Annotated in this window: 107 protein-coding genes and 1 pseudogene (1 of these 108 running past the window's edge); 87 read left to right on the forward strand and 21 right to left on the reverse strand. The window is 52.6% G+C overall.

The window, feature by feature from the left end; genetic code table 11:
- On the reverse strand, positions 1-1,022 hold a 1,022-nt coding region (locus tag IT084_RS06635; RefSeq protein ID WP_195712074.1), incomplete at its 3' end, for an IS110 family transposase.
- Positions 1,023-1,339: 317 nt separating this feature from the next.
- Between IT084_RS06635 and IT084_RS06640 the strand changes: the two genes are divergently transcribed.
- From IT084_RS06640 to IT084_RS06655, 4 genes are all read left to right on the forward strand, one after another.
- Entirely contained in the window at positions 1,340-2,407 is a 1,068-nt protein-coding gene (locus tag IT084_RS06640; protein WP_243276815.1) for a stalk domain-containing protein, read from the forward strand.
- A complete protein-coding gene (locus IT084_RS06645) occupies positions 2,408-3,937 on the forward strand; it encodes a hypothetical protein (protein WP_195712075.1) in 1,530 nt (509 codons plus the stop codon).
- A 73-nt stretch (positions 3,938-4,010) separates the two neighbouring features.
- Positions 4,011-4,499 carry a stalk domain-containing protein gene (locus tag IT084_RS06650; RefSeq protein WP_195712076.1) on the forward strand — a complete coding sequence of 163 codons (489 nt, stop codon included), beginning with the start codon at positions 4,011-4,013 and terminating at the stop codon, positions 4,497-4,499.
- A gap of 137 nt (positions 4,500-4,636) precedes the next feature.
- The gene (locus IT084_RS06655) at positions 4,637-4,870 is read left to right on the forward strand and encodes a hypothetical protein (RefSeq protein ID WP_195712077.1); all 234 of its coding nucleotides are present in this window, start codon (positions 4,637-4,639) and stop codon (positions 4,868-4,870) included.
- Here IT084_RS06655 and IT084_RS06660 read toward each other — a convergent pair.
- Positions 4,828-5,718: a helix-turn-helix transcriptional regulator gene (locus tag IT084_RS06660; protein WP_195712078.1), complete on the reverse strand. Its 891-nt coding sequence runs from the start codon at positions 5,716-5,718 to the stop codon at positions 4,828-4,830. The genes IT084_RS06655 and IT084_RS06660 overlap by 43 nt on opposite strands.
- A 296-nt stretch (positions 5,719-6,014) precedes the next feature.
- On the opposite strand from IT084_RS06660, the gene IT084_RS06665 reads away from it, so the two are divergent.
- From IT084_RS06665 to IT084_RS06710, 10 genes are all read left to right on the forward strand, one after another.
- Positions 6,015-6,455 carry a hypothetical protein gene (locus IT084_RS06665; protein WP_195712079.1) on the forward strand — a complete coding sequence of 147 codons (441 nt, stop codon included), beginning with the start codon at positions 6,015-6,017 and terminating at the stop codon, positions 6,453-6,455.
- A gap of 134 nt (positions 6,456-6,589) precedes the next feature.
- Positions 6,590-6,757, forward strand: a complete 168-nt coding sequence (locus IT084_RS06670) for a hypothetical protein (RefSeq protein ID WP_195712080.1) — start codon at positions 6,590-6,592, stop codon at positions 6,755-6,757.
- Between the two features lie 20 nt (positions 6,758-6,777).
- Positions 6,778-8,433: a recombinase family protein gene (locus IT084_RS06675; RefSeq protein WP_195712081.1), complete on the forward strand. Its 1,656-nt coding sequence runs from the start codon at positions 6,778-6,780 to the stop codon at positions 8,431-8,433.
- A gap of 81 nt (positions 8,434-8,514) precedes the next feature.
- Positions 8,515-9,036 carry a hypothetical protein gene (locus tag IT084_RS06680; RefSeq protein ID WP_195712082.1) on the forward strand — a complete coding sequence of 174 codons (522 nt, stop codon included), beginning with the start codon at positions 8,515-8,517 and terminating at the stop codon, positions 9,034-9,036.
- A 62-nt stretch (positions 9,037-9,098) separates the two neighbouring features.
- Positions 9,099-9,491 (forward strand): hypothetical protein, encoded by a 393-nt coding sequence (locus IT084_RS06685; protein ID WP_195712083.1) that lies wholly within the window; start codon positions 9,099-9,101, stop codon positions 9,489-9,491.
- A 329-nt stretch (positions 9,492-9,820) separates the two neighbouring features.
- A complete protein-coding gene (locus tag IT084_RS06690) occupies positions 9,821-11,560 on the forward strand; it encodes a CAP domain-containing protein (protein ID WP_195712084.1) in 1,740 nt (579 codons plus the stop codon).
- 156 nt (positions 11,561-11,716) lie between these two features.
- Positions 11,717-13,255 (forward strand): SPOCS domain-containing protein, encoded by a 1,539-nt coding sequence (locus IT084_RS06695; protein ID WP_195712085.1) that lies wholly within the window; start codon positions 11,717-11,719, stop codon positions 13,253-13,255.
- A 30-nt stretch (positions 13,256-13,285) separates the two neighbouring features.
- Complete coding sequence (locus IT084_RS06700) at positions 13,286-14,389, forward strand: DUF3794 domain-containing protein (protein WP_195712086.1); 1,104 nt, start codon at positions 13,286-13,288, stop codon at positions 14,387-14,389.
- A 181-nt stretch (positions 14,390-14,570) separates the two neighbouring features.
- The gene (locus IT084_RS06705; protein ID WP_195712087.1) at positions 14,571-14,867 is read left to right on the forward strand and encodes a YbaB/EbfC family nucleoid-associated protein; all 297 of its coding nucleotides are present in this window, start codon (positions 14,571-14,573) and stop codon (positions 14,865-14,867) included.
- 17 nt (positions 14,868-14,884) lie between these two features.
- Positions 14,885-15,151 (forward strand): hypothetical protein, encoded by a 267-nt coding sequence (locus IT084_RS06710; protein WP_195712088.1) that lies wholly within the window; start codon positions 14,885-14,887, stop codon positions 15,149-15,151.
- Positions 15,152-15,263: 112 nt separating this feature from the next.
- Here IT084_RS06710 and IT084_RS06715 read toward each other — a convergent pair whose 3' ends face one another.
- A complete protein-coding gene (locus IT084_RS06715; RefSeq protein ID WP_195712089.1) occupies positions 15,264-15,638 on the reverse strand; it encodes a hypothetical protein in 375 nt (124 codons plus the stop codon).
- A gap of 110 nt (positions 15,639-15,748) precedes the next feature.
- Here IT084_RS06715 and IT084_RS06720 point away from each other — a divergent pair, with 110 nt between their 5' ends.
- The 3 genes from IT084_RS06720 (at position 15,749) to IT084_RS06730 (ending at position 17,165) form a co-directional block, all read left to right on the forward strand.
- Positions 15,749-16,342 carry a hypothetical protein gene (locus tag IT084_RS06720; protein ID WP_195712090.1) on the forward strand — a complete coding sequence of 198 codons (594 nt, stop codon included), beginning with the start codon at positions 15,749-15,751 and terminating at the stop codon, positions 16,340-16,342.
- Positions 16,324-16,605 (forward strand): heavy-metal-associated domain-containing protein, encoded by a 282-nt coding sequence (locus IT084_RS06725; protein WP_243276817.1) that lies wholly within the window; start codon positions 16,324-16,326, stop codon positions 16,603-16,605. The genes IT084_RS06720 and IT084_RS06725 overlap by 19 nt, the downstream gene beginning before the upstream one ends.
- Positions 16,606-16,718: 113 nt before the next feature.
- Entirely contained in the window at positions 16,719-17,165 is a 447-nt protein-coding gene (locus IT084_RS06730) for a DMT family transporter (RefSeq protein WP_195712091.1), read from the forward strand.
- Here IT084_RS06730 and IT084_RS06735 read toward each other — a convergent pair.
- Positions 17,154-17,873, reverse strand: coding sequence for a ZIP family metal transporter (locus IT084_RS06735; protein WP_195712092.1), 720 nt, complete (start codon positions 17,871-17,873; stop codon positions 17,154-17,156). The two genes, IT084_RS06730 and IT084_RS06735, sit on opposite strands and share 12 nt — an antisense overlap.
- Positions 17,870-18,463, reverse strand: coding sequence for a L,D-transpeptidase family protein (locus IT084_RS06740; RefSeq protein ID WP_195712093.1), 594 nt, complete (start codon positions 18,461-18,463; stop codon positions 17,870-17,872). The genes IT084_RS06735 and IT084_RS06740 overlap by 4 nt, the downstream gene beginning before the upstream one ends.
- Before the next feature lie 244 nt (positions 18,464-18,707).
- Here IT084_RS06740 and ispE point away from each other — a divergent pair, with 244 nt between their 5' ends.
- The 7 genes from ispE to IT084_RS06775 all read left to right on the forward strand — a co-directional run bounded on the left by ispE (position 18,708) and on the right by IT084_RS06775 (position 24,337).
- Positions 18,708-19,565: a 4-(cytidine 5'-diphospho)-2-C-methyl-D-erythritol kinase gene (gene ispE, locus IT084_RS06745; RefSeq protein WP_195712094.1), complete on the forward strand. Its 858-nt coding sequence runs from the start codon at positions 18,708-18,710 to the stop codon at positions 19,563-19,565.
- 164 nt (positions 19,566-19,729) lie between these two features.
- Complete coding sequence (locus IT084_RS06750; protein WP_195712095.1) at positions 19,730-20,422, forward strand: GntR family transcriptional regulator; 693 nt, start codon at positions 19,730-19,732, stop codon at positions 20,420-20,422.
- Positions 20,415-21,173: a nucleotidyltransferase family protein gene (locus tag IT084_RS06755; RefSeq protein WP_195712096.1), complete on the forward strand. Its 759-nt coding sequence runs from the start codon at positions 20,415-20,417 to the stop codon at positions 21,171-21,173. Before IT084_RS06750 ends, IT084_RS06755 begins: the two co-directional genes overlap by 8 nt.
- A gap of 148 nt (positions 21,174-21,321) precedes the next feature.
- Positions 21,322-21,468: a hypothetical protein gene (locus IT084_RS06760; RefSeq protein ID WP_195712097.1), complete on the forward strand. Its 147-nt coding sequence runs from the start codon at positions 21,322-21,324 to the stop codon at positions 21,466-21,468.
- Between the two features lie 113 nt (positions 21,469-21,581).
- Positions 21,582-21,836, forward strand: a complete 255-nt coding sequence (spoVG, locus tag IT084_RS06765) for a septation regulator SpoVG (protein WP_195712098.1) — start codon at positions 21,582-21,584, stop codon at positions 21,834-21,836.
- Positions 21,837-21,985: 149 nt separating this feature from the next.
- Positions 21,986-23,374, forward strand: coding sequence for a bifunctional UDP-N-acetylglucosamine diphosphorylase/glucosamine-1-phosphate N-acetyltransferase GlmU (gene glmU / locus IT084_RS06770; protein WP_195712099.1), 1,389 nt, complete (start codon positions 21,986-21,988; stop codon positions 23,372-23,374).
- Positions 23,375-23,392: 18 nt separating this feature from the next.
- Positions 23,393-24,337 carry a ribose-phosphate pyrophosphokinase gene (locus IT084_RS06775; protein ID WP_195712100.1) on the forward strand — a complete coding sequence of 315 codons (945 nt, stop codon included), beginning with the start codon at positions 23,393-23,395 and terminating at the stop codon, positions 24,335-24,337.
- Between the two features lie 54 nt (positions 24,338-24,391).
- On the opposite strand, the gene IT084_RS06780 is transcribed toward IT084_RS06775, so the two are convergent.
- A complete protein-coding gene (locus IT084_RS06780; protein ID WP_195712101.1) occupies positions 24,392-25,120 on the reverse strand; it encodes a PRC-barrel domain-containing protein in 729 nt (242 codons plus the stop codon).
- A 108-nt stretch (positions 25,121-25,228) separates the two neighbouring features.
- Here IT084_RS06780 and IT084_RS06785 point away from each other — a divergent pair, with 108 nt between their 5' ends.
- The 15 genes from IT084_RS06785 to yabQ all read left to right on the forward strand — a co-directional run bounded on the left by IT084_RS06785 (position 25,229) and on the right by yabQ (position 38,071).
- A complete protein-coding gene (locus tag IT084_RS06785; RefSeq protein WP_195712102.1) occupies positions 25,229-25,852 on the forward strand; it encodes a 50S ribosomal protein L25 in 624 nt (207 codons plus the stop codon).
- A 68-nt stretch (positions 25,853-25,920) separates the two neighbouring features.
- On the forward strand, positions 25,921-26,175 hold the full coding sequence (locus tag IT084_RS06790) for a hypothetical protein (protein WP_195712103.1): 255 nt from the start codon (positions 25,921-25,923) through the stop codon (positions 26,173-26,175).
- 202 nt (positions 26,176-26,377) lie between these two features.
- Entirely contained in the window at positions 26,378-26,953 is a 576-nt protein-coding gene (gene pth / locus IT084_RS06795) for an aminoacyl-tRNA hydrolase (protein WP_195712104.1), read from the forward strand.
- Positions 26,954-26,994: 41 nt separating this feature from the next.
- Positions 26,995-27,390 (forward strand): hypothetical protein, encoded by a 396-nt coding sequence (locus tag IT084_RS06800; RefSeq protein ID WP_195712105.1) that lies wholly within the window; start codon positions 26,995-26,997, stop codon positions 27,388-27,390.
- Positions 27,391-27,431: 41 nt separating this feature from the next.
- A complete protein-coding gene (locus IT084_RS06805; RefSeq protein WP_195712106.1) occupies positions 27,432-27,659 on the forward strand; it encodes a hypothetical protein in 228 nt (75 codons plus the stop codon).
- Between the two features lie 85 nt (positions 27,660-27,744).
- Positions 27,745-31,260 carry a transcription-repair coupling factor gene (mfd, locus tag IT084_RS06810; RefSeq protein WP_195712107.1) on the forward strand — a complete coding sequence of 1,172 codons (3,516 nt, stop codon included), beginning with the start codon at positions 27,745-27,747 and terminating at the stop codon, positions 31,258-31,260.
- 109 nt (positions 31,261-31,369) lie between these two features.
- Positions 31,370-32,401 (forward strand): peptidylprolyl isomerase, encoded by a 1,032-nt coding sequence (locus tag IT084_RS06815; RefSeq protein WP_195712108.1) that lies wholly within the window; start codon positions 31,370-31,372, stop codon positions 32,399-32,401.
- A 133-nt stretch (positions 32,402-32,534) separates the two neighbouring features.
- The gene (spoVT, locus tag IT084_RS06820) at positions 32,535-33,095 is read left to right on the forward strand and encodes a stage V sporulation protein T (protein ID WP_195712109.1); all 561 of its coding nucleotides are present in this window, start codon (positions 32,535-32,537) and stop codon (positions 33,093-33,095) included.
- 159 nt (positions 33,096-33,254) lie between these two features.
- Positions 33,255-34,721, forward strand: coding sequence for a nucleoside triphosphate pyrophosphohydrolase (mazG, locus tag IT084_RS06825; RefSeq protein ID WP_207744459.1), 1,467 nt, complete (start codon positions 33,255-33,257; stop codon positions 34,719-34,721).
- 108 nt (positions 34,722-34,829) lie between these two features.
- The gene (locus IT084_RS06830; protein ID WP_195712111.1) at positions 34,830-35,105 is read left to right on the forward strand and encodes an HU family DNA-binding protein; all 276 of its coding nucleotides are present in this window, start codon (positions 34,830-34,832) and stop codon (positions 35,103-35,105) included.
- Between the two features lie 29 nt (positions 35,106-35,134).
- Complete coding sequence (locus IT084_RS06835; RefSeq protein ID WP_195712112.1) at positions 35,135-35,395, forward strand: RNA-binding S4 domain-containing protein; 261 nt, start codon at positions 35,135-35,137, stop codon at positions 35,393-35,395.
- Between the two features lie 301 nt (positions 35,396-35,696).
- The gene (locus IT084_RS06840) at positions 35,697-35,981 is read left to right on the forward strand and encodes a hypothetical protein (protein ID WP_195712113.1); all 285 of its coding nucleotides are present in this window, start codon (positions 35,697-35,699) and stop codon (positions 35,979-35,981) included.
- 44 nt (positions 35,982-36,025) lie between these two features.
- The gene (locus IT084_RS06845; protein ID WP_195712114.1) at positions 36,026-36,976 is read left to right on the forward strand and encodes a SpoIID/LytB domain-containing protein; all 951 of its coding nucleotides are present in this window, start codon (positions 36,026-36,028) and stop codon (positions 36,974-36,976) included.
- A gap of 142 nt (positions 36,977-37,118) precedes the next feature.
- Entirely contained in the window at positions 37,119-37,409 is a 291-nt protein-coding gene (yabP, locus tag IT084_RS06850; RefSeq protein ID WP_195712115.1) for a sporulation protein YabP, read from the forward strand.
- Positions 37,410-37,513: 104 nt separating this feature from the next.
- Complete coding sequence (gene yabQ / locus IT084_RS06855) at positions 37,514-38,071, forward strand: spore cortex biosynthesis protein YabQ (RefSeq protein ID WP_195712116.1); 558 nt, start codon at positions 37,514-37,516, stop codon at positions 38,069-38,071.
- A 29-nt stretch (positions 38,072-38,100) separates the two neighbouring features.
- Here the strand turns inward: yabQ and IT084_RS06860 are convergent, their stop codons facing one another.
- Entirely contained in the window at positions 38,101-38,769 is a 669-nt protein-coding gene (locus IT084_RS06860) for a stage II sporulation protein R (RefSeq protein WP_195712117.1), read from the reverse strand.
- 139 nt (positions 38,770-38,908) lie between these two features.
- Between IT084_RS06860 and IT084_RS06865 the strand changes: the two genes are divergently transcribed.
- The 11 genes from IT084_RS06865 to IT084_RS06915 all read left to right on the forward strand — a co-directional run bounded on the left by IT084_RS06865 (position 38,909) and on the right by IT084_RS06915 (position 50,955).
- On the forward strand, positions 38,909-39,193 hold the full coding sequence (locus IT084_RS06865) for a transcriptional regulator (protein ID WP_195712118.1): 285 nt from the start codon (positions 38,909-38,911) through the stop codon (positions 39,191-39,193).
- A 127-nt stretch (positions 39,194-39,320) separates the two neighbouring features.
- On the forward strand, positions 39,321-39,704 hold the full coding sequence (locus tag IT084_RS18135) for a septum formation initiator family protein (protein ID WP_313885440.1): 384 nt from the start codon (positions 39,321-39,323) through the stop codon (positions 39,702-39,704).
- Between the two features lie 74 nt (positions 39,705-39,778).
- Positions 39,779-40,153, forward strand: coding sequence for a S1 RNA-binding domain-containing protein (locus IT084_RS06875; protein WP_195712119.1), 375 nt, complete (start codon positions 39,779-39,781; stop codon positions 40,151-40,153).
- A 55-nt stretch (positions 40,154-40,208) separates the two neighbouring features.
- A complete protein-coding gene (locus IT084_RS06880) occupies positions 40,209-41,096 on the forward strand; it encodes a Ppx/GppA family phosphatase (RefSeq protein ID WP_195712120.1) in 888 nt (295 codons plus the stop codon).
- Positions 41,097-41,185: 89 nt separating this feature from the next.
- Complete coding sequence (locus IT084_RS06885; RefSeq protein WP_195712121.1) at positions 41,186-43,633, forward strand: SpoIIE family protein phosphatase; 2,448 nt, start codon at positions 41,186-41,188, stop codon at positions 43,631-43,633.
- A 343-nt stretch (positions 43,634-43,976) separates the two neighbouring features.
- Entirely contained in the window at positions 43,977-45,413 is a 1,437-nt protein-coding gene (gene tilS / locus IT084_RS06890) for a tRNA lysidine(34) synthetase TilS (protein ID WP_195712122.1), read from the forward strand.
- Between the two features lie 107 nt (positions 45,414-45,520).
- Positions 45,521-47,347: an ATP-dependent zinc metalloprotease FtsH gene (gene ftsH, locus IT084_RS06895; protein WP_195712123.1), complete on the forward strand. Its 1,827-nt coding sequence runs from the start codon at positions 45,521-45,523 to the stop codon at positions 47,345-47,347.
- A gap of 12 nt (positions 47,348-47,359) precedes the next feature.
- Complete coding sequence (ndk, locus tag IT084_RS06900) at positions 47,360-47,809, forward strand: nucleoside-diphosphate kinase (RefSeq protein WP_195712124.1); 450 nt, start codon at positions 47,360-47,362, stop codon at positions 47,807-47,809.
- Positions 47,810-47,925: 116 nt separating this feature from the next.
- The gene (locus IT084_RS06905; RefSeq protein WP_243276818.1) at positions 47,926-48,333 is read left to right on the forward strand and encodes a thioesterase family protein; all 408 of its coding nucleotides are present in this window, start codon (positions 47,926-47,928) and stop codon (positions 48,331-48,333) included.
- 150 nt (positions 48,334-48,483) lie between these two features.
- Positions 48,484-50,244, forward strand: coding sequence for a formate--tetrahydrofolate ligase (locus IT084_RS06910; RefSeq protein WP_195712125.1), 1,761 nt, complete (start codon positions 48,484-48,486; stop codon positions 50,242-50,244).
- 240 nt (positions 50,245-50,484) lie between these two features.
- Positions 50,485-50,955: a DUF134 domain-containing protein gene (locus tag IT084_RS06915; protein ID WP_195712126.1), complete on the forward strand. Its 471-nt coding sequence runs from the start codon at positions 50,485-50,487 to the stop codon at positions 50,953-50,955.
- A gap of 183 nt (positions 50,956-51,138) precedes the next feature.
- Here IT084_RS06915 and IT084_RS06920 read toward each other — a convergent pair whose 3' ends face one another.
- Together IT084_RS06920 and IT084_RS06925 are read right to left on the reverse strand one after the other, a co-directional pair.
- Positions 51,139-52,614 carry a 4-hydroxyphenylacetate 3-hydroxylase family protein gene (locus IT084_RS06920; protein WP_195712127.1) on the reverse strand — a complete coding sequence of 492 codons (1,476 nt, stop codon included), beginning with the start codon at positions 52,612-52,614 and terminating at the stop codon, positions 51,139-51,141.
- A gap of 138 nt (positions 52,615-52,752) precedes the next feature.
- Entirely contained in the window at positions 52,753-52,992 is a 240-nt protein-coding gene (locus tag IT084_RS06925) for an AMP-binding enzyme (protein WP_195712128.1), read from the reverse strand.
- Between the two features lie 432 nt (positions 52,993-53,424).
- On the opposite strand from IT084_RS06925, the gene IT084_RS06930 reads away from it, so the two are divergent.
- The 7 genes from IT084_RS06930 (at position 53,425) to IT084_RS06960 (ending at position 62,937) form a co-directional block, all read left to right on the forward strand.
- Positions 53,425-54,018, forward strand: coding sequence for a TetR/AcrR family transcriptional regulator (locus tag IT084_RS06930; protein ID WP_195712129.1), 594 nt, complete (start codon positions 53,425-53,427; stop codon positions 54,016-54,018).
- Between the two features lie 41 nt (positions 54,019-54,059).
- A complete protein-coding gene (locus tag IT084_RS06935) occupies positions 54,060-55,982 on the forward strand; it encodes a sigma 54-interacting transcriptional regulator (protein WP_195712130.1) in 1,923 nt (640 codons plus the stop codon).
- A gap of 358 nt (positions 55,983-56,340) precedes the next feature.
- A complete protein-coding gene (locus IT084_RS06940) occupies positions 56,341-58,026 on the forward strand; it encodes an AMP-binding protein (RefSeq protein WP_195712131.1) in 1,686 nt (561 codons plus the stop codon).
- The gene (locus IT084_RS06945) at positions 58,020-58,460 is read left to right on the forward strand and encodes a MaoC/PaaZ C-terminal domain-containing protein (RefSeq protein WP_195712132.1); all 441 of its coding nucleotides are present in this window, start codon (positions 58,020-58,022) and stop codon (positions 58,458-58,460) included. The genes IT084_RS06940 and IT084_RS06945 overlap by 7 nt, the downstream gene beginning before the upstream one ends.
- Before the next feature lie 60 nt (positions 58,461-58,520).
- On the forward strand, positions 58,521-59,822 hold the full coding sequence (locus IT084_RS06950; protein ID WP_195712133.1) for a DUF362 domain-containing protein: 1,302 nt from the start codon (positions 58,521-58,523) through the stop codon (positions 59,820-59,822).
- 454 nt (positions 59,823-60,276) lie between these two features.
- Positions 60,277-61,167, forward strand: coding sequence for a 3-hydroxyacyl-CoA dehydrogenase family protein (locus IT084_RS06955; RefSeq protein ID WP_195712134.1), 891 nt, complete (start codon positions 60,277-60,279; stop codon positions 61,165-61,167).
- 138 nt (positions 61,168-61,305) lie between these two features.
- A complete protein-coding gene (locus IT084_RS06960) occupies positions 61,306-62,937 on the forward strand; it encodes a long-chain fatty acid--CoA ligase (RefSeq protein ID WP_195712135.1) in 1,632 nt (543 codons plus the stop codon).
- Between the two features lie 110 nt (positions 62,938-63,047).
- On the opposite strand, the gene IT084_RS06965 is transcribed toward IT084_RS06960, so the two are convergent.
- The 10 genes from IT084_RS06965 to IT084_RS07010 form a co-directional block, all read right to left on the reverse strand.
- Positions 63,048-63,758 (reverse strand): ABC transporter ATP-binding protein, encoded by a 711-nt coding sequence (locus IT084_RS06965; protein WP_195712136.1) that lies wholly within the window; start codon positions 63,756-63,758, stop codon positions 63,048-63,050.
- Positions 63,751-64,515 carry an ABC transporter ATP-binding protein gene (locus IT084_RS06970; protein WP_195712137.1) on the reverse strand — a complete coding sequence of 255 codons (765 nt, stop codon included), beginning with the start codon at positions 64,513-64,515 and terminating at the stop codon, positions 63,751-63,753. Before IT084_RS06970 ends, IT084_RS06965 begins: the two co-directional genes overlap by 8 nt.
- Entirely contained in the window at positions 64,478-65,506 is a 1,029-nt protein-coding gene (locus IT084_RS06975; protein WP_195712138.1) for a branched-chain amino acid ABC transporter permease, read from the reverse strand. The genes IT084_RS06970 and IT084_RS06975 overlap by 38 nt, the downstream gene beginning before the upstream one ends.
- 2 nt (positions 65,507-65,508) lie before the next feature.
- A complete protein-coding gene (locus IT084_RS06980) occupies positions 65,509-66,372 on the reverse strand; it encodes a branched-chain amino acid ABC transporter permease (RefSeq protein WP_195712139.1) in 864 nt (287 codons plus the stop codon).
- 669 nt (positions 66,373-67,041) lie between these two features.
- Entirely contained in the window at positions 67,042-68,349 is a 1,308-nt protein-coding gene (locus tag IT084_RS06985) for an ABC transporter substrate-binding protein (protein ID WP_195712140.1), read from the reverse strand.
- Between the two features lie 367 nt (positions 68,350-68,716).
- Positions 68,717-70,540, reverse strand: a complete 1,824-nt coding sequence (locus IT084_RS06990) for an acyl-CoA dehydrogenase (protein WP_195712141.1) — start codon at positions 70,538-70,540, stop codon at positions 68,717-68,719.
- Between the two features lie 134 nt (positions 70,541-70,674).
- Complete coding sequence (locus IT084_RS06995; protein WP_195712142.1) at positions 70,675-71,448, reverse strand: enoyl-CoA hydratase-related protein; 774 nt, start codon at positions 71,446-71,448, stop codon at positions 70,675-70,677.
- A 58-nt stretch (positions 71,449-71,506) separates the two neighbouring features.
- Positions 71,507-72,688, reverse strand: coding sequence for a thiolase family protein (locus tag IT084_RS07000; RefSeq protein ID WP_195712143.1), 1,182 nt, complete (start codon positions 72,686-72,688; stop codon positions 71,507-71,509).
- 161 nt (positions 72,689-72,849) lie between these two features.
- Positions 72,850-73,722, reverse strand: coding sequence for a 3-hydroxyacyl-CoA dehydrogenase family protein (locus IT084_RS07005; RefSeq protein WP_195712144.1), 873 nt, complete (start codon positions 73,720-73,722; stop codon positions 72,850-72,852).
- 74 nt (positions 73,723-73,796) lie between these two features.
- A complete protein-coding gene (locus IT084_RS07010) occupies positions 73,797-75,224 on the reverse strand; it encodes a 4-hydroxyphenylacetate 3-hydroxylase family protein (protein ID WP_195712145.1) in 1,428 nt (475 codons plus the stop codon).
- 614 nt (positions 75,225-75,838) lie between these two features.
- Here IT084_RS07010 and IT084_RS07015 point away from each other — a divergent pair.
- From IT084_RS07015 to IT084_RS07075, 13 genes are all read left to right on the forward strand, one after another.
- Entirely contained in the window at positions 75,839-77,983 is a 2,145-nt protein-coding gene (locus IT084_RS07015) for an acetate--CoA ligase family protein (RefSeq protein ID WP_195712146.1), read from the forward strand.
- A gap of 20 nt (positions 77,984-78,003) precedes the next feature.
- A complete protein-coding gene (locus tag IT084_RS07020) occupies positions 78,004-79,113 on the forward strand; it encodes a Coenzyme F420 hydrogenase/dehydrogenase, beta subunit C-terminal domain (RefSeq protein ID WP_195712147.1) in 1,110 nt (369 codons plus the stop codon).
- Complete coding sequence (locus IT084_RS07025; RefSeq protein ID WP_195712148.1) at positions 79,110-81,035, forward strand: thiamine pyrophosphate-dependent enzyme; 1,926 nt, start codon at positions 79,110-79,112, stop codon at positions 81,033-81,035. Before IT084_RS07020 ends, IT084_RS07025 begins: the two co-directional genes overlap by 4 nt.
- Complete coding sequence (locus tag IT084_RS07030; protein ID WP_195712149.1) at positions 81,028-81,663, forward strand: indolepyruvate oxidoreductase subunit beta; 636 nt, start codon at positions 81,028-81,030, stop codon at positions 81,661-81,663. The genes IT084_RS07025 and IT084_RS07030 overlap by 8 nt, the downstream gene beginning before the upstream one ends.
- A gap of 36 nt (positions 81,664-81,699) precedes the next feature.
- Entirely contained in the window at positions 81,700-83,820 is a 2,121-nt protein-coding gene (locus tag IT084_RS07035) for an LUD domain-containing protein (protein ID WP_195712150.1), read from the forward strand.
- Positions 83,813-84,901 (forward strand): LUD domain-containing protein, encoded by a 1,089-nt coding sequence (locus tag IT084_RS07040; protein ID WP_195712151.1) that lies wholly within the window; start codon positions 83,813-83,815, stop codon positions 84,899-84,901. The genes IT084_RS07035 and IT084_RS07040 overlap by 8 nt, the downstream gene beginning before the upstream one ends.
- A 306-nt stretch (positions 84,902-85,207) precedes the next feature.
- Positions 85,208-86,593: an FAD-binding oxidoreductase gene (locus IT084_RS07045; RefSeq protein ID WP_207744462.1), complete on the forward strand. Its 1,386-nt coding sequence runs from the start codon at positions 85,208-85,210 to the stop codon at positions 86,591-86,593.
- Positions 86,586-87,788 carry a (Fe-S)-binding protein gene (locus IT084_RS07050; protein ID WP_195712152.1) on the forward strand — a complete coding sequence of 401 codons (1,203 nt, stop codon included), beginning with the start codon at positions 86,586-86,588 and terminating at the stop codon, positions 87,786-87,788. Before IT084_RS07045 ends, IT084_RS07050 begins: the two co-directional genes overlap by 8 nt.
- Before the next feature lie 226 nt (positions 87,789-88,014).
- Positions 88,015-88,779: a fumarylacetoacetate hydrolase family protein gene (locus IT084_RS07055; RefSeq protein ID WP_195712153.1), complete on the forward strand. Its 765-nt coding sequence runs from the start codon at positions 88,015-88,017 to the stop codon at positions 88,777-88,779.
- A 157-nt stretch (positions 88,780-88,936) separates the two neighbouring features.
- Positions 88,937-89,671 (forward strand): enoyl-CoA hydratase/isomerase family protein, encoded by a 735-nt coding sequence (locus IT084_RS07060; RefSeq protein WP_195712154.1) that lies wholly within the window; start codon positions 88,937-88,939, stop codon positions 89,669-89,671.
- A gap of 25 nt (positions 89,672-89,696) precedes the next feature.
- Positions 89,697-90,665 (forward strand): nitronate monooxygenase family protein, encoded by a 969-nt coding sequence (locus tag IT084_RS07065; RefSeq protein WP_195712155.1) that lies wholly within the window; start codon positions 89,697-89,699, stop codon positions 90,663-90,665.
- Between the two features lie 25 nt (positions 90,666-90,690).
- Positions 90,691-92,148 carry a 4-hydroxyphenylacetate 3-hydroxylase family protein gene (locus tag IT084_RS07070; protein WP_195712156.1) on the forward strand — a complete coding sequence of 486 codons (1,458 nt, stop codon included), beginning with the start codon at positions 90,691-90,693 and terminating at the stop codon, positions 92,146-92,148.
- Positions 92,149-92,246: 98 nt separating this feature from the next.
- Positions 92,247-92,513 (forward strand): TIGR04076 family protein, encoded by a 267-nt coding sequence (locus tag IT084_RS07075; protein WP_195712157.1) that lies wholly within the window; start codon positions 92,247-92,249, stop codon positions 92,511-92,513.
- Positions 92,514-92,644: 131 nt separating this feature from the next.
- Here the strand turns inward: IT084_RS07075 and IT084_RS07080 are convergent, their stop codons facing one another.
- Positions 92,645-93,172, reverse strand: a complete 528-nt coding sequence (locus IT084_RS07080; RefSeq protein ID WP_195712158.1) for a carboxymuconolactone decarboxylase family protein — start codon at positions 93,170-93,172, stop codon at positions 92,645-92,647.
- 656 nt (positions 93,173-93,828) lie between these two features.
- Between IT084_RS07080 and IT084_RS07085 the strand changes: the two genes are divergently transcribed.
- The 14 genes from IT084_RS07085 (at position 93,829) to IT084_RS07150 (ending at position 111,338) form a co-directional block, all read left to right on the forward strand.
- Positions 93,829-94,623: an alpha/beta hydrolase gene (locus tag IT084_RS07085; protein WP_207744463.1), complete on the forward strand. Its 795-nt coding sequence runs from the start codon at positions 93,829-93,831 to the stop codon at positions 94,621-94,623.
- A 121-nt stretch (positions 94,624-94,744) separates the two neighbouring features.
- On the forward strand, positions 94,745-96,364 hold the full coding sequence (locus tag IT084_RS07090; protein WP_195712160.1) for a long-chain fatty acid--CoA ligase: 1,620 nt from the start codon (positions 94,745-94,747) through the stop codon (positions 96,362-96,364).
- Positions 96,365-96,687: 323 nt separating this feature from the next.
- Positions 96,688-97,650, forward strand: coding sequence for an MBL fold metallo-hydrolase (locus IT084_RS07095; RefSeq protein WP_195712161.1), 963 nt, complete (start codon positions 96,688-96,690; stop codon positions 97,648-97,650).
- 133 nt (positions 97,651-97,783) lie between these two features.
- Positions 97,784-98,611, forward strand: coding sequence for a 4Fe-4S binding protein (locus IT084_RS07100; protein WP_195712162.1), 828 nt, complete (start codon positions 97,784-97,786; stop codon positions 98,609-98,611).
- A 3-nt stretch (positions 98,612-98,614) separates the two neighbouring features.
- Entirely contained in the window at positions 98,615-98,902 is a 288-nt protein-coding gene (locus IT084_RS07105) for an ATP-binding protein (RefSeq protein ID WP_195712163.1), read from the forward strand.
- A complete protein-coding gene (locus tag IT084_RS07110) occupies positions 98,899-99,462 on the forward strand; it encodes a hypothetical protein (RefSeq protein ID WP_195712164.1) in 564 nt (187 codons plus the stop codon). Before IT084_RS07105 ends, IT084_RS07110 begins: the two co-directional genes overlap by 4 nt.
- A 557-nt stretch (positions 99,463-100,019) precedes the next feature.
- A complete protein-coding gene (locus tag IT084_RS07115; protein WP_195712165.1) occupies positions 100,020-101,570 on the forward strand; it encodes an acyl-CoA carboxylase subunit beta in 1,551 nt (516 codons plus the stop codon).
- Positions 101,571-101,603: 33 nt separating this feature from the next.
- Positions 101,604-102,050: a hypothetical protein gene (locus tag IT084_RS07120; RefSeq protein WP_195712166.1), complete on the forward strand. Its 447-nt coding sequence runs from the start codon at positions 101,604-101,606 to the stop codon at positions 102,048-102,050.
- 166 nt (positions 102,051-102,216) lie between these two features.
- Positions 102,217-102,459 carry a hypothetical protein gene (locus IT084_RS07125; protein WP_195712167.1) on the forward strand — a complete coding sequence of 81 codons (243 nt, stop codon included), beginning with the start codon at positions 102,217-102,219 and terminating at the stop codon, positions 102,457-102,459.
- A 71-nt stretch (positions 102,460-102,530) separates the two neighbouring features.
- Positions 102,531-103,994, forward strand: coding sequence for a sodium:solute symporter (locus IT084_RS07130; RefSeq protein WP_195712168.1), 1,464 nt, complete (start codon positions 102,531-102,533; stop codon positions 103,992-103,994).
- 344 nt (positions 103,995-104,338) lie between these two features.
- On the forward strand, positions 104,339-105,877 hold the full coding sequence (locus IT084_RS07135; protein ID WP_195712169.1) for an acyl-CoA carboxylase subunit beta: 1,539 nt from the start codon (positions 104,339-104,341) through the stop codon (positions 105,875-105,877).
- 85 nt (positions 105,878-105,962) lie between these two features.
- On the forward strand, positions 105,963-107,663 hold the full coding sequence (locus tag IT084_RS07140) for an AMP-binding protein (protein WP_207744464.1): 1,701 nt from the start codon (positions 105,963-105,965) through the stop codon (positions 107,661-107,663).
- A gap of 299 nt (positions 107,664-107,962) precedes the next feature.
- Entirely contained in the window at positions 107,963-109,684 is a 1,722-nt protein-coding gene (locus tag IT084_RS07145) for an AMP-binding protein (RefSeq protein WP_195712171.1), read from the forward strand.
- Between the two features lie 319 nt (positions 109,685-110,003).
- Positions 110,004-111,338, forward strand: coding sequence for an MFS transporter (locus tag IT084_RS07150; protein ID WP_195712172.1), 1,335 nt, complete (start codon positions 110,004-110,006; stop codon positions 111,336-111,338).
- Between the two features lie 24 nt (positions 111,339-111,362).
- Here IT084_RS07150 and IT084_RS07155 read toward each other — a convergent pair whose 3' ends face one another.
- Positions 111,363-112,370, reverse strand: a complete 1,008-nt coding sequence (locus IT084_RS07155) for a glycosyl hydrolase family 18 protein (protein WP_207744465.1) — start codon at positions 112,368-112,370, stop codon at positions 111,363-111,365.
- A gap of 322 nt (positions 112,371-112,692) precedes the next feature.
- Here IT084_RS07155 and IT084_RS18980 point away from each other — a divergent pair.
- The 3 genes and pseudogenes from IT084_RS18980 to IT084_RS07165 all read left to right on the forward strand — a co-directional run.
- Positions 112,693-112,827 (forward strand): annotated as a pseudogene (locus IT084_RS18980) (hypothetical protein); the annotation flags it as partial.
- A 106-nt stretch (positions 112,828-112,933) separates the two neighbouring features.
- Positions 112,934-113,626, forward strand: a complete 693-nt coding sequence (locus IT084_RS07160) for a hypothetical protein (RefSeq protein ID WP_279327835.1) — start codon at positions 112,934-112,936, stop codon at positions 113,624-113,626.
- 53 nt (positions 113,627-113,679) lie between these two features.
- Positions 113,680-115,343, forward strand: the 5' portion of a protein-coding gene (locus tag IT084_RS07165) for a long-chain fatty acid--CoA ligase (protein WP_195712174.1). Its footprint extends 25 nt past the window's final position; the window shows 1,664 of its 1,689 coding nt (coding positions 1-1,664); the start codon lies at positions 113,680-113,682; the stop codon falls past the right edge of the window.

Raw genomic sequence — 115,343 nt, forward strand, 5'->3', positions numbered from 1 at the left:
CGCCTTGCGGCAATGCGGTGATACTGACTGGACAAATAGGTGTTCTTAGTTCGGGCTGCAGCCCTAGCTGCTTCCACCAGCGCGCTTCTTAGTTTTTGGTTACCCTTGCGCGTTCGTCCCGACTTTCTTTTTCCGGCGCTTTCATTATTACCTGGAGATACTCCTGCCCATGAACATAAATGAGCAGCGGAGGGGAATTGGTTCATATTAGTTCCTGTTTCGGCCAAGATTTGCTCGGACGTGCGCCGCCCCACCCCGGGAATCGTGTCCAACAACTCCAGGTCTTCCTCAAAAGGGAGCATACGCTCTTTAATCTCTTCGTCCAGTCTTTTAATCTCAGCATCAAGAAAGTCGATATGCCGTAGTTGAGTTTTCAGCATTAGTTTTTGGTGGGGTCCTATCAAACCATTAAGGGCTCGCTGCAAGTCCGCTTTCTTGCTTTTCAGCCTGCGCTGGGCGAGTTCAGATAAGATTTCCGGATCCTCTTCACCGGCAATCATCGCTTCAATCATGGCGCGCCCAGATTTGCCAAGTACGTTACTTGCTACAGAGGACAATTTAATATTGGCTCCTTCAAGAACCTTTTGAATGCGGTTGATTTCCCGAGCCCTCTCTTCAATAAGGCTCCGGCGGTAGCGAATGAGTTCCCGAAGTTCCCTTTGATCGCGGGAAGGAATATAGCTGCCTTGTAAAAGACCATGTCGAAGCAAACCAGCAATCCATTCCGCATCTTTAACATCGGTTTTGCGTCCAGGAACATTCTTCATATGCTTGGCGTTTACTACCAGAGTCTGGATCTCCTCCAGTTCCAGCAGGTTATAAATAGGCTTCCAAAAAGATCCGGTGCTTTCCATTGCTACATGAGTGCAGCCTTTGTTTTTAATCCAGTCTACCATTGAAATGAGGTCGTCCGTCATCGTTGAAAATGTGCGAATCTCTTTTCCCTCAGGAGTGATGATGCAGGCCACGACGGTCTTTTTATGAACGTCAAGGCCACAGCAATGGGTGTAGACAACTTCCACTTGCTATCCCTTTCTACGGTGGTGATTTTGAAGGGCTGGTGCAACAACCATTTGGGGTTATTCTATCCTGCGTGCTCACCATAAAGGGGCAACAATCTGTGGTGCACCTGGTCGTTGGGATCTGTCTAAGTCACGGGCTCGCAGCACCAAGGAAACACGACCTCCCTTCGCCAGCCGTAAAGGAAAAATTCGACGGGTAATAATTTTCATCCTTCTGCTGGTGCCGCGTCAGCGGCATGTGTGTCTAAGTAAATAATATATTCCGAATTCGGTATTGTCAAGAATTGCAAATCCATTTGAAGGAGGTAAAAAAGCTTATGAAGCGATTATTAATGTTTTTTTCGTGTATATTATTCCTGGCCATGCTCACTATTAACCTGCCTTTTATAACAGCAGGTGCCAGCGCCCAGGAACAAGAGCGGGTGGAGGTATATGACCAGCAAAAGAACCTGGTGAAAAGCGTCGTGTTCGTGCTCGGCCTTGACCAGTATTTCGTCAACGGTCAAACCCCCGGCACAAAGATGGACGCCAAGCCGTTCATTGAAAGTGGCCGTACCTTCGTGCCGGTGCGCTACCTGTCCAACGCCCTGGGCGTTACCGACGAACACATCGGATGGAAAAGTCCCAGGGTTACGCTGGACGCGCCCGGCTTCCCGGCGGTTGAACTGTCCGTGAGCAGCAAACAGCTCAAGAGCAACGGCAAAGCCACCACCATGGACGTGTCCCCGCTGGCGAGGCAGGGACGTACTTACCTGCCCGCCCGGTGGGTGGCCGAGGCCCTGGGTTACACCGTTGATTGGGATCCGAAACTCCCCAATGTGGTGCTGTGCTACCCCAAAGGCGCGGAGAAGCCGGACATCAGCACAGTGTTAAGCTATATCGGACAGGTGCCGGCAACCGGCAGTATTGACGAGATATTCAAAAACGCCAAGCCCTTCGCCGGGGTGCCCCTGGATAAAAGCAAATATAACACTGGTGGTGTGGTCGATGGGTTTCCCCGTAATTTTGATGTGCCTGGTGTGAAAATACAGGAAGTAACTGTGGCTGACCTGAAACCCAATGGCATTAAACTGGGGAGTGATACTGTAGTTTTAGACATGAATGTTACAAAGGACAAGGTGTATATTAAGTATGCACAAAAGGATGTTGGTGCCTTATCTCCACTGCCCATTATCCTGGCCGAGGGTAATATGGTGGCCAGGGGAAGGGCAAATCCTCTTACCGAGTACAATATAAATCCCTTTACCCACGGCTATAACGTTTACTATGATGGCGCGGACCGGGGGCTGTCGCCTGCCGACATAACAAAAATAAGCCATATTATGATATTGGCCTATGACCAAATCCTGGCCATCAAAAATCCCATGTACGGGGGTGCAAAATAAATGCTGAAAAACAAATTAATCCACCTGCTGCTGGCAGTGCTGGTGCTAATCGCAGCCGTTCCATTGGGGGCGGCTGCCGCTTTTGCCGCCGAACAGGAGCAGGTGGTAAAGGTGCAAATCGGGGCCGGCAGCTTTGACATCTGGCAGCACAGCAACGGCGAGTGGCAGAACACCGATGGGATTCCGGGCCGGGACGAACCGGGCCAGGACAAAACCCCGACATTCGACTACACGGCAAACGAACTGCTGAACAAATACACCCTGACCCGGGTGGAAATAACTCATAATGTTACTCCGGATGATTTCAATACTCCCGCCAACGCGGCCAAAGACTTTGTGCTGGCGCTGCCCGGTAAAGGAAAGACGTGGGACGAATACCATCGTAACTACATGCAATACTACTCAAACAACTATTCCGCCGGTAAAGCCAAAGACGGCGAGGACCTGGCCCGGGGCAGGGTAACTACACAATTCAAACTGAACCTGTCACCCACAAATACAAATAGAGCGTTGGACCTGAAAGACCCCGAGACCAGAAAAGAACTGGGCATGACCGACCGGGACTTTTCCCAGATGGCCCAGGGCTGGCGCTGGTACATGCCGGTGAAAATCACCTGGTACGGGATACCCAAAACAGAAATAAACCTGGTGGCCTCCAACATTGACCCCGGTGTGCCGGGCGAAGCCGAACCTGGAAAGACATATACCGGCACGGTTAAATTTAAATATTTCGGCACCACACCGGTGGAAAACGTCCCCATTGGCGCGTTCAACGGCCAGTACCGAGCCACACTGAAGAAAAACGGACAGCCAGTAACCAGCGACAACTTCGCGCCGGGCGATGTCAAAACATACACATTCACCTGGACTGCTCCCGAATCTGGCCAAACGGTATTGAAAGGCGTAATTGACACACCGCCTCTGCCGAACGTATACCAGGAAACCACAGAGGAAGATAATACGGTTCAAATAACCGTATTCGTAAAACAACCACCCCAGCAGTCAGGACCGGGCAGTTTAACCTTCCAGGCCGTAAGCCAGGATAGAAGTAAATCAAGGCCGGTAAATACCGCCAAGTGGACCGACTGGGTAACGGCCACCCTTAAACCACCGGCCCCCACACCGCCACGGGGCAGTTTGGATTCGTGGGAAATTACAAGCGCGAAACTGACGTATCCCAAAAAGAACCCGAATTTCACCTTCGGCACACCCTACGGCCCGGTTGGCACGAAAACCATAAACATGACCCCCGGCGGGCACGAGGCCAAGGTGGAGTTTCAGGAAGACTGGGCCATGGACGGGGCCAAGATTTATTCCCTGATTGAGCGTAGGCTGATGGCCGAAAAGCCCAAAAACTACACCATAACGGCCAGTTATACGGTGGAATTCAAGTATAAGTACAGGGAGAAGAAAACAGACTCGGAAGGGAATACGTATTACGTTACCCGGTACGGGACCGGTTCTGATTCTGGAACCGTAACAGGGCAGCTATTGGTTAACGATACGGGCGTGAACAGCCTGGCACAATAACAAGCGAGTCAATCCATATATAAGGGCCGGGTTTAACCCGGCCTAATACCATATCAGAAAGGGGATTTTCATAATGAAAAAAGGTTTAATGCTTGTTTTATTAATGGTGGTTATGCACCTGTTTACAACTCCAGCTATAGCCGGCGATAAAATTCCAAAGATAGTCATGCCAAATGGCGTTGAAGTTCATGAAAGCCTTGTCAAAATGAAAGAATCTCAAGTGTATGTTGACCTCGGTTGTTTCAATAATTTTCTTGATGTTAGTGCATATAGTGATTTTGGTGGTCTGGCTACCTGGACCCCGCAAGGCGATAATATACCGCATAGAATTACGAGCGTTGCTATGCTATACCAATATAAAGAAGGGGCAAGAACTTTTACCCTGGTGGTTAACAAGCTAAATGGTGAGGTTCTCACAGATCCAAGATTGGCAGATAATACCCTCGATGTTATTGTGGAGGGTAATAATGTTTACCTTCCCCTAAGAGCTATCAGTGAATTTCTTGGGGCGACTATCGAATATAACCCGGTTAACAACACAATAAGAGTGAAACAACTTTAAGACATAGAAAGCAGCCCGGGTTTTTACCCGCGAAGCTCGGCCAGTAATTCCACAACTATGCCGTATTTAAAAAATAAAGTGAATTGCTTGTGGGCCCAGTAAGTACCGGGCCCACAAAGTTTTCAGGAGGGTTTTCTGTGAATAATAGGACAAAAATTGATCAAGTAGTAGATTTGGTGCGCCAATATAAAGTTGTGCCAGCTACAGTTCTAGCTGAAAGAGTTTATGGTTCTGCAACGCGTGAAAATTTGCAAAAACTACAACGACTCGTTTCAGTTTGTCGCACAAAAGGGTGTAAGACCGAAGGAATCTACTGTATAAAGGGCAACTATGTTGATGTTTCCTCAATCTTCAAAAATGGTTCTTCATAAAACACCTCAGGTATGCTTACCGGGGGAGGGTAGAAACATACCACCTTTTTGGATTTTTTTGTGTGTGAGGTTAAATAAGCTGTTATTTCACCGGGATTAAGAGGATTTAATTCTACCCTTTCACATAGTAATAAAATTATGTCCAAAGAACTTAAAGAATTCGGAACTCTATTTGGTGGATCTTGCGCTATTAAGTGTAAAAAGTGATCAAACGTTCTGGCAACATGAGCAAGTCGTGGAGGAAGAGTATCCAAAATTTTTTTTATCCTCTGGGGAGGTTGAGTTAAACGATTAGGGTATGTTTCTTCGGGTTTAAGGAAACTCATGTCCTTTACTAGCCATACCAGTATCTTAAACTTTGTTTCGGTGGTAAGCATTGAATACTTTAAAATATCGTTGCTGATAAGTGTCCATAGGTAGGAATACACTATAAAATCATTTTCTCTTTTTGAGTCGTTGATTGAGGGAAGTAGATTTTCTGGAAGTATATAAGAAGCAAAATTAACTGGCCATAAGGAATTTTCAGATGTGTATTTTGAATCCAGAAAAGCTTTTAGTACTCCTACAGAGCACCATGATATTGGGCAAAAAGGGTTGTCTGCGTACAATCGAAAAGCATACTCCTTTAAAAAGCAAATACCAACATATTGGGCCAAAGTATGAAATTTTTGGGGTTCGTTATAAGAGAGATAATCTAACAGGGCAGTAACAGTGTTTCCTGCAGGAGGCAACCAGCCACTCTCAAGAGCCGCAATAGACGAGTGAGGTAAGTGGGTGAAAGCGGCAAATTTGCGAAGTGTTAAATTGTCGGCATTACGCAATATTTTACAAAATGTTCCAATACGCATAGTTAATAATCCCCTATTACTTAGCTTTATTTAATGATTATATAAATTTTATACAAAGAAAAAACAAATCCTGTTGCCACGTTGTTAAAAATAATGTACAATGGTTAGCAAATAACTAACCTTATATTGGTTCAGCTTGGGAAGGAGGTGGACATAACACCCGTATGCTCACAACAAACGAAATAGGGAACACAAAAAATAATGGCAAAACCAGGAAGCAGGGGGAGACAATACGAACAGTGGTGTGCCTCCTTCGGCTCGATCCTGCACTTTCCGTTCGCGTGATGGCGCGATGGATGGATGTCGGAGAAGAATCCATCCGCGCTGCGCTTCGCCGAATCCGTGTTAAACAGGAACATATCTCTGCCCTCCTCGGTGTGGCTGCGGAAGAAATCACTTGGGCATTGGCGGCCCGGGATGAAATCGCCCGGGAAAGGAAGAGGGGCAGGCAGGCAGCCCGGGAGGCGGAAAAAGCGGAAAAACGAAAGGAAAAAGAATATCGCCAGCCGAAACAAGCACCCAAACTTTTCACATGGCGGGGTAAAGCAAACTGGCCGGCTTCAAAGACCGCAACAAAAAAGAGCCTAAGTACTGCAGAATTAGTCAGGGCGTGTGCTCCACACTATTCATTCAACAAGGAAAGCCGAAGATATGAGGGTGATCACTACGTTCTAAACAGTTGTGGTTCACAACTGCCAAAATCAATAACCTTAAGCCAAATCCAAAATATGTTATAGTTATCTAACCTCCGGGTTTCCCGGGGGTTTTGTGTTATTTGTGACTAGCGACCAACGCCAATTGTAAAGTTGTGGTTGGACAACATATTTCAAATATTGTAAACGCATATTGTTATGACAGGAGGTGTAAGAGCATGAGGACGGAAGGCAAGCGGGTACAGGTTCTGGAGGGGCAAGGGCACATTGCGGTGCTGGCCGGGGAAAAGAAAATCAGCGATATGCTGGTTTTCCTGATGTACCGGAAGTTGAAAAACACCCTGGGTGGCCGGGCAGGGCAAATTACAGGGGTGAAAAGGAAGTAAATCCATTTGGAGGGGTTGGGTTGAATATTGATCTAAATCCCGGCAACGAAACAACAATGGTGGCCATATACGCCCGGCTCAGCGTGAATGAAAACGGCGAGCGGGATGAAAGCCTGGAAACCCAGTGTGATTTGCTGGTTGGTTACGTGTTGGGAAACGGCTGGCATCGCTATAAAATTTACGTTGATAATGATATATCGGGGGTCTATTTTGACCGCCCGGGGCTGGTGGAACTGGTCAATGACATCAACAACGGTGTCATAGGAATCGTGGTGGTCAAGGACCTGTCCAGGCTGGGGCGGAATAACGGGGAAACGCTGACTTTTCTTGATTTCCTGGCGGAAAGGAATGTCCGGTTGATTGCCCTGGCAGACAACTATGACAGCTTTCGGGATGATGATGAGATCATCGGCATCAGGACCTGGGTGAACGAACATTATGCCCGGGATATTTCCAAAAAGGTGCGGTACAACCTGAAAAAGAAGATGCAGAATGGCGAGTTTTTGGGGCGGCCTCCTTTCGGTTACCGGAAATCGTCCACTGAAAAAAATAAGCTGGTGGTGGATGAACGTTACCGGGAAATTATCCGGAAGATATTTGAACTATACATCAGGGGTTGGGGGTACCGGGCGCTGGCGAATTATGTTCAGGGCCTGGGCGTCCCCACACCCAGCCAGGATAAAGGTTACGCGAAAAAGCCCCAATCCGACCGGTGGAACGAGCAGCATATCCGGCGGATCATCACCAGCCGGGTTTACTGCGGGGACAGTGTGCAGGGGGTAAGCGAAAAAATTTCGTTTAAATCCCGGAAAACCAGGCGAACCGCCAGCGAAAAATGGATAATGGTGCCGGGCACGCACGAGGCGATCATCAGCAGGGAAACCTGGGATTTGGCCCAGCGGGTGCGGGTGAAGCGGTGGCTGGAAGGAGGGGCACGCAAGAAGAGTGCTGCCGGTCAGCCGCACCTGTTCACGGGTTTTATCGCCTGCGCGGCCTGCGGTACATATCATGTCTATCGAAAAAAGCGGGGGCGGCCGGCGGTTTACGTCTGCGGAAAATACAATAAACACGGGCGTAGCGGCTGTACCAGTCATTATGTCACGGAAGAAAAACTGGTCCAACACATCATCCGGGACGTGCAAACCATGGCCGAAGGCGTTTCATTTCATAGCCAGTTAGTTGAAAAATACAAAAGGAATGCTGCTTCCATTGACGACACAGCGGAAAAATTAAAAAAACTGGAAGGTGAAATAGCCTCCAAAAAGAACCAGTTGCAAGCGGTCTACCTGGATAAAATTAGAGGGATTATTTCCGAGGAATTGTTTCTTGAAACCAACTCGTTATTGCAAAAAGAAATCAACCTGCTGGCGGGCCGGTTAAGCAAACTGCAGGCGGATATGACTGGTGCACGGAGGGTGGCGCAAGACATTGAGAGGATCAACAACATGAAGCTGGAGCTGTTGAGCGCCGGCGACATCGACAGGGTTTTCCTGGAGAAGTATGTTAAAAAAATAATTGTTCTGGAAGAGGGTGAGGTGATAAACGATACAGTGGCCGAAAAATACGGGCTGGATTTGGTTTTCAGCCGGGATCAGCTGGCCGACATGGCCCGCAAGAAAATCAGGCTGGTAATTCTTTATCATTTATCACCGGTGGTCCAAAAACAATTGTCCTGAAAACCGGCTGCGGCCGGGTTCAATATAGTATCACAACCCGGCGTTTATGACGGCGGTACCAGGAACGACCAAATTGCTGAATTGCTGAGGTTTATTCCCCTGATCAGGGAATCACAACAAGCCGACTGCCCGGTCGCGATGGGGGTTGCCGCTGCCGGCAACAGGTTTTTAAAGCTGTTGCGTCCTTCGTACGAATTGAGATTTTATAAGTACAGCCGTTTTACCAATATGGTTGATTGCGCTGTGGCAAGGCCGCTAAATCCCGGCTTAATCGCCGATGATGTCATTGAGCTGGGCAAAGTCTCCGGTGTGGGTGAAATCCGGGAGGGCATGGTGGTACAAAAAAGCGGCCGGACCAGTGGAGTTACTTCCGGGGAAATAACCGCTAGGGGTGTAACTTTAAAGGTGGAACTTTCCGATGAGGAAGCCGGCTGGTTTAGTGATCAGGTTGTTGCCGACCTGGAGTGTGCGCCGGGGGATAGCGGATCATTGATTTTAGACAAAGAGAATAAAGCGGTGGGTCTGTTGTTTGCCGGTGCGGAGAACCACTGTATTTTTAACCGCATCCACAATGTTTTGAATTTGCTTGATGTAGAATTTTAGTTTTTTGCCTGGTCTATTGATTGTAACAGGTGGCAAAACTCCGCCGGGGGAGGTTAATTGAGGTGATAGTTTACCAGACTGATGATGTGGCTTTAACTTTTCTTAATGATATACCGGCCATCGGCCCCCGTCTACCCAACAAGGAAGATGCGCTGATAGTGGCTAAAAGCTATTTGCGCCTGATCGAAAAATTGGCCCGGGAGAAAAAGGGCAACCCCCGGTGTAGTTTGCGTTTTTTAAAACAGGCCGACGGGCGTTACACCTTGATTATCAAGGGGCCCGATATGGCCCTGGAGACGTTGAGCAACCTGGATGAGTTGATGTTGCAGCGTTTTAAAAGAGGGTTGAAAAGAAACCTGTTTATTTTAACCTGCTTCTTTGATGACCGGGAAGGAAAGTTATCTTGTCTGGCCCTGACCGAAGGAATGGGAGCGGTGCTTTATTCCCCGGGATAATTTTTAAACCATCTCAATGCCCTTGCGGGCATTTTTTGTTTTCCAGCGTCCGGTACCACCAAATTCTACCGCCAATATGGTTATATATCCCATGGGGTAGTGATTTTAAGACAATCTGCATATATAACCATAAACTGTACCGGTATCATATTTTATGGTGAAGAGTCTTATTTTTCCCAAATTGCCAGCGCGATTCTCTTTTGGTATTTTTATTACCAGGCATCCATACGCTGTACAGGCATCTTCTGTTCAGCGCCGGGTGTGTTGTCAAAATTTGAAATTAGTTCAGGTTTTGGCACATATGACATCGAGGGAAGGAGTGTAGCTGATTGCAACTGCGGACAAAGTGGCTTGGATTGATTCCCGTACTGGTAGTTTTACTTGCGTCTATGCTGGTGACGGGACTGGCGCTGGCCAGCGATACGGGTTCCCCGGCGGGCGGCGGCCCCGTGTTGCAAGAGGGAGGTTTGCAGGCCGGTGAAATGGTTCCCGCCGGTGAAGCCATGCCTGAACCGGTTGACGGATCCGGGGCCGGTGCGTTGTTGGACCCGGGTCGACAGCCGGTTGAGCAGCCGGCGGAGGCGCTTGAAAATTCGGCCGAAGCGGGCGCTGCCGGGGAAGCCCAAGCGGCCCCCGTGCCGCAGGGTGAGGTGGCCACGGGGGTTCCCGTGGCTGTGGCCGGTTTGGAAAAGGTAAGGCTTACAGCAGAAGAGGCCGGTCTGCTTGAACTGGTTAACGGGGAAAGACGGCAAGCCGGCGTAGATGTGCTTGAAGTCGATAATATGCTTACGGTCATGGCCAGGCTTAAGGGGCGGGATTTGGCCGCCAGGGGATACCTGACGCACCGCTCGTCCACGTATGGCACCATGGAGGACATGCTGAATGAAGCCGGGGTGGTCTATCGCGAAGTTCAAGAAAACCTCGCCCGGTCCCGGGATGCCGCATCCGCGCATAACCGGATGATGCGTAACGCCATCCTGAAAGCGCGTATCTTGGACCCCCGGTTTGACCGGGTGGGTGTGGCGGTGGTTAAGGATAATAACGGCTATTGCTACGTGGTGGAAGTTTTTGTTGACCTGGGAGGCGGAGCCCGGGAGGATGACGAGACCCCGGCGGTGGATAACAACAGCGATACCGGCGACAACAGGTCACCCGGGTACGACCCCCGTCCCGAACCGCAACCCGTATCCGGAATGACGGCGGACGAGCGGGAAATGCTCGAACTGGTTAACCGGGAAAGGGTTCAGCGGGGTTTAAAGCCGCTGCAGTTGGATGCTTCTTTGACGCAGCTGGCCCGTTTAAAGGCCCGCGATATGGTCGATAAAAATTACTTCGGTCATAATTCGCCCACTTATGGATCACCCTTCGATATGATGCGCAGCGCCGGTATCCGGTATGTTTACGCCGGTGAGAACCTGGCCATGGCTCCCTCGGTAAGCCGGGCGCACAGCGCGCTGATGAATTCTCCCGGCCACCGGGCCAATATTCTGAACGGCAATTTTGACCGGGTGGGTATTGGTATAGTTGCCGGGGGTTACAGCAAGTATTTCGTACAAATGTTTGCCGGCGGGCAGCAGAATACAAACCCGGTTCCGGCTCCCCGGCCGGCGCCAGGTCCCGATTCCAACCCCGAGCCGGATCCCCGGTCCCAGCCTGATCCTGGTTCTGATTCCGGCGTTAATAATTTGACGCCGGACGAGCGGGAAATGTTCCAACTGGTTAACCAGGAACGGTTAAAAGCAGGGGTGCGCCCGTTGACGATAAATTACAATCTGGTCAAATTAGCCAGGCTGAAAGCGCAGGATATGATTAAAAACGGTTACTTCAGCCATACATCGCCGACCTACGGCTCGCCTTTCGACATGATGCGCCGGTTCGGTATCAGTTACAGTTACGCTGGTGAAAACCTGGCCGGCGCGCCCGGTGTGCGGATGGCTCACGTTAACCTGATGAATTCCAGCGGTCACCGCCGCAATATCTTGAACAGCAACTTTACCGAGGTGGGCATCGGTGTGGTTGACGGCGGCCCGTACGGTAAAATGTTCGTGCAAATGTTTATTCGCTCGTAAAATAAACAGCTGGTATTGATGGAACAATAACCATTAAAAAGGAGGACTTGGACAGTCCTCCTTTTTTTACCTCCCGGACCGCAATAAATATGTTCTGCACATTTTAGACAGTCACTCATATATTATTATAGAAATCTGTTGAAAGGAGGAAGTATTATGGTTGCTCAAAACGCACCCGTCAAAGAAAGGATTACCGTCAACCAGGTCGTCAGCGAGAATTCCCAGCAGACTGTAGTCCGCGGAACCATCTCGGTTCCCGACCCCAAACCGGACGTGGACCAGATTATTTCCACGGAAAAGACGGCCACGGTAAAGAATACAAGTCTTTTACCGGATAAAGTAGTAATTGATGGAATGCTTAACCTGCAGGTCGTTTACGTGGCCTTTAAACCCGACCAGGCGGTGCACCACATGCACGGGCAAGTTCCTTTTACCGCTTATGTAGATGTCGAAGGCGCTTTGCCGGGCATGGACGTGAAAGTAGACGTGGTTGTGGAAGACGTGAAATTGACTCCCGGCAAACAAGACCCGCGGAAATTCGACGTAACGGCAGTGCTGGATGTTTCCGCCAAGGTGACCGAAACCAGGGAAGTGGATGTGCTCGTACAGGCGCCCGATGGAGTAAACGCCAAATACGATACCATCCATATTGACGACGTGGTGGGCCGGGAAACGTCCCAGGTTATTGTTAGCGACCAGTTTGACAACCCGCCGGAAAAACCCGAACCGGAAAAAGTCCTGGACGTGGACGCCACTGTCACCATTACCGACTCGCGCATCGTCGCGGACAAGGTGATCGTGGACGGCGAGGTTACCCTGCAGATCATGTACGTCGGCGCGGTGCCGGAACAAAGCGTGCATGATATGCACCACACCATTACATTTACCGACTATATCGAAGTGCCGGGAGCAAAACCGGATATGGACGTTGTTGTGGACGCGATGGTGGAAAACTGCGATGTCGAAATTCAGGGTGACCCGTATTTCAGGGCGGATTGTGTGATTAAGCTGGACGCCAGGGTTACCGAGCCCAGGGAGGTCAAGGTCGTCACCGAATGTACCGGAGCTACGGTTAAAACAGTCGAATTAAATGTGGAACAGTTAATTGGTGAGGGCACCTCACAGGTGGTGGTACGGGAAAGCTTTGAAACCCCCGACACCAAACCTTGCCCGGAAAAGGTGCTCAATGTATCCATCGACGAGACCAAGGTCACCGAAAAGAAAATCATTAAAAACAAGGTCATCACCCGGGGATACGTGGACATCAAAATCATCTACGTATCCGCGAAGCCCGACCAGGCCGTGCACGCCATGCACCAGCGGCTTAATTTCCGCACCTTCGTGGAAATTAAAGGCGCCGTCGAGGGCATGGATGTCACCGTCAAGCCCGCGGTCGAATACATCAACGCCGTGGCCGAGGACTGTGACGTGAACGTCGAGGCCGTCATTAAGGTGAGAGTCCGGGTAACCGAGACGATGCGCCGGGAAGTGTGCGCCGAGATTGCTGAAGAAGCAGTGGAATGCAAACCCGGTGACGTTATCGACTATGTTGTCAAGCCGGGTGATACGTTCTTTAAACTGGCCCAGAAATACAGCACTACAGTTCAGGCGATACAGCAGGCAAACCCCGGAGTTAACCCGGAAAACCTGCGAGTTGGCCAGGTAATCATTATCCCCTGCGGCGCCAAGGGTTAATCATAAAAGTTTATAAAGGAGGTTAATGGAATGCCCATCCAATATTTCTACAGCGAGCCCGATAATGTTTTATGCGTTAAAATCAAGGTACCTGTGGTTCTGGCGGAAGAAGAAGTACAGGTAGTTGTTGACAATATCACCACGTTGCCGGAACTGGCCCAGAAAATCGACCACATCGACGCCCGCCTGGATGAATTTAATGCCAGGCCGGTATTTCTGCATGAGAACGGGGATAGATGGATTAGTGTAATCGAAGAAGAGGGCTGGGACCGTTTCGGCTGGAAATGGTCGGAGCACCGGCAACCGGTCGTAAAGAAAGTATTGGTCGACGGCGTACTGCACAAGCAAATTTTTTATGTGGATAAGAATGATCACGTCAAACATTTCGGAGAAGATATACCCTTTTCCAAAGATGTTACCTTGGATGTGGCACAGCCCGTTGTAGATGAAGATGATGTTTTCGTGCAACTGCATAACAAGAAAATTGACATGCGCTGGGATTTGAGACGCGGTTCCCGGCTGCAGCAAACCGGGGTAATGATTTTCCAGATCAAGGTTGTGGAAGAAAGGCAAATTTTTGTGCAGGTTTGCCCGCGGCTTGACCGTAAATGTATGCGGGGGGTCAACCTGGTTAAAGACGGTACCTTTGACGCCTGGGCCACGAATACCACCCCCGTTTTCTGGGGCGCCAGCAATGTACTCCGGTATAATGAAGGCGCTTTATTGGGGAATATTCCCAATGAACCCGCTTCCCTGTTCCAGTTTATAGACCGGCAGACGCCGAGGATCGTGCCTACGGGGCAGTACCGGCTTTGCTTTGACGCCCGGGAGGTACCGGGCTTCAGGGAAGTCCTGGGGGGCACTGCTTCCTTCACCCTGACGGTGGAATTGCTGTTCTACGATGAGCTTGGCAATTTCATCGCCGGTGAAACGGAAAGCTGGAGCACAGCCCAGATACCTGACAACGGTTTCCAAAATTTCTGCCTTAATGCCATAGCCCCCGAGGAGGCAAGGGAAGCCCTGGTTCGCTTCAACTTTGAGCCCAACGCGCTTAATACCAGCGCAGTGGTCATTGACAACGTCAAGTTGGAGTGCCTGAGGGTGCAGAACCAGTTCTTTGAGCCGGCGTTTTAAGGAGTTCACTCCGAGGATAATCAACCAACCGGCAGATCAGTGGATAAAAGAGATGGTTGTCCCGACCATCTCTTTTAAGGTTTGCCCGGCAGGAATTATTTGTTATGAGATAAGAAAACTATTTTCCCGGTTCCGACATATATTTGATAAGAGCGCTATTTTAAAGGGGGAATAAACGGCAATGATGGGCAACATGGACAATATAATGCAAATGGTAAAACAATTGCAGGAACAGTTGCGTGAGATGACGGTGAAGGTTAACGCCGGGGAGGGGGCGGTCCAGATTATCATGAACGGCAACCAGGAAGTGGTGCAGATATATTTCAAGCCCCAATTACTGGAGGATCCGGCCCAGCTGGCCCAACTGGCGGCTGAAGCATTTAACGAGGGCATGCGGGAATCGAAAAAGATGGTGCGGGAAGAATTGTCGAAACTGGCGGGCGGTATCCCCATTCCCACCGTGCCCGGGTTAATTTAAAGGGATGAGGCGATATAATGCCCGCAAGTGATAAAAACCCGGAAAAAATACTGGCCGGTTTTCTGGAGGTAAAAAACAAGTACGGGCTGGACAATGAAAAATTTCTCGTGTTGCTGGGCATGGTGAATCTCATGAGCATAATCAACCTCCTGGAGAAACGGGCCACTGGCAGCGGGCAGGGGGGCGGCGTACGCCGCCCCCCTGCGCCCCAGGAACTGGTTCCCTTTATGGGTATGTTCGGCGGTTCCAAAGCCAGGCAATCCGGGGAGAACCAGGTGAAATAAGCTATCCAGGAGCGCCTACCATTATGGTGTTATTGTAGTTAAATCAAAATTGCGAAACGAACGATTGATACCGCCGGAGCGCCGGATATAAGTACCGGTTTTTGCAGCGAAATCAAGGTTGCACCGGGAAATCCCATTTTAAGTTATTCAAGGAAGGTGAAATCGTTTCCCTGGTTTCAGGTAAACCGGCCGGAAGCAGAGACGGGGGTAATTCCATGGCTATACTGACACCAATTCGGCCCGCTTCTTGTTCATCTTCCGGCAGTTGCCCGGCTGGGACCGTTTCCGGTTCTTGATCCGCTGCCGGTTCCGGTTGTTCATCCGGTGCCGGCGCATCCGCCGGCACGGCAGGAGACGATTTTGGTGCGCTCCCCGTTACACCGGTAAACGGGCGGCGACCGGCGTACAGGAACTGTACTCCCAGTCCCAGTAAAATTAAAATGACAAAAATGTTGAAAGGGTCTTGAGACTTTGAAAAACCGTTCAAATCACAGCCTCCTTTCATAAAACAACTTGCTTGTGATGCTATAAAATATCTTATGTCAAAATTTAACGTTCTGTGACAAAGTGGAATTTTTAGGTAAAGAGGGGTGAGAGATGTTGCCCGGGGACGATGAGGGGAAAATTGAACAGGCGTTGTTTCGCTTATTGGATTACCAGGCTGAACACAAAGTGGATCTTGACGGTATGTTGATTATGCTTAGCCTGCTTAACCTGATGGGTATGATTAACGTGCTGGGTCGCGGCGGGACTGAGCAGGTGGATTCCGGCGCGGCCAACATTCAGGCGCTGCTGACTCCGCTTTTGGGTTTAATGGCCGCCGGAATGATGAGCCGGGGACAACAAGCTCCCATTAACCCGGCGATGCTGTTGAGTTTGCTGGGGGCGTTGGGGGGAAGCCGGGGCAAAGGCGGGCAGCCGGACCTTTCAGGACTGATCGGGCTTCTGGGCCCGTTGTTCGGCCTGGGTGGGCAAGGCGGGCCGGCCGGTCAACCCCGGCGGGGATCGGGCGACCCGGCCGGTAATGATTCAAGTAGTGGTGGAACCCGGCCGGTGCACCGGGAAATCAACCTTGATCAAAAAAACAAAACCGCGCCCGCCGGGCAAAGCCCCCCGGAACGGGATTCCCGGGAGAAAAAGGAGACGCCTCCCAAGCCCGGGGAGGTATTGGAATGGAAATTCGGGACATGATAAATAAAAACCTCCCGGAGGTGTTTGGTTTGAGCGAAGCCCAAAACGCCGTCCGTGAAACCATACGGGTGGGTGGTTTGCGCGACGAGGATGGGAAAAAGGAAATCGAGCATAATTTAATCCAGGTGGACGGGGTAAGGGATGTCAGAGTATCCCTGAATGATCAAACGGTATACGTTGACTATGACGCGGCGGTGATCAGCGGCGATTATATCCGCCGGACGCTGAATTCCCTGGGGTACTCTCCTTACGTTCGCTACTGAAAACGTGCGGGCGGTACCGGGGAATTATTGAGCCGATCATAATATGGTCGGTTTTTTGTTTCCGCCAAATACAAATAATAAGAGCGTTCTCACTAAAACAAAAGGGGGATGCTATGAGCGTCAAGGTACTGGCCCTGTTGATCGCCGCCCTTTCCGGGGTGACCATGGCGCTGCAGGGTTCGCTCAACGCCGCGTTGGGGAAAATCATCGGTCTTTTGGAAACGACCTTTGTTGTCAATTTGGTGGGACTGGCGGTGGTAAGCTCGTTGCTGTTCGTGTTCCGCCCGGGGGACGGGGACTGGCACCGGTATGCCGAGGCCCCCTGGTATTTGTATCTCGGAGGAATTTTAGGAGTGCTGATTACCTATGGAGTTGTGCGCAGCATACCCAGCCTGGGGGTGGCGGTGGCCACCACCGCCATTATTGTGGGGCAAGTGCTGACGGCTGCGATGGTGGATCACCTGGGGTTGTTCGGCCTGGAAAGGGTTCCGTTCAGCTGGCACCGGGTGGCCGGCACCGCGCTGATGGCGTCGGGGGCCTGGCTGCTATTAAAAAAATGAATTAAGCTTCAACATAAATAAAAAGCCGCCTGTTGCTCCGGCAAGAGCAAAGAAACCGTGGTTGCTCAGCGAAACGGGTAATAGTTTTTCCATCACGATATAAATCATGGCCCCGGCGGCCAGGGCCAGCAGCAGCGAGTTCAGTGCGGGGGAGGCCTTCAGGATATATAAACCGATCAATGTACCTAGTGGTGTGACCAGGCTGACCAGGGCATTGATGGCCACCACCCGGGCCCCGCTTATACCGCCCGCCCTTAAAGGGGCGGCTGTGGCCATGCCTTCCGGGATGTTATGCAGGCCGATGGCCATGGCCAGTACCGGACCCAGCATTGTGGATGCCGAGTAGCCCGCGGCGATGGCAATTCCTTCGGGCAAATCGTGCAGGGCGATGCCCAGGACGATCAGGTACCCCATGCGCCGGTAAAGCTGGTGCGACTTGCTCCCGGGCAACAGCCTGCTGAGCCCGTAATCCATACCTGTTACCAGGAGAAAACCGGAAACAAACCCCAGCAGGCAAATGACGGGTTGCCCGTAACCAAGGGAAGAGGGCAAAAGGTCCACGATGACCACAGCCCCCATGATACCCGAGGCAAATCCCAATAGCAGGGACAGGGTACGATTGCCCATGCGCCCAAACAGTATTACAATACCCGCTCCCAGGCAGGTACCCAGTCCCGCGGCCAGGGATTGCAACAATATCTCGGTCAAAAATTTTCACCCTCCGTTTGGGGTCGGGGAATGATGATGACCTGTCCCGGGTAAATCCGGTCGGGGTTGGCCAGGTTGTTGACGGCGGTCAGCGCGTTCAGGGTAGTGTTGAATTTCCGGGCGATATTCCAAAGGGTGTCTCCGGGTTGCACCGTGTAGGTTTTATTACCGTCGCCGGCCGGCAGGGAGCTCTGGTAAACGCCCGTTACGGGATCGGCGCCGGAGCCGCCGAAAATTTCCACCGGCGTTCCGATGGCTACCTGGGGAAATAGCTCCTCGATATCATGATTGTGCATGCGGATACACCCGAGGGAAACGGCGTTGCCGATGGATGCGGGGTTGTTGGTTCCGTGAATGCCGTAGTTGCCGCCGGGGATGGTCAGACCCATCCACCTGGTGCCCAGGATCCCGCCGGGGTTGACGATCTTATTCTTAATTTTATAACTACCCGGAGGCGTAGGTGTTGAGGGCTTGCCTACCGCCACCGGATATTCTTTCATCAACCGCTCACCGTTGAAATGGCGCAACCTGCGCTGCACGGTGTTGATGGTAAGGCGCTGGCCGGTGTGGTCGAATTTTTCTGCGGCCATATCATCACTCCTTTAAGCCTAAATATATGTGCGGTAACATCAAATCATGATTGTTGTTTGCCGGGGTGCCCGCCGGGTCTTGTCTCTACGGTATTTTTTGGATATACTTAAGGCGCCGGTATGTTTTATCCAAGAGGTCACTGCTCTCGGGCTATGACGGGCCAGGGACCGCGTTCAGTGCTTCACTCACTCCAGAAAGCGCCGGATCATTTTACCATGGTAAAGTAGATTAACGGGGGGTCGAATGATGCGAATCAAGGCCCGGGCCAAAATTAACCTGGCGCTGGATGTGCTGGGCACCAGGCCCGATGGATACCACGAATTGGAGACAATTATGCAGACCCTGGCCCTGCACGACGTGGTGGAAATTACCCCGGCTGCGGAAATTGAACTTGTCGTCGAGGGGGCGGACCTGCCCCCCGGCCCGGAAAACCTGGCCTTTCGGGCCGCAGAGCTATTGCGCCGGCGGGTGGGCTACCGCGGCGGCGCCGGAATCAAGCTGACCAAGCGCATCCCCCTGGCGGCCGGGCTGGCCGGGGGGTCGGCGGATGCGGCGGCGGTGCTGCGCGGGCTGAACGAGTTCTGGGGCCTGGGGCTGAAACTGGATGAGCTGGTCGCCCTGGGAGCCGAACTCGGTTCGGACGTTCCTTTTTGCCTGCGGGGCGGCACGGCTCTGGCCCGGGGCCGGGGTGAAGTGATTTATCCCTTGCCCGATCTTCCCGCCCTCGGTGTAGTGCTGGTCAAACCACCCTTTGGAGTAAGCACGGCCGGGGTCTACCGTTTATTCGACGATATCGCCGGCCCGAACCGGCCCGATTGCCGGGGGATGCTGGAAGCCGTGCACAGGGGGGACGTGGGCGGGGTGATTTCCCGCCTGGGCAATGTCCTGGAGGCGGTAACGCTTTCCCTGCACCCGGTGATCGGGGAAATTAAAAAAGACCTGGCGGCAGCCGGCGCCCTGGGCGTGTTGATGAGCGGGAGCGGCCCAACCGTATTCGGCCTGTTTCCCGAATACCGGTCCGCGCAGGCGGCCGCCGGAGAGTTGAGCAACAAAGAAAATTATACGGTGCTGGTCACCGAATTTTCAGGCGCAAAACTGTAAACTTTCTTACCCGGCCGCGTGCCGGGATAGTCGAGGTTTTGCGCAGTCTTATTCCGCGCCGGAGTTTGCCGGCGGCAGGAAGTTTCTTCAGTAAACAGGCGGCTTGCTGAAAACGCCAAAAGAATGGTAGAATAAGTCAAGCAAAATTAAGGAGGCGGGGGAACTTGGACGATACGAGGTTAGTGCCGATAAAACTGGATAATTATAAACCCCTGCGGGAGATTGTGTTTGAAACGTTACGGGAGGCCATAATCCAGGGCCGGTTAAAACCGGGCGAGCGATTGATGGAAATCCAGCTGGCGGAAGAAATGGGCGTCAGCCGTACCCCGGTGCGGGAGGCCATCAGGAAATTGGAGCTGGAAGGGTTCGTGGTGATGATCCCCCGCAAGGGGGCCTACGTGGCCGGTATTTCGATTAAAGATATCGTCGACGTGTTTGAAGTGCGGGCCGCACTGGAAGCCCTGGCGGCGGGACTGGCGGCGGAAAGGGCCACGCCCGAGGAACTGGAGGAGATGGAACGGGCCGTATTGCAGATTTACGAGGTAAGCAACGGCCAGAACCTGGATACGCTGGTGGAAAGGGATACCAGCTTTCATGAATTAATTTATAAAGCCAGCCGGAACCAGCGCCTGGTGCAAATTATCACCCTTCTGAAAGAGCATTTTCAGCGTTTTCGCACCACCTCCCTTGCTTTACCCGGGCGCGGCAAGCATGCTGTGGAGGAACACAAGAGCATCGTGGAGGCCATCAGTGAACGCAACGTGGAACTGGCCTCCACGCTGGCCCGTGAACACATCGAAACCGCGGAACAACTGTTTTTAAATGCCATGGGGGAGGCCAAGGTGAAATATGATTGACGCTCTGGTGCTTGCCGGCAGCCCCAACAATGGTCCCTTGCGTTCGTGCAGCACGGCGAGTTACGAGGCCCTGATTACAATCAGGGGCAAGCTGATGGTGGAATACGTGGTGGAAGCCCTTAAAGAGTGCGATCGTATCAACCGGATCGCCATAGTCGGGCCCCGGGAAAAATTGGCCGGCTACTTCCAGGGAGACGGGCGAGTGGTGCTGGTGGACCACGGTAAGGATCTTACTGAAAACGTACTGTTGGGTTTAAAAAAGCTTCCCGGAGCCCGGCAGGTGCTGCTGGTCACATCGGACATCCCCCTGATCACCGGGCGGGCCATTGAAGATTTTATCAACCAGTGCGCCCGGGAAAAGGCGGACCTGTACTACCCCATCGTCCCGCGGGAAGTGATTGAAAAAAGATATTCCAGCAGCAAGCGAACCTATGTAACCTTGAAGGACGGTGTTTACACCGGTGGAAACATTTTTATGATCAACCCCGAGATCGTGGAAGAATGTATGCCCAGGGGGCAGAAGCTGGTGGCCGCGCGCAAGAGCCCGCTCAAGTTGTGCCGCCTGGTGGGATTTATGTTCCTGATCAAGTTTTTAATGAACAGCGTCTCCCTGCAGGAAGCGCAGAAAAAGGTTTCCCGCCTTTTGGGCATAAAAGGGCGGGTTGTGATCAGTATGTACCCCGAAGTGGGTGTTGATGTCGATAAACCCAGCGACCTCCAGCTTGTGCATGAACAATTGGATCTAGCCTGAAACCCTTGGCCCCGGGCAGCCGGGGCCAAAATATTCAGCGCTTTTTCCCATTATCCAAAAAACCTGCGTTTTTAGGAAAATCCAGTAAGAAATGTATATTCTCTTTTTAAGTTGGGGGAAAATAGTGGAAAAAGAGAGGGGGAATTTTATGCCCCTGACATTCACCCGGGTCATGGAAGCGGCATCGGCGCTGAAGGCCGAAGTTGAGCTGCTATTGGAAACATGCAACAGGGAACACGTCCGGGAGATTATTAAATTGCTGCGGGACCGCGGTTACGGGGTGGAAGCAATGTAAAATTTTTTTAGGAATATTTTTCTAATATTTTTGGAAAATTGCAGGAATTTTGTTTTCCTCGCAGAAAAATATACTAAACCTGGCATAATTGGTTAACGGAAGGTGGTGAACTGATGAACGTTACCGACGTGAGGGTACGCAAAGTACTGGCGGAAGGAAAAATGAAAGCAATTGTTTCGGTAACTTTGGATGACATGTTTGTCATTCATGACGTTAAAGTGGTTGAGGGGCAAAACGGGTTGTTCGTGGCAATGCCCAGCCGGAAAACCCCCGACGGAGAATTTAGAGATATTGCTCACCCCATCAATTCGCAAGCCCGGGAAATAATTCAAAACGCGGTTCTGGAAGCTTACGCCAGTGCCATTTGAGAGAGCACCATGCTCTCTTTTTATATGTAATTAGTTCCACGCAACACGGGATTTTAATTTGTTGAAGGGAAACGGCGCTTTTTTGTTGAATTATAAAGCTTACGCCGTAATATAAGGTAGACTAAAACTTGTGGGAGGTTATCTTTTTCATGCGGTTAGCTGCGGTAGTACTCGCGGCCGGCAAGGGCACCAGGATGAAGTCCGGACTGCCCAAGGTGCTGCACAGGGTTTGCGGACGGGCCATGGTGGAGCATGTTTTGTCAGCGGTTAAAAAAGCCGGGGTACATAAAACTATCCTGGTGGTGGGGCACGAGGCCGGCCTGGTGACGGAGCGGGTGGGAGGCGGCGTTGAGTATGCTTACCAGCGCGAGCAACTGGGAACGGCCCACGCGCTGATGCAAGCCCGGTGTGCTTTGGAACGTTTTGACGGGGATATCCTGGTTGTATGCGGGGATACTCCGTTGATCCGCCCGGAGACCCTGGCCGGCCTGGTGGATGCGCACAGGCGCGGGGGAAACGCAGCCACCGTGCTGACCGCTGTTTTACCGGACCCCGCCGGTTACGGTAGAATTATCCGCAACGCCGGCGGCGGCCTGGTTAAAATCGTGGAACAAAAAGACGCCACGCCCGGTGAACTGGCGGTGCGGGAAATCAATACCGGCGTATATTGTTTTCGGGCGGAGGGGCTTTTTGACGCTCTGGCCGCGCTGGGCCGCGACAACGCGCAAGGGGAATATTATCTGACGGATATCATCGAGTATTATGCGCAGCGGAATAAACCGGTGGGAGCGGCCACCATCGATGACTTCTCCGAGGTGATGGGCATCAACGACCGGTGCCAGCTGGCCGCGGTGGAGAAAATTATGCGGCGCCGCATCCTGGATAAGTTGATGCAATCCGGGGTCACTGTAATGGATCCGGAGTCAACCTTTATCGACGATTCGGTTCAAATCGGACCGGATACCGTGATTTATCCGTTTACCATCATTGAAGGAAAATCGAAAATTGGCGAGAAATGTATTATAGGCCCGTCTTCCCGTCTCGCCGATTCCACCTTGGGCAACCGTGTCTCCGTATCAAATTCCGTGGTTGTAGAAAGTGCGGTGGGGGACGATTGCAATATCGGTCCGTTCGCCTATCTTCGTCCCGGGTGCGTGTTGGACCGGCGGGTCAAGGTGGGGGATTTTGTAGAAGTTAAAAACTCGCGGCTGGGTGACGGTTGCAAGGTTCCTCATTTAAGTTACATCGGGGATGCCGAAGTGGGAGCGGGGGCCAACATCGGCGCCGGTACCATTACCTGCAATTACGATGGCGAAAAAAAACATGTCACCCGGATTGGGGAATATGCGTTTATCGGCAGTAATACCAACCTGGTTGCCCCCGTCGAGGTAGGTGCCCGGGCGGTAACAGGCGCCGGCTCAACGATTACCAGGGATGTCCCTCCCGGCTCACTCGGGGTGGCCCGGGGCAAGCAAAAAAATATTGCCGGCTGGGCTGAAAGAAAGAAGCGGCGGCCTGCAGACAATAAAGTTGAATAAATTTTGGAGGTAACTTAAATGTCATCCCGACAACGACTTAAAATTTTCACCGGAAACGCCAATCCCGCCCTGGCGGAGGAAATAGCCCAGTACCTGGGCGTGTCCGTGGGAGCGGCGAAGGTCGGCCGCTTCAGCGACGGGGAAATTCAGGTCAAGATCAATGAAAGCGTGCGGGGTGCGGATGTGTTTATCATCCAGCCCACCTGCGAGCCGGTCAACGAGCACTTGATGGAACTGCTGGTTATGGTGGACGCCGTGCGCAGGGCTTCGGCGCGCAGGATTACCGCCGTCATGCCCTATTATGGTTACGCCCGGCAAGACCGCAAGACCCGGGCCCGCGATCCCATTACCGCCAAGCTGGTGGCCAATTTGCTTTTTGCCAGCGGCGCCAGGCGGGTCATTACCATGGACCTGCACGCAGGCCAGATTCAAGGGTTTTTTGATATCCCCGTGGATCACTTGCCCGGCGTGCCGCTGATTGCCCAGTACTTCCTGCAGCAGCAACTGAATGACGTGGTGGTGGTAAGCCCAGACCTGGGCGGCGTGCAGCGCGCCAGGGACCTGGCGGAAAGAATCGGCGCACCTCTCGCCATTATTGATAAAAGGCGCCCGGAGCCCAATGTGGCCGAGATCATGAATATCATCGGGGACGTCCGGGGCAAAAAGGTGATCATGATTGACGACATCATTGATACCGCCGGCACCATAACCCAGGGAGCCGTGGCTCTCAAGCAATGGGGCGCGGATGACATTTACGTTTGCTGCACTCACCCCGTGCTGAGCGGCCCGGCGGTAAAGAGGCTGGCCGGGGCGCCCATTAAAGAGGTGCTGGTGACCAATACAATTCCATTGCCGGAAAGAAAAATGATTGATAAAATTAAAGTTTTGTCCGTGGCCCCGCTTTTGGGTGAAGCCATTATTCGCATCCACGAGGACCTGTCGGTGAGCAAACTTTTTGATTAAACGGGTGCTTTTCCCCGGCCAAGCCGGCCCAGGCCGGCAACGACGGCGCGAGGATTACTCCTCTTTGGGCGGCTTTTCTCCGGTGGTGGTATCTTCCGGCTTGATGTCGCCTGTGGAAGTGCCTGTCGTTTGATCATCCATATCTTCCGGTTTATTGCGTTTGAACCTGGAAAACGATTTGTTTACATTGGAGCCAAGTTCCCTGCTTTTTTGTATGGTTGACTCCCATAATTGGCCGGTGGATTCTTTTACGCTGCGTAACTTGTCCTGAAGCCCGCCGTCCAGCTTGACCGCTTTTTCCACGGCCTCGTCCGAGCAGACGATCATTTCCTTACCGATGGTAAGGACGTGTTCAATGTCAAGAAAGGCCGTGCCGCTGAATATCCCGCTGATATAGCCGCCGCTGAATTCCATGCCCACCAGCTCGCCGGAGGTAAGGTCCACGTAATAATCGTCAACAATGCCCAACAAGGTGCCGCTTTCGGTGACGATGCGGGCTCCGTTGATTTTGCACTTGTCCTTGACCAGGCTGATTATTTCCGGCAGGTTGTCGCCTTTTTGTACAAAAGCGCCGCGGTGTATGGTAACGGCGTCTTCGCCCACGCTACGTATTTTACTATAAGTGACAAATTTTTGATCGTTAAATAAACCTTTTTGTTCCACAATCAGGGCGGCTACTCTTTTTTCGCCCGGATTGATCACCAGTCCCTTGATTGTTCCGACCTGCTTTCCTTCTTCCAGGCTGATGACAGGCATCGAGGCAAATTGTTTACTTTTGCGCATAGCAACACCCCCTGTACGCCCAACAATATTATATTTAAATGTTATGACGGGGGTGTGTTTGATATAACCATAAACAGGGAATATTATCCCAAAGGAGGTTGAGATATAATGGCAGATTTAAGTTTACAGGTAAATTACCGGGAAAAAAGGGGGAAGGGTTACCGGAATGAATTGTTCCGCAAGGAAATGGTGCCCGGCGTAGTATACGGCAAGGCCGTGGGCAGCGTTCCGGTGGAGGTGGCTTTAAAACCCTTAAAAGACGTTATTGCCAAAGGCAGAAGCAATATTATCGATCTAACCGTACTTGGGCCGGGTGCGGGTGAATCCCGGAACTACAAGGTGCTGGTAAAAGACATGCAGTATGACCCGATTAAACGGGTGTTGATGAATATAGATTTTCACCAGATATCCATGGAAGAACCAATTGAGACAACCATACCCGTCAACCTCACCGGCGAGGTAAAGGACGGTATTTTACAGTATGGCATCCGGGAAATCCGGATTTCCTGCCTTCCCACCGAGATTCCCGATGCGGTAACAGTTAGCCTTGACGGTCTGACGGTGGGTGACACGGTTACTGTAAAAGACATCTCCGTTCCCGAAAAAGTAACGGTGCTTGAAGATCCCGAAACGGTTGTGGTTACGGTGCTGGCGGAACATAAGGCGGAGGAAACCGAAGCGGAAGGCGAACCGGGTGCCGCGGAAACGGAAACTCCCGCCGGAGAGGCCTGATTCGCGGAACATTCTTTCCTTGACCTGCATAATCTGGGGGTAAAATATGCAGGCAAGGAGGAGATTTTATGGCTGATGCAACCGGCGCCGGGTACTTCCCCCCTCCGGGCCCGTCGTACGGACCCGGTTACGGTATGACGTTTCACGAGCGGATTCAAAGTTCCATCGGGAGAAATATTACTGTTTACATTGGTGATGTAGCCACTCCGGTAAGGGGTGTGTTGCACGCCGTGGGTGCCAATTACCTCGAGGTGCACCGGACTGTAAACAACACCATGGAAGTGGTATTGATTCCATTGCATGCCGTTGTTGCCATAGTTTAACATGGCGGGTTTATAGCCCCGAAAGCCCTGGCCCTGAAAGGGCGTAAAGTATTGCTCCGGCCCCCTCCATTCCAGGAGGGGGTAAATAATTTGCCCACACAGTATATTCTTGATATGATCTTGACTGCGGAAAAGGTAGTATGGTTCAATCATAAAAATGTTTTTATTTATTTCACTTTGCCGGCAAGTGGAGGTAAATGATTTGAAACTTGTAGTAGGGTTGGGAAACCCCGGTGAAAAATATGCCGCCACAAGGCATAACGTTGGTTTCAGGGCGGTGGACCTGGTGGCGGCCCGCCTGGAAACGGCCGTTGACCACCCGTTTTTGCGCGCCCTGGTTGGACAGGGGCTTCATCAAGGTGAAAAAATTATCCTGGCCAAACCCCAAACTTACATGAACCTCAGCGGAGAAGCGGTGATCCGGCTGTTGCGCTGGTATAAACTGCCCCCCGCCGATATGACGGTAATATATGATGATCTTGACCTCGAGCCGGGCCGGCTGCGCATCCGCAATCGCGGCGGCGACGGCGGGCACCGCGGTTTGGCCTCGATTATCAATCTCTTGGGGACGGGGGATTTCGTCCGGGTGCGCGTCGGTATCGGGCGCCCCCCCGCGCAGGGGCCGGAAGTGGTGGACTGGGTGCTGGGGCGCCCCGCTCCTGCCGAGGAGGAAATGATCAACAAGGTGTTGCACATTGTTCCGGATGTGCTGCTGGAGATTGTTGAAAGGGGCGCCGGGGCGGCCATGAACAAGTACAACAGCTGGAAACCGGTATAAGCCGCAGGGTGGTTGTTAATACTAATTAACAGGTGATTTATTTGTATATCTGGGCAGGCCTGCTTTCAGCCGTTGCCGCCCGGTTTTTTCTGGGGCTGGTGGGCAAAAGCGGAACCCGGGGCGTAATCGTGCTGGTGGCGCCGGCGGTGGAAGAGACGGCCAAAACAGGGGCCGCATTGCTGTTAAACGCCGATATATTTTTAACCCACGTGGTATTCGGCGGAGTGGAACTGGCGGCGGATTCCCGGCGCGGTCGCGGCGTTTGGCCAGGCCTGGCGGCCCTGGCCCTGCACAGCGTGCTGGGTTTCATTGCGGCCTGGCTGTACCAGGCGCGTGAATCCCTGCCGCTGGCCCTGCTGCCGGCCGCCGCGTTACACGCGCTCTGGAACCACGCAGCGGTGGTGCTGCTCGGGCCGGGCCGGCGCGTGATCAAATAATTTATACCGTTATCATTTTGTATAAAGGTGATGGAGTTGCAATGAAGATTTATTATATATGCGAGTGTTGCGATCGCATATTTAAAGCGACCGGACCGGGTGAAAGGGCCCGAGACGGTTCCCACGACTTGACGGGGGTAGGGGCCGGGGGTATAATGATGGGTGAGTATGGGCACGGGGTTAGTTATGCCACGGGCCTGTGCGAGGATTGCCGGGAGGAAGTTTATGGCCCTCCCCCGCGCCTGGTCTACCCGTACAGGCTGCATTAAACATGATAATCAAGGAAAGGCTGGAGCTTTAGCCATCAGACGCTAAAGCTCTTTTTGTGATGCCTTTTTTCGGCTGGTGGTGCATATGCGGGGGTTGTTGACTCCCATTATGAATACAACAGAATACGCCGGCCTGGTCAGGAGCTTCAACGCAGGCCAGGGCCAGCAACAAGTATTTGGCCTTACCGGCGCGCAGCGCAACTTGCTTATCGCGGCACTGGTTGACAATGTTTTTCCCACCGCGCTGGTGCTCACCCCGGGCGAGGCGGAGGCGGGTCAAGTATTCGACGACCTGGCCGCATTACTCCCGAACGCAAGGGTGGAGCATTTTCCCGTTTTCGAGCTTTTACCTTACCAGGTGCTGGCTCACGGGAAAGAGGTAACATCTCGCCGGCTCAGTGTCCTGGAGGGCCTGTGCCGCGGCGAACCCATGGTGGTGGTGGCGCCGGTGGAGGCGGTGATGCGCCGGCTTTGCCCGCGGGAAGCGTTTACCTCCGGTGTGATTGAACTGGCCGTGGGAGATCGTTGGGATACCGGGGAACTGGTGCGCCGGATGGTGGCCATGGGTTACGAAAGGGTCGACCTGGTGGAAAACCCCGGACATTTCAGCATGCGGGGAGGTATTGTCGATATATTCCCCATGACCGGGGAAAAGCCGGTCAGGATTGAGTTTTTTGATGACGAGGTGGATTCCGTCCGCCTGTTTGAAGTGGAATCCCAGCGTTCGGAAAAAAAGATTGAACGGGTTCAAATCTTCCCCGCCCGGGAGCTGGTTATTCCCGGCGACATGTGGACCATGGGCCGCAGCGCCATCAGGGCGGATTACCGCATTCACCAGCGCAAGCTGGCCCGGTCGGGTGATGCCGCGGCGCTGCGGTTTTTCGAGGAACATTTCGGTCACCTGTTGGAAATGTTGGAAAATAATACTTACTTTCAGGGGCTCGAACTGTACCTGCCGTATTTTTACCCCCGGCCAGTGAGCCTGTTGGATTACCTGCCCCGGGGCGCGCCCGTGTTTATGGACGAGCCGCAAAAAATAAAGGATGTGGTGCAGAGTATTCAACGGGAACGGGCAGAAACATATTCCGATCTCCTTACCAGGGGTAAGGTGTTGCCCGGCCAGCTGAAGGGGTACCTGGACTGGGAAGAATTATATGAGGTTTTTTGCGCCAGGCGGGCGGTCTATTTTACTTTCATGCCCCGCCAGGCGCCGTTCATTCGACCGCAAAACATTGTCAATTTCACCGCCAAGTCCATGCACAGTTTCCTGGGGCATATCGACATGCTGGCCGGGGAAATCCGGCAGTGGCGCAAGAACGGCAACGCGGTGGTGCTGCTGGTGACGGGGCAGGATCGGGGCAGGCACCTGTTGGATGCGCTGCGGGACGAAAAGCTGGACGTCTTTTACGTCTCCGCCCTGGACCGCGAGGTCCGGCCCGGCAACGTGGTGATCAGCCACGGCCAGCTTTCCGGCGGGTTTGAACTGGTGAACGCCCGGCTGGTGGTCATCACCGAAGGCGAAATTTTCGGCCAGCGCAAGCGCAGGCGGCGGGAACAGGCCCGGGAGGGCAACCGGCTGGAGCCTTTTACCGACCTCAAGGTGGGGGATTACGTAGTGCACGTCAACCACGGCATCGGTCGCTACCAGGGGATTGTGCCGCTGGACATCGGGGGTATCCGCAAAGAGTACTTGCTGATCAAGTACGCCGGCGAAGACAAGCTTTACGTGCCAACGGATCAGGTTTCACTATTACAAAAGTACCTCGGAGCCGAGGTTGACGCCCCGCGGCTGTCCAAGCTGGGCGGCCCGGAGTGGAACCGGGTTAAAAACCGGGTCCGGGAGGCCGTCAGGGATATGGCCCAGGAACTTTTGGCCCTCTACGCCGCCCGGGAAACCGTGCAGGGCTACGCCTACGGGCCGGATACAATCTGGCAGAAGGAGTTTGAGGAGGCTTTTCCTTACGAGGAAACGCCGGACCAGCTCAAGGCCATCGCCGAAGTGAAGCGGGACATGGAAGCTCCCCGCCCCATGGACCGGCTTTTATGCGGCGATGTGGGATACGGCAAAACCGAAGTGGCGCTGCGCGCCGCCTTCAAGGCCGTGATGGAAAGCAAACAGGTGGCCGTGCTGGTGCCCACCACCATCCTGGCCCAGCAGCATTACAATACCTTCCGGGAGCGGTTTGCGCGCTACCCGGTGCGTGTAGAAATGCTCAGCCGGTTCCGGACGCCCCGGGAGCAGCGCAGGATTATCCAGGACCTGAAGGCGGGTCGTATCGACATTATAATCGGCACCCACCGCCTGGTGCAGGACGATGTGGTGTTTAAAGATCTGGGCCTTCTGGTGGTGGACGAGGAACAGCGTTTTGGCGTGTCGCACAAAGAAAAATTAAAAAAGATGAGGACCAGCGTTGATGTTTTGACCCTTACCGCCACGCCCATACCCCGCACCCTGCACATGTCCCTGGTGGGGGTGCGGGACACAAGCATTTTGGAGACGCCGCCGGAAAACAGGTTTCCGGTCCAGACTTACGTGCTGGAAGAGGATCCCGTGCTGATCCGGGAAGCCATCCGGCGGGAGCTGGGCCGGGACGGGCAGGTGTTTTTTGTCCACAACCGGGTGGCCGACCTGGACAACGTGGCCCTCTGGGTGAAATCGCTGGTGCCGGAGGCCCGTATCATTACCGCCCACGGGCAGATGCGGGAAGAAGAGCTTGAACAAATTATGCTGGATTTTATCGACGGGGAATACGATATCCTCGTTTGTACCACCATTATTGAAAGCGGCCTGGACATACCGAATGTCAACACGTTAATTGTTAAAGAAGCCAACAATTTCGGCCTGGCGCAGTTATACCAGCTGCGCGGGCGGGTGGGCCGGGCCAATCGCCTGGCTTACGCTTATCTTACCTTTCGTAAGGACCGGGTTTTAAACGAGGTGGCGGAAAAGAGACTGGCCGCCATCCGCGAATTCACCGAACTTGGTTCCGGTTATAAGATTGCAATGCGCGACCTGGAAATCCGGGGCGCCGGCAACCTGCTGGGAGCCGAGCAGCACGGGCATATTGCCGCCGTGGGCTTCGACCTGTACTGCCGCCTGCTGGAGGAGGCCGTGCAGGAAGCCCGGGGACGGCGGGTGGAGCAGCCCGTGGAAGCGGTGGTGGAACTGCCGGTGGAGGCCTATATCCCGGAAGATTATATGCCCGACGCGAACCAGAAAGTGGAACTGTACAGGCGCATTGCCTCGCTCAAGCGGCTGGAGGACGTTCCGGACCTGGAGGAAGAACTGGTGGATCGCTTCGGTGACCTGCCCCGGCCGGTGGAAAACCTGTTGCGGGTGGCCCGGATCAGAGTGATGGCCGGGAACCGGAAGATCAAATCCGTCAGCAGGCAGCAGGGTTTTTACCGGATAATTTTCGCTCCGGGGCACAACCTGACCGGGGAAAAGCTGGTTGCGGTAGGGGAGCGGTACCGCAACAAGGTTAAGTTCAGCAACGCCGAAGATGAGTTTGAAATCCGGCTGAAATTCCGGGAGGCCGGGCGCTCTCCGGAGGAACAGCTGGTGGATTTGGAGCGGTTTTTAGAGTATTTAAGCCAGTGAATGTTGTTAATTGGATTGGTTGCCGTGGTCGCTGATTTGCTATATAATTGAGTGAGCTGGTGCCGCCGCAGGAGGTGGCATCATTAATTCCGGGGAGGAGATGGACGACTTGCGTAAAAATGTTGGTCTTTTGGGAGTGATGATCCTACTGGTTTCCCTGGTCCTGTGGGGCTGCGGCGGTAATAATGTGGTGGCTTCGGTGAACGGTGAAAAAATCACCACCCAAGAGCTTGACCAAAATGTTGAGGCCATGAAGGCCGGCCTGGAACAGCAGGGATTGATATTCGAGGGTGATCAGGGCAAAGAATTTGAACAAATGCTGCGCCGTGATGTCCTGAACCAGATGATTGACCAGAAGCTGATTCTCCAGGAAGCCGAAAAGCGGGGTTTATTGCCCACCGACAAGGAGGTTGCTGGAGAAATCGAGCAGCTTAAAAAACAACTGGGGTCCGAGGGAGAATTTAAAAAGTTCCTGGCGGCCAACGGGGTTAATGAACCGAAGCTGAACGACCTGGTAAAACAACAGCTCGCCTTGAACAAGCTGCAGGAACAAATTGCCTCCGGCGTGTCCCGGCCGTCCGGTGAAGAAATTAAAAATTATTATGAACAAAACAAGGACCAGTTCAGCACGCCGGAACAGCGGCAGGTCAGGCATATTTTAATCGGTGTCGGCGATTATTCCAACGGGAAGAACCGCACTGAAATGGAGGCCAAGGTACTGGCGTTGCAGGTCGCCGAAAAACTGAGATCCGGCGCGGACTTCGCGGAACTGGCCAAGCAGTACAGCGACGACCCCGGTAGCAAGGACAACGGCGGGGAATACCCACCCTTCAGCAGGGGCAGCGGCTTTGTCAAGGAATTTGAGGACGCCGCGTTTAATCTTAAGGAAGGGGAATTTACCGCGGAGCCGGTTAAAACCGCGTTTGGCTATCATATCATACGCCTGGACAAGGTGATTCCCGCTAAAGTGCAAAGCCTTGCGGAGGTCAAGGACGACATAGCGGAAAGAATCCGGCAAGAAGCGGTTTCCAAAAAAATGGACGATTTCATGCAGGAACTGCGCGATAAAGCGAAAATAGTAAATAACCTGGGAAAAGACCCATCTGGTCAAGCTGAAAAGGGGGTTTCGACAAAAAAATAACCTTTTCGCGGTGAGATGAAAATTATTTTGTTCATGATTGGAAAAAAATGAATAATTCCCGACCTCCGGTTATATACTAACATAGAAAGTTTATTCGCGATTAACTTCAGGTAAAGGAGGGAAGGGGCGGCCCATGAAAGCAACGGGTATAGTGCGAAGAATAGATGATCTCGGCAGGGTGGTTATTCCCAAGGAAATTAGAAGAACGCTCAGAATCCGCGAAGGCGATCCCCTGGAAATCTTTGTTGACCGGGAGGGTGAAGTAATTCTAAAGAAATATTCACCCATAGGTGAGCTGGGCGATTTTGCCAAGGAATACGCCGATTCGTTGCACGAGGCCCTGGGACATATTGCCTGTATTGCGGACCGGGATACCATCATTGCCGTTTCCGGAGCACCGAAAAAGGAATTTTTGAATAAACCAATCAGCGCCGCAGTGGAAAAGGTTATGGAAGATCGCAAGGCGGCAATTATAAATAATCCCGGTAATGACCCTCACTGTAAGGAATGTATGATTATAGAGGACGGCGAATGCAAATATTCGGCGGAAGTAATTGCACCGATTATTGCCGAAGGCGACCCTATCGGGGCAGTAATACTGGCCTCACGTGAACCGAATGTGCAGATGGGTGAACTTGAACTAAAACTGGCGGAAACCGCGGCAGGTTTTCTGGCCAAACAAATGGAGCAGTAGGCAGCCCGTACAACCGGGCTGTTTTTTTATAAAACATAAGCTAAACGGGAAGTATAAAAAAACATTTTTTTAAAGGAAAACAGTAAACCAGGGTGGAAATGGTAAGAACAATGGTAAGGCTGGATTTTTTAAGCAACACGGGAGGTTTTGGTGAAGACAATGATAACAATCGTAGGGTTGGGGCCGGGGAACAAGGATTCATTGCCGCCGGCCAACCTTGATGTATTGCGCCAGGCGCGCCGGCTTTTTTTGCGCACCGAAGTGCACCCGGTGGTGGATTGGATCAAGCGGCAGGGGATTTTATTTGAGTCCTTCGACCGGTACTACGAGCAGGCGGATAACTTTGAGGAAGTGTATAACCTGATCAAGGATGACGTGTTGGAAGCCGCCGGCGCCGGGCCGGTGGTTTATGCCGTGCCGGGACACCCGCTGGTGGCGGAAACATCCGTTGAATTGATTCTGGGGGATGCACAGCAACGCGGCATTCCAACAGCCGTGCTCCCGGCCATGAGCTTTCTGGACGCAATGTTTGCCGCGCTCCGGATCAACCCCGCCGGCGGCCTGCAAATAGTTGACGGTTTGCGGCAGGATGCCCGGGATTTGAACCCGGCGCTGGGAGCGGTTGTGGTTCAGGTATACAGCCGTTTAATCGCGGCTGACGTTAAACTGGCCCTGCTGGAAGTTTACCCCGCGGAACACCGGGTAGTCCTGGTTCGGGCTGCCGGTATCCCCGGCGAGGAAAAAATCGAATCCATCCCCCTTTACGCTTTGGACCGGTTTGACTGGGTGGATCACCTAACCAGCCTGTACCTGCCTCCGGTGCAAGAGCCCGGCGTAAAAAAAAGCGGGCGTTATCCGCTTGACGGGCTGGTGGACATTATGTCCAGGTTGCGCGGAGATGGCGGTTGCCCGTGGGACCGGGAACAGGATCATCATACCCTGACTCCTTACTTGCTGGAGGAAACTTATGAAGTGCTGGAAGCCATCCAGCAGGAAGATATGTATAAAATTTGTGAAGAATTGGGAGACTTATTACTACAAATCGTATTCCATGCTCAAATTGCAAAGGAGCGGGGCTTTTTTGACATCAACGATGTGGTGGACGGGATCAGCCAAAAGATGATCCGCCGGCACCCCCACGTTTTTGGTAACCTTCGGGTGCAGGACAGTGATGAAGTACTGGCCAACTGGGAACAAATTAAACAAACCGAGAAGGATGGTGATGCCCGGCCCAGTGAATCGATATTGGACGGAGTGCCCCGCGGGTTACCCGCCTTGCTGCGATCCCTGAAAATACAGGCCAGGGCTGCCCGGGTGGGCTTTGATTGGCCTGATTGCCGGGGAGCCATGGACAAGGTGTTCGAGGAATGCCAGGAATTGAAAGATGCATTGGAAACGGGCCAAAGAGAAGAGATCGAACAGGAGACGGGAGATGCTTTATTTGCCGTGGTAAATGTGGCCCGGCTGGCGGGGGTGGACCCCGAGGTGGCGCTAACCGCCGCCACGGACAAATTTATCCGGCGGTTTAATTATATTGAGCAAAACGCTTCCCTAACGGGTACAGACTTGCGGGATATGACCCTGCAAGAAATGGACAGGCTCTGGGAACAGGCAAAAAAAAGGTGAAAAAACAGTAAAAAATGTAGGAAAATTTTACTTTCCAGGAGGAACTCAATAAGAAACAGCGAATAGTAAAGAGCATGTTACCACGTTTAATTTTTGAGGGGGGTATCTATGAACAAGGCAGAATTGATCGCTAGTGTGGCGGAAAAGGCCGAACTGACCAAAAAGGATGCAGAAAAAGCCGTAAGTGCATTATTGGCAACTGTAGAGGAAGCCCTCGCCAAAGGTGAAAAAGTCCAGCTGGTTGGATTCGGAACTTTTGAAATCAGGGAAAGGGCCGCCCGCAAAGGCCGCAACCCGCAAACCGGAGAGGAGATCGAGATTGCTGCGGCCCGGGTGCCGGTGTTTAAGGCCGGTAAAGCTTTGCGCGAAGCTATCTCCTCCTAAAACGAATCTATTGTTTCCGAGGTTTTTCATTGAGACTAGATAAGTTTTTAAAGGTTTCCCGGATTATTAAAAGGCGTACGCTGGCCAAGGAAGCTTGTGACCGGCAGCAGGTAACGGTTAACGGCCGCATTGCTAAAGCCGGCACGGAAGTTGAGCCGGGTGACGTAATCCAGGTTTCATTTGGTCAACGCCTGCTTAAAATTAGGGTTGTAAGCATTCGGGAAACGGTGCCTGCTGGGCAGGCTGCGGAATTGTATGAATTGCTTGAAGATTACAGGGTGGAAGAGTAACATTTACATATCGAAGGTCCCGAGGGGCCTTTTTTATTTTTGGGTAGACGCCCATGCCGCTAACGCGGCACTTAGCCCGCCATAGCCCGATAGCTTTGACCCCTTGGACCCGCGTAGAGTAATGCCCCGGAAGATTGTTGCAAGTGTTGATAGAATTTTAGCTATTTTTAAAGTAAAAGTATATGCGTCAAAGAAACTTCCATGTAATTGCATAAAACCGGCTAAAACCCTCAAATTTCATTGTTGACTGCATATGGTAATATAGTCATTAAATGGATCGGGGGTGCCGGTGATGTTGTGGATGAAATGGGTTAAAAAAGAATTGGATCATATTTCAGCTACTATGCCCCGCCTTGGAATGATCCGGGGAAAGGGCAAATGTTTCATGTGGCTGCTGGATAAAGACGGTTTTTTAAGATTGATTTCCGTTAGCTTTAATATAAGTGATACTTTTGACCCGCTCGCTTCGGCGGTCCGGTGGCTGGGCACGCCGTCCTACGCAGGGGGCTTGAGACCCGGGGGCCCGGCCCGTTTGACCGGAGTGCTGCATTACTTTACCAGGGGGCCCGATTGGCGCATATTTTAATTCCCGCCCACAAAAAATATATAAAAACCGGCGGGAGGGGTATTATGCGTAAACTTAAAATATTACTGGTTTTGATGTTATTGCTGGGGCTGGCGTGGGGTTGCGCCAGGGGCCCACAGCGAAAACCTCTTGAACAATCTGTTCCGGGTGCACCCGATAAAGAACCTACCATCAGTCTTTACATCAAAGAAAAAGGCATCAAGGAAAACATCAAGCTGGAAGATTACCTAGCCGGCGTGGTGGCCGCGGAAATGGAGCCGACCTGGCCGGTCAACGCCCTGGCCGCCCAGGCTATTGTGGCCCGTACATTCACCATGGAAAACATCCAGGCCGGGCGGGTCAAAAAACTGCATGGGACGGACGCATCCACGGACGTGGAGGAATTTCAGGCTTACGATCCCTCCCGGATAAACGACAACGTGCGTAAAGCAATTGCTCTTACCAGGGGCAAGGTCATCACCTACCGGGGTGATTATGTCAAGGGATGGTTTTCGGCGTGCGACGGGGGTATTTCCGCCTCGGCACCGGAGGGGCTGGCGTATCGTAAAGAGCCCACAACATACATTAAGGCCGGAGCGCGGGATGGTTGCCTGTCGATAACCGTACCGGAAAACAAGTACTGGCGGGCGGAAGTGCCGCTTGACCAGGTAAGGCGGGCGGTAAAGGAGATCAGCGGGGCCGATCCGGGCAATATCAGTGCGGTTAAAATACTGGAAAGGGGGCCTTCGGGAAGAGCGATCAGGTTGCAGATCGGATCCCAAACGGTAAGCGCGCCTGAATTGAGACTGGCCCTGGGCAGCGAACGGGTACGCTCCACCCTCATCTCCCGGGCCGGTATCCAGGGTGGCAACCTGGTGTTGGAAGGTAAAGGATTCGGCCACGGGGTCGGGCTGTGCCAGTGGGGGAGCAAAAAAATGGCCGAAGAGGGAAAGAAGCCGGAAGAAATTATCAAGTTTTATTACCGGGATGTTGACATCCAGAAACTCTGGGATTAACCTGATAAAATTAAAAACGTTAAAAACGTATTCCAAGGTGGTCCGCACGGGATCACCTTTTTTTAACATATTTACAGTTCCCCGGCATAGATATGATATGAAAAGTCTTAACCCAAGTCACCGGGCCGGGAGGTGAAACGGGATGGAACAGAAACAAGCTTTCAGCAACCGGCTTACCCTTACCGATCGCAAGCACCTGGTAATTGAAGGGGTGGAGCATGTAGGCAAGTTTAATGACCGGGAAATCAACCTGGACACCAACATGGGCCTGCTCACCCTGCGGGGCCAGGAGTTGCATATTACCCATCTAAACCTGGAAAGTGGAAATATGATGGTGGAAGGATTTATTTCCAGCATGGAATTTACCGAGCGCAAGGGTTCGGTGGGCGCGCGGGGCGGCAGTAAAGGAATGCTGAATAGAATTTTCAAATAGTGGTTCCGGCCGGATAACTTAAATCAAAGGCCCAGCCTGCCGGTTTTGTTGCGCCCGGGTGTGGACGCGCCGGACATGCGGAAAAATTTTTGGAGGTAAAAGTTGTGACGGATCCGGTAACCAGTCAATTCATGGTTTTTTTATATACCATTTTGACCGGGGCGCTGGCAGGTCTTGTCTATGACATTTACGCCGGGTTCGGCTATGTTTTCAGGTTGCGGAAAGCCGGTATTTTGGTGGGAGATCTCATCTTCTGGCTGGTCATGACTCCGCTGGTCTATGCCCTGTTGTTGCATTACAACCAGGGTGAAGTCCGCTTTTTCGTACTACTGGGGCTAGGCGGCGGTGCCGCGCTGTATTTTTATCTCTTCCGCGACCGGGTCAGAGTGCTGGTTATCAGGATTATCCAGTTGGTCATCCGCTTTTTGCGTTTTATCGCCCGGGTAATTATTTGGCTGGCCGCGGCGGTGGTTTTTCCTTTTCGGCTGGTTTACACGATCGTTTCCTTTCCCTTTCGTCTGACCGGGCAGGTTTTGGGCAAAACCGGGCCGTGGCTTGCGGCATTAATTAAACGCCTTGTGCCCGCTCCGGTGAAGCGTTTTTATCGCCGGTTGGTTGACCGGTGGATAAAGATTATCAGTAAACTGGGACGCGGAAAGTAAAAAATAAAATTAAACGGCAAACCCGGGGTTTATGCCCCGGGTTTCTGCATCATATCATGGCAAACCGATTTCAGCAATTCCACAATCCGGAACCGGTATTGGAAACGGGGCTGGCCGGTATTGTTTTCATGGTCGTCAATATCACCGCCCCGCGGCTCCTTCTCCACCGCTGCAGCCGCCGGCACCGCCACGGGCGGGGCTGATTTCTCCAGGTCCACAAAGCACAGGGGCGGGTAAAGCACACACCACCAGTTGGCGCCCTTGCCCTCTCCGATAATCACCCGTACGGCCTCGTATTCACCGGAGGGCAACGTTAGCGATGAAACCCGGTTTTCATCGTTTTTTATAGTATATGTTTTGGTTGGGAAATGGAAAGTTCCCCGCACCACCCGTACCGGGTAGTTAAAACCCTGCCGCCGTATTTCTTCCAGAGCCACCTGCTCAATTCTGCCGGCGTATGCATCGGCAATTTTCCTGGCTTCCCCGGCGCTCGCGGCCTTGCTGAAAACAGGCGCGGTTTCCCTTACAATGCGGTCCTTGACCCGGTATTTAAGTTCCTGGTCGTAAAAAGAATTGCTATTGGCTATTACATGCAGGCGGATCAAACCGCCCGGCGTACCGCCCCGGTGCTCGTGGGCATATATCCCGGCGGCGGCCAAAAGCACCAGTATTATAATCAACCCGGTTCGTCCAAGCATACCATCACCTGCTTTGTCATTGATTAATAATATTGTTGCCATAATATCCCCGGTTAAACGCGCAAAAAAAAATTATTTAATGGCTTATTAATTAAGAAAAACAAGTCAACAATATATAACAAAGGAGGGATTGCAAAAAATGATTAGTACTACAACACTTGCGGATTACCTGGTTAAAGCGGGAGAGCGGCTGCCCGAGGAGGCCGGCCGGGTGCTGGAGGCGCTGATTACCGAAGGCAGTATGAATAAGGAGGACCTTTCCCTGCTGTCCCGGGTAAAAAGGGCCGTGCTCGATCACGTGATCATGCAATTATATGCCCTGGGTTTAGTTGAGGTCTCCACTGAGGGCAAGAGCAAAATATGCAGCCTGACCAAGCTTGGTGAGGAATATCTGGCCCTGGTAGAGGAAAGGAAAGCCGGTTAAAGAAAGGCCGGCTTTTTATTATGAAAAATTTTAATTTCCCGGCAGGAAATACCATGCCGGGCGCAGAAAGTCATTCCCGGGCATAATTTGGGGCTGTTTGAGCCGGACGAAAAGGAGGAGTGAAACCGTGATCACCGGTTCATCCACGTCGCGACATGACGTGACGGGTAATTACCATGGAGACAGGCGGAGGCGGCGTGTAAGGTTTCGTTTTTCCCGAAGCAAATTGCCCGTTATCATTTTTACCTTGCTCTTGTTATATGTTTCCTTTTCCCTGGGATCGCGTTTCGACCAGCTTTACGCCATGCAGCGTGACTTGCAGGCCATCGAGGCTGAAATTAAGGAAATCAAGGAAAAAAATACGGGTCTGCAAAGGCAGCTGGAAAATTTGCAGTCCGATGCTTATATCGAGCAGGTGGCCAGGGAAAAACTGGGACTGGTTAAACCCGGTGAATCCAGAATTGTGCCGGTTCCGCCGGAGGCCATTAAAGATGACGGGATAAAGGACTAAACACTTCTTGACAGTAGATGTGGCTTTGATATAATTAATCAAGGTCTTTCACGGTAGGAGGAAATTTTTCAAGTATGCCGGTTGAACTTGGAGAAATTTTGGAAGGCAAAGTAACCGGAATTACAAATTTTGGTGCGTTTGTGGCGTTGCCGGACGGGAAAACCGGGTTAATTCACATCTCGGAGATCGCCGAAGAATATGTGAGAGATATCAATGATTTTTTAAAAGTGAACGACCAGGTCAAGGTAAAGGTTATTTCCGTGGATCCAAAGGGGAAAATCGGCTTGTCCATCAAGCAGGCCGTTGAACGCAGGCGCAAGCCCGCCAGGCCTGCGCTTTCTTTCGAGGAAAAACTGTCCAGGTTTTTGAAAGATAGTGATGAACGCCTTCAGGCTCTCCGCCGGAGCACCGATGCCAAGCGCGGCGGCAGGGGAGCCGGCAGAAGATGACAACGGTAAGCATTCTCCAAAGGGAATGCTTTTTTTATACCGGAGGGGGTTGCCGATGAGGGTTGCCGCCATCGATGTTGGTAGCAATTCCACCCGTTTACTGGTGGCGGACGTTGAGAAAACCGGGATAGTGCCTGTGTGCACGGGCCTGAAAACCACTCGCCTGGGCCAGGGCATCACCGGAGGGCGGCTGGTGGCCGCGGCCATGGGGAGAACTATTTCCGCAGTTTGTGATTTTTTGCGGCAGGCCGACCGGGCGGGGGCACGGAAAAAAGTACTGGCGGCAACGAGCGCGGTGAGGGACGCCGCCAACCGGGAGGATTTTGTGAACGCGGTGCGCTCGGCCACCGGGGAGCAACTGGTGGTGCTGCCCGGCACCGAGGAAGCCAGGTTGAGTTATCTGGGCGTAACCGCGGCGCTTGGTGAAGTGCGGGACGCCGTAGTGATTGATATCGGGGGTGGAAGCACGGAATTTATCTGGTCCGGAAACGGAGAAACCCGGTGCCTCAGTGTAAAGGCGGGAGCTGTTCGCATGACCGAGGGAGGTTACGGCCGGGGCCAGGTAACCGCTGCTATTGGTCCGGCTCTGCGTGCCGTCAACCGGGACCGTCCCGGTGACGTCATCGGGGTGGGCGGCACGGTGACCACCCTGGCGGCCATGGCCCAGGAATTACGTTGTTATGACCCGAACAAGGTGCACGGCTTCCGGTTGACCAGGGAGATGGTTGATTCACTTTTCCAAAAGTTATGCGACCTGCCCGTCGCCGAAAGGAAAAAACTGCCCGGGCTGCAGCCCGAACGGGCCGACATCATCCCGGCGGGAGCATGGATTTTAAGTAGGATACTACACGGCCTGGCCAAGGGGTCCGTGCTGGTCAGCGAAGCGGATATATTGTACGGGCTGGCCCTGGAAGCTGCGGCAGCGGGGAAAATGTCGAAATAATTCTGGTATAAAATACCAAAAAAGTAATTATTTTTCCACTCATTTGTACTATAATTGAGGATAGCACGGTGTACAAAGGGGTGGATTTGTTGTTTGAAAGAGTCGAAGTTGATACATACCAGCGCGGGCAGGATAACAAAGATCGGACCGCCGGAAACTACTCTCCCCGGGGCCGGGCAAGCGGTCGCCGGGCTAAAAAATTTAGCGGAATACGGGCGTTGAATGTGGCGGGGCACCTCGTCTTGCTGGTCGTGGCCTTTTTATTGGGCAGGGCGGTGTTGCTGGGGGAATTGCTCCCCTTTGGCGCCGCGCTTGTAGCGCCCGCTTTTGTTATTTACAGGGAATATGCTCCGTCCGCGTTGTTAGGTGCGGCGTTCGGCTTAATTACCGTAACCAGTGGCTGGGACCAGGTAATCCATATACTTGCCCTGGTGGCGGTGGGCGCTGCCGCCCTTGCTCTACCCCCGCGCGCCGCCGCTCTTCGTTTATTGCTGGGGGGAGCCGTTTTTGCCGTACTGGTGGTGGCCGGTACCGGTTATGCCGCCGCCACCGACCCCACGACGTACGATTACATAAGAGTGCTTTTTGAAGCGGTTTTTGCGGCGTTATTAACCACGGCCTATTACGGGGCTTTAAAAGGTTTGCGAAAGGCTGCCCGCCGGGGCAAGATATCCGGGGAAGAGTTATTTTGCCTGGCACTGCTTTTGGTCAGCGTGGTCGCGGGAGCGGGACAGGTGCAGTTAAGTGGAATCAGCCCGGGGGGTGTGCTGTCCGGGCTTGTGGTAATGACGGCGGGTTATATCGGGAGAGCTGGCTTTGGGGCGGCTGCCGGGGCAGTCATGGGGGCGCTGCCTGGCTTGATCTTTACCGTTTCGCCGGCGGCGATGGGCGCCCTTGCTTTTGCCGGTTTTCTGGGCGGGTTGTGCCGCGGATTGGGCCGGATGGGGGTGGTTGCCGGTTTTTTGCTGGGGAACATCCTGCTTACGGTTTACCTGGGCAATAGCCGGGATATCTTAAGGATGCTGTTCGAGTCTGCGGGCGCCGCCCTGGTCTTTTTGCTGCTGCCCCGGGCAGTGCTGGCTTATTTCCAAAGCTTTTTCCCCGTGCTGGTTCCCTGGGTGGCGACGGATTACCCGGATAACGGCGGAAGTAAAATTAATGTCCCGGGCCGGCTAAGCGGTTGGGGGAACGCATTTGAGGAAATTTCCTGCGCATACGATCAGATTGGTGGCGCCATGGAACCGGAATCCGGTGACCAGGGATGGCACGCCACGGTAAACGAGCTAAAAAATATGGTTTGTGCCGGTTGCGCGCTATACCGCGTGTGTTGGGAAAGGGAGGCACAGCAAACCTTCCGCTGCCTTTACGCTACCTTTGATGTTGCGGAAACGAAAGGAAGGATCGGCGCGGAAGACCTGGATGACGGCTTGCGGCTGCGCTGTTGCCGGGCGGGCGAGCTGGTGGTGGGCATCAATTGTCTGAACCAGTTGCGGCGGATGAATCGTTTTTGGGAAAGCAGGCTGCGGGAAAGCCGGGAACTGGTTTCCGATCAATTGCGGGGCATGCGCGATGTAATTGATCACCTGGGCAGGAGGATGGAATCGGAAAGCGAAACCTGGCGCGGGCGCGCCGAGTATTTCAAACAGGAATTGAAACATGCCGGGTTTCCGGTGGTCTCGGTTATTGCCTGCCCGGGACCCAGGGATTTTGAGGTGGAAATTACTATGCCCGCGTGCGGCGGGGGCAGAAGATGCCGGTATGACGTGGCGCCGCTGTTGAGCAGGCTGGCCGGGGTAAACCTGGCGCCCGCCATGGGTGATTGCGTTTGTTTTGATGAGGAGGAATTCTGCACCTTCAGGCTTTACCCGAATCTTCGCCACAGGCTGGAGGTCGGCCTGGCCTGTGCAGCCGGAAGGGGAAATGCCGTCTCGGGTGACGGTTATGCAGTTTTACCATTAAGCAACGGGCAGGTGGTCTTGATGCTGAGCGACGGTATGGGCTCGGGTTCCACCGCGGCGGCTGCGAGCAGGGCTGTCCTATCGCTGTTGCGCCAGCTGCTGAAAACGGGTTTTAATAAAAATTTGGCCGTACGCATTTTAAACTCGGTGATGATCCGGCAATTCAACGATGATAATTTTGCCACCGTAGATATGTGCGTAGTAGATCTTTATAGTGGAAGGGCGGAGTTGATTAAAATCGGCGCGTCGCCCAGTTTTCATGTGCGCCAAAGCCGTGTGGACGTGGTCGGGGCAGGCTCTCTGCCGGCCGGCATAATGGATGAAATTAGTGTTTTTACCGTAAGCAGGGATTTTGCCGCCGGTGATATCCTGGTTATGGTGACCGACGGCGTTACAGATGTTTATCGCGGGGCGGAGGAAAAGGAGGAGTGGATCACCACGGTGCTGCGGGAAATTGTGGATTTGCCGGCCCGGGAAGTGGCGGACTTGATCCTGAGGCTTGCCCAGAGCGGCGCCGGGGACCTGAAAAATGCGGACGACATGACCGTGCTGGTTGCCCGGGTGGAAAAATCCAACTAAAACCCCCATGCCGCCGGCACGGCTCCTGTAGAGGTTTTCCTGGATAAAGCGAAGCATTGGATGCGGTGCAAAGTGTAGCGCCCCAAAGCCATTTAACTAATTTTAGGCTGAAAATGACTAACATTGGAGCCCTGAATAAAACACCGGAACGACTAATAAATCCTAATAAATATTGTTTTAACCGGCGACCCTTTGTGAAATATTTTATTCTCAACAAAGGTTCGCTTTTTTTTTGTGGTTTTTTAATGAGATATTTATTCCTTGTGAAAATAATACTTATAGGAGGAAATTTTTTCACCGGCGTTGAAGATAAGAAAAATTAATTCCATGTGGGTGGAAAAGCATGCCTTTAATCCAGCAGGTGGCTGAACAAATAAAAAAACATGGTATGGTCACCGGCGGAGAAACGGTTGTGGTGGGCGTTTCAGGCGGACCGGATTCCGTTGCCCTGTTGCATATCTTGTGCCGCTTGAAGGAAAGCTTGAACATTAGACTGGTTGTGGCGCATTTAAACCATTGTTTCCGGGGCGCCGAGGCCGACGCCGACGCCAGGTTCGTGCGGGAATTGGCCGAGCACCTGAGGTTGGAGGCCCATGTGGAGTCTCGCGATGTGCCGGCTTACTGCGTGGAACGCGGCATTTCCGCCCAGGTTGCGGCCCGGGAAGTCAGGTACAGCTTTTTAAGCGAGGTGGCCGTAAAGACGGGCGCCGCCAAGGTTGCGCTGGGGCACCACGCCGACGATCAGGCCGAAACAATTCTGCTGCACCTGATCAGGGGCACCGGCACCGGGGGCTTGCGGGGCATGCTTCCCGTGCGGGATAATTTTTTTATTCGCCCCCTGCTTACCGTCAGGCGCCGGGATATCGAGGCGTATTGCCGGCGCCACGGCCTGGCCGTAAGGCATGATTCCAGCAATGCCCAGCCCAAGTACCTGCGCAACCGGGTCCGGCTGGAGTTGGCCCCACTCCTGGAGAAAAATTATAATCCCAACTGGGTGGAAACCGTCAACCGGTTGGGAGAGATATTGCGGGAGGAAGATGAATACCTGGAGCAACAGGCGGACCAGGTTTACCGGCGAATCAGGCTGGGGCCGGGCGGCAATACCGTGCGCCTGAACAGGGAGCGTTTGCTCGCCTGCCCGGGGGCCCTGACGCGCAGGGTAATCCGGAGGGCCTGGGCGGAGCTCTGCGGAGACAGTGGCGACCTGGAATTTAAGCATATAGACAAGGTTTTGGAAATAATAAAGGGTGGAGGGGGGCGGCGGCAAATTGCCCTGCCCAGAAGCGTAATCTTGATAAGTAATTATGACCTTGTGGAATTGACCCTGGACCGAAAAAACGAAGGAGTGCCCTTTTACCAGTATTGTTTGAAGGTGCCCGGCATTACCACTATTCCCGAAACAGGGGTATCCATCGGAGCCCAGGTCATCCCCGTGCACGAAGCAGGTGATCCCTCCGGACTCGGTCCCTGCGAGGCTTTACTGGACTACGACCGCCTGTCCCGCCCGCTTGTTGTGCGCCGCCGCCTGGACGGAGACCGCTTTGCGCCGCTGGGATTGGAAGGTTCCGTTAAACTGAAAAAGTTTTTCATCGACCAAAAAGTCCCGCGCGAGGTGAGGGACTACATTCCCCTGGTGGTATCCGGGGGCGATATTGTGTGGGTGGCGGGATTGCGTCCGGGAGAGCGCTGGAAAATCACCGGGGACACGACCAATTGCCTGCGGTTATACATAGCCGGTTACGGAAAAAATTTTGATATCTGCCACCGCCGGGGTGATTAATAATTCTTTGTACAAATGATTTGTATTTTATTGAAATAACGGGCCTTATTTGTTAGAATCATCATTATGGGCCAAGTTACTGCAAGCTTGGAGAGGAGTGGCTTTGTTTGAACAAGGTCATGAAAAACCTTAGTATATACTTGCTGATTGTACTGGTCACCATAGCCCTGATCAGGTATACTTCCCACGAGAATCCGGCGGTCAAGGAGTGGCGCTTCGACCAGTTTTACGAGGCGCTGAACCAGGGACAGATCAGGCAGGTAACCCTGCAGCCCGAGGATACCACCGTTTTGATCACCGGTGAGAAGACGGACGGGACGCAGTTCAGGGTGCGCGGCATTACGCCCGCCGCCGAGAAACTGCAGGATATACTGCTGGAAAAAAAGATCAGTTACAATGTTGTTCCGCAACCCGAGCCGGGATGGTGGACCGGGCTTTTGACCACTCTTTTGCCCATTCTGATTTTTGTGCTGCTGTTTTTCTTTCTCATGCAGCAAACCCAGGGCGGGGGCAACCGGGTGATGTCATTCGGCAAAAGCCGTGCCAGGTTGCATACCGATGATAAGAAAAAAGTGACCTTTGCGGATGTGGCCGGGGCCGACGAGGTTAAAGAAGAACTCGAGGAAATTGTTGAATTTCTCAAGAACCCGAAAAAATTCAATGAACTGGGGGCGCGCATACCCAAGGGCGTGCTCTTGTTCGGCCCGCCCGGCACCGGTAAGACGCTGCTGGCCCGCGCCGTGGCCGGCGAGGCGGGTGTTCCGTTTTTCAGCATCAGCGGTTCGGATTTCGTAGAAATGTTCGTTGGTGTCGGCGCTTCCAGGGTACGGGACCTGTTCGAACAGGCCAAGAAAAACGCCCCCTGCATTGTGTTTATCGACGAGATTGACGCTGTAGGACGCCAGCGGGGCGCCGGGCTGGGCGGCGGCCACGACGAGCGCGAGCAGACCCTGAACCAGTTGCTGGTGGAAATGGATGGTTTCGAGGCCAACGAAGGCATTATTATCATTGCCGCCACCAACCGTCCCGACATTCTTGATCCTGCGCTTTTAAGGCCGGGGCGGTTCGACCGCGAGGTCGTGGTGGACGTTCCGGACGTCAACGGGCGAAAGGAAATTTTGAAGGTGCATGCCAGGGGTAAACCGCTGGCCGCGGAAGTGGATATTGATGTGCTGGCGCGGCGCACGCCCGGGTTTACCGGCGCCGACCTGGCCAATCTGATGAACGAGGCCGCGTTGCTGGCGGCCCGCCGCAACAAGAAGGAGATCGGTCAGAGCGAGCTGGAGGATTCCATCGAGCGGGTCATTGCCGGGCCGGAGAAAAAATCCCGGGTCATCAGCGAACAGGAGAAGAAACTGGTCTCCTACCACGAGGCCGGGCATGCGGTGGTCGGGTACCTGTTGCCGCATACCGACCCGGTGCACAAGGTGTCCATCATCCCCCGGGGCCGGGCCGGCGGGTATACCTTGCTGTTGCCCAAGGAAGACCGCTACTACATGACCAAGTCACAGCTGTTGGACCAGGTGACCATGCTGCTGGGCGGCCGGGTGGCCGAAGCGCTGGTGTTGAAAGAAATCAGCACCGGTGCTCAGAACGACCTGGAGCGCTCCACCGAGCTGGTGCGAAAAATGGTGATGGAGTACGGGATGAGCGAAGAGCTGGGGCCCATGACGCTGGGGCGCAAGCAGGAAACCGTGTTCCTGGGCCGGGACATCGCCCGGGACCGCAATTACGGTGAGGAAGTGGCTGCCGCCATCGACCGGGAAGTCAGAAGGATGATCGATAAAAATTACAACCGGGCCAAGGAATTGCTGACTAAGCATATAGAGATATTACATTTGATTGCCCGTAAACTGATGGAAAAGGAGACGCTGGAAGCGGAGGAGTTCAGCGCCATCATGCGGGAAGCAGGTATCGAGGCCAATAAAGCATAAGGAGGGCGACTTGTGGAGCGCACATATGTAATGATCAAGCCGGACGGCGTTCAGAGAAACCTGGTGGGTGAAATAATTGCCCGTTTTGAACAGAAGGGTCTTAAAATCGTGGCCTTGAAAATGTTGCAGATATCCCGGGAACTGGCTGAGCGCCACTACGGGGAGCATAAAGGCAAACCGTTTTTTGAGCCGCTGGTGGCATATATCACCTCGGGGCCGGTGGTGGCAATGGTGCTGGAAGGCAAGGACGCGGTGAGGACCGTCCGCGACATGATGGGAGCCACCAACCCGTTGAAGGCGGCGCCGGGCACCATTCGCGGCACGTATGGCATGGATATCGGGCGCAACGTGGTGCACGGTTCGGATTCCGTTGAAAGCGCCAACAGGGAAATAGGGCTGTTTTTCACTCCGGAAGAAATTGTAGAGTATCAAAGGGCTGTGGATAGCTGGATTTACGAGTAAAGCGGCAAGGGCCGCTTTTTGTTTTTTAAGAGATAAATATATTTTGGCCATGCAGGAAATAACCTCTACTGTGTAGAATAAATTCCTTTCAAACGATTGCTGAGGTGAATAATACCATGTCCTTAACCGCCAAACTAATGGTGGGCCTACGCGGTATTGCCCGGGAAGAGGTGACCGCATCCAATACCGCGGTTGCCTACGGAAGCGGCAACATTAATGTGTTTGCCACCCCCGCCATGGTGGGCTTGATGGAAAAGGCAGCGCTCGGCTCGGTTGACCCGCTTTTGCCGGAAGGATATACCACTGTGGGCATCAGGGTGGACGTGGAACATATTGCCGCCACCCCGGTGGGCGGCCGGGTGGAGACCCGGTCCGAGTTGACGGAAATCGACGGGCGCCGCCTGGTGTTCAAGGTGGAGGCGTATGACGACAGGGAGTTGGTCGGCCGGGGAACCCACGAGCGGTTTATCGTTGCCACGGAAAAATTTTTACAAAAAGTGGCCGGAAAACGCTCTGCCGGTTAATGATTTCCCTTTAAGGCCAACATGAGGACAGCCGTAAACACGCAGTCTTTTGCTAAATAAAAATATTTAAATAAGGGGGGTAGCCAGGGGGGGGGGAAATTGTAAACTTACCATTATCTAAAAAAAATTATTCGAGAGGAGAGGAAAATTTTGGCATACGATGCAACTAAACTTAAGGACTTTGAAATAGCCGAACTGGCGGAACAGAATATGCCCATGCCCTACGAATGGGCTGAAAGGCTGGGTCTGCAAAAGGATGAGATTATCCCCTACGGCAGGATCTGCAAGCTTGACTTCATGAAGATCATCGACCGTCTTAAGGATAAGCCCGACGGTAAATTCATCGAAGTTACCGCCATTACCCCCACCCCGCTGGGTGAAGGTAAAACTACCACCACCATGGGCCTGGTGGAAGGTTTGGGCAAGCGGGGCGTCAATGTAGGCGCCGCTATTCGCCAGCCGTCCGGCGGCCCCACCATGAACATCAAGGGAACCGCTGCCGGTGGCGGCAACGCGCTGGCTATCCCCATGACCGAGTTCTCCTTGGGACTTACCGGCGATATCAACGACATCATGAACGCCCACAACCTGGCAATGGTTGCCCTCACCGCCCGGATGCAGCATGAGAGGAACTATGACGACGCCGAGTTGGCCAAGCGCAACTTGAGACGCCTGGACATCGACCCCACCAGGGTGGAATTTGGCTGGATCATTGACTTCTGCGCCCAGGCGCTGCGCAACATTATCATCGGTATCGGCGGCCGCATGGACGGCTACATGATGCAGTCCAAGTTCGGTATTGCCGTGAGCTCCGAGTTGATGGCCATCCTGGCCGTGGCCACCGACTTGAAAGACCTGCGCGAACGCATCGGCAGAATAATCGTGGCTTACGACAAGAAGGGCAACCCGGTAACCACCGAGGACCTGGAAGTAGCCGGCGCCATGACCGCTTTCATGCGGAACGCCATTAACCCGACCCTGATGAGCACGGTGGAATACCAGCCCGTCCTGGTACACGCCGGCCCGTTCGCCAACATCGCCATCGGCCAGTCCTCCATCATCGCTGACCGGATCGGCCTGAAGATGTTTGACTACCATGTAACCGAGAGCGGATTCGCTGCCGACATCGGATTTGAGAAGTTCTGGAACGTGAAGTGCCGCTTCAGCGGTCATACCCCGCACGTTTCCGTGCTTACGGCCACCATCAGGGCCCTCAAGATGCACGGCGGTGGTCCCAAGGTTGTGCCCGGGCGCCCGCTGCCCGAAGAATACGTCAAGGAAAACGTCGAGCTGGTTGAAAAGGGTTGCGAAAACCTGGTCCACCATATCAATACCATCAGAAAAGCCGGTATCAACCCGGTGGTCTGCATCAACGCTTTCTATACCGATACCAAGGACGAAATCGCCGCGGTCCGCAGGGCTGCCGAGGCGGCCGGCGCACGCTGCGCGCTGTCCGAACACTGGCTCAAGGGTGGCGAAGGCGCGCTGGAACTGGCCGACGCGGTTATCGACGCCTGCAACGACAAGGTGGACTTCAAGTTCCTGTACCCGCTGGAAATGCCGCTGCGGCAGCGGGTTGAGGTCATCGCCAGGGAAGTATACGGGGCTGACGGCGTAAGCTGGACACCGGAAGCCGAAGCCAAGGCCAAAATGTTCGAAGAAAATCCAGAATACAGGGATTTTGCCACTATGATGGTCAAAACGCACCTGAGCTTGTCCCACGATCCCACCCTCAAGGGTGTGCCCAAGGGCTGGGTACTGCCGATCCGCGACGTCTTGATCTATGCCGGCGCCAAGTTCCTTTGCCCAATGGCCGGTACCATCAGCTTGATGCCCGGTACCAGTTCCGACCCGGCGTTCCGGAGAATCGACGTCGACACCGAAACCGGCAAGGTTCTGGGGTTGTTCTAATCATAGTAAGCATGCATGAGGGGCTCCTTTTGAAGGGGCCCTTTTTATTCGATAAAAAATCCCTAAATGATCCGGTTTGCGCCGGGCGGCAATTTTGAAAATAAGGCAAATATTTAATTACAACCGGCAGGAAAAATAACAGTTGTAATAGAACTTCAATATAAATATAGTTAAACTGCGATGGGTGAAATTAATAATTTCCTACACAAAACATTGTTTTTAGGAATGGAGTGCTTGATCATGTCGAGACCGCCAAAATGTCGCCGGGTTGAATTTATGCCCGAAATGACTTATTTTAAACCTGCCGGTATTCCTGTTGTTGAACTGGAAGAAGTGCAGCTAACGGTGGAGGAACTGGAGGCCATCAGGCTCAAGGACCTGCTGGGGCTGGAGCAGGAGGGGTGCGCGGAAAAAATGGGGGTTTCCCGCCCCACCTACCACCGGATTTTATCCTCCGCCCGTGCCAAAGTTGCCGAAGCGCTGGTGGAGGGCAAGGCCATCCGGGTTGAAGGCGGGCATTTTCAAGTTGTCATGCGCCGGTTCAAATGTTTTAACTGCGGCAACCAGTGGGAACTCCCCTGCGGGGTGGGCCCGCGGGGGCACGAGGCAACTTGCCCAAAGTGCCAGAGCAGCGAAGTTTACCGGGTGAATGATCAGGGCCGGCCCTTTGGCTGTCGCTGGCAGGAGCGAGCACTGGAGGATAAGAAGTAAAGCGAAGGATGAACACCCGCTAAATATAATCCATAACCAGCAAAATGAAGGAGCTTGTTAATATTTTAAAAACCAGTGTTTAGTTTATAAACATTGGTTACGGTGCGACTGCAACTGCGTAACCGGCATAAGGGGTTACCATAAATAAATACGGTAACCCCTTGATAATGCCGACATCGAAAATTACTTCTTTTGCCTTGGTTTCATTCCGGCGATGGCCCTGACAATGTCTTTCTTGGCTTCAATATCATACTGGGAGGTAATAGCGATTTGCTCCATAATCGGGGAACCGCCGCCGTGGTATGCGCCATACATCATTGAGCCGGCGGAACCGGAAAGCCCGAAGTCGATGAAGGTCAGCCAGAATTTGATTTGTTCTTCGATGGGTATATTCGGGTTTCGTTTGAGATACTTTTCCAGTAAACCTTTGGTTTCCGGGTTGATCAAGTCCTTTTCGTAAGGGAAGGTTGCGGGCAGGCCGCCTGCAATGTTGCAAAGGATCTCCTGCTCGTGGAAAACGGCTTCGCCGGTCAAACACCTTCCGACGTTGGCATAAATGGAATTGGGAATATAGCTGCCGGGGCCATAAGGCACAAACCCCACGCCGGGCATGTAAACTTCGGGTTTGCCAAGGGCGGATGCCGTGTAGCCGGCCGCATAACCGAGCTCGCCGGTCATTATTAATTCGGCCAGCATTTTACGCACGTGCGGGGTCTTTTCAATGCCGTTGATCTCCGCCGCCAGGGCGGCCAAGCCGATAACAAAGTCAAGCATGGCCGGCTTGCAACCGGAGTAGGAATGACGGTGGAACAGGGCGAACAGCAGGGCCGCCACGCTGCCGTGCAAGGTTTCCCCGCACAAAAATACACGTTCCCAGGGTACGAAGCAGTCGTCAAAGATAACATAAGAATCGGTGTAACCGTATTCTATTCCCCTTTGAAAGTGGTCGCGCTTGCGGGCGTTGTGGAAATGGACAATCTGCTTTACACCTTCATAATCCCCGGGAACCGCAAAGCACACCGCATAGGCTTCTTCACCCTTTTTCAATGCCCGGGTCGGCACTACCAAAATTTCGTCGGCGATCGATGCTTCAGAGATGTGAACTTTGGAGCCACGCACGATAATGCCGTCGCTTCGCTCTTCCACCACGTGCACGTACATATCGGGGTCTGTCTGCTCAGAGGGCCGCTTCAGGCGCTCTCCTTTGACGTCTGTCTGCGCGCAGCAGGCTACGAGGTCTTCGGTCTGGAAGCGTTTCAGCCATTTTAGCCAGTTGTCGTGATATGCGGTTTTGGCCTGGGGTGACTTCTGCGCTTCGTAAGAAACCGCGTGAATTGCGTTGGCAGCATCAATACCCATGCACCGCTGAATGCACTGCCCGACTTTGTTGCACAGATACCGCGTCATGTCTTGTTTTTTGTGCAGGTCTTCCGTGTTCTGGTGAATATGGTTGAAACGGTTGATGGTCTCCCCGGTGATGTGGGAAGTGGCGGTGCAAAGGTCTCTGCTGGCCGGATCCCAGGCCGCGTCAAAAGTCAAGCCCATGACGTTAATAGCTCCTTCATGTCGCTCATCCAACCGGTCTATCTTTTCACCGTTGCAGTAGAGGTTACGGTTCATCTTGCCCAGCCTTTCGATATATTGGGCTCTTGTTCTCATGTTCATTCTCCTTTCGTTTTCTTTTTCCTTGTGCAAATAGCAATACCCGTGGTGCGAACCTTAATCTTCCTTCGTTCTCGGCATAATTTTATTGCAATATCGATGCCAATAGCGGCAGTTATACTCAATTCCGTTTTATCATTCATTGTGTTCTTCCTCTTTTAACAGCCGGCGCAGAACCTTGCCCGTGCCCGACGCCGGCAGGCTTTCCCTGAACTCCACCTGGCTGGGGTACTTGTATGCGGCCATATGTTCCATGGACCATTGAATTATTTCTTCCGGGGTCACTTCGGTTTTCATAACATATATAAGATTGATTTCGCTGCAAAAACCGTTACTTGTATCTGGCGATCCGGCGGTTTCTTCCGTTCGTTTCACAATTTTACTCTTAAGGACGGTGAAGCTTGTAGTTAACGCTTGCAACTCACTGCCTAACTACTTCTTCACGCCCTAAGGGGTCATGACTCTTGGGATATGACGGGCTAGGAACCGCATCCAGTGTTCCACTCACTCCAGAAATCCGCCGGATCGCCTGCCGCTACGGTGTTTTTGCAGTTAAATCAAGATTAAAAAAATTTTGTCAATGCCGTATATACGATATTTATATAAATTGGCTGTTTATCGTTTAATTACTGATAAATCCCTGCAATTTTTCATAAAGGTACTTAATTGTATATTGACGGAATATTTTTAATTATATATATTATAATTAACAAACCGGCTGGCCGGTACTATCATGTTTACGGTCGTTTGAGTTGATAGCTGGTTATTTGGTTAAACGGTTTGGGGTATAAAAAGAGGTGAACTAATGTGGACACGCGCGGTAAAATAATTCAATCCGCCGTCGAATTGTTTGGTCAAAAAGGCTATCATTCCACTTCCATTCAGGAAATCGGGGAGCATGCCGGGGTCAGTAAGGGCGCCATATTTCATTATTTCCCGAACAAAAGCGAAATCTTATTCGTCATTCACGAAAAGTTTATTGATATCATACTGGAGAAGGCGGACCACGTGCTGCACCGGGAAGACCTCAGCGCCACTCAAAAATTGCGGGAGTTAATTGTGGACCTGGTTCAACTGATAGCTGATTTTAAGCCTTATGTGGTGGTTTTTTTTAAGGAGTATAAATATGTGGACGAAGACAGGCTGGCCATCATTAAAGCCAAGCGGGACAGGTGCGAGCAAATTTTTAAAGCGGTTGTGGAGCAGGGGGTTGCCGGCGGGGAATTCAGGCGGGACCTGGATATCGACATGATTGTCAAGGCCATTTTCGGCATGTGTGATTGGACGCACCAGTGGATGAGGCCGGACGGCAGGCTTACGCCCCGGCAAATCGCCCTGACTTTTTGTGATCTCCTGCTGGGTGGGCTACGGCAACAGGTTTCAGGAGACAGGCCGGCGTGAGCAATTTAAAATAACGCGATTTAGAGGTGGTTCCTGTGACAGTGCCCAAGGTTGGAGTAATAGCGCCCCATTCCGGTTTCGGCAAAATAGCGGGGGATTTGGCTGAAGAGTTGGGGATTAATCTGGTGCTGAAGGAGTTTAACCAGGCTGAACTGACCGGCTTGCTGAAAAGCTGGGAAAACGGCACTGCCATAGAAGCGGTGGTTACCGGCGAAGCAATCGCCGCTCCACTACGGGAAAACACCGTTTTACCCGTCATAACCGTTCAGACGTCGGGATACGAGGTGTTCGCGGCGTTGAACAGGGCCAGGGCAGTGGGCAACCGGGTGGTGCTGGCGGAATATGATTATTATGTCGCCCGGTATGACCTGATGAATTTCACCGCTGTTTTGGGGCTGAACGTCCGGGTTTTGCCTTACAGGGAAAAGGAACAACTGGTTGAAATGTTGCAAGACATGCGAAATGAAGTTGATGCGGTGGTGGGGACCGCCGTTACGGCGGCGGAAAGCGCCAGGGAGGTTGGACTGCCTTCATTCCTGATACAATGCGACCGCGGGGCGATCCGGGACGCTTTGGAGAACGCGGTGCAGATCAGCCGGGTCAGGCGTAGAAACATTAAGTTGTGCCGGTCCTTGCAGGCTGTTTTAAACAGCGCTTATGACGGTATCATGGCGGTGGACGAGCGGGGGAACTTGGCCATTTTCAACCCGGTGGCGGAAAAAATCACCGGCCTTCCGGTAAACCAGGTGCTGGGGGAGCCGGTCAGCCGGGTCCTTGAGATGAGCGCGCTGTGCAAGGAAATCTATGGCGACGGCGGCCCGGCCTGCGGGGAGATACTGGCGCGGGGCGAACTCCCTCTCGCAGTCAACCGGGTGCCCGTATCGCTGGGAAAAAACCAGTCCGGCCTGGTCATTACGTTTCAGGCGGCGGGCAAGATTAAACAGCTGGAAAATAAAATGCGCCGGGAATTGCACCGGCAGGGGCTGGTGGCCCGCTACCGTTTCAGCGATATTGTGGGCCGCAGCGCCATGATCGAAGAAACCATCAGGGAGGCCCGCAAGTATACCCGTTCGGACGCGGCCATTTTAATTACGGGCGAGAGCGGCACCGGCAAAGAGCTGTTCGCCCAGAGCATCCACAACGAGAGCGCGCGCCGGGGCGGGCCGTTTATTGCCATCAACTGCGCCGCTTTGCCTGAAAGCCTGCTGGAAAGCGAGTTATTCGGTTACGAGGAGGGGGCTTTTACCGGCGCTAGAAAAGGGGGCAAACAGGGTCTGTTTGCCCTGGCCAACGGCGGCACAATCTTTCTGGATGAAATAGGCGACCTCAGCCCGGCGCTGCAGGCCCGCCTGCTGCGGGTATTACAGCAGAAAGAGGTTATGCCGGTGGGCGGGCAGCGGGTGATTCCCGTTGATGTCCGGGTGATCAGCGCCACCAATCGTAATTTGCAGGAGGCGGTGGAGCGGGGTGATTTCCGGATGGACCTGTATTACCGGCTCAATGTGCTGCACCTGCATATACCGCCGCTGCGCATGCGCATGGAAGACCTGCCCTTGTTGTTCAAACATTTTTTCCAGCGCCTTGCCGGGCCCGAGCGCATGAAGGAATTGCAAATCACCGACCGGGTGCTGGAGGAACTGAAAAGTTACCTCTGGCCGGGCAACGTGCGGGAACTGGAGGGGTTTGTGGAAAGGTACGTGGCGCTGGGCGAAGAAGACACCGCCAATTTCACCACTTTTCGAAGCCTGCTGCAAAAGATGAAGCAAAACCATCACGCCGAAGCATCCATTCACGATAAACAGGTACTGGTTTTAAAGCTTGGCAACATGGAGGAAATGGAGCGCCAAATTATTGAACAGGCCATGGAACTGGTGGGCGGCGGCAAGGGGGAACTGGCCAGGGTACTGGGGCTGAGCCGTACCACTCTGTGGAAAAAGCTGAAAAAATTCGGCAAGACGAGCTGACCGTATATACGTTGTTTTGTTTTTCCTGCGTTTAGAAAATTAACTCGGGGATGCGGCAATTAACAATACGTGCTATAATTACGGGCGCCGGCATGTGATATTGCCGCGCTTTTATGTTGGCACGAATTTTGCAACTCATGTTCCCTGGAAACTGCCTGTTGATGCGCCGGGTGTTTAAATTGCCGGGTGCCTTGAAACGCCCGGTTTATTTGCATAACTATGACGGGGCGGCTGCAGAAATATGTGCTGGTGTTCAGTAATTTAACAAGCATTTTCCACTTCTTTTTTAAAATTATGAATAAAAAAATTGGATACGGTGGCTTGTTGCCACGGGAATATATTTTAAGGAAGTTTTGGGATGGAAAAAATATGGCTTAAATCGTGGCCCGCTGGGGTACCGAAACAACTTAATTACATCAATGAGCCAATTTTCCGCGTGTTGTCCGGGCATGCGCGCCTGGCTCCGGGACGCGTTGCGGTGAATTATTACGGGCGGGCCATCACCTACGGGGAGTTGGACAGGTTGACGGACTGTTTTGCTGCTTCCCTGGTGGAACTGGGTATCCGGAAGGGCGACCGGGTCAGCCTGTACATGGAAAATTGTCCCCAGTTGATCATTGCCATGATCGGCGGGTGGAAGGCCGGTGCCGTAATGGTGCCGTCCAATCCCATGTTTCTGGGGGATGAGCTTGTTTACCAGCTGGTCGACGCGGGCGTGGAAACCATTGTCTTACAGGATGATATTTATCCGGTCTTTGAAGCCGTCAAAAAGCGGACGCCGGTTGAAAACGTAATTGTAACCGGACGCAAAGATTTTTTGCCCGGCACACCCACTCTGCCGCCGCACCATACCCTTTTGACGGCGCCTATTGACGCCCCGGGCGCGTTGCCGTTCAAGGACATGCTGTCCGGAAAAAAAACGGGGTTCACCGGCATGGAGCCCGGCATGGATGACCTGGCCCTGCTGATGTATACTGCAGGCACGACCGGTATGCCCAAGGGGGCGATGATCAGCCACCGTAACCTGATCTCCAACACTGCCGGGTCGGCGGCCTGGGTTGACGGTTGCCCCGGGGATATTCACCTGGCCGTGCTGCCCCTGTTTGAAGTCACGGGCCTTGTGCACAGCATGGCGATGCCTTTATATACCGGCGGAACCATCATCCTGCTGGCCCGGTTTGAGACCGAGACTGTGCTGGAGGCGGTGGAAAGATACCGTTGTACTCACTGGGCGGGTATTGCCACGATGAGTATCGCCGTGGTCAACTACCCGAATGTTGCCGGGTGGGATCTGACATCGCTTCGCTACTGTTTGACCAACGGGAGTCCGGAGGTAATGAAATTTTTCCGGCAATTGACCGGGGCCAAATTGATTAATGGATACGGTTTAAGTGAAACCATTTCCCAGGTGACCCTCGTCCCCCCGGAAAAACCCCGCACCGGCTCGGTGGGCATCCCGGTGCAGGAGACGGACATCAAGATTGTCGATATTGACGACAGGGAGAGAGAACTGCCGCCGGGCGAAGAAGGGGAGTTGATGGTGAAAGGCCCCCAGGTGATGCAGGGTTACTGGAACAGGCCGGGCGAAACCAGGCGGGCCCTGCGTGACGGCTGGCTGGCCACGGGCGATGTGGCATGCGTGGACGAAGACGGGTATGTTTACATCGTCGGGCGCAAAAAAGAGCTGATTAAACCTTCCGGGTTTATTATTTTTCCCCAGGAGGTTGAAAATTTTTTATACGAGCACCCCGCCGTGGCGGAAGCTGTTGTGGTCGGCATCCCCGACCCCTACCGTATCGAAACGGTCAAGGCATATATTGTGCTGAGGCAGGAATACGCCGGTAAAATCAGCGAGCAGGACATCATCGAGTGGTCCCGGCGAAAAATGGCCGCCTACAAATACCCCAGGGTGGTGGAATTTGTGCCCGAATTGCCGCATAACGGCAATGGCAAGGTAAACAGGTGCTTTGTGGCGGATATGAATAAAAGTTGTTATGGTTTAAATCGTAATCCGGGCGGGATAAAGGAGGAGTTTGATTGCTGAGTAATTATTTCGAGGATTTTCATCCCGGTGACCGCTGGGTTTCCCGTGGGCGCACCATTACCGAAACCGATATCGTGATGTTTGCCGCTTTTAGCGGGGACTGGTACCAGCTGCACACCGACCGGGAATGGGCGGCGCGGACCCAGTTCGGCCGGAGAATTGCCCACGGGCTTCTGGTGTTGTCCGTGGCTTCGGGTTTTTGGGACCTGTCGGGGGGAACGGTGATAGCGTTTTACGGCATGGATCACGTGCGCTTTACCGGGCCCACTTTTATCGGCGATACCATCCATGCGGAATTAGAGGTGGTGGACAAACAGGAAAAAGGGCCGGACCGGGGGCTGGTAAAAATTAAACAAGAAATTAAAAATCAACATGATCAAGTTGTTGCGGCGGCGGTTTTGCAACTGTTGATGAAGAGAAAACCCGGCGCGTAGATGCCCGGGTTCAATTTGTTGATCAAAGGATAAATTAATTATTTAACGGAGGTATTACATATGACTAAACCGGTTGTTTCCGTGGTCAAGTTTGATGACGCTTACCAATCGCTGCGCCGGGCCCTGGACCTGTGTCAGGGTCTTGGGGACTTGAACCCGGGTGATAAAATTCTGATCAAGCCCAACCTGGTATCCTGGGACTTTGACCTGCCTTTTCCTCCCTACGGGGTGGTGACCACGTCAGCGGTGATGTGGGCTCTGGTGCGGGTTCTGGCAGAAGAAGGCTTTACCGGTATTACCATCGGGGAAGGGCCGCTGATGGTGCCCAAAACCATCGGCCAGGCCATGTACAAGGAACTGGGCTACGATAAATTAAAAGAAAAATACGGGGTCAAACTGGTGGACTTTAACGAGGAAAAATTCGTCAAGGTTGATTGTAACGGCCTTGAGTTATCCCTGGCGGAAAAAGTTTTGGAGGCCGATAAAATCATCAATGTGCCGGTCCTTAAAACGCACAACCAGGCCAAGGTGTCCTTGGGCATTAAAAACCTGAAGGGTTGCATCAACCGGGCCTCCAAGATGTTCTGCCACGGCAAGGACATCGATCTTAACTATACTTTCCCGCATATTGCGGAAAAATTGCCTGTGGCACTGACCATTATTGACGGCGTGTTCAGCCTGGCCAAAGGACCCGGTCCCACCGGCAAGGCCGAGCGGTTCAACATGCTGGTGGCGTCCCGCGACATCCTGGCCGCGGACGTGGTGGGCGCGGCGTTGCTGGGTTACAAGGCGAGCGAAGTGGAACACCTGGCTTACTTCGCCAAGCGCAACGGCGGCAGCGTCGATATCAACGATATTGACGTGCGGGGAGAAGATGTGGAGAAAAACGCCATGTTCCTGGATTACGACTGGGAATGGACCGGGGACAACACCGGCCCCGTGGGATATGCAAAGCGCGGCATTACCGGGCTGGCCGTGCGCAAGTACGACAATACCATGTGCACTGGCTGCTCCATGCTGTTCAATCCTGTGCTGATCATGCTCATGTCGGCGTACAAGGGTGAGCCCTTCCCCAACATCGAGGTGATCAGCGGCAAAGTGCAGACGGCATCTCCGGGTTTTGATCATACGGTTCTGTTCGGCATGTGCCCCTACAAGTTAAATAAGGACAATCCAAACATCAAAAATGCCATCGCCATCAAAGGCTGCCCGCCGGACCTCAGGGAGTTTGAAAAGGCCATGCAGGAAGTGGGCGTAGCGTGCGACTATAACGAGTACGTTAAGTACCGTCACTATATTTTCAACCGCTACAAGGCGGAGGAAGGCTTTGATTTGGGGCTGTTTAAAATACGGGAGGCGTAGTACACGGGTATGCATTGTTGGTAATTTAACAAATGCCGGGTAAACATGGTTGAGGTTTTGCGGTGGTGGGCGGAAGAGGTTAAGCGCCTGGCCGAACAGTTAGCTAATGAAGCTTCAGCAAACTATTCCGCGCCAGGTGGGTTAATGTCGCTTGCCGCCACGTGTTTGTTAACTAAATAAACATTATTGTTAACAAAATGGACTATAGTTTGGAATATTTTAAATTTTAAGACCCCGGGAGCCTTCTAAAATTTAAGTTAAATCAATAATTTTGTAATATTTATAATATTTGAGTTGATAAAGGTTTGTTTGTTTCATAAGGTACAAGTATTGCATAAACCGTTTTACATATATTCCCGTCTAAAAAGCATTTGCTTGGGAGGCCCGGGATTAGTTTGGTAATCAATGCGTCCGGTTTATATAAATGATGAAAGAATGAAGGGATTGATGGTCAGTGAAGGTTGCGGGAATCAACAAGGTTTGCGTGGTGGGCGCAGGTACCATGGGCCACCAGATCGCCCTCTGCGCGGCGCTGGCAGGGTACAAGGTAGCCTGCAACGACATCAATGAAGAAGCATTGGAGAGAGCCAGGCGGTTTATGGATAAATACTTGCCCGACCGGGTTGCCAAGGGCAAGATGACCGCAGAGACGGCCCGGGCGGGTAAGGAAAACCTGAGCTTTACCACCGACCTTGAGGAGGCGGCAAGGGATGCAGACCTGGTAATCGAGGTTATCCCGGAAGTGCTGGAGCTAAAGCGGCGCATGTTCGCCCGCCTGGACAAAATCTGCCCGCCGCACGCATTACTGGTTACCAACAGCTCTTTTATTGTCAGCTCCAGGCTGGCCGATGTCACCGGTAGGCCGGAGAAAATCTGCAATATGCATTTCTTCGTGCCCCCGCTGGTCATGCTGCCGGTTGAAGTGGTCAAAGGACCACATACTTCGGAGGAAACAGCTCAAACAATCGCGGATGTCTGCAGGAGCATGGGCAAAATCCCCATTATGCTGGACAAGGAGATCCATGGTTTCCTGGTCAACCGGATCTTGTCGGTGGTGCAGAGGGAAGCCCTGTTCCTCTATGACACCGGCGTAGCATCGTATGAAGACATTGATCTCGCGGTCAAAGAAGGGTTGGGCCATAAAATGGCCCCATTTTACCAGATGGATTTAATCGGCCTGGACTTGGTGCTTTTAATCGGCATGGAACATTACCGTGAAACCGGCAACCCGGAATATAAACCCTCTCCCGCGGTGGTGGAAATGGTGGCGAAAAATAGGTTGGGCCGCAAAACGGGCAAGGGGTTTTACGATTACGGACAAATGCTGGACGAAAGGGGGTATTGATGACTGTGCAATGGCGTTATGCCATTGTTGTAAAAACTGATTTTGAAAAATTAAAAATTGCTTCAATTTTTGAAAGTAGTTATCCGAATTTTTAGAAGGTTACTTGATGAATTACTATAACAGGCTGGAGGTGCTTGCATGGATTTTCCAAGGCCATATTTAAAGGTTTACCAGGACGGAGGGGTGGAATGGGACATTAAGATTGAGCCGAGATCATTACATAGCTTGTTGTTTGATTCGGCTAAAAAATACCCGGAAAAAACAGCGCTTATTTTCTACGGGCACAAAATCACCTTTGCCCAGTTGGCGGGTGCCGTAAAAAGGACCGCGTCGGTATTACATGAACTGGGCCTTCGCAAGGGGGACAGGGTTGCCGTAATGCTGCCCAATTGCCCGGATTTTGTCATTGCATATTATGCCATCTTGAGCCTGGGCGGTATTGTGGTCAATACCAACCCCATGTATGTGGAAAGGGAAATAGAGCACCAGGTCAACGATTCAGGGTCCAAGATGATCATCACCCTTTACGACCTGTATTTCCGGGTGAAAAATGTGCGGAACAACACCCCGTTGGAAAAGGTTATGCTCACCGGGTTTACCGGCAAGCCCGGCGACATGCCTGACGATACTCTCTGGTTTCCGGATTTTTACGCGCAGGACCGTCCACCCGTGCCGGAGGCGGAAATCGACCCGCTGGAAGACCTGGCCGTGTTGCAATACACGGGCGGCACCACCGGTGTTTCCAAGGGGGCCATGTTGACGCATTATAATTTATACGCCAATTCCCAGCAGACCGACCATTTCTTTATCGGTGAGGAGAAAAAACAGCTTACCCTGGCTGTGTTGCCATTCTTTCACGTGTATGGCATGACCTCCTGCATGAACCTGGCCATGGCCGCCGGAACTACTTTGATCCTGGTACCGCGTTTCGTGCCGGAGGAGATAGCCAAAATAATCAGCGAATACAAGCCCACGTTCTTCCCGGGCGTACCGACCATGTTTATCGCTTTGCTTAATTGTCCCGAATTCAAGGATTACAGCAACGTGATGGTGTACAATTCCGGCGGCGCGCCCATGCCCGTGGATGTCATCCTGAAATATGACAAATTGCTGGAGGGAACCGGCTCGGATATAGGAGAGGGCTACGGTCTTTCCGAATCCTCACCCACTACTCACTGCAACCCGCTTTTTGGTGTTAAAAAGCCGGGCAGCATCGGCATTCCCTTCCCGGCCACCGACGCCGCCGTGGTTGATCCCGGAACCGGGAAATTCTTGCCGCCGGGCCAGGTGGGAGAGCTTGTTATCCGGGGGCCCCAGGTGATGAAAGGTTACTGGAATATGCCGGAACAAACCGCGCAGACCCTAAAAGACGGTTGGTTGTACACCGGCGATATGGCCAGAATGGACGAGGACGGGTATTTTTATATTGTCGACCGTAAAAAGGATATGATTATTGCCAGCGGCTACAACATCTACCCGCGGGAGATTGAAGAAGTGCTGTTCGAGCATCCCAAGGTGCAGGAGGCGGTGGTGGCGGGAGTACCGCATGCCTACCGGGGGGAAACGGTGAAAGCCTATATTGTGCTCAAGCAGGGAGAAACCGCGACGGAGGAAGAGATAATAGCCTACTGCAAGGAAAAGCTGGCTCCCTACAAGGTACCCAAGCTAATTGAATTCAGGAATGAACTGCCCAAGTCAGCGGTGGGTAAATTGCTGCGGCGCAAGCTGGTGGAGGAAGAAAAGCAAAAATTACAAGCTTCCGGAAAATAAATCAAAAAAAGCCACTCCTCAATGTGCGGCTTTAAGTTTAAATTAAAAAAGGCCCAATAAAACCCGGCACAGTACTGCCGGGTTTTATTGGGGTATTGGGGGGGAAGGGATTATGCTCCAAGATAAGCTTTTTTAACCATATCATTATTTCTAAGCTCCCGGCTTAAGCCGGACAGCACCAGTTTCCCGTTTTCCAGAACATATCCCCGGTCTGTAATCATTAAGGCCATATTGGCGTTTTGTTCCGACAGAAAGACCGTGGTGCCCATTTCCTTGCTGATGCTTTTAATGGCATCTGCTATTTTCTGCACTACCAGCGGCGCCAGCCCCATGGAGGGTTCGTCCAGCAGCAGCATGTCCGGTTTGGACATCAGCGCGCGGGCGATGGCCAGCATCTGCTGCTGCCCGCCGCTGAAGGTTCCGGCCGGCTGGTTGCGCCTTTCCTTGAGAATGGGAAACAATTCGTAAACCTGTTCCAGGGTCTGCTGCACCCCTTTGGGGTCTTTGCGCCTGGTGTATGCCCCCAGCATCAAATTTTTGTATACCGACAGCTGGGGAAATAGCTGGCGTCCTTCCGGGCAGAGGGACAAGCCCAGTGCCACTATTTTATGGGGTGGCAGCTTGTTGATTTTCAACCCCTTGAATTCGATTGATCCATTGGCTGGTTTCAACACTCCGGCAATGGTCCTGAATAGCGTGGTTTTTCCGGCGCCGTTGCTGCCCAGGAGCGCGACAAATTCCCCTTTTTCAATTTCCAGGGAGACATTCCGGATTGCCGCAAAACCGCCGATGACCGTGGTGACTTCCTTCAATTTAAGCAACGTAATCCCCTCCCAGGTAGGCCTCAATAACTGCTTGGTCTTTGCTGACCTCTTCAGGGGTTCCTTCGGCGATCTTTTCACCAAAATTTAATACCACTATCCGGTCGGCCAGGTCCATGATCATGCGCATTTTGTGCTCGATTATACATATTGTAAGTCCTGCCGCTTTCATTTTTTTGATCAAGTTGGTTATTCCGTCGGTCTCTTCCTGAATTAAACCGCCGGTGGGTTCATCCAGAAGGATGACCCGGGGACTGCTCATCAGCGCCACCCCTATGGCCAGGCGTTTTTGTTCCTCCTGGGAAAGGGTTGATACAAAGTGCAGCGCTTTTTCCGCCAGGCCGATGAAACCCAGTGTTTCCATGATTTTAGCCTCGCACCCGGCCCGGTCTTCTTTCCAGCGGCGGGTGTGAAAGATAGTGCTCCAAAAACCGCTGCTGGTGCGCAATTTATACCCGATGGCCAGGTTATCCACCACCCGCAGCTGGTCAAACAGGGCGGTGGTTTGAAAGGTGCGGGCGATGCCTTTATGGGCGATGTGGTAGGGTTTAAGACCCGAAATATCTTCGCCATTCAGGTAAATTTTGCCGGAAGTGGGACGCAGCATGCCGCTGATCAAATTAAACACGGTGGTTTTGCCGGCCCCGTTTGGACCGATAATGGCTAAAATATCCCCCCGGTTGACACCAAAACTGACTTCGCTTACGGCAACCAGACCTTCAAAATGCTTGGTCAGGTTTTCCACTTTCAGCAGCACTCGGTACACCTGCCTTCCTGCGATGAGAATAATTCACTGCTTTAACCCGCAGGCTTGCCAGCCCGCCCATCAGTCCCCTGGGAAAATAAATGATGACCACGATTAACAGAGCTCCAAAGATCAGCTGGCGGTATTCCTCCAGGAACTGCATGTATTCCATCAATATGGGGATGGCGAATGCGCCGGCGATTGGCCCGGACAGGGTGGCCGCGCCGCCTAAAAGGAGATAGACCAGCCAGTTGAAGGTAAGCGTGTAAGAAGCGGTGCTGGGACTGATGCTGCCGATGATGCTGGCGTAAATTCCCCCGGCCAGGGCGGCGAAAAAGTTGGCCACAACAAACGAAAGCATCTTGGTGGCGAAGGTATTAATGCCCACCGCGTCCGCCAGCACTTCATTATTACGGACGGCCATAAAACTAAGCCCCTGCAGGGAATAAACCAGCCGGTGCATTACGAATAGCGTAAGCAGCAAAAATGCCAGCACAAGGTAGTATTGAGCCGTTTGGGTTTGAAACGTGATCTCCCCGGCCAGGGGCAGCGGTATGGGGGAGGGGCGGGGTATGCCCACCACGCCGGTGTGGCCCCCGGTTAGCGACACCCAATTGCCGGCGATTATGGATACTATGACGCCAAAACACAATGTGGCGATGGCGAAGTACGAGCCCCGCGTGCGCAGGGTTGGAATGCCGATTAAGAATCCAACCAAGGCGGCCAGCAGGGCTGAGGCCGGTAGCGCCAGCCAGAAAGAAACCCCCGCTTTGGTCATCAATCCCACCCCGTAAGCCCCGATACCGAAAAAACCGGCATGGGCCAGGGATGCCTGGCCGGTATAGCCCAGGATCAAGTTCATACTCAAGGTGGCTATGGCAAAAATGCAGCTAATGATGATGATCTGAAAAAAATAGCGGTTGGGCACCAGTAGCGGCACTGCCAGGGCTATGGCCAGTATTGCCAGGTAAAACCATTTTTGCTTTATCAACTGCAAAACCAATGTTAACCGGCCTCCTTTCCAAACAAGCCAGTGGGTTTGATGGCCAGGATCAGGATCAGGGCGCCAAAGGCGAATACATCTTTGTAATCAGCCGATATGTAACCGCCTCCAAGGGCCTCAATCAGCCCCAGGATATACCCGCCGCATATCGCGCCGGGTACGCTGCCCAGGCCGCCTAGAATAACGATGATAAATGCCTTCATTCCCAACAAGGCGCCCATGCTGGGGGAGACCATGAAGATGGGGGCGACCAGGGAAGCGGCTGCGGCGGCCGTGGCGGTGGCTATGGCAAAGGTCATGGAGGACACCCTGTTTACATTTATCCCCACCAGCATGGCTCCCTCCCTGTTTTGGGCCACTGCTTCAATGGTGGTTCCGGGGGTGGTTTTTTTTAGGAATAGTTGCAGCAAAATTATTAACACAATGGCCGCGATGATAACAAGCAAGCGCTGCTGGGTCAGGATAATACCCATAATCTCAATGGGATTGGGGTAGGGATTGGGAATGCGCTGGCCCTGGGGGCCCCATGCTACAATAACAAATGTTTCCAGAAACATCAGCGCCCCGATGGCCGAGATGAATGAATTGATGTGGGGCTGGTTTCTCAGGGGGCGGTAAACCACGCGTTCAACGAACATTCCCACCAGGGCCAGGACGACCATGGAGGAGATCATGGCCGTCCAAAATCCGAAACCGTAAAGAGTCACCAGGAAAAAGGTTACATAACCGCCGAGCATGTAAAGATGGCCGTGGGCAAAGTTCGGTATGTGCAAGATGCCGAAAACCAGCGTCAGGCCCAGGGCCACCACGGCGTAAGTGCTTCCCAGCATAATTCCGTTAATTATCTGTTGAAGAAACAGTTCCATCGGGTCCCACCCTTCTTGCTGTATGAATTCTATAAAATAATGACGTGTAAGTCTGTTTCCGCACCCTTCAAGGGGGAATATTATAACTTGCTTGTAAATTGTCTTGAATCAATTGATCCTGCCCCGGGCCGGCGAAGTGGTTTTTGGGGCAAACGCCGAACAATGATCGCTTGGGGAGAAGAGCATGAATCAATGATTTTTTCCCTGCCGGGGTTTTGTTGCCTGTATAAACCACCTCCTTTGAGTCAGATCAGATATAAAATGATTAACAAGGCCTGTCTGTAATAAGATTTTAAAAATGTTTAAAATTAAAATAAAAAAATAAATTTACATTAATGAGAAAATTAAATATATTTGCATGCACAAAGTATGCCATTGACCTGGCAAATTGGAACCTTTGGGATAATCCAGAAAGGACTTTCTTTTAGGATGGGCTGGCGATTTCGACCGAATATTATCGTTAAAAAGATAAACAAAAATGTTGTTTAATTGAACATTGCTGCTGGAAGAGCCTCGGTTGCGCTGCATCACAGCTCCGTAATGGTGGTAGCTTATTCAATAAATGTAACCGTTTTTATTGCTGTGCCGTTGACCGGGAACGCATGAAATCCCGAACAAGTCCATGGGGAGAGCAAATCCCACCTCCGGAACGGAGGTGGGAACGCAAAGTTACTTGGTGTAATTTTCCAGCGGCATCCATTTATGGGGATTGGAGGCGGTTATTTTTTGTTTAAGCTGGTTAAACTCGTCTTCCGTCTTGGTCCAGTAAATATAGCTGATTGGTGTTTCATATTTGCCCTCTTTAATTATCTGCACGGAACCGGACACCAGCATTCGTCCCGTGTCTTTTATCCCGTAGTATTCCGCCGGGTATTTATCCCCGGTGAGAGGGAATACTTTCGGAAATGCGGCCCTGATGGCACGAACGTCTTCCACGGTGCCGGCTTCCTCCATGGCCCGGGCCAGTGCGTGCATGGCGCAGTAGTTGAGCACGGCCTCCCAGGTGTTGTGTACTTTATATTTTTCGGTGTACTTATTATTAAAAATACTCGCCATTTGGGTTGGTATGTCCTTCACCGCCGCCACGCCGATGACGTTTTCCATCATGCTGGTGCTGCCTTTGAAGACCTCGTCGACAATGTAATCCATCTTGGCCTGGTCGATCAGGATGAAGCCGCCCTTATAACCCAGTGTCCGGGCCTGTTCTATCACCAGCCCGGTGGGGGACGAGGGTCCTCCGACAACCATAACATCGGGCTTGGTGGCAATGGCCGCGGTCAACTGGGAGGAGAAATCCGTTTCGGTGTAATAATTGGCCGGCTGGTCCGCGGTAACTTGACCGCCCAGCTCGTGTTCCCAGTACTCCTTGAAGGCTTCACGCCACTCGTCGCCATACGCCCCCAGGGTGATCACCATGGCCGCCTTGCGCCAGCCCTGCTCCCAGGCCACGTCGGAAAAGCCCCTGACGTATGCCGTAAACGGAGGTGGGATGGATACGGTCAGCTCGTTGTTCATTTCATCAACTTTTGGGGTGCTGGTGTAAGCCATAATGATGAATTCGTTTCCGGGTTCCTGGTTTATTTCCATCATCGGAGCGATGGTATTGAATACAGGATTGAACACCGCGGGCGCCTTGTACTGATCGCGGAACCGCCTGGCGTTGTTCACCGCCTGGGTGGGATCGGCCATATCATCCAGTTTTTCCAGTTTGAACACATACTTTTGGCCGTTGACGGTGATGCCGCCGGCTTCGTTGATGTCGTTAATTGCGCAGTCGACGCCGTTGAGACAATCCTGCCCGTATTGCGCGCCTGGTCCGCTCAGGGGACCGGTGTAACCGATAATCACCTCTTTGGGCGGTTCGCCCGAGCCGCCGCCGGATTTATCCCCTTCCTGCTTCGAGCCGCCGCCACAGCCTGCCAGGGCAAGCGCCAGGCTCAACACTAGTAAAAAGGTCAATCCTTTTAACCGCTTCATTTTTTTCCCTCCAAGCATTAGTTAGTAACCGGTCTTGAAACTTTCCAAATGAACAAGCGCCGCTTATGTTAGGTGTTTTTCCCGGAAAATCACCTCCTTGCCTGTTAGTAATTAATTTTTAAAATACATAAAACATAGTAAATTAAAAAAAATTAGAAAATTATGTTGATTTATGCCTTAATCATTTATTGGTAAAAGTGTACAAATTCATTATAAACGGTGGGATTTGAACAAATAATATTTTTCCCGCCAAATGACATAATGCTTATTACGGGGGCGCCTTAATTATGACGCGCCCCCGGTATCATATATGCGATGTTATCAGAGCTATCCGGCGAATGTAACACGGTATTGAATTTCGCCGGGTTTACAGTCCTTCTTCCAGGATATCGACAGCGGAAGTGTCGCAGTCCTTGATGATTTCGGCAATTTTAAATATCTCGGGAACAATGTTCCTGATATAGAACCTGGCGGTTTGCACTTTCCCCTGGTAGAACGGGTAGTCAAAGTGATTCTCGCCCAGTTCCTGGATCTTCTGTAATGCAACCGCCGCCTGTTCCAACAGCAACGACCCGCCCCAGAGCATGGCGGTGGCGTGCAGAACCCTGGTGGAGTATAAGGGCACGATTTTAATGTTTTTGGCGAAGTTCGCGGCGATAAAGCCCTGAATTTCCCGGTAGGCGCCCACCGCCTTGCTCATGATTTCATATTCCCGGGCAAAGCCTTCGAGGTCTTTGTTGCTTTCAATGGACTCGGCCACTTCCTTGAACCACTCGGCAAAAATCTTGCCGTTGTCCAGCCTCCACTTTCTGCCCACCAGGTCCAAGGACTGGATAAAGTTGGTGCCCTCCCAGATGGACAGGATTTTGGAATCCCTGGCGCACTGGGCCACGGGGTATTCCTCGGTAAAGCCGTACCCGCCGTGTACCTGGATGGCTTCCGCGGTGGTCTGCCAGACCATATCCGAGGGATAGGCTTTGATCAGCGGGTTGTTGACTTCGATTCTTCTCTGGGCCATTTTCCTTTCTTCGGGGTCATTGCTGTACCTGGACAGGTCAATGTAATAAGAGTTTTTCATGATCATGGCCCGGGAGGCCTCGATGATGGATTTCTGGAACAGCAGCATCCTCCTGATGTCCTCGTGCTCGATAATGCGCACCCTCGGGCCCTTGGGATTGCTGATCGACTTGCCCTGGACGCGTTCCTTGGCGTACTGGAGTGCGTAGTTGTAAGCCGCCTGGGCGATGGCCATGGCGGTAAGGCCGGTGCCCTGCCTGGCGCCGTTCATCATTACGAACATCTGGGCCATACCTTCGGCCTTTCCGTTTTCATCGGGGGGGTTCCCTAGCAGGATGCCGCGGCAGGTGCCCTCGTCACCGAAGCTCAACATGGCGGTGGCGGAACCCTTGATGCCCATTTTGTGTTCAATGGCCACCGTGGTTACGTCGTTGGGCTCGCCCAGGCTGCCGTCCTCATTGACCCAGATTTTGGGGACAATGAACAGGGAGATGCCCTTGGTGCCGGGAGCTGCTCCTTCGCATTTAGCCAGCAGCAGGTGAATGATATTTTCGGTCAGGTCATGGTCGCCCGCGGTGATGAAACACTTGGTCCCCTTGATTTTATACACCCTGGGGTCTTCGGTGGCAAAGGCCTTGGTGGTGATTTCCCCCACGTCGGAGCCGCAGCAGGGTTCGGTCAGGCACATGGTGCCCGACCATTCGCCGCTGTACATTTTGGGCAGGAACCGTTTTTTGTCTTCTTCCGTGCCGAACAATTCGATCAAGTTGGATGCGCCTTTGGCCAGGCCGATGTAAGGGTGAAAGGCCGGGTTGGCCGCGTTGAAAAACTCCTCCAGGGCAATGTGCAGCAAGGTGGGCAATTTGCCCTCCTCGTCGGGGTCGAACTGGGAGTTGCCGTAACCGTTTTCTTGCATGAATTGGTAAAGTTTGTGGAAAGACGGCGGTGTAGTTACTTTGCCGTCCTCGAATTTGGCGCCGATTTTGTCCCCGTCGATGTTGGTGGGGGCGACGACTTCCTTGGCCACCTTCAGGCCTTCGTCCAGGATCATGTCAATGTCGTCCATTTCGTAGTTGTCCTTGAAGGCGTCGAAGTTCAGGATTTTTTCCGTGTTCAGCCATTCTTTGAGGATAAATTTGTGGTCGCGATTGGAATAGATGAAGTTGCTGGACATGTGTTCGCTCTCCTTTTCGTTAATTAGCTATTTAACTTGCTCCTCTCACTCCGGAAATCCGCCGGATCGCCTTGCATCTCGTTGTGACTTGGCTATCCGGCGGTTTCTTCCGTTCGTTGCGCGGCGAGAAATTGTTACCTGCCCTTAAAGTCGGGCGGCCTCTTCTGGAAGAAGGCCGTGGCACCCTCTTTGGCGTCCTCGCTGGCGAACACGACGGCGGAGCCGGCCTGTTCGATTTTAATGCCTTCCTCAATGGTGGTGTCGAGGCCCTTGGTGACCGCTTTCAAAATTTCCCTGATGGCGATGGGTGCGCCCTTGGCCAGCCTGGCGGCCAGCGCCTTGGCTTCGGACAGCACTTGTTCGGCGGGCACCACTTTGTTGACCAGCCCGTAGCTCAGGGCCTCTTCGGCGCTCAGGGGGTCGCCGGTAAGCATCACTTCCAGAGCCTTGGTTTTGCCGATCAGCCTGGGCAGGCGCTGGGTGCCGCCCCAGCCCGGGATGATGCCCAGCTTGACCTCGGGCAGCCCGATTTTGGCGGAAGCTGATAAAATCCTGAGGTGGCAGCTCATGGCCAGCTCGTTTCCGCCTCCGAAGGCGCTGCCCTGGATCGCCGCGATCACCGGCTTGGGATAGTTTTCAATTTTCAGGAATACGTCGTGGCCGCTGATCTTGGGGGTATTGCCGGCCTGGATGGAGGCAAATTCGCTGATGTCCGCCCCGGCGGAAAAGAGTTTTTCACCTGTTCCCGTGATCACAATGGCCCTAACTTCATCATCGCCCAGACACTCGTCCAGCAGGTTGTTCAAATCGCGTAGCACGCCCTGGCTGAGGGCGTTGGCCGGCGGGTTGTTGATTGCCGCCACTACATACCCGTTCTCCTTTTCCACTACCAGTTTGGTGTACTCCATATCAAAAATCCTCTCCTTGCGGGTTTCATTGTAATAAATCGAACCTTTGTTGTGGTTGTCAGCACTTTTCGATAATGGTGGCCACACCCTGCCCGCCGCCGCAGCAGGCGGTGATAAGGGCGTATTGACCGTTTCTCCTGTGCAGTTCATAGACGGCTTTAACGGTCAGGATGGCCAGGGACCCGGCAATGGGGTGACCCAGGGCGATGGCCCCGCCGTTGGGGTTGAATTTCTCCTGATCACGCCAGTCGATGCCCAGTTCCCGGCAGCAGGCGATGGCCTGCGCGGCAAATGCTTCATTTAGCTCGATTACGTCCATCTGGTCAATGGTCATCCCGGCCATGGCCAGGGCCTTTCTGGTTGCCGGGACGGGTCCCATGCCCATAATATTGGGGTCCACTCCGCCGGCGCCGTAGGCGCGGATTACGGCCATGGGTTTCAGGTCCAGTTCCTCCGCCTTTTCCCGTGATGTGATCAACAGCGCGCCGGCTCCATCGTTAATGCCGGACGAGGTTCCCGCGGTTACCGTGCCGCCCTTTTTAAAGACGGGAGGGAGCTTGGCCAGCGCTTCCATGGTGGTGTTGGGACGCGGGTGTTCGTCCACCTCGAATACCACCGGGTCGCCCTTCTTCTGGGGTATTACCACCGGAACGATCTGTTCCTTGAACCGGCCCTCTTTTAGCGCCCTGGCCGCCTTGACCTGGCTCAAATATCCGAACTCATCCTGCTCTTCCCTGGGCACGTTGAAACGCTCGGCCACGTTTTCGGCGGTGATGCCCATGGGCGGGTCGCCGATTTCCTGGGGGCTCAAGGGTCTTGGCATAATCCACCTTGAGGGGGCCCGCTGGTAAGCCGAAGCGGGTTTTTCCAGCAGGTAGGGCTGGCGGGTCATGCTTTCCACCCCGCCGGCCAGGTAGATGTCGCCCACCCCGGCCCGGATATGCGTAGCCGCCAGGTTCACCGCGGTGGAACCGGAACCGCACTGGCGGTCAATGGTGATGGCAGGAATTTCCATGGGCAGGCCCGCCATCAAAAGGGACATCCGGCCGATGCAGCCGGGCGCACCCAGGCAGTGCCCGAAAATTACCTCGTCAATCAACCCGGGTTGTTTGAGGCCGCTCCTGGCGACGGCCTCCTTCATTACCAGCGCCGCCAGGTGCTCCGGCGGAACATCTCTGAGGGCGCCATTTTCCCTGGCGATGGGTGTCCTTACGGCGCTGACGATGACTGCTTCACGCATTGTTGCTGCTCCTTTCGTTAATAAATAATCAACAACTGATTACAAGGCACTCCCTTTTTTGAAATAAATTGAAAACTTGGCAGGCTGGGCGACCCTGTCTGTTGTGCGTCGCCCAGCCCGTTTATCGCTTAATTTAGCCGCAATTATTTACCAACTAAGTCCTATTTTTTGCTGTAATCGTAGAAACCCTTGCCTTTCTTTTCGCCCCATTCTCCCTTGACGAATTTCTCCACGATGATGGGGGAGGGCTTGTAAGCCGGGTCGCCCGTTTCCCGGTAGCGTTCCATGCCGATATAGTAGGACAGGTCGATCCCGGTAAGATCCATCAGGCGGAACGGTCCCATGGGATGGCCCAGGGCGTAGACCACGGCCTTGTCGATGTCCTCGTAGGAGGCCACGCCCATGTCGTAAATGTGCAGTGCTTCGTGATTGATGGCGGCCACAATCCGGTTGACCAGAAAGCCGTAGATCTCCTTTTTCAGCATGACCGGAACCTTGCCGATGTCCTTGGCCAGGTCGTAGATTTTCTGGGCCACTTCATCCGAGGTATGCGGCCCGTTCACAACCTCCACCAGCTTCATGACCAGGGCGGGGTTGAAGAAGTGCATGTTGCACACTTTTTCCGGGCGCTTGGTGGCCGGAGCGATTTTGGAGCTGACGATGAACGAGCTGTTGGTGGCCAGGATGGTATGGGGCGGGCAGATTTCGTCCAGCTGTGCGAATAGCTTCAGTTTCAGGTCCAGTTTTTCCAGGATGGCTTCCACCACCACGTCGGCGTCCCCGGCGGCCTCTTTCAAATCCGTGGTGAAGGAGATGTTGGCCCTGGCCTGCTTGGCGACTTCTTCGGTCATTTTGCCCTTGGCCACTCGCTGGGGCAGGTAGGTGTCGGCAAAGTTTTCCGCTTTTTTCAATATTTCCTCGTTAATGTCGGTGCACTTCACCTTGTAGCCCGCAATGGCGAAGCAAAGGGCGATTTGGTGACCCATGTTGCCGGCGCCCACTACGCAAATGTTGTTGATTCCCGGTATTGTCATTGATTAACACCTCTCCTTGATAATTTTTTTATCTTGCACCCGCCCGGCAGGGCGGGACCGCTTCAGGATCGCTTTTACTCTTCGATTCCGGCCAGGCGCTTGGCGATTTTTTTCTTGGCGTTGATATCGTACATACCCATGATGGCGATCTTTTCCATGATCGGCGAGCCGCCGCCGTGGATACCCGCCACCTGTGACACCCCCGCGTGGGCCGAGCACAGCATGTCGCTGCAAAGCCGGAAGCAGCGGTGCACGTCGTCGGCGCTGATTTCGGGATTGCGCATGATATACTTGTTCAGCAAATCCCTGGTGACCGGGTTGAGGAAATCGCCCTCCGGAGGCAGGGTGGCGGGGAGCCCGCCGGCGATATCGGCCAAAATTTCATGCTCGTGATAAACATTGACCCCGGCGTGGTAACGTGCCACGTTGGTGTAGACGAAATTGGGCACGTAGGTCCCGGAAGCGGCCTTGGATGCTTTCACCGCCGAGGCGATGCCGGTACCGTAAACCAGCTCGGCCACAGCCACCAGGTCGGCCAGTTTGTCCCGCACGTGGGGGGCCTTGGCCACCCCGTTGTATTCGGCCACCAGCGCGGTGGCGCCCATGATTACATCGGTAACGGCGGGCTTGCACCCGGTGTAGCTGTGCCGGTGGTAGTTGGCGAACTGGATGGCCAGCTGGCCGGCGAATTTGGTTTCGCCGCACAGGAATACCCGCTCCCACGGTACGAATACGTTATCAAAGATGGTGAGGGAGTCGGCGGAACCGTATTGTTCAATGGGAGCCTTGAATTCCTTTCTCTGCCTGGGCGCGGTGGCGCGGCAAACCAAATACACGCCCTCGGTATCCGCCGGTACGGCGAAGGCCACCGCCCAGTCGGCATCCTTTTCCGTCATAAATCGGGTAGGCACAACGATAATTTCATCGGCATAGGGCGCAATGGTGTTATGCGCCTTGGCCCCGCGCACCACGATGCCGTCGGAGCGTTTTTCCACCACCCGCAGGTACAGGTCGGGGTCCACCTGCTCGTGGGGCCGTTTCATCCGGTCGCCCTTGACGTCGGTTTGGGCGCAGTTGCCCACCAGGTCGTTTTCCTGATAATATTCCAGGTACTTGAGAAAACGCTCGTGATAGTTGGTGCCCATGGCCAGGTCGCAGTCCTTGGTCACCACCGACAGGGCGTTCAGCGCGTCCACGCCCATGCAGCGCTGGATGCAGCCGCCCACGTGCTGGCATAAAAACCGGGTCATCTCTTGTTTTTTCAACAGGTCGTCCACGCTCTGGTGAATATGGGTGAAGCGGTTGATGGTTTTGCCGGTGATGTGCGATTTGGCGGTCATTAAATCCGCGTATTTCGGGTCGGCTGCGAAGTTGAATGTTTCGGCAATTACGTTCTGGCCGGGGATCAGCTGGGGGTCGTCCCTTTCCAAAAGCTGCCCGTTGATGTACACGTTTTTGCGCATGGAGCGAAGCTTTTCCCTGTACTGTTCCGCGGTTCTCAACTATTTTACCTCCTTAAAACGACGGTATTGTTTGTGATGACTGTATTTATTGGGGGGGTGCCGGGGCCGGTTTTTTGTTCCTGCCGTCCCGGCATATCAAAATTCCACAGCAATTTTTGTGCCAAAAGGTTTTGTTTTAAGGTTTTTTTAGAAAATTACTACTATTACAGGAGTTGCAACAATTGAACCGCCTCTGACGAATGAAACAAGTGGGGAGTCGTTCATTTTTTAAACGTGATAATTTATTTGCTTAACATTTGGGGCCGGGGTGCGGCGGGTAAAGGATAAATTGGTCAACATGTTGACCTTTCCCGGAACGAATGGAGTGTGGTATAAAAATTGCATTTTAAACTTTTAATATTGTGAACTTTTAAAAAATATGGAGGTGTTTATTAATGCGTACGGCCCAACTATCTGGATAACTGCGCTCCATGAGGCTCAACGTCTACATAGGCGGAAAATATGCAGTCCCCAGCCCGTCATGGGTCCGGAGCCATTAGGTTGTGGTTTGCCGGCACGGCCCGGGGTTTTAGGATAAACATGAAAATGTGTGCCAGGAAAATATACTGCAAATAAAATACCCGCTTTGGCGAAGTTCTGGAGGTGCATGGATATTGTCTCCAGCCGGGGAGAAATTTGAATCGTTAAAGCCGTTTTTTGAACCGCAGTCAATTGCCCTGATCGGAGCTTCAAACAATCCCGGAAAACCCAGCGGCCGGCCGCTCTTTGCTTTGATCAACAAGGGGTACAAGGGAAAAATCTACCCTGTTAATCCAAAATACGATCACATTTCCGGCATTAAATGCTACCCGTGCCTGGCGGATATTCCCGGCCCGGTTGATTTGGCCGTTGTCAGCGTGCCCGCCGCCGGTGTATATGATGCCCTGGAACAATGCGTGGACAAGGGGGTCAAGGCTGCCGTTATCTTTAGCTCGGGATTCGCCGAAACCGGCCCGGAAGGGCGCCTGGCCCAGGACCGGATAGCCGAACTGGCCGGGAATTCCGGTCTCCGCCTTTGCGGCCCCAACTGCCTGGGCGTGGTCAACACCCGGAACGGGGTGATGGCTTCCTTCGCCTTTATTGTCGACATTCCCGACTTGGACAACGGGACGGTTGGTTTCGTTACCCAGAGCGGCGCCTTCGGCGCGTTGATTTACGCCCAGGCGCTTTGCAGCGGGGTGGGGCTGAACTATTTTGTCAGCGTCGGTAACGAGGCCGACCTGGAATTTGCGGATTTTCTGGGGTATATGGTACAGGACGACAACACCAGGGTGCTGGGCGGGTACCTGGAGGGTGCCAAGGACGGCCCGAAACTGCGCCGGGTGGCCGAAGAGGCCGCCCGGCTCGGCAAGCCGGTAATGATCATGAAAGTGGGGCGCAGTTCGGCGGGAGCCAGGGCCGCCTCTTCCCACACCGGTTCCCTGGCGGGCTCGGACAGAATTTATGACGCGTTTTTCAAGCAAACCGGTATCATCAGGATCGACGGGCCGGAGGAACTAATTGCCTTTGTGCCCTTAATCCTGGCAGGGCGGTTGCCCAAAGGAAGAAACATCGCTTTGTTGACAGTGTCGGGCGGCGCCGGGGTTACCCTGGCCGATATGTGTGAGCGGCTTGGTCTTAACATTCCTCCGCTCAGTGAAAGCGCCAGGTCCAAAATGGAAGCCGCGCTGCCGTTTTTTGCTTCAGCTCAAAATCCGATAGATTTGACTTCACAGTATGTTACCAATCCGGAAATGCTGGTGGCTTGCTTCAACGCTTTGCTGGAGGAAGACAATATAGACATCATCCTGGGCAACTTCGACTTGCGGGAGCCCTACGGGATGGAGATGGCCCGGCGGGTTATCGACATTTATTATTCCACGGGTAAAACCATCGTCATCTGCCCCTGGATCTTTCCGGGCCAGGACGAGGGGGACGGGGTAAGGGAATTGCGCCGGGCCGGCGTGCCGGTCCTGCTCGACACCGCGCAGGCCGTCAGGGCGGTGGCGCACCTGGTGGACTACGCGGATTTCCTGCGTAGAAAGAGCGGGAAATACCGGGTGCCAAGCATTTCGGTGCAGGGTTATGATTCTATCCGGGATCTTTTCAAGGGCAAAGGGACGTTGAGCGAGGGTGAGTCCAAAGCGCTGCTGTCCAAATTCGGTATTCCGGTGACCCGGGGCGGCCTGGCCGGTTCCGCGGATGAAGCAGTGGAACTTGCCGGGCAAATTGGTTACCCGGTGGCGCTGAAGGTGGATTCGCCCGATATTCCGCACAAGACCGAGGCGGGTGCCGTTTTTCTCAACCTGGCCTCGGAGGAGGAAGTGAGAAAGGCATTTGCGGCTATTTTGCAAAATGCCGGCAATTACAAACCGGATGCCCGGATTAACGGCGTACTGGTGCAGGAAATGCTGCCGGAGGGGATCGAGGTGATCATCGGGGTGACCAGGGATCCGGTATTCGGCCCCACGATCATGTTCGGCCTGGGCGGCATTTTCGTGGAGGTACTAAAAGACGTTTCATTCCGGGTAGTCCCGTTAAGCCGGGGGGATGCCCTGGACATGATCAAGGAAATCAAGGGGTACCAGGTGCTGAAAGGGGTGCGGGGCAGGCCCCCTGCCGACATAGAAGCCCTGGCCGGCGTGATTATGAAGGTTTCCACCCTGGCCACGGTATTAAAGGATCAAGTTGAGGAACTGGACATCAACCCCCTGGTGGTTTACCCGGAGGGGAAGGGAGTCAAGGCCGCAGACGCCATGGTTGTGACCAAGGAATTTTAACCGAGGAGGTGCGCAGCTAATTGAGCCGGAAAAAGGGATCGCTTGATTTAAAGCAGGAAGTCATGGACAGCGGGGCATGTGCCAATTGCGGCCTGTGCGCGGGACTCTGCCCTTATATCAAGGCCGCGGGTGAGCGCGTCGCCCTGGTCCACCCCTGCGGGCTGGAGGAAGGAAACTGCTACCGGTTGTGTCCCCGGACGTCCACGGATTGGGAACAAATGGATAAGAGGGTGTTCGGCCGGGAGCGCGTTGACCATGTTTTGGGCAACCACCGGGAGATTGTCTTTGCCCGCTCGTTGCAGATGGACGCGGCCGAAAAAGGACAGTACGGGGGCGTTGTCAGCGCCCTGGCGGCTTTTCTGCTGGAACAGGGCCGGGTGTCCGGCGCGGTTTTGGCCGGCGGCCCCGCCGGGGAAGCGCCCCGGGCGGTGGTGGCGACAAATAGGGACGAGGTGCTGGCCTGCGCCGGGTCCCGCTACAGCGCCTCCCCCACGCTGTCCGCGGTGCACCGGGCCGTAAAAGAAGGTATAAACAGCCTGGCGGTGGTGGGGAGGCCTTGCCAGGTGCTGGCCCTCAGAAAAATGCAGGGGCTGGAGGACGGGCCGGGTTACCCTCCGGCCGTGGATAAAGTGGAGTTTGTGATCGGGTTGTTCTGCTTCTGGTCCCTGGAGACCGGAATTTACGATTTGCTTAACCGGAAGGCGGGCGGCCAAAGGATCTTAAAGGTGGATATTCCCCAAGACTTTTTAACGATCACCACGGCATCGGGCTCCGCGAACATACCCGTTGACGAGGTGCGGCCGCTTATTCGCCCGGCCTGCCGGCTGTGTTTCGATCCCACGTCCGAGTTTGCCGATGTTTCGGTTGGTTCCACCGAGTACGACCCCCGGTGGAATACCCTGATCGTAAGGAGCGCCAAAGGCAAGGAAATCGTGGACGCGGCCCGCGCACGGGGAATCATTGAAACCAGGGCCTACCCTGAAGAGCGCCTGCCGCTTTTATACCAAGCCGTCCGCAATAAAAAACTGAGAGTGCTGCAGGCCCTGGAGTCCGGGCAAGGCGCGGGTTATTTGCAGTTGACTGGTCAATACCGGGAAGCACTCCAGCGGGAAAGGGGGATGAACCAGTGAGTTTTCTCAGTTTACTGGTGAACGAGCCGGGGCGCAGCGTGCTGATGACGGGCAATGAAGCTGTGGCCAGGGGCGCCATCGAAGCCGGTATCGGATACGCGTCCTCGTACCCGGGGTCGCCCACCGCGGAAATCCTGGGGAACCTGGGGCGGCTGGCCGGAGATTATCATTTTTACGCCGAGTGGTCAGTCAACGAAAAAGTGGCCCTGGAAGGGGCGGCGGCGGCATCATTTGCCGGGTTGCGGTCCATCTGCATCATGAAGCCCAACGGGGTGAACGTAGCCCTGGATAGCCTGGCCAGCATCTCCCAGTCGGGCATCAAGGCCGGGCTGGTGCTGGTGGTGGGGGACGACCCTGCCGGGCATTCCAGCACCAACGAGGAAGATTCCCGGTACCTGGAAAAGCTGGCCCATATGCCCATTTTGGAACCCAGCACCCCCCGGGAAGCCAAGGAGATGACCCTGGCGGCATTTGAGTTGTCGGAGAAAATCAAGCTCCCGGTGGCGCTGCGCTGCGTGACCCGGGTCTGCCATGCCAGCGGCAATGTCACCGTCGGGGAAATTGCCGGGGTGAACAGAAAGCCGGCAATCGGTAAAAACGAGCGTTTCATAACGGTAAAATTCCTCCACGCTCTACAGGAGGCAAAATTGAACCAGGTGCGGCGGATGGCCGACGCGTGGCCCTTTAATCGCTACGCCGGGCCTGAGAACGCTAAAACCCTGGTGATCACGGCGGGGGCAAGTTTCATGTACGCCAGGGAAGCCGTGAAAGAGCTGGGCCTGGAGGGGGAAGTGGGCATTCTTAAACTGGGCATCAGTTGGCCCCTGCCGGAAAAAACCCTGCTGGGCCGGTTGAAAACGGCTGAAAAGGCGGTCTTTATTGAAGAAGTCGAACCCTTTATCGAGGAAAACGTGATGCACCTGGCGGCCCAGCACATGATGGATCTTTATCCCCTGCAGTTTTACGGTCAAAAATCCGGGCATGTGGCGGGACCCTCCGGCCCGGGCATCGGGGAAATGAACCCGGAAATCGTCGCCATGGCACTGGCCGCCGTTTGCGGGGTAAATTACAGCCCGCCCCCGGGTTGCGACGAATCCGTCAAAAAATTGGTTCCCAAGGTGCCCCAACGCGACCTGGCTTTCTGCGCCGGCTGTCCCCACCGGGCCTCTTTCTGGGCGGTCAAGTCGGCTTTGGCCCTGGACGGGCGTGACGGCGTCGTGCTGGGGGATATCGGCTGCTACACCATGGGCGTGGGCCGTACGGGTTTCAACCTGCTGCAGACCGTCCACGCCATGGGTTCGGGCGTGGGCATGGCCTGCGGGCTGGGCAAGCTGGCGGATTATGGCTTTAACCAACCCGTTGTGGCCATGGTGGGGGATTCCACCTTTTACCACGCGGCCATTCCCGCCCTGGTCAACGCCCGTTACAACAAATCCAGTTTCCTGCTGGTCGTGCTGGATAATGAAACCACGGCCATGACCGGCCACCAGCCCCACCCCGGCATGGGCAAAAACGCCATGGGCGAAGAAGTGGTGCGGATGCCCGTGGAGTCCGTGGCGGAAGGGCTGGGCATCCCCGTATCGGTGCATGACCCGTACGATGTGGAGGGAACAACTGAGCTGGTGTTCCATTTGCTGCAAAGCGAGGGTACCAAGGTACTGGTATTGCGCCGCGCCTGCGCTCTGATTGCGGCCAAAGGGACCAAAAAGCCCAGGGTTTACGTGGACCAGGAGCTGTGTATCGGCGACAGCTGCGGCTGCAACCGGTTTTGCAATCAAACCTTTTCCTGCACGGCCAACATCTGGGATGTGAAAAACAACAAAGCGGTGATTGACGAGGTCGTCTGCAACCGGTGCCAAGTATGCGTGAGTCTCTGTCCCCGGGGGGCGATCAAGGTGGAAGGAGGGGAGCAAATTGGCTGAACCGAGTGTGCATAATATCATCGTTACGGGCGTCGGCGGGCAGGGCAATGTTCTGGCCTCCCAGATCATTGCCACGGCCGCGGTGAACAGCGGTTATTTTGTATCCGTGGGAGAAACCTTCGGCGCTTCCCAGCGGGGCGGGTCGGTGATGAGTCATATCAGGATATCCCGGGAAGAGGCCTACGGGCCGCTGATTCCCAGGGGCAAAGCCACCATGATTGTCGGCTTTGAGCCGCTGGAAACGCTGCGGACGCTGATCCCTTATGGGAACAAAGAAACCGGTGTAATCATGAATCTTCGTTCCAACTACCCCTTGAGCGTGCTGGTGGGTGAAGACACCTATCCCGAAATCGAAAAGATCAAGGAGGCAATTGCGGCCAACTCCCGCTTCCTGGTGGCGCTGGAAGCCACCGAACTGGCCGTGGCCGCCGGCGTGCCGGTGGGCACCAACATGGTGATGACCGGGGCTTTTGCCGGCGCCGGCGTGCTGCCCATTCCCCCGGAAACCTACGAGGGGGTCATTGCCGGGCTTTTTGGCGGGGAACTGCTGGAATTAAACCTTGCGGCATTCCGGGCGGGATTGAAAGCGATTGCCGCTGATCAAGATTTGGCAGGGCAGCGCCGGTAAAACCGCCCTTTACCGAAAGGAGGCGAAGCCCGGGGCATGACTTATTCCCAGCGGTTGAAACAAAAAATATCCGAAGGGCTTGAAGATAAGGTTTCCGCCTTTGTACGGCAGATGGTCACCCGCGTCCAGGGTCCCGTCATCCGGGAGATGATTCGGAAGTTTGACCGGGACGAACTGCGTTCCGTAAAGGAGTACGCCATCGGGCACCTGGCGGAACTGGTGGACCGATCCGTCGCCAGGCTGCAGGATAACGGCTTCATCGTATTCAGGGCCCGTACCGCCGGGGAAGCGGTGGATTATATTCTCAAGCTGGTTCAAGGCGGGGTCGTGGTCAAGTCAAAGAGCAACGCCGTTAAGGAAATCGGGCTGGTTGACGCGCTGGTGGCCGCCGGTGCAACGGTGGTGGAAACCGATCTGGGGGACAGAATCTGCCAGATGGGCAATATCCCGGCCAGTCACCCCATCGGCCCGGCGCTGCATGTGCCCGTGCAAAAGGTGGCGGAATTGTTTGCTGCGGAAACGGGGCAACCGGTGCCCCCGGTGCCGGAGGAAATCGTCAAGGTGGCCCGGGAAACTCTGCGGCAAAGGTTCTTTGAGGCCGGGGTGGGCATCAGCGGGGCCAATGCCATATGCGCGGACACGGGTTCGGTGGTGGTGATGGAAAACGAAGGGAACATCCGCTGTGTCACCAATCTGCCTCCCGTGCACATCATTGTCGCCGGAATTGAAAAAATCGTCCCCACCCTGGAAGACGGCATCAAGGTGGCCAGGGCCGCCGGGTTGTACGGGATGGGCCTGGACTTCGCCACTTACGTGTCGGTGATCAGCGGTCCCAGCCGCACTCATACGGTGGAGGGCAGGGTTGTTTACGGCCTGCAGGGACCCGGCGAGGTACATATCGTGCTGCTGGAAGAGGGGCGCTGGGAGGCCGTCAAGGAAGGTTTTGCCGAGTCCCTGTACTGCATCAACTGCGGTTCCTGCCTGGGCCGCTGCCCCGTATACGGGGAGCTGGGCGAAAGATACGGCCACAAGTACTTCGGCGGTATCGGGGTCATACACGCGGCGTTTGGCAGCGGCCTGGACAAAGCCCTGGAGGCGGGCCTGCCCCTGTGCCTGGGCTGCCGGAAATGCGTCGCCGCATGCCCCGTCCGGATCGACACGCCGGGCATGATCCAGCGTTTGCGGGAGCAGGCGGTGGCCGAAAAGGGCCTGGGCCGGGGGAGAAAAATGCTGCTAGGGCAGTTGTTGAACAACGGTTCGGCCATCCAAAGGATAGCCCCGGTCGCGGGTGGCCTGGTTTGCGACCGGGACGGCAGGGGAGGCTGGTATCCCCGTTATGCCCTGTTCGGCCTGGAGAAGGGCAGGCGCTTGCCCGAACTCAGCAAAAAAAGCTTTTTAAGCGATGCGCCGCGGCGATCCGGAAAAGGAGAGCGAAAAGTTGCTTACTTTGCCGGTTGCCTGAATAATCTCATCTTCCCGCGGGTGGCCGGCGCCACTCTCCGGGTTTTACGGAATAGCGGCGTTGAGGTGATTGTGCCGCCGGGTCAAAAATGCTGCGGCTACCCCTCCCTGGCCAACGGCGACAGGGATGGAGCCGTGCGCAATGCCATCGCCAATTTAAGGGCCTTTGGCGATGCCGGGGTTGAAGCCGTGGTAACCGATTGCGCCACCTGTTACAGCGGGCTGACCGGCTACCCGGAACTACTGGCCGGCGACTCCCGGTGGGTGGACAGTGCCCGGGAATTTGCCGGAAAGGTGAAGGAACTGGCCCAGTACCTGGTGGAAACAGGTTTTCAGCCCGCAGCAGGTGAAACGCAGCGCAAGGTGACCTATCACCAGCCCTGCCACCTGGCCGCCCATGGCCTGTCCCATGGCCGGGATTTGTTGCAATCGGTGCCGGGATTGCAGTTTGCGCCCTCGCAGCTGGAGGACAACTGCTGCGGCTTCGGCGGCACCTTTAACCTGGATTTTTACCAGTTGTCCAAAACCATCGGCGCCCATAAAATTCAACCCATTCATGGATCCGGCGCCGCAGTGGTGGTTACCTCCTGCCCCGGCTGCATGGTGCAGCTGATGGATCTGCTGGGTTCGGGAGGTCAACCGCAAGTAATGCACATTTCGGAACTTCTGGCAGGAGGGGGCGGGCAACATGGGTAAATATTTTGCGCCGCCCGGAGCGGTTGCGGAAATATCGGCCCGGCGCCGGCAAAAGCTTGCCCGCAACCCCGGGCTGGGAAAAGCCTATTTGGAGGCCAGGCGGGCTGCGTTGCGGCAAATGGACGCGCTGGTGGAAAAAGCGATGCAAACCCTCCGGGCCAAAAAGTGCGAGGTGCACCTGGCCGCCGGCGCCGCCGAGGCCCGGGAGTTGATTTTAAACCTGGTGGACGCGCCCATGGTGGTCAAATCCCGGTCCCTGGCGCTGGAGGAAATAGGTGTGGTGCCCGCCCTCAGGGCCAAAGGGGTGGAGGTGGTGGAAACCGCCCTGGGAGATTTCGTTCTGCAGCTGGCGGGCGTCCTGCCGGCGTGGCATTTAAGTGAAAAGGAAATTCTGAATGTTCTGAAGTCCGGGCTTGGCGTAACCGGGGACCTGCGCCGGGCCCTGGGGGGTGTCAGGGAGCACTTGCGCCGTTACCTTGCGGGCGCGGCGTACGGGCTGACCGGGGCCAACGCCGTGGTGGCGGAAAACGGCTCGCTGGTGATCATGGAGGACGAGGGGAACGCCCGGGCCGTTTCCAACCTGCCCCACACCCATATCGCCGTGGTGGGCATTGAAAAAATCGTGCCGGATCAGGAAAGCGCCATGACGGTGTGCCGTGCGGCGGCGGTGTACGGCACCGGGCAGGATCTTGGAAATTATCTTTCCATTATCACCGGCCCCAGTTCCACAGGCGATATCCAGGGCAAGCAGGTCTTCGGCATGCACGGCCCCCGGAGAGTGATCGTGATCCTGCTGGACAACGGCAGGAGGCGGTGCCTGGAGAGCGGTTTCGAGGAATTGTTATACTGCAACAACTGCGGCGCCTGCCTGGAGGTATGCCCGGTGTTCCCGGCCAGGGGCCCGGCCTACGGGCATCATTACCCCGGCGGCCGGGGTGCGGTGTTTGCGGCCTTTACCGGTGGAATCGCCGCCGCCCGGGAGGCGGGGCTGGATTTGTGCCAATCCTGCGGCAAATGCCGGGAAGCCTGCCCGGCAGGCATCAACACTCCCGAGTTAATTAAGCGGTTATCCCGTAAATAGTTGCCCGTGGCCAGTGGCTGCCCCCGTTCAAACAATATCGCTTGCTTAGTGTATTGCGGCAAGCTCCCCCAAGTGACTAATGGGAAGCAAGTAAGGGGATGGCATGCCGGCGCGACAATCCCGGCGAACGGTATTGCGTAAGCGCCGGTAACGGCACCCGGCGAAGCGAAGGATGCGAAACCGGATGAGCGGACAGCCCAGCCATCATGGGCGGTTAATGTGATATCAGAACCAGACCTCCATATAACGGTTATGCAGTTGCTTTAAAAAATACCCGATTGACAGGGGGTGTTACCTATATCCGGCTTGCTCAAGGATTTAAGGTCACTGGTGGACCGCGGCAGGGTCCTGGGAGATGTTGAGGACCTGCTGGCCTACGCCAATGACGCCACTCACAGGCAGGTTATCCCCGCCGCCGTGGTTATACCCGAAAGTCCCGCGGAGGTGGCCGCCGTGTTGCGTTACGCCAACGAACACCGGGTTCCGGTGGTTCCCAGGGGGGCCGGCAGCAGCCTGGCCGGCGGCGCCACTCCGTCCCCGGGCAGTATCGTGCTGGACTTGAAACGAATGAACAGGATTATTGAAGTTGACCGGAAAAATCTCACGGCCATTGTCGAGTGCGGGGTGGTTACGCAAAAATTCCAGGAAACCGTGGAATCCATGGGGCTCTTTTATCCCCCGGATCCCCAGAGCATGTCCGTATGCACCATGGGGGCAAACGTGGCCACCCGGGCGGGCGGGCCCAGGGGGGTAAAATACGGCACCACCAAGGATTATGTCCTCGGTGTTGAGGCGGTTTTGCCTGACGGCTCGGTGATTAATTACGGCGGCAAGTCCGTGAAAATGTCTTCGGGCTACGACCTGGCCAGGATGTTCACTGGTTCGGAGGGAACCCTGGGCGTGATTACCAGGGTGATGGTTAAACTTCTTACCCTGCCGCCCTGCCGGCGCACCATGGTTGCCGCTTTCCCCGAACTGGACCCGGCCGCCGAGGCCGTTTCGGCGATTATCGCGGAGGGGGCCAACCCCTCCTGCCTGGAAATGTTGAGCCAGAGTTCGGTAATGCTGATTGAGAATTATATTCCGCTGGGGCTGCCCCGGGATGTGGAGGCTTTTCTGCTGATCGAAGTGGACGGACACCCGGCGAAAGTGGAGGAGGACTGCGAACTGATCACCGGGGTTTGCCGGCGGCACGGGGTCAAGGAGGTCAGGACCGCCCGGACCGAAGCCGAGGCGGAAAGGATCTGGCTGGCCAGGCGGGCTCTTTTCCCGGCGGTGGCCCATATGGCGCCCAACGTGTTGATTGAGGACGCCACCGTTCCAAGGAGCCAGGTGCCCGCCATGGTCCGGGCCATCGGCTTGATCGCGCAGCGCAACCAGGTCACGATCGGGGTCTCGGGACACGTGGGGGACGGCAACCTGCACCCGGGAATTATGGCCGATAAGCGGAATCCGGAACTAATGGAACGGGTGGACCGGGCCATGGCGGAAATCGCCAGGGAAGCCTTGAGGCTTTCAGGCACCCTTTCCGGCGAACACGGTATCGGCACTATTAAGGCGCCTTTCCTGGAGTGGGAGTTCGGGCCGGAGGGCGTGGCGCTGATGCGCCGGATTAAAAAAGCCTTTGACCCCAACGGGATCATGAACCCCGGAAAAATCTGGCCGGGAAGCGGTGGTGATGCTGGTGTATAAAATAGAGGATTATGTAAAAGAAATAAACCGGTGCCTGCAATGCAACTTTTGCCTGGCCACCTGCCCCGTCTACAAGGAGGACATGGTTGAGTCCAGCGTGGCCAGGGGGCGGATCAATCTGATCAACGCGGCCATGGTGGAAAAGACGATTCCCCTTAGTGACAGGACCAGGGAGCTGATCAATCGATGTTTGCTCTGCACCAGCTGCATGCAGGGCTGCCCCAGCGGCATCCCCGTGGACGATATTATCATCGCTGCCAGGCATGAGCTGTTCAATAAATTCGGCTTCGGGTATGTTGAAAAATTCGTTTTCCGGCAGGTGCTCAACCGGCGGTCGGTGGGCACGCTGGCCACCCGTGCGGTTTCACTGCTGAAAAAATTCAACTTGTTTCCCGGGCCGGTTCCACCCCTGGCCAGCCCGCCCTTTGAGCAGCGGATTTCCGGCACCGTAAGCCCTTCCGGTGCGGTCAGGGCCCGGGTGGCTTACTTCACCGGGTGCGGCACCAACTTCCTTTACCCGGACACCGGTGAAGCCGTGGTCAAGGTGCTGGTTGAGAACGGGTTTGAAGTGGTGATTCCGCCGGACCAAAACTGCTGCGGCATACCGGCTCTGGCCCACGGGGACCAGCAGGCCGCCCTGGAGGCCATTCGCGGCAACGCCGAAATCTTTGCTTCCCTGGACGTGGACGCGGTAGTCACTGATTGCACTTCCTGCGGGTATATGCTCAAGGTTAAGGCGGCCAAAGTGCTGCCGCCGGGCGATCCCTGCCGCTCACAGGTGTCGGCGGTGGCGGGTAAAGTATTTGAGGTGACGGAATACCTGGCCGGGCTGGGGCTTGATAAAACTCCCCGGCCGCAATCGACAAGAATAACTTACCATGTTCCCTGCCACCGGGCCTGGAGCCGGGGGTTGCCGGAAGCTCCGCGCAATCTGGTAGCCCTGGTCCCCGGAACCGAGCTGGTGGAAATGCGGGATCCCCAAGGATGTTGCGGCGCGGGCGGCGCCACTTTCATCACCCATCCAGGGCTCAGCGAAAGGATCCGGTCGAGGAAACTTGACGATATCCTGGACACCGGGGCGGAGATTGTGATGACCCAGTGCCCGGCATGCCGTTATTATTTAACCGAAGGGTTAAAAGAAAAGGGCGGGATCAGGGTCGTGCATCCGGTGTCGATCCTTGCCGGAAGTTACTAAGCTTGAACTTGGATTTCCGCTTCGGCTTGTTATTTACCACTGTTAATGTGTCGACCGGGTGTTTCGTTGGTTTACCCCGTTTGTTTTGCAATGCCGGGCAGGGTATTCAGCGCTGCGCTTGCTCCGGAAAAAAACTCCCTGATGGCCTGCCGCACCGGCCAGGGAATGTTTAAAATATAGTTGAAGTAAGTTGGTGTAATAATTAAGGAAATGAGGGAGATCTTGAGTGAAAATTGCCAGATGCGAAGTGCAGGGAGAAATTTTTTTCGGTGTGCTGGAGGACGAAGAAGTCAGGGAGTTTAATTTTGATGACAACGGCGAGTTGCAGTTCACGGGCAGGGTGGTGGAGCGGAAAAACGTAGTTTTAAAGGCGCCCTGCCGGCCGACGAAAATAGTCGCCATCGGGCTGAATTATCACGAGCACGCCAGGGAAAGCAATATGGAGGTTCCGAAAGCCCCCTTGATATTCCTCAAACCTCCTTCCGCGGTGATCGGCCCCGGCGAGGAGATTGTTTTGCCTCACGATTCCGTGCGGGTGGATTACGAGGCGGAATTGGCCGTGGTGATTAAAAGAAAGGCCAAAAACGTCAAGGCCGGGGACATTAGGGACTTTGTCCTGGGATATACCTGTTTCAACGATGTTTCCGCCAGGGACTTTCAGTTTTCGGACGGGCAGTGGTCCCGGGCCAAGGGTTATGATACCTTCGCCCCCACCGGTCCCTGGATTGAGACGGAAGTTGACCCTTTTAACGTGCAGGTGGAGGCCGTTCTCGACGGCAAAGTAGTCCAGTCGGGCAATACGGCTGATCTAATTTTTCCCGTGCCGCGGTTGATTGAATACATCACCTCGATCATGACCTTGTTCCCCGGTGACATCATTGCCACCGGAACTCCCGCGGGCGTGGGGCCCATAAAGGCCGGGCAGACCATCGAAATCAGGATTGAGGGCATTGGCACCTTGAGCAACGGTGTCAGGCTGGGTACCCGGTAACTATTGGTTCTGATAACAGACAGCGGTTATTGGCTAACTGGCCAACCGGTTATTGATAGTTTACCGTGATATTATTTACCGGTACGTTAGTTTCAACCGGGCATAATTCTTGCAAGCGCAATTAATATGGATAACCAGTGGAAAGGAGAGTTAAATAATGAACCTGGAATGTTTCCTTTATGACGTCAAGGACTCGATTCTGGTGTTAACCATGAACCGGCCGGAGGTACGCAACGCCTGGAACCGGCAGATGCACGATGAATATCTGGAGGTTTTAAGGAAGGTCAACGAGGACGACTCCATCAGGGTGGTCATATTAACCGGCGCTCCCCCCGCCTTCAGTTCGGGGACGGACCTGAAATCCTTCAGTGAGGGCGTCACAAGTTTTGAAGCTTCCCTGTCCCGGGGAGGAGCGGGCCAACAGATTACATTGATGCACGAATTCAAAAAACCGATCATTGCCGCCATCAACGGTGCGGCCGTAGGTATGGGGATAACTATTACGCTGATGTGCGACATCCGGATTGCCGCCGAAAGCGCCACAATGTGCTTCCGTTTTACCCACCTGGGGGTTGTTCCGGAGTTTGCCAGCCCCTACATGCTGCCCCGGATCGTGGGCCTGGGCCGGGCCATGGAGCTTTGCCTGACCGCCCGCACTTTCGGGGCGCAGGAAGCGCTGAACATGGGCCTGGTTACCCGGGTGGTTCCCGATGACCAGCTGATGCCGGCGGCCATGGAAATTGCCAGGAATCTCGCTTCCAAAAAGGAGCATGCCATCCGCATGACCAGAGAAATGCTTTACCGCCACCTGGATACCGACTTTTACACCGCGGTGCGCCACGATGCGGTGGATTTCATGGAAGCTGTTATGCAAACCTTTGGTAAAAAATAAATCATTGGATAGGGGGTATGGAATAATGCAAACCAGGATTACACAGCTCCTGGGGATCAAGTACCCGGTCATCCAGGGCGGCATGCAGTGGCTGTCCAGGGCTGAATTCGCGGCTGCCGTATCCAACGCCGGGGGGCTGGGGATAATCACGGCCGCCACGCACGCCACCAAGGAAGCCCTGGTGGAGGAAATCCGCAAAACACGGGCTCTGACAGATAAACCGTTCGCGGTTAATATTTCCATGCTGCCCGAAGTCGGGCCCAAAGACAAGACCGCTGCGTATTTCGAGGCCGTAATTGAGGAAAAGGTGCCGGTGGTGGAAACGTCCGGGCGCAGTCCCGAGGAATTTGTTCCCCATTTGAAGCAAGCGGGAATTAAATTGATTCACAAGGTGCCGGCCGTTCGCTTCGCTCAAAAGGCCGAGCGGGTGGGAGCGGATGCGGTTACCATCGTGGGATTTGAATGCGGCGGCCATCCCGGCATGGACGACGTGACCACCCTGGTTTTAACGCCCAGGGCCGTTGACAGCGTATCCATCCCGGTTATTGCCGGGGGCGGCATTGCCGACGCTCGCGGTTTTGTGGCCGCGCTGGCGCTGGGCGCCGAGGGTGTGGTGATGGGCACCAGGTTTGTGGCCACCACGGAATCGCTGGCCCACCCCAATTACAAGGAGTGGATGGTGAACGCCCGGGAAACGGATACGGTGATGATCCAGCGGTCCATCCGGAACGCCGCCCGGGTGATGAAAAACTCTGCTGCGGCGAAGGTCCTGGAGATGGAAGCCCGCGGCGCCACCCTGGAGGAACTGCTCACCGTAATCAGCGGGCAGGTGGGCCGCCGCGCCCTGTTTGAGGGTGACCTCGAGGGAGGCACCTTTGCCGTGGGCCAGTGCGTCGGGCTGGTCAATGAGATCAAACCGGTCAAAGAAGTGATTGAGGAGATGGTCACCGGGGCGGAAAAAATTCTGGCCCGCCTGCAGGGGCTGTTAAAATGAACATGCGTAGGGGGGTTGGTTGGATATGGCTTTGAAAACAGCGGAAGATTACTTGGCAAGTTTACGCAAGCTTGATTTAAAGGTTTACCTGTTTGGAGAACAAATCCATAATTTCGTAGACCACCCCATTATCCGCCCGTCAATCAACTCGGTGGCCAAAAGCTATCAACTGGCCCGGGACGAACGGTACAAAGATCTGATGACCGCCACTTCCAGCTTGAACGGTGAGATCATCAACCGGTTTACGCACCTGCACCAGAGCACCGGCGACCTGGTGCGCAAGGTGCAGATGCTGCGCCTGATGGGGCAAAAAACCGCCGCCTGTTTTCAGCGCTGTGTGGGGATGGATGCCATCAACGCCCTGGACAGCGTAACCTTCGAGATGGACCAGAAGCTGGGAACGCAGTATCACCAGCATTTTAGCCGGTTTTTAAAGTATATTCAGGAAAACGACCTGGTGGTGGACGGAGCCATGACCGATCCCAAGGGTGATCGCGGCTTGCGCCCCAGCCAGCAGGCCGACCCGGACATGTATTTGCGTGTGGTGCGGGAATCTTCCGACGGTATCGTGGTGCGCGGTGCCAAGGTTCACCAGACCGGGGCGCTAAACTCCCACGAAATTTGCATCATGCCCACCATCGCCATGACCGAAGCGGACAAGGATTACGCCGTATCTTTCGCCGTGCCCAGTGATACGCCCGGCATTGTTTATATTTACGGCCGGCAGTCATGCGACACCAGGAAACTGGAAGGGTCGGAAATGGACGTGGGCAATGCCCGTTACGGCGGGCAGGAGGCGCTGGTTGTGTTTGAAGATGTATTTGTCCCTTGGGAAAGGGTATTTATGTGCCGCGAGTACCAGTTTTCCGGCGACCTCGTGGAGCGTTTTGCCGGTTACCACCGCCAGAGTTACGGGGGCTGCAAGGTGGGGGTGGGCGACGTGCTAATCGGCGCCGCGGCTCAATTGGCCGAATACAACGGTGCCTCCAGGGCGTCCCACATCAAGGATAAGCTGATTGAAATGATCCACCTGAACGAAACCCTGTATTCTTGCGGCATCGCCTGCTCCTGCCAGGGGCGCCGCACCGCGTCCGGAACTTACTTGATCGACCTGCTGTTGGCCAATGTATGTAAACTGAACGTCACCCGGTTTCCCTACGAGATTGCCCGGCTGGCCGAGGATATCGCCGGCGGCTTGATGGTGACCATGCCTTCGGAAAAAGATTTGCGCCACCCGGAAATCGGCCCGTACGTTAAAAAATATATGAAGGGTGTGGAGTCGGTACCCGCGGAGCACCGGATGCGGATGCTGCGGCTGGTGGAAAACCTGACCCTGGGTTGCGCCGCCGTGGGATACCGGACGGAATCCATGCACGGAGCCGGTTCGCCCCAGGCGCAGCGAATCATGATTTCCCGCCAGGCCAACCTGGAGCACAAAAAGAAACTGGCCCGGGTGATTGCCGGTATCGAACCGGAGGAATAGGATGAATCGCTAAAATAAGTTAGGGCCTTTTATGATCTGAGGACCAAAAAGAAGATCCCAAGTATCTGGCGTGTACAAGAATTAAAAGGGGGATCAACATGAAAGAGGTTACAATTGAGGTAAAAAGCGTGAAGGGGTATTGTAGTGCCGGGTACAAGCCGGGAGATAAATTAACTTTCCGCGATCCTGTGGTAACTGCGGTGGATGGTAAACCTGTCTGTTTATATGCTTTGGCCGGTTTAATACCCTACCTGGCGGCCTTTGGCAGGGATACGGATCAGAATGATTGGATCAACAAAATCCAGGAACTCCAGTGTCCGGATCCGGTAAACACGGTGGTATTCAGTTTAAAGCGTTCTGACTAAATTTTAAGCCCGCAAAGAATCATCCCACCGGGTGTGCTGGTGCCCTTATTGCGGACGGGCACCTGATGGTTATGCTATAGTACTAACCCCTCCCCAACCTGAAGGGGTTGGGGAGGGGTGGCTTCACGTTCCTAATTTTTGTCTTCAATTTCCACTTCCGTATTTTCCAAAAACCGGGCCACCAGGTTATAAAAGCCTATGGTCAGGGTCAGTTCCACTATTTCCCGGTGGCTTAAATGCTTGGCAACTTTGTTAAAGGTTTCGTCCGTGGATTTTACGTTAAGTGTTACTTCTTCGGTATATTGTAACACCGCCCGCTCCAGGTCGTTGAATACCGGGCTGTCCGGTCCCTGCTTCACAGCTTCTATTTGTTCCTCCGTCACCCCTACCTGCCTGGCCAGTATCTCATGCTGGTACCACTCGTAGTGGGAGCGGCAGAGGGTGGCAACTCTGAGTATTGCCAGTTCCCGCAACCGGGCGTCGAGTTGGGCACGGGTAAGCAGGGAATTGCCCAGCCGCATGAAATGGCGGACGCTATTTTCCGCGTGGGCCATCATTTTGTTGATGTTCAGGCCGCTTAGCTCGGATTTTCCCCCTGTGATCATGTTGCGGGTTTTCTCCGGCATTTGCTCCAAAGGAAGCAGAGGAAGTCTTGGCATAAATATCACCTTTCTTTTTTGTAATTATCATAACCTGGCTTGATCAGACTGGCTTTAAACGCGATCCTCATATCATATTCGGCAACTTCCCCGGCTTAAAACGCGCAACCTGGAAGTTGCTTATTTATCCCCCTTTGCTTGCTTGAACATGTCGAGTAACCGGGAATGCAATATTTGTGCCTTGCCCGTGGATGCGCCAACGGCGCCTGTGCCCCGGGGTAAATGTTTAGCCGTTGGCCAGAGCCGGGTCAAGTATTTCGTTGTTACATATTTGAACAAAAATGTTAATTAAATTAACAAATTTTAAACTGTTTGGGCTGCTTGAGGCATGTCATATTCAGAATAGTCAAATAAAAAAGGCGATTTTTTTTTATTAATTTACCATATCAACCACCGGGTATAAGTATTGCAATGAGCGAATTGTCAAGTGTTTCAGCTTATATATCATGTTGGCAATGGTCGAACATAATAGCTGTACCAAAATGTTATCCGGCGATAATCATTGGGCTTAACTGAAACTATTTATTAAGGGTTTGAGGGGTGGGAAAATAATGCCAAGTCCGGAAAGTCTAACAGTACGAAAGCTTTTGGCGGACTATGCGTCCCAATTCGGGAAGTTGTCCTCAATTGAGGAAATGAGACAAAGTATGGAGGCAATGTTTGGCAAAGTTCCCCTTGATCAGGATGTGCGGGTTGAGAAAGTAACGGCGGGAGGGGTTCCCGGTGAGTGGGTGGCCGCGCCGAATTCGGTTAACGATGGTGTTTTCCTGTATCTCCACGGCGGCGCATATTGCATGGGAAGCTGCAATACGCACCGTAATTTGGCAGCCAGGCTTAGCCGGGTCACATCCACGCGTGTGCTGGTCATAGAGTACAGGCTGGCTCCGGAACATCCTTTCCCCGCCGCGTTGGAGGATGCAGTTTCCGCATACCGGTGGCTGGTTTCATCGGGGATCTCCCCTGAACGCATAGTGGTTGGTGGGGACTCGGCCGGCGCTGGACTTGCGGTGGCAATGCTCATCGCTTTGCGGGATGCCGGCGACCCGCTACCGGCTACGGCTGTGTTGCTGTCCCCGTGGACGGACATGGAGGGTACCGGGGAATCATTAAAGACCAGGGCGGAGTTTGACCCGTGGTTGAAGCCGGAAGGGCTCCGGCCCACGGCTGCATTGTATATTCGTGACCTGGACCCGCGCCATCCCCTGGTTTCGCCCATCTATGCCAATTTGCAGGGGCTTCCGCCTATGCTGGTTCATGTCGGGCAAGATGAGATTCTACTGGATGACTCGGCCCGCCTGGTTGAGCGGGCACGCGCCGCGGGTGTCGATGTAACGTTCAAGATCTGGGAGGGTATGTGGCACGTGTTCCATGGTTTTGCGGCGTATATGCCGGAGGCACGCCAGGCCATCGAGGAAATCGGGGAGTATGTTGTGAAAAAACTTGGCAGGTGAAGAACCACGGGTCAGTAGCGGGTTGGCAGTCTGCTGTCAAGTGAATTGTTTTATTGATGCGGCTGGCCACTTCTGGTTGCTAGCCTTTGTTAATTAAATAATTTAACGAGGTGAGATCACAATGATGGAATATCCCCTTTTGTTGAGAACAATTTTATATCATGCCAAAAATGTTTTTCCGAAGAAAGAAATAGTTTCCCGGGATTTTTCGGGGATGTTCAGGTATAATTACGGAAGCATGTTTAAAAGAGTCTGCCGCTTGGCAAATGCTTTGAAAAAAATGGGCATCCAACAGGGCGACAAAGTGGCCTCCTTTGCCTGGAACAGCCACCGCCACCTGGAGCTGTATTTCGCCGTTCCCTGTTACGGCGCTGTGTTGAATACCGTTAATATTCGCCTGTTCCGGGACCATCTCATCCACTGCATCAACTTTGCGGAAAACAAGGTGATCTTTATCGATGAAGACCTTGTGCCGGCGATAGAAGACATCCGGGAGGAACTCACCACCGTTGAAGCTTTTGTCATCATGACCGATAAGCCGGAGTTGCCTCAAACCACGCTTGCACCTGTTTATTCCTACGAAGAATTGATCAAGGACGAGCCGGAAGATTACCAATTCCCTTACCTGGACGAGTGGTCTCCGGCGATAATGGCTTATACGACGGCTACTACAGGTTTCCCCAAGGGCGTGGTTTATTCTCACCGCGGATTGTACCTTCTTTCACTGTCCCTTTTGGCCGGTGAGTATGGTATTACCGAAAAAGATGTTGTAATGCCCATTGTGCCAATGTTTCATGTCAACGCCTGGTGCAGGCCTTTTGCGGATTCTTTTGTGGGGGCCAAGCAGGTTATGCCGGGGAGCAGGCCCCAGCCGGGGGATTTGTGCGAATTGATCCACAACGAGAGAATTACCTTTGCTGCCGGGGTGCCGACGATCTGGATGGGTATATTGAATCACGTACTGCAAAATCCGGGTCGTTACGATTTCAGTTGCATCAGGTATCTGGTTTCCGGCGGGGCTGCCATGCCGGCCAAACTGACGGAAGAATACGAGAAAAAGTTGGGAATAACCCTCTTGCAGGGTTACGGGCAGACGGAAACTTCCCCGGTTACGTTGATGTGTTATCCGAAAAGCTACCTGGAGGACCTGCCCGAACCCGACAAATATAACCTGCGCGCCAAGACGGGATTGTTGATGCCGGGGCTGGAAATGAAAATTGTCAATGAAAAGGGCGAAGAGGTAAAACACGATGGAAAGGAAATGGGGGAATTGCTCTTTAAGGGCCCCTGGGTTATCAAGGAATATTATAAAGACCCGGAAAAAACCAAAGAATCTTTTGTCGACGGCTGGTTCAGGACAGGTGACATTGTAACCATTGACGAAGAGGGTTATGTCCAGGTCATGGACCGTACCAAGGATTTAATTAAGAGCGGTGGAGAATGGATTTCTTCGGTGGATATGGAAAATTACCTCATGGGACACCCGGCTGTGGCCGAGGCGGCGGTGATCGGCATTCCCCACGAAAAATGGCAGGAACGGCCGCTTGCCTGTGTGGTGCTGAAGCCCGAAGCCCGGGGCAAGGTAAGCAAGGAAGAATTGAAAGACTTTTTGCGGGGTAAGTTTGCCAGCTGGTGGCTACCCGACGACTTTGTTTTCATCGATGAGATACCCAAGACCAGTGTTGGTAAATTTTCCAAGCGGGTTTTAAGGGAGCTATACCGCGAGGGGAAATTGTCATAACCCGGGGAAGCCAACATTTTACCTGGAGCATTTGGCAATCCTTTATCGCTAACTAAGGCCCTTTATCTTTAACTTAATAGATAAACGGTTGTATCTTCATATGGTTTTTTGTTTGATCAGATTGCCATGTAAAAATACATAATGCCAGGGCAATCTTTTTATTTTAAGTGCCCGGGCTGGTTATCTGTTGGAAACTGGCTTGGGTTTTGCAATTGTTTCGTAGCCAAAAGAGTTTACTGAAAAGAGTTTTCAAAGTAAAACCGGTACCTGTGGCATGAAAGATGATGATAGATTGGTCTTGGTACCCTAAGGAGCTGAATCGTATGATAAACGTGGCTGAGCTTGGGATTTATAAAGTGAAGTTGCCCCTGCCGTTTAAACTGGACCATGTGAACTGTTACGCGGTAAAAGGCAGGCGAGGCTGGAGTATTGTCGACACCGGTTTAAATTATGAACCCGCCAGGCGGGCCTGGCTTGATTTTATGGCCGGCCGGGGAATTAAGCCCGGGGACATTGCCGGCATTTACGTAACCCATTATCACCCGGATCATTACGGGGCGGCCGGCTGGTTGCAGCAAATATCAGGCGCGCCGGTGTACATGAGTGCCATTGAAGCCTCCCTGGCGGAAAAAATATGGAGGCGCAGCAATGAGGACCGGGAAATCATAGCCGGGATGTTGCTGGAAAACGGTATGCCGCAAGACCTGGTGGCCAGGATCTTAACGGGCATGGATGAAATGATCCCGAGGGTGAACCCGCACCCCCGGGTGACCCCCATTTCGGACGGGGAAGAAGTGCCCCTGGGCGACCATCATTACCGTGTGGTTTTGACTCCGGGGCACTCGGACGGGCATGCTTGTTTTTATCATGAACAAAGCGGCTTATTATTATCGGGGGATCACTTGCTACCCAAAATTTCATCCAACATTAGCCTGTGGCCTCATTCTCATCCCAACCCCCTGGATAACTTCCTGACCTCTCTGGAGGAAAACCACCGGTTAAACGTAAGCCTGGCGCTGCCCGCGCATGGTGATTGTTTCAGCAATGTACAACAGAGGGTGAGCGAACTCCAGGAACATCACCGGGAGCGGCTGGAACTGATGAAGCGGATTGCCTCCAGGGGTGCCACGGTTTACCAGGTTTGCCGGGAGGTGTTTGGCGACAGGCTGTCCCTGCATGAAATTCGTTTTGCCATGACAGAGACGCTGGCGCACCTGGTGTACCTGGAAAAAAGGGGCGAACTGCGGGTGAGCAAGGTGGATGGCAGGTATATTTATTCGGCATAGAACGGAACAAAACCACCGGAGCATTTCTTGGAAATAAGGATAATACTGCAATTTTTATTAGTAGGCTTTAATTTTTGGCTTTTATCAGAATTTATTCAATTATTTAAATAAGGGATATTCAGGAGGTGTCACTATGTGTCAATTTTGTATGACTCACGGTTATGGCAAGGTCTGGTACAAAAACGCCATGAACTACGCCAGGCAGATGTACAAACTTAAAAAGCATAAGAGTTCCCATGACCACGGCCGGGACCCGGAGGGCGCCGCGGCGCTGATCATCGCCGAGGCGGTGGAAGCCCGGGGGCTAAAACCGGAGGAGTTTCCCCGGCTGCGCCACATGGCGAACAAGGTGGCCCAGGAAATGGTGGCGGGCCAGGTGGTGACCTTGGAAGACGCCATGACCATGGTGGAACTGGCTTCGCCCATCGCCCTGATGGGCTGCATCTGCCGGAAGATCACCCGGGGCCGGCTGGAAGACAACGAAGATTCGTATACCTGCATGGGCCTGGGCATCGGCATGTTCAAGTGGGACCGCTGGCCCGAGCGCTACAAGGGCGGGGTGCATTTCGTGACCGTGGAAGAGGCCAAACAGTGGCTGGTCAAGTGGCATAACAAGGGCATGGTGGCCTCCCTGATGACCCACGGCACCCCGTATATCGGCGGGCTGTGCATGTGCGATTATCCGGACTGCCTGGCCATCCGGTACCGCTTGGATTATGGAATCAACCAGCTGTTTAAGGGCGAGTTTGTGGCCAAATTGGACTATGACAAGTGCTGCGGTTGCGGGACCTGCGTGGAGCGGTGCCAGTTCGGGGCCATCAAGTTCGAGGTGACCATCGAAAAAACCAATATCGACCAGTTTCGCTGCTTCGGCTGCGGCGTTTGCATGACCACTTGCCCCACCGGCGCCATCTCCATGGTTGACCGCAAAACTCTGCCCGGTTTAAGGGAGGTGTGGTAAATCATGGCCTTTAACTGGGAAGACCCCAGGCCCATCCCCAAAATGACGGTGGATAACCAGAAGTGCAATGTGCCCCTTACTTGCAAGAAGTGCCTGGAACTCTGTCCCCAGGCGGTATTTGCCCTGATTACGCTCAAGTATGTTAAATACGTGGAGACGAACATCAACGAACCCTACGCTTACGCAGTGCGGCCCATGCATCGCGACAAGTGCACAGGCTGCATGGAATGTGTCAATGCCTGTCCCAGGGACGCTATTACGGTTCAGTTCGGAGAGGGGGAAGTAAAATGAGCGAACGGCTGTCTTACGACCTGAACCCGGAAATGATCGATATCTTGGCCCGGGAATTCGACGCGCGGGCGATAGTCGATAAGTTTACGGAGGGCCTGAAGGCCGGGCGCCAGGCCGGGGAACTGGGGAAAGAAATTTTCGGCGCCCATGGCGAGGCCTGGGCCAAGCGAACCCTGGAGCTGGGGGAGAAGTATACCGATCAGACTTACGAGAATCTCAAGTTAGCGGCCAAACGGGTGAAGCAGCTGGTTTTCCCTCATGTCCCGCAGCGGTTCATTGAAATTGGTTATCTGGCCACCCAGCCCTTCGAGGCACTGGCGGTAGAACAAAACAATCACTACGCGTTTATTTTCACGGTGCCCGAATGCGCCACCTATACCGCCCTCAAAGAGAAATGCGGGGAAGAAGTGGCTGCACAGTTGCCCTGTAGGGAGGCCTGCCTGGCTTTCAATAAAACCATATACAAGGTATTGAATATGGCGGCCGGCCTGGAAATGACCGCAACTTTGCCGGTGGACGGTTTCTGCCGGTTTGTGGCTGTTAACCAAAATGCCGGGTAACCGGCAAGTTTTACTGTGACCAGGGATTAATGGGATCAAGTTTAAGACTTAATCGCATAATGATATGTCATATTTCGGTGGTGACGCGGTGTTTATAGATGTAGAAACTAGGTTTACTAAAGGATCGCTCTCCAAGGGCGATCTTTTTTTGAACAAGTCTAAGCATCTTGTTAGTTCAGTTGAATCTTGCCTCATTAAGGTGTTCTTTGTTTCGCTGTCGATAGATGCCTTCGCTTTGTTGGTTTCCATTTAACCGGTTGATGATAGAAAATTGATATTTATTTCTTGAAGGCAGGCAAGAATAGAGTTGTTCAAAAAGTAAAACCTTCTATGTTCAATTTGGAAATATTCTGTCAAATTAAAATGTTAAGATAATTATTTTTCCCTTAGTCTGAAAAGTAAAAATGTATATTCATTTTAGGCATTTTTTTTGCTAGTGGTTTAATAATTAACTCCGACCAACAAGATAGAAATGTATTAACAGCGCGAAAAGATTTTAAATGAACCGGAAGGAAAGCTTATTTTTTAATTTTACCTCAATCATTGGAGGGCTGGTTATGGGTTGGCAAAAGGGAGTGGAAGAATTATATCGAAGAAGAGCCCGTGCTTTAGAGATGGGTGGGCAAGAGAAAGTTAGGCTCCAGCATGAGCAGGGAAAACTAACAGCCCGGGAGAGAATTAACCTTCTTTTTGATCAAGGGACTTTCATTGAATATGGTATGTTGGCCAAGAGTCAAAGCAATAGGCCTGAGATGGCAAATAAGCCTACACCGGCTGATGCTGTTATTACCGGTTATGGCAAAATAAATGGAAGAATGGCCTGTGTGATCGCAGAAGATTTCACTGTTTTGGGAGGATCCGTTGGTATCACCCATATGTTGAAGAATATGAGGTTTATTCAATTGGCCCAGGATATGAAAGTGCCCATCGTGTGGCTAATGGATGGGGCGGGGGCAAGGGCGGAGGAAACTATTAACATGGGATTACCACCTGTTACGCATTTTTTAGAGATAGCGCGTCTTTCAGGAATTGCACCTCAGGTTGGTGTTGCCATGGGGCCTTGTTCCGGAGATTCTTCCCTGCAAACCAGCCTTCTGGAATTTATCATTCAAGTCAAAGGTCATGGCATGCTCTTCGCAGGCGGCCCGCCGGTGGTTTATTCTGCTATTGGAGAAATTATCTCCAAGGAAGACCTCGGTGGCACAAATGTGCATTGCCGAATTTCCGGAGTAGCCGATAACGAAGCCGAATCAGACGAGCACGCCATATCCTTGGTCAAGGAATACTTATCTTATCTTCCCTTAAATGCATATGAATACCCGCCTTATAAACCTACTGCCGACAAATTTGACCGTATGGATGAAGAATTGCTCAACATTGTACCCGAGCAATTTATGGAACCTTACGATATGAAACAAATAATCAGTTATATTGTTGATGATTGCAACTTTTTTGAAATCAAACCTTATTTTGGAGCCAGCTTGATTACCGCCTTGGCGCGTTTGGGAGGTCATTCAGTAGGTATCATCGCTAACCAACCTAACGTCCGTGCCGGCGCGTTGGATGCAAAAGCAGCAATGAAAATGAGGCATTTTATTGATTTATGCAGCTCATATCATATCCCGTTAATCTTTCTAGTAGATGTTCCTGGTGTTATGACGGGTAGTCAAGCCGAACGTGAAGGGACATTAAGAGCGGGCTTGGCTGTTGCATATTCCCTTGCTTATGCCGATGTGCCTAAAATAACCGTTGTTATCAGGAAAGCTTTTGGGTTCGGGGGTGCAGCCATGTGTGGTTATGGGGCCAGGCAAGCGGCTGTGTTCGCTTGGCCGTCGGCCGATTTCGGGGCCATCCCCAGTAAAGGCGGTGTTTTAGCGATCTATAAGAAGGAAATCGAAACTGCTGCGGACCCGGAAGCCAAAATTAAAGAGCTGGAAGCTCAGTTTGAGGAATATAAAGGACCGTTTTCCGCCGCTGCTACTTTTAATGTGGATGATGTAATAGACCCGCGGGAAACGAGGCCAAAAATTATCCGGGCGTTGGAACTTGCATTAAATTGCCGCAGCAAGCCTGCTCAACCTGTACCTCGATTCGGTGTGATGCCGTAGGATGGTTTTATTATTAAGGGGTAAGTATTATAAATGGTTTTTTTAAGCACAAATAAATGGGAAGCATATGTCGGGTTGCATCAAGAAGTTGTAGCAAAGGAATTATGTAAGGCATTAAAAGAACTAAGGATTTCCTTTAAAAAAAGTAAAAAACCTCCAATTTTTATGTATGACGCAAATCACGAGCAATTGGTTTTTCAATTAGATGATCTCGAATTATCGTTAGTTTACGTAACAGCTGACCCCTTAACGCGTTTCTTTTCAAGCTTTTTAGGAACAAGAAAAAACTTTCCGGGATTGACTTATTTATCTGTTTCTTTTTGTAGTCTGGAAGCAAGGACAAAACTAAAACAAATAATGAAAGCTTTTTACAATAATGTGAAGCAAGAACCCTGGCAAATTAGCTGGCATCCAAGATTCCGACATGCTTTTCTATTACAATTGTTTAACAAGTGGCAATGGCAGAGGATGTTAAGGTAGCCTAAGAGCCTAAAGATTTTTTGTATTAATTGATAAGGGTATTAAGCTGAAGCAAGATGATAAAGGTTTTAGGAGGTGTTGCACATGGGCGGGTAAAATTTTATATACTTTTATACTTTCTCAAGATTAAAATAACCTAGTCTAATTTTGAAGGAGGTTTGATTTTATGTTAAACAAGAAAAATTGGTTTTCCATGCCCAAACGTGAGTTATTCCTATTACTATTCCTAATCATTTATCCAATTGTTTTCTTTTTGCCTTGGACCTATAACATTATGATTTTGAACGTTACTTTATTGGCTTGGGGTGCCTATGCTTTATACTTCCTGGCGCCGATAGTTTCTATTATTGTTTTATCTTCCGAACAACGCACCATTGAAACGGATAAAAAGACAAATGTAAGCATTTAAATAAAATTATTAAATTTAAAATATTAAATAAATTAACAATATACTGAACACCATGCTGAGAGGTGATAGCTTTGAAAACTACTGAATTTATAATAATGATACTGTACATCGGTTTCTGTATTTTCCTGGCTTTTTATACCCAACGCAAGATTTCTAGTTCAGCAAGCGGAACAGATGAGTATTATGTTGCTGGAAGAAGAATAGGTCTCGCAGTAAACTCTATTGCTATTTTGGCTGCTCTAGGTAGTGGTGGTTCTTTCATGGCGGGAATAGGTACAAACTTTAAACTTGGCCTGCCTACACTGGCCTGGATGACGGTTGCATCCATATGCGGTTTCGCACTGGCCAGCATCCTGGTAGCCAAACCGTTAAGAAACTCGGGCAAATATACAGTAACCGAGTTTTTAACCGAACGTTACAATAGCCGTTTCATTCAGGTAATGGTTCCTATAATTCTAATTATAGGTTCCGGTATTTACCTGATGTCGCAAATGAAGGCAGGAGGGCTGATAGCATCTTACATTACCGGGCTTTCTTATGAGTGGGGATTAGTAATAATAGCTCTTGTGTTTATTCTATATGTATCTCTTGGCGGTATGCTTGCCGTCACTTGGACAAATGTACTGCAAGGTGCTTTAATGATTCTTTTAATTTTACTTATTGTTATAGGTGGATTAGTTAATGCAGGTCAGGGTCCAATATCCTTTTTCGCCAGCACCACCAAAGAATATGAGCACCTGGGGAAATTGGGGGTTGCATTGCCCCTGGCGGCTGGGATTGGAGCTTTTGTTTCTTGGTTTACTGCTCCCTCTGTTATTCCGCATTTGGTGATGAGGGTTTTTACTGCAAAGGATGTTTATTCGGCCCGCCTATCGATGAACATTGGGATGCTCATTTACGGAACATTGATGTTTACGAGTCTCATTGTTATACTTCCCTTTGTGCCTGAACTAGGAGCGGATACTTTAAAAAATACAGCCTCGGACATGTGGTTGCTTTTAATTGCGAATAAGTTCTTTGGTCCGTTTATTATGGGCATAATTACAGCGGGGATTATGGCTGCAGTCATGTCAACCACAGATGCTCTTCTTTTAGCCTGCAGCGCATCGTTTGCCTATGACTTATACGGTAAAGTGATCAATACAAAAGCTAGTCAGAAACAGCTTCTAAGGGCGGCTACTATATCAACCTGGGTAATCGGTATTCTGGTCATGTTAATCACCCTTAAACCCCATCCATTCTTGATCGTATTATATACTGCGGCTGTTGGTTTTATGGCATCTGGATTGTTTCCTCCAATGGTTTTGGGTATCTGGTGGAAACGCGCGAATACAATTGGCGCTTCAGTAAGTATGGTTGTTGGATCAGTATTATTTATGATTTTATTCCTGGGCTTTGATATGCCTTATAATACAGAAATTCTAATTGCCTTACCCGTTTCTATGTTGACCATGCTTGTTGTAAGTTCCTTGACCGAAAAGCCTTCGGAGGAAACTATTGCAAAAATGGAACAGTATCATACAGGAATTATCTAAGATTCTATATTTTGTGCCTACCATTAGCCTTCTTTAAAAATAACTGTGATTTAACTGCAAAAACACTACAGCGGCAGGCGATCCGGCGGATTTCTGGAGTGAGTGGAGCACTGGATGCGGTCCCTAGCCCGTCATATCCCAAGAGTCATGACCCCTTAGGGCGTGAAGAAGTAGTTAGGCAGTGAGTTGCAAGCGTTAACTACAAGTTTTACCGGCCTCAAGAGTAAAATTGTGAAACGAACGGAAGAAACCGCCGGAGCGCCAGATACAAGTAACGGTTTTTGCAGCGAAATCAAGTCTTATTTTAAGAATGTCAAGAATAATAAGCAAGAGGTTGATGTTCAATGGATGAGTTAATAAAAGAGCTTGAATGCCGTAAGGAAAAAGCAAAATTAATGGGCGGAGAGGAAAAGATAGCCATCCAGCATAGCCTTGGCCGGTATACGGCAAGGGAGAGAATTGACAAACTTGTCGATCCGGGGACCTTCATGGAGTTTGGAATTCTTAATCATTCCGAGGTGCCCGGTTTGGAGGAGAAAAGCGCCTGCGACGGGATTATTTGCGGCATTGGCAAGGTTGATGGGAGACCGGTAGTAATTGAAGCAATGGACAAGACCGTTTTAGCCGGAACCGAAGGCGCAGTGCATATCCGCAAGTCCAAAGCCATGCATGAATACGCTGTTAAACGAGGTTTTCCTATATTTAGCCTGGGTGAAGGCGGTGGGTTGCGCATGCCGGACGGCATGGGCTCGGATGGCATAAGTGATAAACTAATGCCGATGCATATGCTATTGCACGGCCGGAAGGTACCGTTAATTTCAAGTATTATGGGGGACAGTTTTGGCGGTCCAACATGGTGTGCCGTATCGTCAGATTTTGTTGTTCAAGTAAAGGGTACCTGTATGGCGGTAGCAGGGCCAAGGATGCTGGAAATTGCAACTGGCGAAAAGATTACCGAAGAGGAACTGGGCGGTTGGAAGGTGCACGCTGAAATAACCGGTCAGGTAGATGCTTTCGCCGATAATGATGATCATTGTTTAAAGATCATGAAAGAGTTTTTCAGCTATATGCCGTCAAATGCTTCAGAAGAACCTCCATTTAAAGCCACAGGTGATGATCCCTATCGAAGGGTAGATGAGGTGGTTAAAATTGTTCCCACGCAACGTAACATGGCTTATGATATGAAACAGCTTATTAAGGCACTAGTGGATAACGGTATCTTTTTTGAAATAAAACCTTTTTTCGGTAATGCCCTGATAGCCGGTTTAGCCAGGTTAAACGGTAGGGTAGTGGGTATTATAGCAAACCAACCTATGTTTTATGGCGGGGCAGCCGGGCCTGATGAATGCGATAAGGCAACTGAGTTTATCTGCCTGTGCGATTCCTATAATATACCCATTGTTTTCCTGCATGATATTCCCGGTTTTCGTATTGGTAGTTACGCGGAACAGCGACGGATGCCCACGAAAATAATGGTATGGAACCAGGCCCTGGCGTGGTCAACCGTCCCCAAAATATCGGTGGTGGTGCGTAAAAGTATTGGCGCGGCATATAGTAACATGTGTGGACCAGGTATGGGAGCTGATTTTGTTGTTGCCTGGCCTGCCGCAGAGATTAACTTCACTGGCCCTGAAGTTGGTATCAATGTGGTCTATGGCCGGCAATTGGCTAAGGCGACAAATCCCTCTGAGGAAAGAAAAAAATTATTGCAACTGTGGGATTTTGATAGTTCACCCTACAAGGCCGCTGCGAAACACCTTATCGATGACGTTATTGATCCCAGAGATACTCGCAAATTTTTATGTCAAACGCTGGAATATGCATGCATGAAAAACGGTTCGCTTAGTCAACGTTTACTGGCTAACTGGCCAACAGGTTATTAAACGAACTATTGATCCTTATCAATTTCTTGGAGGCAAAACATGTATCATTAACTTGCTGAAAAACAAGATGAAAGGAGAGAAAAAATTGAAAGAAAAGCAATACTTAGAGCAACTTCACCGGTTGTGGGGAAAAAACTGGCCTGCTCATTTACCCAAAGAGCCGCATTATCCTTTTGGCGAAATACCTTTGACCGCTTACTTGCGCGAATGGGCGCGACGCACCCCAGACAAACCTTGTTTAATTTTTTACGGAAATGAAATAACTTTTAAACAACTGGATGATTTGAGCAACCGGTTCGCTTCGTTTTTAGCGGCTAAAGGTTTAAAAAAAGGTGACAGAGTGGCTGTTTTTCTACCAAACTGTCCTCAATTCCACATCGCCTTTTTCGGAATTCTCAAAATCGGTTGCATTCACGTTCCAGTAAATCCTATGTTCAAAGAGCATGAATTGCTGTACGAATTAAATGATGCTGACGCGCAGGTAATTGTTACGCTTGACCAGCTGTACCCCATTGTACAAACAATTAAAGATCAGACCAATTTGCGCGAGGTAGTTGTCACAAGTTTTGCTGATTATCTTCCGGAAAACCCCACCATCCCGGTTCATGAAACTTTACTGGTGCCCAAAAAGAATTTTCCAGGTACCATTGATCTCATGCAAATGCTGGCGGTACAAAGCCCCGGTTACCCGGATGTTGAAGTGGGCTTGGACGATGTAGTAGCTCTTAATTACACCGGGGGTACCACCGGGATGCCCAAGGGTTGCGAACATACCCAGCGAAACATGATTTATACCGCTGCTTGTGCGGCCACATTTTTATATGAGATAACACCCGATGACATGTGTCTGACCTACTTGCCAATTTTTTGGATTGCAGGCGAAGATTCAGGAATACTTTCTCCTGTATTTAGCGGTGCTACCCATATTCTTCTCGCTCGCTGGGACGCTAAAGCAATGTTAACAGCAATTGATCGGTATAAGGTAACCCATACCGGTGGCGTGGTTGATAATATAGTCGAAATGATGGAACATCCCGACGTAAAAAAATACGACCTTAGTTCGATTAAGGTTACGACAGTATCTTCCTTCGTCAAGAAGATAAATATGGATTACCGAGCCCGGTGGAAGGAACTAACTGGAGCTATTATGCGAGAAGCTTCTTGGGGTATGACTGAGACCCATACAGTGGATACGTTTACAAACGGAATGCAGGATAACGATATGGATCTTAAATCACAGCCAATATTTGTCGGTTTACCAATGCCCGGCACTGAATTTAAGATCGTAGATTTTGATACCGGTGAACTGGTTCCTTTGGGTCATGAAGGTGAAATTGTTGTACGCACTCCTTCGCTGCTTAAATCGTACTGGAGAAAACCGGAGGCAACGAAACAAGCCTTACGAGATGGCTGGTTATTTACCGGTGATATCGGAATGATAGACGAAGAAGGATATTTACACTTTTTGGGTCGCCGTAAAGAAATGCTTAAAGTAAAAGGCATGAGCGTGTTTCCCTCCGAAATCGAGGCGTTTCTGGGACGGCACCCTGCAATCGTTGGTAGCGGGGTGATTGGCAAACCCGAGCCGGATAAAGGCGAGGTTCCCGTTGCATTTATCAAGCTGCATAAAGATTACGAGGGTAAAATAACTGAAGAAGAGTTGAGTAATTGGTGCCGGCAAAATATGGCTTCTTATAAAGTACCGCTTATAAAGATAGTGAAGGAATTACCGATGACCGCTACCGGTAAGGTAAAAAAAGAGGAGTTAAAGAAATTAATTAAATAATTGTTATCATTATTTAGAGCAAGTATTTAGAATATTTAAATAAGGACATTAATAAATACTTTTTTAATGGCAAAGTGGTTGGAGATCTTTCCCAGCTACTTTGTCATATATTGTCTATTTTTTAACGTTACAATAATTCATGAGTTGTTGAAATGTGCCAATACTGCATACTCATGGTTACGGTAAAACCCGGTATAAAATCTGAAAATAGCCAGAACGTTTACTATTTTTATGCCTGGTTTTGAGCTGTAGGCTCATGAATGTTAAGTTTTAGTAACCGTTGTTAGGAGGAATAGATTGTGGATCTGAAAGATCTCGAGAGAGAACTAAAAAGCGATGGTGAAATAGTAGCATATAAGCTTGAAGAATGGGCGGAAAAGATAGGTGATAAAACTTGCTTTTATTATGGGGAAGAAGGTAAACACATCACCTATAAAGAATTTAATGAACTTTCAAACAGCATTGGTCATAACCTGAAAGCTATGGGTGTGGAAAAAGGTGATAGAATATCACTTTTTTTAAAGAACCCCCTTGTAACTACCTTGGCTATGTTTGGCATTTGGAAGGTTGGGGCGGTATTTTGTCCCATTAATTTTAACTACAGAGGTCGGCTATTATCTTACCAAATCAAAGATACCAACCCAAAGCTTTTGATTTCAGAAACAGATATGATCCCGTTAATCAATGATATAAAAGATGATATTCCCGGCTTAACAGTTTTCCTGCATAAGCCCAAGCAAGGCGACCACGATTATAACCCCGAAACAGCAAATATTGAGTTAGACAAAAAGTTTCTCCAGTATCCATTTGAAGAGCTTTTCAAGGGAGAAACGTCGAACCTCGGCATTAACATCGAATATTATGATACGGCCAATATTATCTATACTTCCGGTACAACAGGCCCGGCAAAAGGTGTTGTTCAATCCCACCGCTGGATGAACCAGTATACCTTTAACTCGAGAAGATTTTGCAGCCAAGAGGATGTAGTTTATAATGACCTACCTCTTTATCACGTGGGCGGTGCATTCGCAAATGTTATTAAAGGGATATGGCTTGGATGCACAGTAGCTGTATGGGATAAATTTAGTTCTAACGACTTCTGGCGGAGAATTAAAGTTAGTGGAGCAACCACGGCAATATTATTAGATGTAATGATCCCGTGGCTAATGAACGCAAAAGAAACCCCCGATGATCGAATGAATACGTTAAATAAAGTCCATATGCAGCCCCTGCCGCAATATCACTACCAGGTAGCCAAGAGATTTGGTTTTGATTACGTTACTTGCGGATATGGGCAAACAGAGGCGGGAAACGGCTTTGTTGGGATTTTTGAATTAGACGAAGGAGAAGGCACTCCCCCTGAATTGTATAAAGGAAAATCCAGGGAAGAAATAAGGGCCCTTGCTAAAAAATATGGTTATCCGATTCATCCCGGGAAAGCGGAACTGGGCAAGGGATATATGGGTAAATGCAAATGGTTGCTTGAAGCAACTATTTTAAACGAACATGATGAAGAATGCGCTCCCGGTGAAGTTGGGCAACTGGCTTTTAGACCTAAGTTTTCCTACTCAATGCTTAATGAATATTTCGGGAAACCGGAAGCAACTCTAAAAGCTTTCAGGAATTTTTGGTTTCACACGGGAGACGCGTGCTATAAAGATGAAGAGGGGAATTTTTATTTTGTAGACAGGATGGGCGGATTTATCAGGACCAGGGGTGAAAATATTTCTTCTTACCAGATAGAAGATATCATTAACAGCCATCCCAAGGTTGAAATGTGCGCCGCGCTTCCTATTCCCGCAGAAGTGGGAGATGAAGACGATATTGTTGTGTACGTTGTAGTTAAAAAGGGGGAAAAACTGCCAGAGGGAGAGTTGCGTGAATGGCTTAAAGGAGAAATGCCAAAATTTATGTGGCCAAAGTATATTCGTTTCATCGATGATTTACCCAGAACACCGACTAATAAGATAGAAAAATATAAACTGCGTGAAAAGATTTTAAGTGAACTGGGCAGAAAATAAGCTTTAAGATAAGGTGAAAATGAATAATTTTCATTTTTAGAAAAATTGCTCTGCTGACGAACCACCGGCTAACCCCGTTAATGCTATATAAATAAAGTCGGATGAGGTATTAATGTAATCAAGTTTGTATTTTAAAGCCCCCGGTCTTGATACGGGGGCTGTATTTGTTCATCTATGTTGTAGGCCATATGTTTATCCAGAACTGATCGTCATTTTATAGGCCCCGGGCACAATAAATTTTTAGCAAATTTTTAGTGGATGGTATAACTATTGCATCACTACAGAGTAAAAAAGTTAAAGCCGAACAAGGATGGTACTGATGGGGAAAGCGTTTCAAAATAACCCGGGATTGGTTCAAAAAACAATTAGTTATTCTTGCGTGGCTTTTGCCATTCTCTTGTTGGGATACGTGCTTTCAGTGTTTCACCGTCTCACCATTGCCATAATGGCTGACAGGTTGATGACCGACCTGGGTTTGAGTGCGGTTCAATTGGGACTATTAACTGCCATTTATTTTTACCCGTATGCTTTTATGCAATTTCCCGTCGGCATAATGGCGGACCATATTGGCCCGAGGCGCCTTGTTTCAGTTATGCTGCTGATAGCAGCGGCGGCCTCCATTGCTTTCAGTGTGGTTCAATCTTTCCCGCTTGCTGTTGCCACAAGGTTCTTGATTGGTCTTTCCGTGTCCTGTGTATTTGTGCCTACCCAAAAATATATCGCGACTTTTTTCCCTCCATCAATGTTTGCCACCCTAGTCAGTTTTTTGCCCTTTGCCGGTATGCTCGGCGGTATATTCGCATCGGTGCCCCTGGCCTACCTGGTGGACGCTTTTGGCTGGAGGGTGGTGTTTTTCATCTTGGGAATAATAACCGCGTTCCTGGCACTGGGTGTATGGATTTTTGTCGCCGAGTTGCCCGGGCATTCGAGGGATTCATCTGAAGTGAAGAACCGGGAAACGGTGCCAATGAGTGGAAAGAAGGCGGTAAAGCCGGGATTTTTAAGTTCTTTTGTACAGGTTATCAGCGAATGGGGATTATGGCCGATTGCAATCAGAAACTTTTTGAATTACGGTTCGATTATGGCTTTCCAGAGTCTTTGGGCGGGACCGTATTTGATGTTAATTGTAGGGGTGGACAGGATTACGGCGGGCTACCTGTTAATGCTGTTGTCCGTTGGGCAGCTGGTGACAGCTCCTTTCAGCGGTTATCTTTCAGAGAGGGTTTTCCGGTCGAGAAAGATTCCTGCGGTAAGCGCTGCTTTTGGATTGGTTTTATTCTGGGTGCCCTTTGCTTTCTATGGCGAAAACCTTACCCCTGTTCAAATTGGTATGCTTTTTGTTATTAACGGGCTTTGGAACGGCCTGGCCATGGGAGCGGGCCTTGCTCAAATCAAAGAACTCTATCCCGTTTCCGTTTCCGGAACGGCAATTGGCATTGGCAATTTGTTTACTATGGCGGGTCCGTGTTTATTCCCGGTATTCATCAGCTCGGTCATGGCCGGCCATACCCCGGCGGGCGGCCGGATAACCGGGGAAACTTTTATCCTTGGTTTTCGTTATTTGATGTTTGCCGCTATCTTAGCCGCAATAGCCATTTTATTTTCCAAAGAAACGTTAAAAAGACCACACGTTGAGAGAATGGTTAATAATTGAACAGAGTTGAAGTCTTTCGCCCGGCTAATTGTTGGTTCTACAGGTCCTCTTTCGGAAACATACTGTGATCCGCGTATCGCGGGTTTTTTGTTGAAACAGGTTCCAAATCCGGGGGTCCTCCAGGCCCAGGCGCCAGACCGCAATGCCGGGTATTCCTTGTTGGACGGCATAATTAAGCCTAACCAGGAAACTCCGCACGTCCTCAAACCAAACAACGTGTGTGACACCGTTTTCAACGTAGGAATAGGTTAATTCCTGCGCTTCTTCATCATACCTGGGGGTGACATTATGTTGGGCGGCCAGGTTAATGGCCTCGGCATAAGATAGTTCCCGGGGCAACACGTTTTCACCCACGGGCCAGTCCCGGCCGTAAACCGCTATTCCCAGGCGTAGCTTAAAACGGGGAATAACGGACATGGCATATGACATGACCTGCCGGACAAAACCGATGGAGGCTATCGGCCCCGGTTCAGCCACGTGCTCGTCATATGCCAGTACATAAACCGCGTCGCTGTGGCGGCTTAAGGCGGGATAATCGAATGCCCCGGAAAAGGGGTGGCTGGGATCGTCTTTTAATTCAGGGGGTACCGAAATAGTTACCAATAACCTGTAAGGTTTTAAAGTCCGGTAAAGCTCGGCCATGAATGTGGTCATGTAAGGTCTGTCTTCTGGAGGCACGAATTCAAAGTCTATGTTCACCCCGTAAAATCCTTTGCTGATGAGCGTGTTTAAAATATTTAATATCAGTGTGTGGCGAAGGTTTTCGTTGGTTAGCAACCGGTGTATTAATGGTCCGAATTCGCGGCTAGCGTAGTTATGCACTATCGCCAGTATGGGTAAGTTGAGTTGCCGCGCCAGGGTCATGGTTGCGGCATCCGACTGGTCCACAAGATCCCCCGCCTCGGTTACCCCGAGCCAGAAGGGTACCAGGTAGGAAATTTTTTGACCATTCGTGCTGAGGTCCTCCAAAGCATTCGAGGTGGTAACATAATACCAGTTGTTTTCAATTCTATAAAATAAGGGATTAACCATCTGATCCAACCTGCCTTCAAAATCCATTTTCCCCTGGAGCATTTTATGGAAATTATGATTGGTTTGTGCATGGATTTTTCAACAAAAAACTTCAGTCGCTAAATAATTGAACATGACTGAAGTTTGTTACTAAATTTTCTGGTTTTGCAGGTCAAGATTTTGGAAAGCTGATTACCCGGGACCCGGGCGCTTGAGGCGGAATATGGTTGTTTTCAACGCTGATAGCACAATTTTTGCAAAATGGAATCGTTACATACGGAAGTCCCGGTTGTTAAAAGGCAAAAAGTGAAAGCTATGAAAAAAAGCTGAAAAGCTAAAAGCCAAGCCCGGAAAAGAGACCGCGCTGGCCGAAGTGTGCCGGGACCTGGCTCGGGAGGTCAGGGAAAAGGAAAAGGGGTGTTTAAGGAGCTTGATTAACCCTTTATTGTCCACCTATGCCGGCTTTGATGATGTTTAGATTGTTAACGATTATGTTTAAATACTAAAATATGATTAACTATGCAACTACTTGAATTGTATTTAAAACCCGGGCCATCAAGCCCGGTATTATTTTTGCATAATATTTGTTATTTGAAAATTGGGAAAGTAATAAAATTAAGTCCAGGGCACTTTACTCTGGAAATCCCAGGAGCATTATCAATGAAATATACGAAACTTTCATGAAGGACATTACTCAGGGAATCGGCGATTCCGGGGTCAAGGCCGGTGTGATTAAAGTGGGTACAAGCAAAGATGTAATCGCTCCTTACGAAGAAGCGATCATGGAAGCCGCCGTGATGGCCCAAAAAGACACCGGGGTGCCGATTATTACTCACACCGAGGCCGGCACCATGGCGCCGCAGCAGGCCGACTTTTTAATCGGCAAGGGCGCCGACGTTAAAAAGCTAATGATCGGCCACATGTGCGGCAACGCCAATTTGCAGTACCACCTGGAAGTTCTGCAAAAAGGCCCTTACATCTGTTTTGACCGTTTTGGCCTCGAAGTGATTTTCCCGGACGTTTTGAGGACGGGTACGGTGATCGGTTTGATCGGACTGGGGTATGAAAAACAGATTATGCTTTCGCACGATTCGATCATTAAGTGGCTGGGCCGGGAATTCCCGCTGCCCGAGCCTGCAATTCCCCTGGTAGCAAACTGGAATTTGACCCATATTTTTAAAAATATTATCCCCGTGCTGAAGAAGGCCAACATAACCGATGACCAGATCAACACCATCATGGTGGACAACCCGCGCCGCCTGTTTGCTGGAGAATAGTTTGCGGGCGAATAGATAGTTGACCAAATAATTACTGCAAGGGAGAGATCAACATGAATACTGCGCACTTCAAATTCTGGCCCAAAAGATTGCCTTACGAGCTGGACTACCCCCGGGTGCCTCTTTTTGAATTCCTGGAAACATCCGCGCGCCGCTACCCGGATAAACCGGCGCTGATTTATTATGGAAAGCGGATCAGCTACCGGGAAATGTGGGATGCCGTGGAGCGGACGGCCACGGCTCTGTACGACATGGGGGTCCGGAAAGGGGACAGGGTGGCCCTGTATCTCCAAAACACGCCGCATTTTATTATCGGCTACTTTGGCATCATGCGGGCCAACGCTGTGGTGGTGCCCATCAACCCCATGCTTACGGAACACGAGCTGAAAGTGTTGCTCGACGACAGTGGTACAGTTGTACTGATAACCACATCGGACATTTACGGCCGGGTCCGGAACATCCGGGCTGAGACCGGGCTGCGGGAAGTCATTGTCGGGGAATATACCGATTACCTGCCGGAGGAGCCGGAGCTTCCGGTGCCGGGTCCCATGCAAACCGCAGTTGCGCTGGAAGACACCCCCCGCCGGTGGTTGGAAACGCTTAACGCATACTCGCCGGCTCCCCCGGCGGTGGAAGTGACCACCGACGATATGGCCATGCTCCCTTACACCTCGGGTTCAACCGGCATACCCAAGGGGTGCATTCATACCCACGCCACCATTATTTCCAATACGGTCAGCTCAGCGGTCTGGCATAACATGGTTTCCAGTGGAACAGCGCTGGCAACCCTGCCGTTTTTCCACGTCACGGGTTTGATTCACAGCATGCTCGCCCCCATTTATACCGGGGGGACTATCGTGTTGCTCACCCGCTGGGACCGGGAGACCGCCATCACCGCCATTGAAAAATACCGCTGCACGGTTTGGACCAACATCACTACCATGGTGGTGGATATATTAAACCACCCGGACATTACCAGGCGCGACCTGAGTTCCCTCATGGTCATGGGGGGCGGCGGCGCTCCGCTGCCCGAAGCGGTGGGTCAAAAACTGTACGAACTTACGGGTCTCAGGTATCTTGAGGGTTACGGGATGACCGAAACCATCTCGCAAACCCACTTCAACCCCCCGGACCGGCCCAAGCTGCAGTGCATCGGCATACCCGATTTTGGCGTGGATGCCAGAATAATTGACCTTGAGACCGGTGAAGAATTGCCCCCGGGCCGGGAGGGAGAACTCATCGTTAGCGGTCCCGAGGTGATGAAGGGCTACTGGAACCGGCCCAAGGACAATGAGGAAGCCTTCATTGAAAAGGATGGCAAAAGGTTTTTGCGTACCGGTGATATCTGCAAAATGGACGAAGAAGGATATTTTTACATTGTGGACCGGAGCAAGCGCATGATCAACGCGGCTGGCTTCAAGGTATGGCCCACGGAGGTGGAGGCCGTCCTGTACAAACATCCCGCGGTGGCCGAGGTTTGTGTGGTCGGGGTCGCCGACCCGGTGCGGGTGGAAAACGTCAAGGCGTTCGTGGTTTTGCGCCAGGAATACCAGGGCAAGATCACCGAGGAGGATTTCATCAACTGGGCCAAGGAGAATATGGCCGCTTACAGGTACCCGCGCATTGTGGAATTTGTATCCCAGCTGCCCAAAAGCGGCACAGGCAAGATTCAGTGGAAAGAACTGCAGCAGATGGAAAAGGAAAGAATAGCCCGGGA

This window comes from Desulfallas sp. Bu1-1 (genome assembly GCF_015594625.1).
GTDB lineage: Bacteria > Bacillota > Desulfotomaculia > Desulfotomaculales > Desulfallaceae > JADNRQ01.

Bases quoted from the DNA above. Each gene is read 5' to 3' on its own strand.
- IT084_RS06640 (WP_243276815.1), top strand. From the start codon at position 1,340: ATGAAGCGATTATTAATGTTTTTTTCGTGTATATTATTCCTGGCCATG.
- IT084_RS06645 (WP_195712075.1), top strand. From the start codon at position 2,408: ATGCTGAAAAACAAATTAATCCACCTGCTGCTGGCAGTGCTGGTGCTA.
- IT084_RS06650 (WP_195712076.1), top strand. From the start codon at position 4,011: ATGAAAAAAGGTTTAATGCTTGTTTTATTAATGGTGGTTATGCACCTG.
- IT084_RS06660 (WP_195712078.1), bottom strand. From the start codon at position 5,718: ATGCGTATTGGAACATTTTGTAAAATATTGCGTAATGCCGACAATTTA.
- IT084_RS06665 (WP_195712079.1), top strand. From the start codon at position 6,015: ATGGATGTCGGAGAAGAATCCATCCGCGCTGCGCTTCGCCGAATCCGT.
- IT084_RS06670 (WP_195712080.1), top strand. From the start codon at position 6,590: ATGAGGACGGAAGGCAAGCGGGTACAGGTTCTGGAGGGGCAAGGGCAC.
- IT084_RS06695 (WP_195712085.1), top strand. From the start codon at position 11,717: ATGGTTGCTCAAAACGCACCCGTCAAAGAAAGGATTACCGTCAACCAG.
- IT084_RS06700 (WP_195712086.1), top strand. From the start codon at position 13,286: ATGCCCATCCAATATTTCTACAGCGAGCCCGATAATGTTTTATGCGTT.
- IT084_RS06705 (WP_195712087.1), top strand. From the start codon at position 14,571: ATGATGGGCAACATGGACAATATAATGCAAATGGTAAAACAATTGCAG.
- IT084_RS06710 (WP_195712088.1), top strand. From the start codon at position 14,885: ATGCCCGCAAGTGATAAAAACCCGGAAAAAATACTGGCCGGTTTTCTG.
- IT084_RS06720 (WP_195712090.1), top strand. From the start codon at position 15,749: ATGTTGCCCGGGGACGATGAGGGGAAAATTGAACAGGCGTTGTTTCGC.
- IT084_RS06725 (WP_243276817.1), top strand. From the start codon at position 16,324: ATGGAAATTCGGGACATGATAAATAAAAACCTCCCGGAGGTGTTTGGT.
- IT084_RS06730 (WP_195712091.1), top strand. From the start codon at position 16,719: ATGAGCGTCAAGGTACTGGCCCTGTTGATCGCCGCCCTTTCCGGGGTG.
- IT084_RS06740 (WP_195712093.1), bottom strand. From the start codon at position 18,463: ATGGCCGCAGAAAAATTCGACCACACCGGCCAGCGCCTTACCATCAAC.
- ispE (WP_195712094.1), top strand. From the start codon at position 18,708: ATGATGCGAATCAAGGCCCGGGCCAAAATTAACCTGGCGCTGGATGTG.
- IT084_RS06755 (WP_195712096.1), top strand. From the start codon at position 20,415: ATGATTGACGCTCTGGTGCTTGCCGGCAGCCCCAACAATGGTCCCTTG.
- IT084_RS06760 (WP_195712097.1), top strand. From the start codon at position 21,322: ATGCCCCTGACATTCACCCGGGTCATGGAAGCGGCATCGGCGCTGAAG.
- spoVG (WP_195712098.1), top strand. From the start codon at position 21,582: ATGAACGTTACCGACGTGAGGGTACGCAAAGTACTGGCGGAAGGAAAA.
- glmU (WP_195712099.1), top strand. From the start codon at position 21,986: ATGCGGTTAGCTGCGGTAGTACTCGCGGCCGGCAAGGGCACCAGGATG.
- IT084_RS06775 (WP_195712100.1), top strand. From the start codon at position 23,393: ATGTCATCCCGACAACGACTTAAAATTTTCACCGGAAACGCCAATCCC.
- IT084_RS06780 (WP_195712101.1), bottom strand. From the start codon at position 25,120: ATGCGCAAAAGTAAACAATTTGCCTCGATGCCTGTCATCAGCCTGGAA.
- IT084_RS06785 (WP_195712102.1), top strand. From the start codon at position 25,229: ATGGCAGATTTAAGTTTACAGGTAAATTACCGGGAAAAAAGGGGGAAG.
- IT084_RS06790 (WP_195712103.1), top strand. From the start codon at position 25,921: ATGGCTGATGCAACCGGCGCCGGGTACTTCCCCCCTCCGGGCCCGTCG.
- IT084_RS06805 (WP_195712106.1), top strand. From the start codon at position 27,432: ATGAAGATTTATTATATATGCGAGTGTTGCGATCGCATATTTAAAGCG.
- mfd (WP_195712107.1), top strand. From the start codon at position 27,745: ATGCGGGGGTTGTTGACTCCCATTATGAATACAACAGAATACGCCGGC.
- spoVT (WP_195712109.1), top strand. From the start codon at position 32,535: ATGAAAGCAACGGGTATAGTGCGAAGAATAGATGATCTCGGCAGGGTG.
- mazG (WP_207744459.1), top strand. From the start codon at position 33,255: ATGATAACAATCGTAGGGTTGGGGCCGGGGAACAAGGATTCATTGCCG.
- IT084_RS06830 (WP_195712111.1), top strand. From the start codon at position 34,830: ATGAACAAGGCAGAATTGATCGCTAGTGTGGCGGAAAAGGCCGAACTG.
- IT084_RS06840 (WP_195712113.1), top strand. From the start codon at position 35,697: ATGAAATGGGTTAAAAAAGAATTGGATCATATTTCAGCTACTATGCCC.
- IT084_RS06845 (WP_195712114.1), top strand. From the start codon at position 36,026: ATGCGTAAACTTAAAATATTACTGGTTTTGATGTTATTGCTGGGGCTG.
- yabP (WP_195712115.1), top strand. From the start codon at position 37,119: ATGGAACAGAAACAAGCTTTCAGCAACCGGCTTACCCTTACCGATCGC.
- IT084_RS06860 (WP_195712117.1), bottom strand. From the start codon at position 38,769: ATGCTTGGACGAACCGGGTTGATTATAATACTGGTGCTTTTGGCCGCC.
- IT084_RS06865 (WP_195712118.1), top strand. From the start codon at position 38,909: ATGATTAGTACTACAACACTTGCGGATTACCTGGTTAAAGCGGGAGAG.
- IT084_RS06875 (WP_195712119.1), top strand. From the start codon at position 39,779: ATGCCGGTTGAACTTGGAGAAATTTTGGAAGGCAAAGTAACCGGAATT.
- IT084_RS06880 (WP_195712120.1), top strand. From the start codon at position 40,209: ATGAGGGTTGCCGCCATCGATGTTGGTAGCAATTCCACCCGTTTACTG.
- tilS (WP_195712122.1), top strand. From the start codon at position 43,977: ATGCCTTTAATCCAGCAGGTGGCTGAACAAATAAAAAAACATGGTATG.
- IT084_RS06905 (WP_243276818.1), top strand. From the start codon at position 47,926: ATGTCCTTAACCGCCAAACTAATGGTGGGCCTACGCGGTATTGCCCGG.
- IT084_RS06915 (WP_195712126.1), top strand. From the start codon at position 50,485: ATGTCGAGACCGCCAAAATGTCGCCGGGTTGAATTTATGCCCGAAATG.
- IT084_RS06920 (WP_195712127.1), bottom strand. From the start codon at position 52,614: ATGAGAACAAGAGCCCAATATATCGAAAGGCTGGGCAAGATGAACCGT.
- IT084_RS06940 (WP_195712131.1), top strand. From the start codon at position 56,341: ATGGAAAAAATATGGCTTAAATCGTGGCCCGCTGGGGTACCGAAACAA.
- IT084_RS06950 (WP_195712133.1), top strand. From the start codon at position 58,521: ATGACTAAACCGGTTGTTTCCGTGGTCAAGTTTGATGACGCTTACCAA.
- IT084_RS06960 (WP_195712135.1), top strand. From the start codon at position 61,306: ATGGATTTTCCAAGGCCATATTTAAAGGTTTACCAGGACGGAGGGGTG.
- IT084_RS06980 (WP_195712139.1), bottom strand. From the start codon at position 66,372: ATGGAACTGTTTCTTCAACAGATAATTAACGGAATTATGCTGGGAAGC.
- IT084_RS06985 (WP_195712140.1), bottom strand. From the start codon at position 68,349: ATGAAGCGGTTAAAAGGATTGACCTTTTTACTAGTGTTGAGCCTGGCG.
- IT084_RS06990 (WP_195712141.1), bottom strand. From the start codon at position 70,540: ATGTCCAGCAACTTCATCTATTCCAATCGCGACCACAAATTTATCCTC.
- IT084_RS06995 (WP_195712142.1), bottom strand. From the start codon at position 71,448: ATGGAGTACACCAAACTGGTAGTGGAAAAGGAGAACGGGTATGTAGTG.
- IT084_RS07000 (WP_195712143.1), bottom strand. From the start codon at position 72,688: ATGCGTGAAGCAGTCATCGTCAGCGCCGTAAGGACACCCATCGCCAGG.
- IT084_RS07005 (WP_195712144.1), bottom strand. From the start codon at position 73,722: ATGACAATACCGGGAATCAACAACATTTGCGTAGTGGGCGCCGGCAAC.
- IT084_RS07035 (WP_195712150.1), top strand. From the start codon at position 81,700: ATGACTTATTCCCAGCGGTTGAAACAAAAAATATCCGAAGGGCTTGAA.
- IT084_RS07040 (WP_195712151.1), top strand. From the start codon at position 83,813: ATGGGTAAATATTTTGCGCCGCCCGGAGCGGTTGCGGAAATATCGGCC.
- IT084_RS07060 (WP_195712154.1), top strand. From the start codon at position 88,937: ATGAACCTGGAATGTTTCCTTTATGACGTCAAGGACTCGATTCTGGTG.
- IT084_RS07065 (WP_195712155.1), top strand. From the start codon at position 89,697: ATGCAAACCAGGATTACACAGCTCCTGGGGATCAAGTACCCGGTCATC.
- IT084_RS07070 (WP_195712156.1), top strand. From the start codon at position 90,691: ATGGCTTTGAAAACAGCGGAAGATTACTTGGCAAGTTTACGCAAGCTT.
- IT084_RS07075 (WP_195712157.1), top strand. From the start codon at position 92,247: ATGAAAGAGGTTACAATTGAGGTAAAAAGCGTGAAGGGGTATTGTAGT.
- IT084_RS07080 (WP_195712158.1), bottom strand. From the start codon at position 93,172: ATGCCAAGACTTCCTCTGCTTCCTTTGGAGCAAATGCCGGAGAAAACC.
- IT084_RS07085 (WP_207744463.1), top strand. From the start codon at position 93,829: ATGTTTGGCAAAGTTCCCCTTGATCAGGATGTGCGGGTTGAGAAAGTA.
- IT084_RS07090 (WP_195712160.1), top strand. From the start codon at position 94,745: ATGATGGAATATCCCCTTTTGTTGAGAACAATTTTATATCATGCCAAA.
- IT084_RS07095 (WP_195712161.1), top strand. From the start codon at position 96,688: ATGATAAACGTGGCTGAGCTTGGGATTTATAAAGTGAAGTTGCCCCTG.
- IT084_RS07100 (WP_195712162.1), top strand. From the start codon at position 97,784: ATGTGTCAATTTTGTATGACTCACGGTTATGGCAAGGTCTGGTACAAA.
- IT084_RS07105 (WP_195712163.1), top strand. From the start codon at position 98,615: ATGGCCTTTAACTGGGAAGACCCCAGGCCCATCCCCAAAATGACGGTG.
- IT084_RS07110 (WP_195712164.1), top strand. From the start codon at position 98,899: ATGAGCGAACGGCTGTCTTACGACCTGAACCCGGAAATGATCGATATC.
- IT084_RS07115 (WP_195712165.1), top strand. From the start codon at position 100,020: ATGGGTTGGCAAAAGGGAGTGGAAGAATTATATCGAAGAAGAGCCCGT.
- IT084_RS07120 (WP_195712166.1), top strand. From the start codon at position 101,604: ATGGTTTTTTTAAGCACAAATAAATGGGAAGCATATGTCGGGTTGCAT.
- IT084_RS07125 (WP_195712167.1), top strand. From the start codon at position 102,217: ATGTTAAACAAGAAAAATTGGTTTTCCATGCCCAAACGTGAGTTATTC.
- IT084_RS07135 (WP_195712169.1), top strand. From the start codon at position 104,339: ATGGATGAGTTAATAAAAGAGCTTGAATGCCGTAAGGAAAAAGCAAAA.
- IT084_RS07150 (WP_195712172.1), top strand. From the start codon at position 110,004: ATGGGGAAAGCGTTTCAAAATAACCCGGGATTGGTTCAAAAAACAATT.
- IT084_RS07155 (WP_207744465.1), bottom strand. From the start codon at position 112,370: ATGGTTAATCCCTTATTTTATAGAATTGAAAACAACTGGTATTATGTT.